Here is a 112,161-nt window from a genome sequence, read left to right as displayed (position 1 = left end):
AAGGAGCTGCCGATGGAGTACGCCCTGGAGCTCAACCGGCTGATCGAGCTGCAGATGGAGGGCGCCGTCGGCTGACCCGGCGGCGCGGCGCGCCCGCGGGCGCGCCGGCACCTCATCATCGAGCAGACCACCCAGCAGACCACCCAGCGGACCGATCAAGAGAGTGAGCACGACGACACCCATGGCTGAGGCCCAGAGCATCCCGGCGGGAGGGGCGGTCGCGGTGGCCGCGGAGTCCACCGTCGCCACCCGGATGAGCGCGCCGCCGTCCTTCGACGTGGCGGACTTCCCCGTTCCCCACGGGCGCGAGGAGGAGTGGCGCTTCACGCCCCTGGAGCGGCTCCGGGGGCTGCACGACGGCACCGCGGTCGCCGACGGATCGGTGAAGGCCGAGATCGTCGCACCCGACGGCGTCACGGTGGAGACGGTGGGCCGCGACGACCCGCGGGTCGGCCGGGCCGGGAAGCCCGCCGACCGGGTGGCCGCACAGGCGTTCAGCGCCTTCGAGAAGGCGACGGTCGTCACCGTTCCCGCGGAGGCCGTGCCGGCCGAGCCCGTGCGGGTGAGCCTGCACGGCGAGGGCGGCGTGACCTACGGGCACACCGTCTTCGACATCGGCCGCTTCGCCGAGGTGGTCCTGATCCTCGACCACACCGGTGACACCGTCCGCGCGGCGAACGTGGAGTTCCAGGTCGCGGAGGGCGCCAAGCTGACCGTCGTCTCCGTGCAGGACTGGGCGGACACGGCCGTGCACTGTTCGCAGCACAATGCGCTGGTCGGGCGGGACGCCACGTTCAAGTCCGTGGTCGTCACCTTCGGCGGCGACGTCGTCCGTCTGCACCCGCGCGTCAGCTACGCGGGCCCCGGCGGCGAGGCCGAGCTGTACGGGCTGTACTTCACGGACGACGGGCAGCACCAGGAGCACCGGCTGCTGGTGGACCACTCCGCCGCCAACTGCCGCAGCAATGTGGCCTACAAGGGTGCGCTCCAGGGCGCCCGGGCCCGCGCCGTGTGGATCGGCGACGTGCTGATCAGGGCCACCGCCACCGGCACCGACACCTACGAGCTGAACCGCAACCTGGTGCTGACCGACGGCGCGCGGGTGGACTCGGTCCCCAATCTGGAGATCGAGACCGGGGAGATCGTCGGCGCCGGCCACGCCTCGGCCACCGGAAGGTTCGAGGACGAGCAGCTGTTCTACCTGATGGCCCGCGGCATTCCCGCGGAGGAGGCGCGCCGCCTGGTCGTGCGCGGCTTCTTCGCCGAGCTGGTCCAGCAGATCGGCGTCCCCGACGTCGAGGAGCGGCTGATCGCGCGGCTGGAGGCCGAGCTGGCGGAGTCGATCGCATGAGCGGCGCCGAGGGTTTCGTCCGGGTCTGCACGGTGGGCGACCTGGAGGAGGACGTCCCCAGGCGGGTCGAGCTGGGCGGAGTCCCGGTGTCCGTGGTCCGTACCGAGGGCAGCGTGTTCGCCGTCAACGACATCTGTTCGCATGCGAACGTCTCGCTGTCCGAGGGCGAGGTGGCGGACTGCCAGATCGAGTGCTGGCTGCACGGTTCGAGCTTCGACCTGCGCACCGGCAAGCCGTCCGGGCTGCCCGCGACCCGCCCCATCCCCGTTTACCCCGTCAAGATCGAAGGAGACGGCCCCGGCGCCGCCGTGCTCGTCTCCGTCACCCAGGAGTCCTGAGGCATCCCCATGGCAACGCTTGAGATTCACGACCTGCACGTCTCCGTCGACGGCGAAGGCGGTCCGAAAGAGATCCTGCGCGGGGTCGACCTGACCGTGAAGCAGGGCGAGACGCACGCCATCATGGGCCCCAACGGCTCCGGCAAGTCCACCCTGGCCTACTCGCTGGCCGGCCACCCCAAGTACACCATCACCGGCGGCACCGTGACCCTGGACGGCGAGGACGTGCTCGACATGTCCGTCGACGAGCGGGCCAGGGCCGGCGTCTTCCTCGCGATGCAGTACCCCGTCGAGGTGCCCGGCGTCTCCGTGTCCAACTTCCTGCGCACCTCCGCCACCGCCATCCGCGGCGAGGCCCCGCGGCTGCGGACCTGGGTGAAGGAGGTCAAGGAGACCATGCAGCGCCTGGAGATGGACCCGTCCTTCGCCGAGCGCAATGTGAACGAGGGCTTCTCCGGCGGTGAGAAGAAGCGGCACGAGATCCTCCAGCTGGAGCTGCTGAAGCCGAAGATCGCGATTCTCGACGAGACCGACTCCGGCCTGGACATCGACGCGCTGCGCATCGTGTCCGAGGGCGTCAACCGGGTCCGCGACAGCGGCGAGGTCGGCACCCTGCTGATCACGCACTACACGCGCATCCTGCGCTACATCAAGCCCGACCACGTGCACGTGTTCGCCGGCGGCCGGATCGTGGAGTCCGGCGGCCCCGAGCTGGCGGACAAGCTTGAGGCCGAGGGCTACGAGCAGTACACCAAGGGAGGGGCCTCATGACGCAGGCGAACGCGGCGTTGCCGGCGGGGCTCCTGGACACCGAGACGATCCGCAAGGATTTCCCGCTGCTCGACCGCACCGTCCACGACGGCAAGCAGCTGGTCTACCTGGACAACGCGGCCAGCTCGCAGAAGCCGCGCCAGGTGCTGGACGCGATGAGCGACTACTACGAGCGCCACCACGCCAATGTGCACCGCGGTGTGCACGTGCTGGCCGAGGAGGCCACCGCGCTGTACGAGGGCGCCCGGGACAAGGTCGCCGCGTTCATCAACGCGCCGAGCCGCGACGAGGTCGTGTTCACCAAGAACGCCTCGGAGTCGCTCAATCTCGTCGCCAACATGCTGGGCTGGGCCGACGAGCCGTACCGGGTGGACGCCGGCACGGACATCGTCATCACGGAGATGGAGCACCACTCCAACATCGTGCCCTGGCAGTTCCTGGCCCAGCGCACGGGCGCGACGCTGAAGTGGTTCGGTCTCACCGACGACGGCAGGCTCGACCTGTCGAACATTGACGAGGTCATCACGGAGCGGACGAAGGTCGTCTCCTTCGTGCTGGTCTCCAATGTGCTCGGCACGGTCAACCCGTACGAGGAGATCGTCCGCCGCGCGCAGCAGGTCGGGGCGCTGGTCGTGATCGACGCCTCGCAGGCCGCGCCGCACATGCCGCTGGACGTGCAGGCCCTCCAGGCCGACTTCGTGGCCTTCACCGGCCACAAGATGTGCGGCCCGACCGGCATCGGCGTGCTCTGGGGCCGGCAGGAGCTGCTGGAGGACCTGCCGCCGTTCCTCGGGGGCGGCGAGATGATCGAGACGGTCACGATGAGCGCGTCGACGTACGCGCCGGCGCCGCACAAGTTCGAGGCGGGGACGCCGCCGATCGCGCAGGCCGTCGGCCTCGGCGCGGCCGTGGACTACCTCGCGGGCATCGGGATGGAGCGGATCGCCGCGCACGAGCACGCGATCACGCGGTACGCGCTCGACCGGCTGTCCACGGTGCCCGACCTGCGCATCATCGGCCCGGTGTCGGGGGAGGACCGCGGGGCGACGATTTCGTTCACGCTGGCGGACATCCACCCCCACGACGTGGGGCAGGTGCTCGACGAGCAGGGCATCGCCGTGCGTGTCGGTCACCACTGCGCCCGCCCGGTCTGCCTGCGCTATGGAATTCCCGCGACCACGCGGGCGTCGTTCTATCTGTACTCCACGCCGGCGGAGGTCGACGCCCTCGTCGCGGGTCTCGAGTACGTCCGTGGCTTCTTCGGATGAGGACGGGTTGACGACGTGCAGCTGGAATCGATGTACCAGGACGTGATCCTGGATCACTACAAGCACCCGCACGGCCGCGGGCTGCGCGACGGCGATGCCGAAGTGCACCACGTGAACCCGACGTGCGGGGACGAGATCACGCTGCGGGTCCGGTACGAGGGCGACGTGGTCGCCGACGTCTCCTACGACGGGCAGGGCTGCTCGATCAGCCAGGCCAGCGCCTCCGTGCTGAACGAGCTGCTGGTGGGGAAGGAGCTGGCGGCGGCGAGGGACATCCAGGAGACGTTCCTCACGCTGATGCAGTCCCGCGGCCAGGTCGTTCCGGACGACGCGATGGAGGAGGTGCTCGAGGACGCGGTGGCGTTCGCCGGCGTCTCCAAGTACCCGGCGCGCGTCAAGTGCGCCCTGCTGAGCTGGATGGCATGGAAGGACGCCACCGCCCAGGCCCTGGGCGAGAGCGCGGCGAAGGAGAAGCTGTGACTGAGACGACGACCACCGTACCGGCGGGCGAGGAAGAGATCCGCGAGGCGATGATGGACGTCGTCGACCCCGAGCTGGGGATCGACGTCGTCAACCTCGGCCTGATCTACGGCGTTCACGTGGACGAGGACAATGTCGCGACCGTCGACATGACGCTCACCTCGGCCGCCTGCCCGCTGACCGACGTGATCGAGGACCAGGCGAAGACGGCCACGGAGGGCCTGGTGAACGAGCTGAAGATCAACTGGGTCTGGATGCCGCCGTGGGGCCCGGACAAGATCACCGACGACGGCCGCGAGCAGCTGCGGGCCCTCGGTTTCAACGTCTGAACGACGGCCCGCCCCGCTCCGCGCCGGGCGGCGTAGCCGGGCGTTCCGGCCGGACCCGGCCTTCGGAGCGCCCGTCCCGCGGGCCGGGCCGGTGCGTTCACCGGATGTGGTGCGCGGGGGCGAGGCGGCGATCGCCTCGCCCCTGAGCTTTTCCGTCCGGTCGGGCGGACTCGCGGCGTGGTCCTCCGCGATGCCGCGGCGCGCCCGGCGGCCTACGCCCGATGGCCCGCGCCCGGTGGCCTACGCCCGGTCGACGAGCTGGGGGTGGCCCTGGGTCCTGGCGCAGTGTGCGCAGCAGTAGAAGTGCCCGTCCTGCGTCTCCAGGCCGTGGCCCAGGATGCGGCACTGGCAGTTCTCACAGACCGGCGCCATGCGCTGGGCCGCGCACTCCAGGCTGTCGAAGACGTGCACCTCACCCGCGGCGCGCACTTCGAAGGCCATTCGGTAGTCGTTGCCGCAGACCTCGCACTCGGCCATGGCTGTCTCTCCTTCGGCAGGAACGGCGAATTCGCCGCAAGGATGGCCGGAAGCCGCGGGAAGCCGCCGGAGGCGGCAGCGGACGCGCAGGGGCAGTCACTCCACCGAGGGAGCGGAAAGGTCATGTGTACGATCGTACGCATGGCTTATCTGACGCTGGCCGCCGCGATCGTGGCGGAGATCTTCGGGACGATGATGCTGCGCACGAGCGACGACTTCTCGAAGCTGTGGCCGAGCCTCGGCTCCCTCGGCTGTTACGCCGTCGCCTTCGCGCTGCTGGCGCAGACCCTGAAGTCGATGGAGGTCGGCGTGGCCTACGCCATCTGGTCCGGCGCGGGCACGGCCGTCGTCGCGGTCATCGGGGCCCTCTTCCTGGGCGAGGGCGCCTCCCTGGCCAAGGTCTGCGGCGTCGGCCTCGTCATCGGCGGAGTCGTCCTGCTCAACCTCGGCGGGGCGGCCCACTGATGCCCCGCCGTTATGACCCGGACCGCCGCGAGCGCATCGTGGCCGCCGCCGTGACCGTCGTCGGGGAGCGCGGCATCGCCGGGCTCAGCCACCGGGCGGTGGCCGCCGCCGCCGATGTGCCGCTCGGCTCGACCACCTACCACTTCGCGGACCGCGAGGAGCTGCTGACCGCCGCCCTGCAGCGCATCAACGACGCGTGGCTCGACCGGTTCGAGGGCTGGCTGGCCGCCGTGGACCCCGCCGCGCGGCCCGCCGACGAGCTGGCCCGTTACGTCGCCGACTGCCTCGGGCCGCAGCGCGCGGCCACCGAGCTGGCGTACGAGCTGTACTTCGCGGGCCTGCGCCTGCCCGCCGTCCGGCCGCTCGCCGCGGGCTGCCTGGAGCGGATGGCCGACCTGCTGCGCCCGCACGTCGCCGACGGCACGACCGCCCGCATGCTGATCGCGGCCGCCGACGGGCTGATCATCCAGCTGCTGCTGACCGGGCGGGAGTGCGACACCGGGCAGGCCGCGGCCATGTTCGCGCGGCTGCTGCCGGGGACCGGTTCGCCCCCGGACGTGCCCACCGGTTAGCGTCTGATCCATGACCGACACCACCGCCACCGGCGCCGTCGCCGCCGGGCTTGCCACGATCACCGCAGAAGGCACCGTCCTCGACACCTGGTACCCAGCGCCCGTGCTGACCGCCGACGCCGGTGAACGCGGCACCGAACGGCTGGACGCGGGACGGGCCGTGGAGCTGCTCGGCGAGCACGTCACCGGCGCGACCGGCCAGGACGCCGGACGCGGCGTCGAGGTCGTGGCGGTCCGCACGGTCATCTCCGACCTCGCGGCCGCGCCGGTCGACGCGCACGACGTCTACCTGCGCCTCCACCTCCTCAGCCACCGGCTGGTGCGCCCGCACGGCCTCAGCCTGGAGGGCATCTTCGGCCTGCTCGCCAACGTGGCCTGGACCAACGCGGGGCCGGTGCCCGTCGAGCGCGTCGAGCAGGCCAGGCTCGCGGTCCGCGCCGCGGGCGGGCACCTCGCGGTCACCAGTGTCGACAAGTTCCCCCGCATGACGGACTACGTCACGCCGCCCGGCGTCCGCATCGGCGACGCCGACCGCGTCCGGCTCGGCGCCCACCTGGCCACCGGCACCACGGTCATGCACGAGGGCTTCGTCAACTTCAACGCCGGGACGCTCGGCGTCTCCATGGTCGAGGGCCGCATCAGCGCGGGCGTCGTGGTCGGGGACGGCTCCGACGTCGGCGGCGGCGCCTCCATCATGGGCACGCTCTCCGGCGGCGGCAAGGAGATCATCGCCCTCGGCCGGCGCTGCCTGCTCGGTGCGCAGGCGGGCATCGGCATCTCCCTCGGAGACGACTGCGTCGTCGAGGCGGGCCTCTACGTCACGGCCGGCACCCGCGTCAGCCTCCCCGACGGCTCGGTGGTCAAGGCGCGCGAGCTGTCCGGCGCGCACAACCTTCTCTTCCGCCGCAACTCCACCTCGGGCGTCGTCGAGGCCCTGCAGCGCACCGGCACCTGGGGCGGCCTCAACGAGGCGCTGCACCGGCACAACTGACCGGTGCGAGGCGGCGTTCGCCGAGCCGCTAGCCTGGCCGCCGTGAGAGATTTCGCGGCGGGCATCCGGTACATGGTGCGAGGTCAGGCATGGGTGTTCACCCACCGGCGGTGGCTCGCGTGGGGCCTGATCCCCGCCCTGATCACCCTGGTCGTCTATGCGGCGGCCCTGGTCGTACTCGCCCTGTACACCGGGGACCTGGCCTCGTGGGCCACCCCGTTCGCCGACGACTGGGGCGACACCTGGCGCACGGTGCTGCGCACCACGTTCGCCTTCCTGCTGTTCGCCTTCGGCCTGCTGCTCGCCGTCCTCACCTTCACGGCCGTGACGCTGCTGGTGGGGGACCCCTTCTACGAGTCGCTTTCCGAGCACGTCGAGCGCGGCGAGGGCAACGTGCCGACCGGGCCCGAGCGTTCGCTGCCGGTGGAGCTGTGGATCTCGCTGCGCGACAGCGTGCGGGTGCTGCTGCGGGTCCTGGCGTTCACCGTGCCGCTGTTCGTGCTGGGTTTCGTCCCGGTCCTCGGGCAGACGGTCGTGCCGGCCTTCGGCTTCTGCGTCTCCGGCTTCTTCCTCGCCGTCGAGCTGACGTCGGTGGCGATGGAACGGCGCGGCATCCCGCTGCGGCAGCGGATGCGGCTGCTGCGCGGGCGGCTCGGCGTGGCCGTCGGGTTCGGCCTGCCGCTCATCCTGCTCTTCCTGGTGCCGCTGGCCGCCGTCGTGCTGATGCCGGGCGCGGTCGCCGGGGCGACCCTCCTGGTCAGGGACCTGGCCGGGGGCGCCCCGCCCCCGCGCGAGTGACCCGCGCGGAAGACCGGGTCAACCCAGCGCGTCGCGCCACACGGTGGCGTCCACGGTGAGGTAGTCGCTCGGCTCGTCCGCGGCGGAACGGCCGGTCACCGTCACCAGGGCCAGGTGGCCTGCGCCGGTGCGCACGCAGACCTGCGTGCCGGAAGCGACCGTTCCGGCGTCGATCTGCCGCGTGAACCGCGTCTCCGCGGCGCACGTCGCGAACGAGCCCTCCTGGTCCTCGCCGAGCAGCACCAGGCTGTTGCCCTGCCCGGTCCGCAGCTGCGCCGGGTCGCTGTTGGTGAAGTAACGGAAGTCGATCTCCGCCGCGGTGTCGGCGTCGGACAGCGTGGGCGCGGGCGGGTCGTCACCGAAGAACAGGTGGTGGTTGCCCGGCAGGTCGATGCCGGTGTACTCGGCCGGCTCCGGCTGACCCTCCGGCTGCGCGGGCCCGCCGTCCGGGCTCCGCTCCGGCGCCTCGCCGCCCGCGTCCTCCGTCAGGTCCCCGCCGTCCGCGCCGCTGTCCCACAGGACCGCGGCGGTGACGCCGGCGGCCAGCAGCGCCCCGGCCGCCGCCGCCGCGGCGGCCACGAGCACGCCGCGCCGCGGACCGCCCCGCCCGCCGGGCCCGTCCGTGCCGCGCGTCGCCGCCGGTGGTACCGGTGCCGGTGGCGTCGCGTGCGCCGTCAGCTCCGCGGCCACGGGCGCGGGCAGCCACCGGCCGGGCGCGGGCGGCGCGCCGTGCGGGGCGGCCCGGCAGGCGGCCATCACGGCGGTCACCGTGGGCCGGGCGTCCGGGTCCTTCGTCAGGCAGTGGGCGATCAGATTCCGCAACGGCTCGGGCAGCCCGGACAGATCGGGGTGCTCGTGCACGATCCGGTAGAGCACCGCGTGCGAGGTGCCCTCGCCGAACGCGGGCGCGCCGGTCAGCGCGTACGCGGCGAGCTGGCCCAGCGCGAAGACGTCGGTGGCCGGCCGGGTCCGCCCGCCCGCGGCCTGCTCGGGGGCCATGAACGACGGGGTGCCGACCACGAGTCCGCTGCTGGTCAGCGAGGTCGCGTCGATCGCGTGCGCGATGCCGAAGTCGATGACGCGCGGGCCGTCCGCGGCGAGCAGCACGTTCGACGGCTTGAGGTCGCGGTGCACCAGGCCGGCGTCGTGGATGACCTGGAGGGCCTCGGCGATCCCCGCGAGCAGCGGCAGCACCGTGGGCACCGGCAGCGGGCCGTGCCGCCCGACGGCCTCGGCCAGCGACGGCCCCGGGATGTAGGCGGTGGCCAGCCAGGGGCGCGTCCCCTCGGTGTCGCTGTCGAGGACGGGCGCCGTGTACAGCCCCTGCACCCGCTGCGCGGCCTGTACTTCGCGCCGGAAGCGGCGCCGGAACTCGGGGTCCGCGCCGAACTCCTCCCGGATCACCTTGACGGCCAGCGCCCGCCCGCCGGGCGTGTGCGACAGGTACACCCGCCCCATGCCGCCCGCCCCGAGCCGCGCGGCGAGCCGGTAACCGCCCACCGTCCGCGGGTCATCCGGCCCGAGCGGCTCGAAGATCCCGGTCGGCGAAGTACCGTTCATGACCGCGTTCCCCCGAGCCCAGACGTCGCATGTGCCGCTGCACCGGCGCCGGACCGCCCGCCGCCGCCCCGTCAGCCTGGGCCGACACTATCGGAACGCAGCGCGTCCTTGAGCACGTCCGCGAGCCGCGCGGTCAGCGGCTCGCCGGCCGGCAGCAACGGGCCCCTGACCGGGCCGCCGGGCAGCCCGGCCACGCGGAACAGCGCCTTGACCGCGACCGTGCCCGGCACTTCGTGCATCAGCGCGTCCACCAGCGGCAGCAGCGCGCGGTGCCTGCGGGCCGCGCCCTCGGTGTCGCCCGCGGCGAACGCGTCGAGCACGCCGCGCACCTGCGGCCCCGCGACGTTGGCCAGCGTGCTGACGCAGCCGGCGGCGCCGAGGGCGAGCAGCGGCAGGTTCAGCTCCTCGCTGCCCGCGTAGTAGGCCAGGTCGGTGGTGCCCATCACCAGCCCCGCCTTCAGCAGGTCGAACGAGCAGTCCTTGACCGCCACGATCCGCGGGTGCTCCGCGAGGGCCCGCAGGGAATCCGCCGTCAGCGCCGTGCCCGTGCCCGTCCTGGCCGGGATGTCGTAGAGCATCACGGGGAGTTCGGCGGCGTCCGCCACGTTGCGCAGATGCTCGACCACCGCCTCCTGGGTGGGGCGCGAGTAGTACGGCGTCACGACCAGCAGGCCGTCCGCGCCCGCGGCCTGCGCCGCGCGGGCCAGGGCGGCGGAGTGCCGGGTGTCGGCCGTGCCGACCCCGGCCACCACGGTGGCGCGGTCGCCGACGGCCTGCGCGACGGCCCGGACCAGCGCGGTCTTCTCCGCGTCCGTCGTGGTGGGGGACTCGCCCGTGGTGCCGTTGAGGACCAGGGCGTCGCAGCCGCCCCGGTCCACCAGGTGCGCGGCCAGCCGCCTGGCGCCGTCGAGGTCGAGCGCGCCGCCGTCCTCGGTGAACGGAGTGATCATGGCCGCGGCGCAGCGGCCGAAGGGCCCGGCCGGCGCGGGCGTCGTCGTGGATTCGTGCATGCCACGCAGTCTGGAACCCTGGCGCCCGCCGGTCCACTTAGTACCGGCGGGCGCGATCGTTCAGCAGCGCTACCCGGTCAGGGCCGGAAGCGCAACACCTGCGGGTCGTGGTCGCTGGCCTGGTCGGCGAACTCCGCGTTGATGTGCACGATGTCGTAGTCGTAGCGGCGGATCGCGGGCGAGACGAGCGTCTGGTCGAGCACCTGCGAGTTGCCCTGGAAGACGTACGTGTAGCGCTCCCTCGGCGGCAGCGAGGTGACCGCGCTCTCCAGCGCGCCGCCCGCGGTCAGGGCGCGCGTGGTGGGCGAGAACTCGAAGTCGTTGATATCGCCGAGAACGACCACCTGCGCGTTCCGCTGCACCCGCAGAAGCTCCCGGACGAACGCGTTCACCTCCCGCGCCTGGGCCACGCGCTGCTCCTCGGACACGCGCGCGGGCGGCTGGCTGCGCGCGTACAGCGGCTGGTCGCCGCCCTTCGAGGCGAAGTGGTTGGCGACGACGACGACCGGTTCGCCGCGGAAGGTGAACTCGCCCGCCAGCGGCTTGCGGCTGTCCTGCCACGCCTCGCTCCCGGGGGCGACGCGGCCGGGGGAGAGGCTGAGGGCGGCCCGGCCGTCGCGGCGGACCGCCTCGGTCCCGGTGGTGGCGTCCCCGCCGGGCCGGTCGGTGAACGACACGCGCGCGGGGTCGAAGAGGAAGACGTTGCGGATGTTGCCGCCCGGCTGGCCGCCGTCGTGGCCGTCCGCCGGGTCGATGCCGCGCCACTCGTACCGCGGCCCGCCCGCGGCGACGATGGCGTCCGTGAAGCGCCGCAGGGTCTCGCCCGCGGTGACCGTGCCGTCGTCCGTGGGCCCGCTGTCGTCCTGGATCTCCTCGAGCGCGAGGATGTCGGGCGAGGCGAGCGAGGTCACCACCCCGTCGGCGAGCCGGTCGAACTTCTCCTGCTCGTCGCCCGGGTGCAGGTTCTCCACGTTGTACGCGGCGATGGCCAGCTCGTCGGCCCGCTGCGGGCGCGTGGTCTCCGGCGCCAGGCCGCCGCCGGCGATCTCCCCCAGCTCGCGGGCGGCCAGCGTGTAGCCGCCGAACTCGTCGTAGTCCAGCGGCCCCGTGCTCGGCCCGGCCAGCACATCGCCGACGTTCGCGGCCGGGAAGGGCTGTTCGGCGACCGGTATCAGCGACTCCACCTTCAGGCGGCCCGGGTTGGGCGCGTGGTAGGAGGCGTAGCGGGTGCCGCCGCCGGCCGTGCGGTTGCGGTGCGGTTCGAGGGTTACCCACAGCTCGTGGTAAGCGGTGCTCGGCCCGACGACGGCGGCGTCCGCGATCGATACGTTCATGCCTTCGAGGGATTCGTAGCGGTCGAGGGCGTACGTGCCGGGGCGCAGCCGCAGGTGCTCGATGCCGCCGCCCGCGGCCGGGTCGCCGGCGGGGGCGTAGCGGCGGGGTATGGAACGGGCGTCCAGCTCGACGGGCGCGGGCAGTTCGTTGCCCGACGAGCGAACGGTCACCCGCGGCTGCGTCAGCTGCGTGACCGACTGGCCGCCGGACTCCTCACCGCCGTAGTAGTACTCGCCGACCCGGCCGGAGACCAGCACCTCGTCGCCCACGGCGACCTCGGGCGCCGAGCCGGTGAAGACGAAGACGCCCTCGCTGGTGGCGGCGGACCGGTCGGGCCGCGGGTCCTGTATCCAGAAGCCGCGCGAGCCGTAGGTGCGCACACCCGTGACGATCCCGGGTATGTCCGTCACCTCGTTTCCGGCGTACGGGGAGAGGCGGGTGCTGCCCTGGAGGTCGTGGATACGCAGCCCACCGGCCTCGTCCGCGGCGGCGGGCGCGGGCTGGGAGAGCAGCGTTCCGCAGAGCCCGGCGACGAGGAGGGCGCCGAGCGCGGCCGTTCGGCGCGTCCTGGCGGGGGAGGCGGCGGTGTGTGCAGCGGTCAAGGGACCCTCCGGGGGCGGTCGGACATCCTCTACGCGCGTCAAAGTCCCGCAGGGCGCCGGGCGCTGTCAACGGCCGCGGGCCGTCGGGTCCGCGACGTTCCGGTGAACGGCCGGGCCGTCGCCACCGGCGCGCGGGTCCTGCGCCGCGGGCCGGGCGGCGCCCCCGTGCGCGGTGTCCGACGCCTGGTCCGTGTGTTCCGTGTGTTCCGTGCGGTCCGGAAGTCCGTCGAGGAACAGGGCGACGCCGTCCAGGATGCGGGCCAGGCCGAACTCGAAGAGCGCGTCGAGGTCCGCGGCGGCCTCGGCGTCCCGCGCCGTGGACGCGAGCCGCGGATACGGCGTGTCCCGGTCGGGCATCAGCACCGCCGGAGCGGTGACGGTGCGCCAGTGCGCCAGCGACGGGCCCGCCCGGCGCGCCGCCTCGATCTCGCTGACCCGCAGCAGGCCGAGTCCCTGCACCTGGCCGAGCACGCTCTGCGTGAGCCGGTGGACCGTCAACGAGTCGACGCCCGTGCCGTCGAGCGCCGCCATCGCACGCTCGGCCCCGGCGAGAACGCTCGGCGCGAGCGGCGGGCGCACGGTCGCCAGCACCCGGAGCGTCCAGGGATGAGCGGTGTACAGCGCCCATTCTGCGCGTGCCACATGCTCCAGCGCGGCCCGCCAGCCGCCGGGTCCCGGCGGCGCGGCGGCGCCGCTGTCGGCGTAGACCTGTCCGACCATCAACTCGATCAGCTCGTCCTTGCCGGTCACGTAGTGGTAGAGGGCCATCGCCCCGGCCCCGAGGCTGTCCGCCACCCGTCGCATCGACAGCGCGTCCAGCCCCTCGGAATCGGCGATGCGCACGGCGGCCCGCACGATGGCGAGCACGGACAGCGTGCCCGAGGATCTGCCCGGGCCGGCGGGCGGCCGGCCCGTCCGCGGTGGCGCCGCCGCGGGCGGCGCGTTCGCTGGCTCGGCCTTCGGCGGCCCGGCCTTCCTGGCCCGGTAGGCGCGGGCCTGGCAGGCGCGGGAGCAGTACCGGGGCGCGCGTCCCCGGGACAGGCGCGTGAACTCGCGCGCGCACTGTGCGCAGATCGGCATGGCCGGCCCTTCATTTCGTCACGGACCAAAGATGCTGCGGCGTCACCGTACCACGCGTGGGGTGTGACGAAATAGCGGCTTCGCTCGTGTGGAAACGAGGGCACGGCTTGCCGGTTCAGCCGAGTATCCGGCGTAATTGCGTGCGCGGCCGCCGGGCAGGGGGCCGGAGTTGACGGGCGGGTGCTGGCTGTCAGGACCGCGATGTCTTATGGTGTACGAGTCTCCCGCAGCCCGTCCCGGAAGAGGAATCACGCGATGACCGAAGCCCCCTCTCGGCGGCCCGCGCCGCTGCCCACCGAGCGCGCCACGCCGCTCGACCCGCCCACCGGCCTGGCCCACCTGCGCGAGCACCAGCCGGTCAGCCCGATCGCCCACCCCGACGGCACCACCGGCTGGCTGGTGACCTCGAACGCCCTGGTCCGGGAAGTGCTGGCCGACCCCAGGTTCAGCTCCCGCAGCGAACTCATCCATTCCCCGATGCGCACCGACCCGCCGACCCCGGCGCCCCGCGGCGTGTTCATCGGCATGGACGCCCCGGAGCACCCCAGGTACCGGAAGCTGCTGACCGGACAGTTCACCGTGCGCCGTATCCGGCAACTGACCGACCGCATCGAGCAGATCGTCGAGCAGGCCCTGGACGCCACCGAGGCCGCGGGGCAGCCGGCCGACCTGATACAGACCTTCGCGCTGCCCATACCGTCCCTGCTCATCTGCGAACTGCTCGGCGTGCCCTACGAGTCCCACGAGGACTTCGAGCGCTGGACCAACGTCATGTCCAGCGCCGGCAGCGCCCTGGCGGACGCGCAGGCCGCCGAGGCGGCGCTGACCGCGTTCCTGGCGGGCATCGTGGCCGACAAGCGCGCCCGGCCGACGGACGACGTGCTCAGCGGCGTGATCCACGAGGGCAGCCTCGACGACGAGGAAGCCCTCGGTATCGCCCTGATGCTCCTGGTCGCCGGGCACGAGACCACCTCGGGCATGCTCGGTCTCGGCACCCTCGCCCTGCTCACCCACCCCGGCCAACTGGCGCTGCTGCGCGAGGACCCCGCGCTGATCGACGGCGCCGTGGAGGAACTGCTGCGCTACGTGACCATCGCCCAGTTCGACGTCGGGGTCCGCGCCGCGCTGGAGGATGTGGAACTCGGCGGTCGGCTGATCAGGGCCGGCGATTCCGTCAGCGTCTCCTTCATCGCCGCCAACCGCGACCCGGACGTCTTCGACGACCCCGACACCCTGGACATCACGCGGCCGCCCGGCCGGCACGTGGCCTTCGGGCACGGCGCGCACGCCTGCCTCGGACAGCAACTGGCGCGCATGGAACTGCGTATCGCCTTCCCCGCTCTGCTGCGCCGGTTCCCCGGGCTGCGGCTCGCCGTGCCGGTGGAGGAGATCCCCGTCCGTTCCGAGATGCCCGTCTACGGCGCCTACCGGCTGCCCGTCGGCTGGTAGGAAGGTGCCACCACCATGAACCAACTCCGTGTGGAGACCGATCCCGTTCTGTGCGCGGGCAGCGGTATGTGCGCGCTGCTCGCCCCCGAAGTCTTCGACCAGGACGAGGAGGAGGGGACCGTCGTCCTGATCGACGATCGCCCGGCCGAGGTGCGCAGGGACGCCGTGCTGGCCGCCGCCGAACGCTGCCCGGCCGGTGCCATCCGCGTCGCCGGCGCGGACTGACAGCGTCTCCTTCCGCCGCCGGCGTCGGTCAGGCGCCGAAGCGGCGGGCGGACCGGCCGAGTTGCCCACGGCCGGGCGGCTGCCGTCGCGCACGGGGGGCTCGGCTGATCTAGGCTGGTGACCTGCCCAGCTCGCCGCTTTGAGGAGCGTTCGTGAACCCCGGTGACGACCGTCCCACCATGCCGCCCGTGCGGCTGCCCGCCGAGGCGGAGCTGGCCCGTGCGGCGCTGGCCTCGCCGTTGCTCGCCCGGGCCGTCCGGCTCGCGCAGTGGGCCGCACCCGGCACGCACGTCGGCGCGGGGGGCGAGCTGCCCGCCGCCGAACTGCGGTCCGCCGTCGCGCACCTCGGCCTCGACGCCGTGGATGGCGGCGAGGAGTTCGCCGCCGACGCTTGGCATTTCGCCGTCGACACCGGCCTGATCGAGATCGCCGAAGCCCCGGCGGACGACGGTTCCGAGGCGATGGGCACCGCGTCGCCCGGCGAGGACCTCGACCTGATGTCGGAGGACGACCCCGGCGGGGTCCTCGACCTGTGGTCCGCGGGCGTGGACGCGGTGCTCGCCGACGCCGCGACCCCGACCTTCGAGGAGCTGATCGGCGGGCTCGGCGGACTCGGCGGCGTGTTCGGCGCCGACGGCGAGATCGACCCGGGCGCCATCGACGTGGACGCGCTGGAGTTCGATCAGGAGGAGGCGGCCGGCCACCTCGACGCCGCGCTGGGCAGCCTCTACCTGTTCGCGGTCACCGACGAGGCCGGGCAGGCCGCGTCGATGGTGCCGCTGCCGATGGTCGCCGCCGCCTCGATCGTTCCCGAGGACATGGACGAGCTGTCCCCGGAGGCGCTGGACGAGCTGTCGGCCGCCGTGCTGAAGCTGGACGGGCAGTTCGGCGCGCTGGCGGGGACCGGGCTGCTGGAGTACCAGCCGGTCGACGACTCCGTGATCGAGGAGGCGGAGGCCGGTCCCGATGCCGCGGTGCCGGAGCGTGACGAGGACGAGGACGAGCACGGGGACGACGGCGAGGAGGAGGACCTGGCCCGCTACGGGCTCGCGCGCCTCACGCCCCTCGGTCTCTACGGCGTGCGCCGCCGGATGCTCGACGCCGGTCTCGACGTCCCCCTCATCGGCGAGCTGGCGGTGCGCGACGCGGCGACGCTGCTCGCCGTACTGCCGTACCGGCCGGAGGCCGCGGCCCGCGAGGAGGCGGAGCTGTGGCTCGCCGGGCGCACCCCGCGGGACGCGGCGCGCGACCTGCTGGCGGCGGCCCGCGGCGGCGATCCGGGCGGCCCGGGGCGCCGCCTCGGCTGCCAGCTGGTGCTCTCCTTCCTCGACGAGCGGGCCGAGCCCGCGCTCCGCGAGGTGCTGGACGACGGCGAGCTGGGCGGCCTGGCCCGCGTCTGGCTGGCCGAACGGGGGGCGGCCGACGTTCCGCCGCCGGGCGAGGCACTGGTCTTCTGGCTGACCATCGACACGCTGGCCGCCCAGCTCGCGACGGTCGCCGTCGAGGACGACGCGGCGGAGCTGCGGGAGCTGGTGTCCGATCTCGCCGGCCGGCACAGCGAGTTCTTCGACCGGGCCTGGCGCACCGACCATCCCGCGACGGCGGACGTGCTGGAGGCGGTGGGCCGGCTGCACCCCGACAAGCGGCTGGCCAAGCAGGCGAGGAAGGCCGCGTTCAAGTCGAGGTCACTGCGCTGAGGGCCGCGGCCGGGCGGCGCATGTGTGGACAGCGGTCCGCGGAATTTGGCACGGTGTGAGCACCAGCCCATCTTCGAACATGCGGCCGATAGCCGCCTGAGGTCCGCCATGCCAACCGACCGTCTCGCGCCCGAAGCCGCCGCCTTCTATCGCGCGCACAGCGCTTTCTCCGACCCGGGAGCGCTCGGCGCGCACTACGCGGGCCTGCCCGCGGACCCCGAGCGCCTGGCCGGCGTCACGCGCGGCCTGGCGATCCACCGGACCGAGGGCGGCATCTACTCCTACGACATCCCCGCCGACCGCCTTCACGACGACGCGGAGACGCGGTACGTCGACGACATCCTGCGCATCGTCACCGGGCGGAATGACGCGCCGCTGACCCTGCAACGCGAGCCAGAGGACCGTTTCGTCGGCGTCTGCCGCGACTTCTCGCTGCTGCACTGCTCGTTCCTGCGCCACGCGGGCGTTCCGGCGCGGCTGCGCGTCGGCTTCGCCGACTACTTCCACGACGACGGTTTCCACGTGGACCACGTGGTCACCGAGTACTGGGACGAGGAACGCGGCTGGCTGCTCGCCGACGCACAGCTGACCGATCCGGTGGTCGGCGACGTGTTCGAGCCGGGCTTCGACCCGCTGGACGTGCCGCGCGACCGGTTCCTGGTCGCCGGTGCCGCCTGGCAGGCGATCCGCGCGGGGGAGGCCGACCCCGCGTCGTTCGGCTTCGCGCCCGGCAGTCCGCTGGCGGGGGAGTGGTTCGTCGGGGGATATGTCCGCCTCGACCTGGCCGCGCTCAACAAGTCGGAAACGCTGCTGTGGGACGTCTGGGGCGCGGACGCGGACAGCGATGCCGCCTTGACGGCCGAGATCCGCGCACTCTACGACGAGGTCGCGGCCCTGACCGCGGGCCCCGACGTCCCCTTCGACGCGGCGCGCGCCCTGTTCACCGACCACGACGGCCTGCGCACCCCGCGCACGGTGCGGTCCCTCGCCCCGTTCAACGGCCCACGGGAGGTCACACTGCGGGGATAGGCCCGGGACACGAAGCGGCGTCGGCGCCGCAACCGGATCAGCTCGCCGATGCGGTGCCCGTCCCGGGTCAGGCTGAACGACTGCCCAGCCGCACCCGGCTGCCGTCCGGGGCGTCAGCCGTCAGCGCAGCGAGGCGACGAACGCACCCCACGCACCCGTGCCGAACACGACGACGGGCCCCTCGGGCTGCTTGCTGTCCCGGACGGGTATGTGGTTTCTCACCGGCGTCGCTACCTCGACGCATTCGTTGTTCCCACCGCTGTAGGTGCTTCGGCGCCATGCGCCGTGCGGTGACTGCGATGCGCGGCTCATACCTCGTACTCCTTTGCCCTGCGGTGGATGAGTGCCCGGGATGCCGTCGGCGACAGGGCCGACGTACGTGCCGCGTCGAACAGCTCATGGTAGCGACTGACTTGGGAAGGCTGCTCCAGCCACATCGAACCAGTCGGGTTGTCCGCGAGCACGACATCGAGTGCTCCCACCTCTGGAAACCCGAGCAGCACATAGGGCCCGAACATGCTGGCGTGTGCGCCATAGGAGAACGGCAGCACCTGAACGGTGACGTTCGGCCTTTCCGCCGTCTCGATCATGTGCCTCAACTGATCCCGCATCACCTCTGCCCCACCGACCTGTTGAAGCAGCACTGCTTCCGAAAGGACAGCCCATAGACGCAGCGGTGGCTCACCAGTGAGACGTTGTTGCCGGGCGAGCCGCACCTGCACGAACTGCTCGATCTCGTCGGCGGTCTGCCACTGCCGTGAGGCCACAGTCACAGCCCTGATGTACTCCGGGGTCTGGAGGAGGCCGGGTGCCAACTGCGCTTGGAAAGTGCGGATGGAGGATGCCACAGCTTCAAGAGCGATGTAGTCGCGGTAGGTGTCTGCGAGGACGGAACCGTACTGACTCCACCAGCCCTGTCTGCGGCGACGGTTGGCCTTGCGGGCGAGGGCGGCCAGCCGTTCGAGCGTCTCCGGGGCCGTCACGCCATAGGCGCGCAGCATCGCCGTCAGATCCGGGAGCCGCACTGCGACGCGCCCGTTCTCCATTCGGCTGATCTTGCCTTTCGTGCAGTCCAGAGCGACGGCGGCCTGTGCCGTGGTCAGCTTGGCCGACTCGCGGAAGCGTCGCAGCTCGTCTCCGAGTTGGCGGCCCAGGACAGTGGACGGCGTGGAGCTGGTGTTCTTGGGGCGCATACCCACACCAGTAGCAGAGCCGGGCCCTTTCGCGGAGGGTGGTTCACTCACAGGAGGGAAGTTTGCGCTCATCCTGATTGGCAACGTTGCAGGGCAGCATGATCCGTGGGCAAGCTGCTCCTGCGGTTTCGACGCCGCAGGGCAACCGCCCTTTGCGCCGAGGGCCGTCGAATGCCGACCGGCGGGAGCTGTAATGGCCGCACTGGAAGAAGCCAGCTTCAGGTTGTCCTCTTGCCACCGCAACGCGGGGCGAGCGCGCGCCCTGCTGCGCGCCTTACTCGCTGAGCCGGGGGTGGATCACGAGAGCGTCGACAATGCGGAGTTGGTGCTCGCCGAGCTGGTCACGAACGCGCTGCGCGCGGGCGACGTACCTGGTAGCCGGATTGAGATCCGGATCGCTCTCTCGGCTAACGATGGGATGCTGGTGCTCGAAGTGAGCGACACAGGCCCCGGGATGCCGGAGATCCGTGCGCCCACGGAGGAGGACACCGGCGGACGCGGACTGCTTCTGGTGGAGGCCGTTGCCCATGCCTGGGGCTTCGAAGGCTTTCCCAACGGCACGGGCAAGCGGGTGTGGGCCGAGCTGAAAGTCCCCGGTCTCGCGCCGCCTGCGACGACGACCAGCATTGCCGCTGCGGCCGTCAGCGCCGGGCAACGTGTGCAGGTGCGGGGTGAGTGGTACACGATTCATACCGTTCGCGGCGAGCCTTATGCCACCGGTGGTCTCGCCGTCCTGCTCGGCCTGGAAGACGGCACCTTGCTCAGACTCCCCGCAACCGAGCCACTCACCGTTCGAACCTATTGACGAGAAGACGCCCCCGCTCGGCGGCGAGCCGGAGTAGTGGCGCCCGGACTGGGGATGGTCCTGCACCGGGTCGCGCCCCGGCGTATCCGCTCACCGTCTGTGGGCCTGCCGAGGAGCGATGAGCAGAGCACGCTCGGTCATGCTGAGTCCAAGGGGAGGAGCCGGTACCGAAGCAGCTCGGAAGTACAACGTGCACGAAGCGAAGACGCACTTCTCCCGCATTCTGGAGCAGATGGCCACCGGCGAAGAGGTGGTGATCAGCAAGGCTGGCGAGCCCGTCGCCAAGCTGGTGCCACTGTGCCCCAGGGTGAGACGGACCGGCCGCGGCTCGCTGCCAGGGCCCCTCCACACCCCGGACGACTTCGACGACCTGCCCGACGACATCACCGACGCTTTCGGGGCGCGCTGATGCGTCTCCTGCTCGACACCGAGCCGGCCGTGTATGTCAGTGCGGTGAGACAGCCAGTTCACCGGCCTGCCCGTCACCGCCGGGCACGGGGTGCGGGCGGGTCGGCTGCCGGACCACCACAGAGACCCGTTCGACCGGGTCCTCGTCGCCCAGGCGCAGATCGAAGGGCTGACGCTCGTGACCCGCGACAAGCGAATCCCGCAGTACGACGTGCCGGTCATGCCGGTCTGAGCCGGGACGCGGGCCGGCCCGGCATCACCCGACTGCTTGGCCGAGCGGCTTCTCGGCGCCCCGAGACTCTCGCGCGCGGCGGTGTCCTCGGGAAGTGGGCCGAACGGGCCGCGAGTCAGGCGTGTGAAGCCGTGGCCCGGATGCCGGCGAGTACCACGCCGACGATGCGCTCCGCGTCCGTGCGGGTGAACGGGCGCATGCCGCGGTTGACGATGAGGTGCACCGGGCCGGAGATCATCTCGCCGAGGAAGGAGCTGTCGACCGGGGGAAGCTCGCCCCGGTCGACAGCGGTGTCCACCCGCCGCCGCATGGCGGCCACGCGCTGGTCGAGGATTTTGGTCAGCGTCTGGACGGTGGGGCTTTGGCGGGCCGGCTGGATGGCCTGTTCGAGCGTCCGGCCGAACGGCGTTTCCAGGCCACCGGCGAGGGCCAGCAGGAAGTCCACCAGGTCCCGGTGGATGTCGCCGGTGTCGGCGACCGAGGCGAGATCCTCGGCGTAGCGCAGCAGGGCCTCGACCACCAGCTCCTCGCGGTCGGGCCAGTTGCGGTAGACGCTGGTCTTGTGCACGCCGGCGAACTCGGCGACCTCCTCGTAGCGGAAGCCCGCGATGCCGTCGCGCGCCACGAGCTCGACGGTCGCGGCGAGGATCTGCGCTCTCACCCGCGCGTTGCGGCCACCGGGGCGACGTGCGGGCTGCCGGTCGGCGGTCCCGTGGGCCATCGCCGCGCTCACCTCCACCTCTCTGCTCGGGTGCCGATTGTCGCCAGGCGCGGCGTTGCGGTGCAAGCCGGTGGTAAGTAGGCTCGCTAAAAGCAACTGTTTGTTTCTTTAGTCGCTGGACTGCCGCGCCCGCGGCCGGCCCGATCGCCACCTTCCCCAGCGAAACCTGGAGCGCACACGTGAACATCCTTGTGTCCGGAGCCGGTATCGCCGGGCTCGCCTGCGCACTTGAGCTCGGCACCCGCGGCCACGACGTCACCGTCGTCGAGTACGCCCGCCACCTCCGGCTCACCGGCACACCCATCGACATCCGCGGTGATGCCATCGAGACCGCGGACAGGATGGGACTGCTCACGAAGATCCAGAAGCAACGAGTCCGGATGTCCGAACTCACCCAGTTCGTCGACAGCGGGGGCGAGCCGGTGGCCCGAATCCCGATGGCGGAGATCAGCGACTCCGACGACGACATCGAGCTTCTCCGCGAAGACCTCGTGCGTATCCTCGCCGAGGCGCTCCCGGACAGCGCGGCGATCCGATTCGGCGACTCGATCGAGACACTGACCGACGACGACGGCGTCAACGGCGGCGCCGACGACGACGGCGTCGACGTGCGTTTCGCATCGGGCCGCACCGGGCGGTACGACCTGGTGCTCGGCGCCGACGGCCAGCACTCCGCGGTACGCAGGCTGGTGTTCGGGCCCGAGGAGGACTATCTCCGGCACCTCGGTGTCTACTTCGCCCTCGCCGACCACCCCGGCGAGGCGCAATCCGAGGGCGCCAACTCGATATACAACAACTCGATATACAACGTTCCCGGCCGGATGGCAGGCATCTTCCGGTACAACGGCAAGGCCGTTGCGGTCTTCCAGTTCCGCTCGGAACCGATCGACTACGACCACCACGACCTGGACGCCCAGAAGCAGATTCTCATCGACGCCTTCGCGGGCTACCGGTCGTGGCGTATCCCGGAACTGCTCGACGCGGCCCGCGCCGACCCCGGTTTCTTCTTCACCTCCGCGAGCCAGATTCACCTGCCCTCCTGGCACCGCGGCCGCGTCGCCCTCGTCGGGGACGCCGGGTACTGCCCGGCCTTCCTGTCCGGCCGGGGCACCTCGCTCGCGCTCACCGGCGCCCGCTTTCTCGCCGAAGAACTCGAACGGTGCGGCGATGACCACACCGCCGCGTTCGCCCGGTACGAGGCCCGGCAACGCCCCTATGTCACCTTCGCCCAGGACCGTGTCTACAGCGGTCGCGACCGCATTCTGCCGGCCACCTGGGCCGCGATCGCCGCCCGCAACAAGGCCCTGCGCGCCCCCGGCACCGGCGCGCCCTGAACCCGGCGTCGTGCAGACCACTCGGTGACCTACGGGGCGTGCCGCTCGCCGGGATCTCACCCTCAAACGCGCTGGAGAGAATGCATAGTGAAAGACACGCTGGAAAGGCCCGCCCCCGGCGCCCAAGAGGACCGCTGGAGTAAGCGGCTCATCCTCTGGGCGGCCGTTCTCACCCTCGCCAACGTCCTGGCCGACGTGGCCATCGGCTCGCCCATGATGGTCCTGCCCCAGTTGCTGGCGCATTTCGACACCGACCAGACCGCGTGGCTGAACGCGAGCGCGATGCTGGCCGGGGCCATCTGGTCGCCGCTGCTCGCCAAGAGTTCCGACATCTTCGGCAAGCGCCGGGTACTCATCGGCACGCTGCTCCTCGCATGCGCGGGAGCGCTGGTCTGCCTCGCTGCGCCCAACGTCTGGATCTTCCTGGTGGGGCGCTTCCTCCAGGGCGCCGCCTTCGCCGCGATCTTCATCACGGTGGCCCTCACGCGCCAGATCTGCACCCCGGGGGTGGCGATGGCCGTGGTCGGGCTCGTGACGTCCGGCTCGTCGATCGTCGGAGTCATCGAGCCGTACCTGATGGAGCCGGTCATCGACGTGTTCGGCTACCGGAGCGTGTTCATCGTGGCGGCGCTGCTCGCCGCGGCGGCCGCGCTCAGCGTGCGTTCCTTCATCCCGGAGTCGCCGATCCGCAGCACCGGCCGGATCGACGTGGGCGGGGCGTTTCTGCTCGGCGGCGGTCTCGGCGCGGTGCTCGCCTACGTCAGCCTCGGGAGAGACCTCGGCTGGCTGTCCTGGGGCATGATCGCGCTGCTGGCGGCCGGTGCCGCCGCGTTGGCCGGTTGGGCGTTCCTCGCGCTGCGGGTCGACGAACCCATCATCGACATCCGGGCCCTCAGCCGCCCGATCCTGCTGACGCTGCTCGCCCTGGTGCTGGCGGCAGGCTCCTTCCGGAGCATGCTGCAACTGACGGGTATCGTCGCCCAGGTGCCCCCCGACCTGGGGCTCGGTTACGGGCTTGGCGACGGAGAGGCGGTCGCGACGCTGCTCGCCACGTCCAACCTCGGCATCGTCGTCGGCGGCACGTGCGCCGGATGGATCGCGGGGCGGTTCGGTCCCGCGCTGCCTCTTCTCGGTGGCATCGCCCTCGGGACAGCGGCGACGTTCGCCATGCTGGCGGGGGTATCGAGCCTCGCGCTGGCGATCGCCTGCGGCGCCATGGTCGGCATGGCCGCCGGCGCGATCGGCGCCTCCGGCTACAACCTGGCGACCAGCATCGAAGCGCCCGAACGGCAGGGCACGACCGCCGGTCTGGTGTCGGTCGTGCTCGCCCTCGGCTCGGTCGTCTTCAGCTTCGCCGGGGGTGAGGTGCTCAAGGCGACCCTGATTCCCGGCACCTTTGCCGACGGTGCCCCGGTGAGCACGGCGACCGGCGTGTACCTCTATGTGGTGATGGCGGGAGTGCTCTTCGCCCTCGCCGCGGTGCCCGCGATCATGCTGGCACGTAACCGGTCCGCCGCGCCGGCCGCGCCCGGGGCGCCGCAGGGTCCGGGTGGTACGCCTGCGATCGACCGGCAGCCGGGCAGCACCGAATCGCGCGAATACGGACAGGTATGAGCTGCGATCCGGCTCCCTCTTGCACGCATCGTGCCTGGGGGCACCGCCCGGACGAAGTCGCCACTGCCACTGGGGGGACCTTCGTAGGGGGACGGCCCGCCTTCCGTCGTCAGCGGAGCCCACCGGCAGCCACGGCGATGACGCAGTCGTACGCCTCGTCGTCGGAGAACCGAGGAACGCGATCGGCGCGGCCGACGCCAGACGCTGCGGCAGTGCGGCCGCGCTTCGGCACCGAGGAACGCGGCGCGGGGCCGCGTCGGCAGCGGCCTCGTCATCGACGGGTTGACCGGCATCAGGCATTCGAGTTCCGTAGCCGATTCTTCGTTCAGGGCCCGGCCAGGTCTCAGGACGTACCGGCGCCGCCGCCGGACGATTCGGGGGGTGCGAGCGTCGGTCCGTGCGGAGTGCGACCGGGCGGCCTCGCACGACTCTTGACGCCCACCGGAGGCGTTGCGATACTCCCCGTGATCGCAAGCGCTTTCCCCTCGCGCACCGCCACCGCGTCCTTGCGGGTGCCCCACACTGCTCGTCGCCTCCGCCGGTGAAGGACGCTCCGGCAGTGAATCGATTCACCAGGGTGGTTCGGCGTGTGATCGGCATTCCCCACATCCCCCACCAGGAGTGAACGATGGGACGCAGAGCCGCACTTCTCTCCGGAATCGTCTCGCTGGTCACCGCCGCGACGCTGACAGGGTCGGTCGGCGCCGCGGCGGGCACGGTCGTCGGTGCCGTGGCCTGCGGCGGCGGTACCTACCAGGCCGAGGCGGTGCGCAACGGCAACACCTGGACGGCGCCCGGCTATTCGGGGACCGACATGCTCTCGGCCATGCGCGCGGCGGTCGGCAGTCTGCCCTCGGACCGCACGGCCAAGGCGGGGGTCCTGGTCCGCGGCTCCGGGGACGTGCCCGGCGACCAGTCGCTCGACCTGCCCAGTTACACCATGATCGACTTCTGCGGCACGATCAATGTCACCGGGCCCGCCCGCGCCGGTCACGCCCCCCTGCGCACCAGAAACACCACGGACGTCGAGATCCGCAACGCGTCCCTCACCGGCACGCCCCACTTCGGCATCCTCGTGCGCAACGGCACCGACATCACCATGGGCCAGATCGACATGGACCTGTCGGGCGGTCTCGGCGTCCGCATAGACAACCACGACGACCGCGACGCCCGTTCCCGCAACGTTCGGATCGGCGATGTCCGGGTCTCGGGAGGCGGCAGCCATGCCGTGGAGACCTACGGGGTCGACGGGCTGACCATCGGCACCGTCACGGCCCGCGGCACCGGTGAATCGGGGCTGCAGCTGAACGACACCGTCAACGCCCGGATCGGGCGCGTGGACGGCGAGGGCACGGGCGCGGACACCGGGTACGCGGCGTTCCGCATGGGCAATCGCGACGGCCGTATCGGCGACGGCTATCCGACCAACATCCGCGTCGGCGAGGTCATCGCGCGGGGCGGCGGGCGCGGCATCCTCTGCGTGCCGGAGAGCGGCGGCGCGGTGATCGACCGCATCACCATCTCCCGCGCCGGCGGTGACGCCATCCTCGTCGAGGACTGCCGCAACGTGCGCCTCGCGGCCCGGAGCAGCGCCGTCGACGAGCCGGGCGACGTCCGTATCGGCGCCGGGCCGGAGCCCGTCACCAGCCTTTCGCGGTGACCGACGCGGCGCCGGCCCGACGAGAGACCGTGCGGCCAGGGCATCGCGCGGCGCGGCCGCGCCTTCGGCGACACCGGCCGCGGCACCCGCCGTCGGCCCCTGCTTCCCCGGCGGACCCGTCCGCCGGGGCGTGGGCGCGCTCCCACGATTTTTGTCGGAGGCGTTGACGCGCTCGCTTCGCCGCCCTACCTTCGTGCGCACCGCGTGTCGTATGTCGTATGTCATATACGAGATGTCATATGCGAATCTGGGGGCCCTCCCGCATGCATGCACCCCTGTCCGGCGCCGCGCCGGTGCCTGTTCCCTCCCGGACGCAGTACGTGTCGCAGCAGGTGACGCACGCGATTCTCACCGGGGGGCCGCGCCGGGTTCGCCGCTGGTGGAGACCGAACTGGCCGCGATGTTCGGCGTGTCCAAGACCCCTGTCCGGCCGCGACTTCACCTTCCTCTCCCGCGAAGGCCGCACCCCCGAACCCCACGTCGGCTGAAACGGGCAACGCCAGCCCGGTCCCAAGTCCCGAATCCCAAGTCCCGAATCCCAAGTTGCAAGTCCCTTGCCGAGATCACCCTTCACCTCCATGCGGATATGCAGAAAGCGCTTAACGCGCCGTCCGCCAGCTAAGAACGGAGAAGCGGAATGGCCGACGCCGTCAAAGAACGGACCCGGCCCCCGCGGCGCCGCCGTGGCGGAAGCTCCCCACGCTCCCTGCCGTACCTGCTGATGCTGGTGCCGCTGTTCGAGATCTTCCGCGAACTCCAGCTGCTGAACTCGCTGTGGAGCGTCATCGTCGCCGATCCGGTCTTCCAGCTGCCCCTGTCGATGATCCTCATCAGCGGCTTCATCAGAAACGTGCCGGTCTCGCTCGAAGAGGCGGCCCGGGTGGACGGCTGCTCGCGATCGCGCGCCTTCCTCGCGATCGTGCTGCCCCTGCTGCGGCCCGGTCTGATCGCGGTCGGCTCGTTCGCCTTCGTGCACAGCTGGAACCACTTCCTGTTCGTGCTCATGTTCCTCAACGCGCAGGACGCACAGACCATCCCGGTCGGCCCGAACACCCTGATCGGCTCCGACAGCGTCGACCTCGGGGCGCTCGCCGCGGGCGGCGTCGTGGCGGCGGTGCCGGTGGTGCTGGTCTTCGCGTTCATCCAGCGCTGGCTGATCACCGGCTTCAGCGCGGGGGCGGTGAAGGGATGAGCGGCCCGCTGCCCGTCGTGCTGGCCGGTGCCCGCGGCCACGGCCGCTGGCACCTGGCGAACCTCCGCCGCCTCGCCGCGCGGAACGTGGTGCGGCTGGTCGGTGTCTGCGAACTGACGCCGCTCGCCGAGGAGGAGCTGGCCGGGCTCGGCCGCCCCGAGCAGTCCGACGACCTGGCGGGGCTGCTGGCCCGCACCGGCGCCGAGGCGGCCGTGGTCTGCACGCCCATCCACACCCACGGCGACCTCGGCCGTGACGTCGCCAGGGCGGGCGTCCACCTGCTGCTCGAAAAGCCGCCGACGCCGTCGCTCGCCGAGTTCCGGCAGCTGGCCGACGAGGTCGGTCAGGCCGGGATCGCCTGCCAGATCGGCTTCCAGTCGCTGGGCTCGGACGCCATCGGTGCCATTCGCGCGCTGATCGCGGACGGCGCGATCGGCGCCGTGCGCGGCATCGGCGCCGCCGGCGCGTGGGTGCGCGAGGAGGCGTACTGGAAGCGCGCGCCGTGGGGCGGGCACCGCACGCTGAACGGCCGCGACGTGGTCGACGGCGTGCTGACCAACCCGCTGGCCCACGCCGTCGCGACCGCGCTGCGCATCGAGGGCGCGGACCGCGACGAGGACGTCGCCGCCATCGACCTGGAGCTGTACCGGGTCAACGACATCGACGCCGACGACACGTCCTGCGCCCGCATCCGCACGACGGCCGGGCGGCCCATCGTCATCGCGGTCACCCTGGCCGCGGAACAGCCGGGCGAGCCGTACGTGGTCGTGCACGGCGAGACGGGCCGCATCACCTTCTGGTACAAGGCCGACCGCGTGCGCCTCGAACGCACCGGGCACGCCCCGGAAACCGCGGACCACGGGCGGACGGACCTGCTGGCCAACCTCGTCGCCCACCTGCGGGAGGGCGAGCCGCTGCTGGTGCCGCTGCACCGCACCGGGGCGTTCACCCGGCTCGTCGAGGCGGTGCGCACCGCGCCGGAGCCGGTCGTGCTGCCCGGCGGCGCCTGGCACACCGAACCGGGGGAGCACGGGCCGCGCCGCGTCATTCCCGGCATCGACGAGCTGACCGCGGCCGGCGCCGAACGACTGGCCCTCTACTCGGAACTCGGCGCGCCCTGGGCGGGCCGCCTGGAGGCCGGATCATGACCGCGTACTACACCAACCCCGTGCTGGCCGCCGACTGGTCGGACCCGGACGCCATCCGCGTCGGCGCCGACTTTTACCTGACGGCCTCCAGCTTCGGCCGGGTGCCGGGGCTGCCACTGCTGCACTCCAGGGACCTGGTCCACTGGCGGATCGTGGGCCACGCCCTGGAACGCTCGAACCGGCCGAGGACTTCGCCGTTCCGCGCCCGGACCGCGGCGTCTGGGCCCCGGCGCTGCGTCACCACGCGGGCCGGTTCTGGATCTTCTGGGGCGACCCCGATCAGGGCATCTTCCGCATCGACGCCCCGGACATCACCGGCCCGTGGTCGGCGCCACTGCTGCTGAAGGCGGGCAGAGGGCTGATCGATCCGTGCCCGCTGTGGGACGAGGACGGGCGGGCGTACCTGGTGCACGGCTGGGCGCGTTCCAGGTCCGGCATCAAGAACCGGCTGACCGGCCACCGGATGAGCGCGGACGCGACCGAACTGCTGGACCCCGGCACGGTGATCGTCGACGGGGACGCGCTGCCCGGCTGGTTCACGCCGGAGGGCTCCAAGCTGTACCTGCCCGACTGGAACGACATCACCAAGGCCGATACCGAGCCCAACTTCCAGCGGCTGCTGCTGGGCGAGATGAGCGCCCAGGAATTCGCCGACGACTTGGCCGAACGCCTCAACGAGGCGCAGGCCGAATGGCAGGAACAGCGGCCGTGACCCCGGCGGGCCGGCCGCCGCGCGGGCCGGCATCGGCTCGGCCCGCGGCCTCGCGGGGCTGTACGCGGCGGCCGCGGAGTGCGCCCGCCCGTATGCGCACCTACGGTCTCGGCTTCATGACGGGCCGCCCGTTCCTCGCGCCGACGCGTTCGGGCACGACGGTGCGGGCGGCTCCCTGGCGTTCGCCGACCCGCCCTGCGGGCCGACCTCGCTCCCGCCCGCCCGGGCCGCGGCGGCGCACCGGGCGGGCGGGGCGCTCAACGGGGCCAGATCGGCGGGTCGGTGATGAACGCACCGCCCAGATGAGCCTGATCCGGCCTGGTGGTGTCCAGCTCCCCCTGCTCGGCGATCAGCTTGGCGGCGAACGTCTCGGAGTCGTCCCGCGGATCGAAGCCGAGCGCCCGCGTCGGCTCAAGGTCCCACACGGTGCGGGTGTTGGCGGACGAGCCGTACACGATGCTGTGGCCGACGCCTTCGGCCCGCAGCGCCCGGTCGAAGAGGTGCGCGCCGTCGGCGGGACTCAGCCAGACGGCCAGCATCCGGACGGAGGTCGGCTCGGGGAAGCAGGAGCCGATGCGGACGGACACGGTCTCGATGCCGTACTTGTCCCAGTAGAACTGCGCCAGATCCTCGCCGAAGCACTTGGACAGCCCGTAGAACGTGTCCGGCCGGTGGGGTGCGTCCACCGGCAGCGGCGGAGCGCCGGGCGCGGGCCAGGGCATGTAGCCCACCGCGTGGTTGCTCGACGCGAAAACGATCCGGCGCACGCCCTCGGCGCGCGCCGCCTCGTAGAGGTTGTAGGTGCCCTCGATGTTCGCCCGCAGGATTTTCTCGAAGGTGGATTCCAGCGAGATGCCGGCGAGATGGAGAATCGCGTCGGTGCCGCGAACGGCCGCCCGTAGCGCATCGCGGTCGGCCAGATCGGCGGTGATGGCGTCCGGCGCGCCGGGCACCGGCACGACGTCCAGGAGCCGGAGGTCGTGGCCGTGCGACGGCAGCAGCTCGCGCATCAGGGTGCCGACGCCCCCGGAGGCGCCGGTGAGGAGCACGGTGCGTCGTTCAGCGGACTGACCAGCAGACATCAGGTCTCCATCCGTAAATATCATTCATATATGAGGACACGCTAGAGGGTGGGCCGAGGAGCGTCAACGACGCCTTGACCGTTGATTCCGGGCTCAACTAGCGTGTCTGTTCAGCTATATGGACGCCAATCATAATCATGTACGGCGAGGGAGTAGAGGACGCGATGACCGAAGCCGCGCTCGTCAGCCGCCTTGAGGGCCTGCTGTTCTTTCCCGTGACCGCCTCCGCCCCCGATGGGTCGCTCGCCCTGGACGCCTACCGCACCCACGTGCGGTCCGGGGTCGACGCGGGCGCCGGCGCCGTGTTCGCCTGCTGTGGCACCGGAGAGTTCCACGCCCTGACCCGCGAGGAGTACCGCGCCTGCATCGCCGCCGCCGTCGAGGAGACGGCCGGTGCGGTGCCCGTCGTCGCCGCCACCGGTTACGGCACCGCCACGGCCGTGGAGTTCGCCCGCATCGCCGAGGAAGAAGGCGCCGACGGCCTCCTCGCGATGCCGCCCTACCTCGTCAACGCGGGCCAGCGCGGCCTGCTGCGCCACTTCAGGGCGCTGGCCGCGGCCACCCCGCTGGAGATCATCGTCTACCAGCGCGACAACGTCGTCCTCACCCCCGCCACCGCCGTCGAGCTGGCCAGGACTCCCGGCATCGTCGGCCTCAAGGACGGCCTCGGCGACCTCGACCTGCTCCAGCGCATCATCTCCGCCGTCCGGGCCGAGCTGCCCGACACCTCGTTCCGCTACTTCAACGGGCTGCCCACCGCCGAGCTGACCGGCCGTGCCTACCGCGGCCTCGGCGTGCGGCTCTACTCCTCCGCCGTCTTCTGCTTCGCCCCCGAAATCGCCCTCGCCTTCCACGGCGCCCTGGAGAAGGACGACGAGGCGACGGTGCGCCGCCTCCTCGACGGCTTCTACCGGCCCCTGGTCGAGCTGCGCAACCGCGGCAACGGATACGCCGTGTCCCTGGTCAAGGCCGGGGTCCGGCTGCGCGGCCTCGACGTCGGCGAGGTGCGCCCGCCGCTGGCCGAGCCCGAGCCCGAGCACCTCACCGAGCTGGCCGCCCTGCTCGAACACGGCCTCGACCTGGTGGGCCGCTGATGCGCGCCTCGGCCTTCGTCTACCCCTGGGACATCGTGGGCGACCCGGCCGCCGCCGGGCGCGTCGCGGGGCTCGGCGTCCAGCAGGCCACCCTGGCCGCCGCCTACCACACCACCAGGGCACTCACCCCGCGCCACCCGCGCCACCGCATCGTCACCGCCCGGCACTCCGCGGTGTACTACCCGCAGGACCCCGCCCGCTGGTCCGGCCGCGAGCTGCGCCCCTACCGGCAGGACTGGGTGGCCGGCGCCGACCCGTACGGCGAGGCGGCCACCGCGCTGGCCGGGGCGGGCGTCGAGGTGCACTCCTGGGTGGTCCTGGCGCACAACTCCCGCCTCGGTGAGGAGTACCCGGCCGTCACCGTCCGCAACGCGTACGGCGACCGCTACCCCTGGGCGCCGTGCATCGCCCGTCCGGAGGTGCGCGCCTACGCCACCGCCCTGGCCGTCGAGGCCGCCGTGCGGCCCGGAACGGCCGGCACGGAGCTGGAGTCCTGCGGCTGGTACGGCCTGGCGCACCTGCACGCGCACGACAAGATCGGCGGCGGCCCGCTCGGTGCTGTCGGCACCTATCTGATGTCGCTGTGCTTCTGCGAGGTGTGCCGCGGCGGGTACGCCGCCGCGGGCGCCGACCCCGAGGAGCTGCGCGCGGCCGTCCTGCGCGCCCTCGGCCCGGTATGGCACGGGCGGGCCGCGCCCGCGGCGGGGGACCGCGAGGGGGAGTGGACCGAGATCGCCGCCCTGCTCGGCGACAAGCCGGCGCACGCCGTCGCCGACTGGCGCAACGGCGTGGCCGGCAGCTTCCAGCGCGAAGCCGTCGCCGCCGTTCGCGCCGCCGCGCCGCCCGGCTTCCGGGTGCTGCTGCACGCCGATCCGGCCCCGCACCGCTGCGGCGCCAACGTGGGCGTCGACCCGGCCGGTGTCCTGGCCCACGCGGACGGCGTCGTCGTGCCCAGCGGCGGCGGCGCGGCGGAACGGGCCGCGGCGCTGGGGCCGTTCACCGCGCACCGCCGCGCCGGGACGACGGTCGCGGCCAATCTCACGGTGGTCGGCGGCATGGGCGGACAGCCGGGGACGCTGGCCGCCGACGCGGCGCACGCCGCGTCGCTCGGCGCGACCGAGCTGCGGCTCTACCACGCGGGACTGGCCAACGACGCCGATCTGTCCGCGGTCGCCGACGCCCTGCGCGACCTGGGCCGGGAGGGCGCAATTCCGTAACGGTGCGGCATCGTGTTACACGGCGAAAACCCGCGGGGGCGACCGAACAGGGAGAATGCCCCGGTCCCCGAAGCCGTTCAGTCAAGGATTCAACGATGCCGTCACGCTCCGTCGCCCACGACCGTGCGTCCCCGCTCGGGCGCCTGGACTCCTTCTTCCAGGTCTCCGAGCGCGGTTCCACCTTCGGCCGCGAGGTGCGTGGCGGCCTCGCCACGTTCTTCACGATGGCCTACATCCTGGTGCTCAACCCGATCATCCTCAGCGGCGCCACGGACATCAACGGCGACCGGCTCTCCGTCGAGCAGCTGCTCACCGTCACCGCGCTGGTCGCCGCGATCATGACGGCACTCATGGGCGTCACCGCCAACCTGCCGCTCGCCCTGGCCGCCGGGCTCGGCATCAACGCGATGGTCGCCTACCAGATCGCGCCGCGCATGACCTGGCCCGAGGCGATGGGCCTGGTGGTGATCGAGGGCATCATCCTGTGCGTGCTGTCCGCGACCGGGCTGCGCGAGGCCGTGATGAACGCGATCCCCATGGGGCTGAAGCAGGCCATCGGCGTGGGCATCGGCCTGTTCATCGCGCTGATCGGCTTCGTGGACGCCGGGTTCACGACGGGCCAGGAGATGTCGCCGCCGCTCGCGATGGGCGGCACGGGCGAACTGCACGGCTGGCCCATCCTGATCTTCTGCCTCGGCCTGCTGCTGACCCTCGCGCTGCTCGCCCGCCGGGTCAAGGGCGCCATCCTCATCAGCATCGTCACCATGACCGTTCTGGCCGTCGTGGTCAACGCCATCGCCGACATCGGCGACGCCGAATGGGGCCTGTCCGTGCCCAGCGTGCCGGACGACATCGTGGCCGCGCCCGACTTCGGGCTGCTCGGCCAGTTCAGCCTGTTCGGCGCGTTCGGCGAGATCAGCTTCATCACCGTCGTGCTGATCACCTTCACGCTGTTCCTGACCGACTTCTTCGACACCATGGGCACCGCCGTCGGCGTCACCAGCGAGGCCGGGCTGCTCGACGAGAACGGCCGCGTGCCGCGGCTCGGCCGGCTGCTGTTCGTCGACGGCCTTGCCGCCGTGGCGGGCGGCGCCGCCTCGGCCTCCTCCAACACCTCCTACGTCGAGTCGGCCGCCGGCGTCGGCGAGGGCGCGCGGACCGGCTTCGCCAACCTGGTCACCGGCGGCCTCTTCGCGCTCGCGCTCTTCTTCGCGCCCCTCGCGGCGGTGGTCCCCTCGCAAGCCGCGGCCCCCGCGCTGGTCGCCGTCGGCTTCCTGATGATGACGCAGGTCGGCCGCATCGACTGGGCCGATACCGGCCTCGCCATCCCGGCGTTCGTCACCATCGCCGTGATGCCGTTCACCTACTCCATCACCAACGGCATCGGCGCGGGCTTCGTGACCTACGTGCTGCTGAAGGTGGTGCTCGGCCGCACCCGCGAGGTCACCTGGCTGCTGTGGATCACCGCGGCGCTGTTCGTGGTCTACTTCGCCATCAACCCCGTCGAGCAGCTGCTGGGGGTCGAGTGACGCGCCCGGTACGGCGGTCGGCGCGCGTGCTGCTGCTGGACGGCGCCGGGCGCCTGCTGCTGTTCCGCATGGCCGAAGAGCCGGGGGCGCCCGCGCTGTGGATGACCCCGGGCGGTGGCGTGCGCCCACGCGAGGAACTGCACGCGGCGGCGGTCCGCGAGCTCTACGAGGAGACGGGCCTGCGCGTCGCGGAGGACACGGTGCTCCCGCACGTGGCCTGGACCGGCGGCCACGCCCAGCTCCCGTGGGCCAGCGGCTGGTTCGAGGACCACTTCTTCCTGTGCTCCCTGCCCCCGGCCACCGCCCACGCCGTGGACACCAGCCGCATGGAGGCCAGGGAACGCCGCAACACCCTCGGCCACCGCTGGTGGCCGGTGGCCGAGCTGGACGGCACGGCGGACCGGGTGATCCCGTTCGGCCTGACCGGCCTGCTCCACGAGCTGCGGGGACGGATACCGGACGGGCCCGTCCGGCTGCCCTGGCATCACTGAGCCTGTCAGGGCCCCCGGTAGCAGTTGAGGTAGATCCGGCCGCCCGGCTCCAGGGTCTCCCCGGCCGCCGGGCTGGTGTAGCGGACGATGTCCTCGGGCACGCAGCCCTGGTCCTCGGCGGGGTAGCTGGTGCCCATGGTGTCCAGGCCGAGGGCCTGGAGTGCCGCGTCGGCCTCCGCGTACGCCAGGCCGCTGACATCGGGAATCCGCACCGGCTCCCCCGGGTCCGGCTGCTCCCCGTCCTGCGGTCCCGTCGACACGCTCACGGTGACCGTGCCGCCCGCCGGGTGCTGCGTGCCGGCGGCGGGGGAAGTGCCGACGACCTCGCCGGCCGGCGCGTCGCCGGGCACATCCTGCCGGGCGACCTCGAACCCGGCCTCGCGCAGGGCCGGTTCTGCCTCCTCGAACGGCAGACCCGTGACCTCGGGCACGGACACGGTGGCCGGCTCCTCCTCGGGCGCCTCCCCCTGCACGGTCAGCGTGACGGTGCTGCCCGGGTCGGCGTCCGTGCCCCCCTCCGGGTCCTGGGCCAGGACCGTGCCGACCGGCGCCAGCGCCTCCGCGGTCTGCTCCTCCTCGGCGACGTCGAACCCCAGCTCATCGAGCAGTCGGCGCGCCTCGTCGGCCGTGCCGCCGGTGACGTCGGGCACCTCGACCGATTCGGCGCCCGAGGACATGATGAGGGTGACCAGGCCGCCGGGGTCGATCTCCGTGCCCGCCGCCGGGCTGGTTTCGCAGACGGTGTCCTCCGCCGCCGCGCACGGCCTGCTGCCGCCCTCGGCGATCTCGAAGTCGTCCTCGGCCGCCCGTTCCCTGGCTTCTCCGAGGGACATACCGGCCAGCTCCGGCACGGTCAGCGTGGCCGCCCCGCCGCTTCCGCCGTCCGTGCCGCCGCCCTCGTCCCCGCCGCCGAGCAGGGCGAAGCCGACGACGGCGGCGCCGACGAGGAGCAGCACGGTGAGGACGGCCAGCGGTATCTTCCAGTTCCCCGATGTGCGTTGCCGGTCGGCGGAGCCCCGGCGCGGGGCGCCGGGCACCGGCGGAAGCGGTCTGGTCGCCGGGCCGGGACGGGGCCGCAACTCCGCGGTCGGCGGGTCCGCGGCGGTCCGGCCGGCGGCGGCCGGCGGCCGGTGGGCGAGAAGTGCCTCGATGTCGGCACGCATCTCCGCCGCGCTCTGGTAGCGGTGGTCGCGGTCCTTCGCCAGCGCCTTCAGCACCACGGCATCGGCGTCCCCGGTGAGGCCGGGAACGAACTCACCCGGCGGCGCGGGCTCCTCATTGACGTGCTGGTAGGCCACGGACACCGGGGAGTCGCCGGTGAACGGCGGCCGCTGCGTCAGCAGTTCGTAGAGCAGGCAGCCGGTGGAGTACAGGTCGGAACGGGTGTCGACCGGCTCGCCCCTGGCCTGCTCGGGGGACAGGTACTGGGCGGTGCCGACGACCGAATTGGTCTGCGTCATGCCCGCGTCGCCCATGGCCCTGGCGATGCCGAAGTCCATCACCTTCACCCGGCCGGCACCGGTGAGCATGACGTTGGCCGGCTTGATGTCGCGGTGGACGATGCCGTGCTGGTGGGCGTACTCCAGCGCGTCCAGCACGCCCGCGCACATCTCCAGCGCCCATTCGGGCGACCCGCGGCCGCCGGACAGCAACTCGCGCAGGGTGGCACCCTCGACGTACTCCATCACGATGAACGGCGTGGAGACGCCGTCCACCTCCTCCTCGCCGGTGTCGTAGACGGCGACGACCGCCGGGTGGTTCAGCGAGGCGGCGGACTGCGCCTCGCGCCGGAACCTGGCCTGGAAGACGGCGTCCCTGGCGAGGTCGGGCAGCAGGAGCTTGACGGCCACCGTGCGGGCCAGGCGCCGGTCGTGCGCCAGATGGACCTTCGCCATCCCCCCGCGGCCCACCACCTGCCGCAACTCGTACCGGTCAGCGACCGTACGCAGTGCGTCCATCAACGTCAGTTCTCCCCCAACATGCCGCCCGCCGCGGACGGGTGCGACTGGGCCGTCCGCCCGTCCGGGCCAAACTACCGGAACGGACAGCGGTAGTTGACCGGGACCTTAGCGGCCCGCGGGCGCGGGCGAGTGTACGGGGCGTCGGCGGGCACGGCGTCGGCGCCCCACCCCGACGCCGCACGGACAGAAGAACAGGGGCCCCAGAGCCGGGCACCGGCACCGGGTTACGGCGGCGCGGTGCCCCGCACGGCGCATAGCCTGGCCCGATGGAAGGACAGCAGGCGCCCGGGGGCGCCGTGACCGGCAGGCGGCCGAGGCAGCGCCGGGTCAGCCGGGGCGACCTGCGGGAAGAGGCCCTGGTGGCCGCCGCGGAGGAGCTGCTGCGGGACCATCCGCCGGAACGGATCACCATGGAGACCATCGCCGCCGCGGCCGGGCTGTCCCGTTCCTCCGTCTACTTCTACTTCGACAACAAGAACACCGTCCTGGCCGCCGTGGTGCACCGCGGCATCAGCCGTCTCCTCGCGGGCCTCGAAGAGGCCCTCGCCGCGGAGGCGGAACCGCCGGTCGGCGCGGTGGTCGAACGGCTGCTCGCCGTCATCCTCGACAACTGGCGTTCCTACGACTTCGTCTTCGTCGCCGGCGCCGGCCTGCTGAGCCGGGAGCCCGCCGTGCGCGCCGTGTATGACTCGCTGTGCGGCCGCGCGGCGCGGCTGCTCGCCGAGGCCGTGGGCCGGGACCGGGCGCGCGGGGTCCCGGTGGAGGGAGCCGAGGACAGTGACGAGCTGCGTGCGCTCGCCCTGACCTGGATGACCGAACGCACCTTTCACCAGCTGTTCTCCCGCAAGCACACCGTGGCCGAGGAAGAGTCGACGGCCGACGCGCTCGCCTTCCTCATCCGCCGCGGCCTCGGCTACCCGTAGGGCCGGCGCGCCCGCCGTCGCGTCAGCCGGGCGTGACGAAGCCGTGTTCGTAGGCGGCGATCACCGCCTGCGTGCGGTCGCGCGCGCCGAGTTTGGCGAGTACGGCCGCCACGTGCGACTTCACCGTTTGCGCGCCCACCGAGAGCCGGGCCGCGATCTCCGCGTTGTTCAGTCCCTGTGCCATCAGCCGCAGCACCTGAGCCTCCCGCTCGGTGAGCCGCGCCCGCAGCGCCCCGGCCCGTTCCCCGCGGGCGTGCCGCGCCGCCAGTGCCCGCACCGCGGCGGGGAACAGCAGCGAGTCACTGTGCGCCACCAGCCGCACCGCCCGTACCAGGTCCTCGGCCGCCGAGCGCTTCAGCAGGAAGCCGCTGGCGCCCACCCGCAGCGCCTCGTAGACGTAGGAGTCGTTCTCGAAGGTGGTGACGACGATGACGCGCGGCGGCTCGTCCATCGTGGCCAGCAGCGCCTCCGTGGCCCTGATGCCGTTCGTGCCCGGCATCCGGACGTCCATCAGCACGACGTCCGGCCGCAGTTCGCCGGCCCGCGTCACGGCCTCGTCGCCGTTCGCCGCCTCGCCCACCACGTCGAGGCCGGGCTCGGCGCCGAGGATGGCGCGCAGGGCGGTGCGCACCAGGCGTTCGTCGTCGGCCACCAGCACGCGCACGGTCACCGGGCCGCCCCCAGCGGGAGCCGGACCTCAAGGCGCCAGGTCCCCTCCCGCGCGCCCCAGCGCGCGCTGCCGCCCAGCAGCGCGGCGCGCTCCTCGATGCCGCGCAGTCCGCGCCCGCCCCCGCGGGCCGCGTCGCCGCGCCGGGCCGTCAGCGAGTTCTCCATGGTCAGCGTCAACTCCTTCTCGTCGGCGGCCAGGTACAGCGCGACCCGGACCGTTCCCGCGTGCCGCAGGGCGTTGGCCAGCCCCTCCTGAACGATGCGGTACGCCTCGCGGGACACCAGCCGCGGCAATCCCCCGGGCGGTCCGCCGCGGGGGAGCACGACCGTGACGCCGGCGGCGCGGGTCCTGCTCAGCAGGCCGTCGAGGTCGGCGAGGGTCGGCGAGGGCGCCGTGCCCGCGGCCTCGTCCTCGCGCAGCAGGCCGAGCACCGTGTCCAGTTCGGCGACGGCGCCCCTGGCCGTGTCCTCGATCGCGGCCAGTGCCTCGCGGACGAACTCCGGGTCGGCGTCCAGCACCTTGCCCGCGGCGGCGGCCTGGAGCGTGACGGCGCTGAGCGCGTGCCCCACGGAGTCGTGCAGCTCGCGGGCCAGCCGGTTGCGGGCGGCGAGGTCGGCGGCCCTCGCCTCCGCCGCCGCGAGCCGGTCGGCCGGGGTCGGGCCGAGCAGGGCGGGGGCCAGCCGCACCAGCAGCGCGCCCGCGCCCGCCGCGGCCGCGGTCAGGGCGGCGAGCAGCGCGAGCCCGGTGGGCGGGCCCAGCCATGGAGCGTCGTGCGGCAGCGGCAGTTGCGCGCCGAACCTGCTGTCGCGCAGCGCGGCGGAGAACGGCGCGGCCAGCAGCACACAGGCCAGCGGCGGAACGGCGAGCGTGGCGCCGCTGACCAGGCCGCCGAGGCCGAGGTGCGCGGTGAACCACGCGGCGGCGCGCCGCCGCGCGGCCCAGCTTCCGGCCGGTGCGGCGGCCAGGGCCGCACCGGGCACCCCGGCCAGTGTGCGGGCCGCACCGGCTTCGAGCAGCCGCACCGGGGCGAGGAGGCCGGTGGCGGCGACCAGCGGCAGGGACAGAGCGAAGGCCAGGAACTGCCAGCCGGGACCGTTCGTCGCGTCCACCCGGAAGGCCACCCCCAGGGAGACGGCCATCAGCAGGAAGTACGGCATGAGCAGCGCGCCGCCGAGCAGCAGGTGCACCCACCGCCGCCCCGGGCCGCGCCACCGCGCGCCGCGGTTCACGGCGCCTGCCGCGGGGCGGCGGCGCGCGCCGCCCGTTCGGCGAAGAGGTGGGCGCCCACGGCGAGAACCAGCACGCCCGCGGTCACCTCCGCCGTGTGGACGAGGGTCATCAGGGGGGTCGCGCGCTCGGCGCCGGACACGGCACCCGAGTTGAACACCTCGGCCATCAGCAGCCACCCGCCCCAGTTGGCGGTCGCGGCGCCGCCGACCCAGGCCGCCGCGACCGCGGTGAACACCCGCGTGCCGCCGAGGCGCCGCGGGCGGAAGGCCAGCAGCAGCACCCCGGCCGCCGCGGCGAGGGCGAACAGGACGCTGGTGGCGCTGGTGAGGTGGAAGAGCGCGTCCCGCTCTCCGCGTTCGGACTTGGAAAGACCGGCCGTGCCGCCCGCGAGCCACAGCGCGTTCATCCCCGCGGGGAAGGCCAGTACCAGCACCGCCGCACCGGCCCCGGCGCGCTGCGCCGCGGCGGTGGCCGCGGGGGCGAGCGCGGCCAGCCGCCCGGACAGCAGATGCCCGAAGCGGTCGCGCACATAGAGCGTGAACAGGCCGCCGAGTGCCAGCGCCTGCACGCCGAAGCCGGTGTAGACGGCGGTGAAGACCCATGGGTCGAGGAAGATCTCGTCCTGGCCCGAGCCGGCCGGGGAGCCGGAGAACGCCTCGATCAGCGCCATCGAGGGGAAGCCGACGAGGATGGGGGCGAGCAGGCCGGTCGCGACCCACAGCGGGGTGATGAGCAGCCAGGCGGGCAGCCGCCTGCCCCAGGCCCGGGTGAGGGCCAGGACCAGCACGATGACGAGGGCGTCCATGACCGCCGTCATGGCGTTGGCGGCGAACAGGCCGTCCTCGCCCTCCGGCGTGCGCAGCTCGCTGCCTTCCGGAATGCCGACGTGGCTGCCCGCCAGCCAGGCGATCTTGAGGGTGAGGTAGGGAACGCAGGCGGCGATGGCGAGGCCGCCGAGGAAGGGCCGCGCGTCGCGCCGGCGGCGGGCCCGCGGGTCCGCCGTGGTGGCCGCGGGGGAGTGGGTCGTCGTGGTCATGCCCCCAACCTGTCGCGCCGCCGGCCCGGGCACGTCCTGCCACGTGCCGAACCGCCTCCCCCGCGCGGGGGAGGCGGGCCGGTCAGAGGTGGCGGGTGGCCAGGGTGAGCCGGTCACGGGCGTCGACCAGGGCGTCCCTGATCAGCTGTTCGTGCGCCGGGGTCAGCCGGGCGACCGGTACGGAGCAGCTGATGGCGTCCCTGGCGGGCGTGCGGTAGGGGATGGCGATGCCGAAGCAGCTCAGACCGAGCGTGTTCTCCTCGCGGTCGGTGGCGTAGCCGCGTTCCCTGATCTGGGCCAGCTCCGCTATCAGCCGCTCGCGGTCGGTGATGGTGTGCTCCGTGAGCCGGTCCAGGGCCTTGGGGAGCAGCGTGCGGACCTGCTCGTCGCTGTAGGTGGCGAGCAGCGCCTTGCCCAGCGAGGTGGAGTGCGCGGGCAGCCGGCGGCCGACCCGGGTGAACGGGCGCAGGTAGTGCTCGGACTGCCGGGTCGCGAGGTAGACGACGTTCGTGCCGTCGAGGCGCGCGAGGTGGATGGTCTCGGTGGTGTCGTCGGAGAGCCGGTCCAGTGTCGGCCGGGCCGCGGCCACGACCTCGTCGCCGTCGATGTAGGAGGTGCCGACCAGCAGCGCCCGGACGCCGATGCCGTACCTGGTGCCGGTGGCGTCCGTCTCGACCCAGCCGAGCTCGACCAGCGTGCGCAGCAGCATGTACAGGCTGGACTTGGGGTACCCGACGGCCGTCTGGACATCGGCGAGGGAATGCATGCCGGGGCGCCCGGCGAAGAACTCCAGCAGTTCCACCGTGCGCACTGCCGACTTGACCTGGGAACCGCCCGTCTCACCGGCTGACATCGCCTTGCCCCTTTGTTCGAACCGCTATAGAGTCCCCAACGAAATTCACATACAGGGACGATGTTCAACATCTCGAACGGCACTATAGCGAACGTCGCCTTGTGGGAGCAGACGCCTGGCAGGAGGATCGATCCCGGTGGCAGTACCAGTGTGGAGTGTGGACCCCCGAACCGGAAAGCAGCGGGAGCAGGTGGGGGCCGAGGCCACCGCCGCGGACGTGGACGCCGCGGTCCGCGCCGCCCACGCCGCCCTCCCGGCCCTCGCCGACCGGGATACCCGCATCGCGCTGCTGCGGGCCGCGGCCGACGAGCTGGAGGCGGACGGCACGCGCATCATCGCCTCCGCGGACGCGGAGACGGCCCTCGGCGAAACCCGCCTCACCGGCGAACTGGCCCGCACCACCGGCCAGTTGCGTGCCTTCGCCGATGAAGTGGCGGACGGCGCCTACCTCGGCGTCATCATCGACCACGCCGACACCTCCCTCACCCCGCCGCGCCCCGATCTGCGCCGTTACAAGATCCCGCTCGGCGTCGTCGCGGTGTACTCCGCCTCCAACTTCCCGCTCGCCTTCTCCGTGCCCGGCGGCGACACCGCGAGCGCCCTGGCCGCCGGCTGCCCGGTCGTCGTCAAGGCCCACCCGGACCACCCGGCCACCTCCGAACTGACCGGTGCCGCCCTGCGCAGGGCCGCCGCCGCGGTCGGGGTCCCGCAGGACACCGTCTCCGTCGTGCACGGCTTCGAGGCGGGCGTCGAGCTCGTCAAGCACCCGCTGGTGACGGCCGCCGGATTCACCGGCTCCGTCCGCGGCGGGCGCGCCCTGTTCGACGCCGCCGCCGCCCGGCCGGTGCCGATTCCGTTCCACGGCGAGCTGGGCAGCCTCAACCCGGTCGTGATCACCGAGGACGCCGCCCGCGAGCGGGCCGAGGAGATCGGCGGCGGCCTGGCCGGCTCCATGACGCTGGGCACCGGCCAGTTCTGCACCAAGCCCGGCTTCGTCCTGGCCCCGGCGGGCGAGGCGGGCGACGCCCTGCTGGCCGCGCTCACCGCCAAGGTCGCCGAGGCGGCGCCCGGCGTGCTGCTCGACGGCAGGATGCGCGACGCGTTCGCCGCCGGGGTGCGGGAGCGTGCGGCGCTCGACGGCGTCGGCGCCCCCGTGGCCGCGGGCGAGGCCGGGGAGAACGCGGTGACCGCCGGCATCCTCACCGTGGACGCGGCCCGGCTGGCCGCCGAGGGCCCGCACGATCTGCTCATCGAGGAGTGCTTCGGCCCGGTCACCGTCCTGGTTCGCTACGAGACGGCCGAGCAGGCCGCCGCCGTGCTCTCCCGGCTGCCGGGCAACCTCACCGCCACCCTGCACCTGAGCGCCGCGGAGGGCGAGGAGGAGGACGGGACCGGGGCCCGGCTGCTGGCCCGGCTCACCCCGCTGGCCGGGCGGATTCTCGTGAACGGCTGGCCCACGGGCGTCGCCGTCACCGCCGCCCAGCAGCACGGCGGCCCTTACCCGGCGACCACCTCGACGTCGACCTCCGTCGGCGCCACCGCGATCGAACGCTGGCTGCGCCCGGTCGCCTACCAGGACGCCCCGGCGGCCCTGCTGCCGGCCGAGCTGCGCGACGACAACCCGCTCGGCCTGCCGCGGCGGGTCGACGGGCGGCGCGAGGGCTGACGTTCCGTGGCCGCCGCCAAGTGAACAGTTACGGTGAATCGTCCGTATGTGCGGCGGTGGCCGCGTGTTCACCTTGGTGGCGGCTCGGCGCTACTGTCGGCTCCTAGCCTCACGGGAACATCACTTTCGTCACATCAGCTAGTGAGGACCCGCGATGGCAGCAAAGCGCCCGGTGTTTCCCGAGTACGACCCGGACGACGTGAGTTCGAACGCCTCGGGCAACCGGTCGTTCGGTGAGGTCGTCCAGCAGCGGATGTCCCGCCGCACCGCCCTCATGGGCGGCACCGCCGCGGCGGCGGGCTTCCTGGCCGCGACCGGTCTCGGCACCGGCACAGCCGTGGCCAGGACCCCGGCGGCCGGCGGCGACGGCGGTTGGGAGGGCGGCGTCAGGCCCCGCAGGCTCCTCGGCTTCGACCCGGTGCCCACCAGCACCGCGGACGAGTTCACCGTCCCCGACGGATACGAGACGCAGGTCCTCATCCCCTGGGGCACGCCGATCCGCCCCGGCGGCCCCGCCTGGCACAAGGACGCCTCGGACTCCGCGGCCGACCAGGCCGAGCAGATCGGGATGAATCATGACGGCATGCACTTCTTCCCCCTCGGCAACGGCCGCGAGGGCAGCCGCCGCGGTCTGCTCGTGCTCAACCACGAGTACGTCGACCAGGAACTGCTGTTCCCAGACGGTGCCGAGGAGATCACGGCGGAGAAGGTCGAGAAGGCGCTCGCCGCGCACGGCGTGAGCGTCGTCGAGATCGAGCAGCGCCGCGGCGGCACCTGGCACGTCGTGAACTCCCGCCGCGCCCGCCGCGTGACCGGCACCACCCCGGTCGCGTTCTCCGGACCGGTCCGCGCCGACCACCCGGCGCTCGCCTCGGCGAACGAGCCGATGGGCACGCTGAACAACTGCTCCAGTGGCGCCACCCCGTGGGGGACGTACCTCACCTGCGAGGAGAACTGGAACAACTACTTCGGCACCGAGGAGGCCGGCTGGGAGCCCACCCCGGCCCAGGAGCGCTACGGCGTCTCCGCCTCCGGCGGCGGCTTCCGCTGGCACGAGGCCGACTCGCGCTTCGACCTGGCCGCCAACCCGGGCGAGATCAACCGGTTCGGCTGGATCGTCGAGATCGACCCCAAGGACCCCGGCGCCAAGCCCGTCAAGCGCACCGCGCTCGGCCGCTTCAAGCACGAGGGCTGCACCGTCACCGAGTCGCGCGGCCGGGTCGTCGCCTACTCGGGGGACGACCAGGACGGCGACTACATCTACAAGTTCGTCGGGCAGGGCAGCTGGCGCGTGCAGCGGGCGCTCGGCCGCAGCCCGCTCGACCACGGCACGCTCTACGTGGCGCGCTTCGAGGACGACGGCTCCGGCAGCTGGCTGCCGCTTGAGCACGGCACCGGCGCGCTGACCGCGGAGAACGGTTTCGCGGACCAGGCGGACGTGCTGCTGCGCACCCGCGAGGCCGCCGACGCCCTCGGCGCCACCAAGATGGACCGGCCCGAGTGGATCGCCGTCAACCCGCGCAACGGTGACGTCTACTGCACGCTCACCAACGGCAGCGGCTGGGACAGCGCCGTCCACCCGCGCACCCCGAACCCGTACGGCCACATCGTCCGCTGGACCGAGGAGGGCGGCAACCACGCCGCCACCTCCTTCGCCTGGGACATCTTCGTACTGGCCGGCGACCCGGCCCACGACCCCCAGGTCGAGCTGGACGCGTCCAACATCTTCGGCTCGCCCGACGGCATCGCCTTCGACGGCGACGGGCGGCTGTGGATTCAGACGGACGTGTCCAACTCCTCGCAGAACCTGGCGGAGAAGGGCTACGAGAACATCGGCAACAACCAGATGCTGGCCGCCGACCCGCGCAGCGGTGAGATCCGCCGCTTCCTGACCGGGCCCCGCGGCTCCGAGATCAGCGGCGTGACCTTCACCCCCGACCAGCGGACGATGTTCGTCAATGTCCAGCACCCCGGCGAGTCCACCACCGTCTGGGGCACCCCGACGCCCGAGGACCCGCGGGTGGTCAGCAACTGGCCGGACTTCGACCCCGAGGGCCGCCCCCGCTCCGCCACCGTCGTCATCCGGCGCACCGACGGCGGCGTCATCGGCGCCTGAGACGACCGGTCTTCCCCGGCCGGGCGCGGTTACCCCCGCGCCCGGCCGGGCACGCGTTCAGCCGCGCCAGTCCAGGCACACCACCATCGCGTCGTCCTCGGGCGAGGGGCCGCCCCGGTAGCCCGCCAGCTCGCCGAGCACCGCGCGCGGTACCTGCGCGGGCGGCAGCAGGCCGCTGTTCGACAGGGCCCGCGCCAGCGCCTTCTCCCGGTACCGCTCGCCGGCCGGCGAGGCGGCGTCGTACACGCCGTCGCTGAGGAAGAACAGCCGGTCGCCCGGCTCGACCTGAAACTGCTCGGTCCTGTACTCGGTGTCCTCGAACATCCCCAGCGGCAGCTGGGCCTCGAACGCCGGCATCTCCACGGCGCCCCGCCGCCGCAGCCACACGCGCGGCGACCCGGCGTCGATGACCGTCACCAGGCCCGTGGCCAGCTCGAAGCGCAGCAGCAGCGCCGCCACGTGGGCTGCGCCCCGGTACTGGCCGTACAGGGCCTGGTCCGCGAGGTACGCCTGCTCCACCAGGCCGAGCCCGGCCCGCCGCGCGTTGCGCAGCGCGTTGACGGCGAGATTCGTCAGCAGGGCGGCCCCTATCCCCTCGCCCATGCCGTTGATCACCGACAGCGTCAGGTGCTCGGCGGAGGTCGCCCAGTCGAAGTTGTCCCCGCGGATCGAGTAGGCCGGCTCCAGATGCCCGCCGAGGTCGAACTCCGGGCGGGAGCAGGACCGGCCGGGCAGCAGTTGCCACTGCATCTCGGCCGCCAGTGTCAGCCGTTCCGTCCGGCCCGCGCGCAGGTAGAGGTCCGTGTCGCGGTCGGCGACCGCCAGCTCGTGCCCCAGCGCCTCGGCGATCTCGCCCAGCTCTGCGAGCACGTCCGCGGAGAACCGGTCCCGCGGCACCCGGACCGTCAGCACGCCCGTGGTGTTCCCGCGCACGCTCACCGGCAGATGCACGGTGAGCAGGCCCCCGTCCGCCCGGCCGGCCGGCTCGACGAACGGCCGCTGGGAGCCGAAGGCCCGTCCGGCGGGACCGGTACGCGCCGACACGGTGCCGCCCCCGTCCGGCCCGGACTCCACCGGGCGCAGCGCGCTCATCGCGTAGTCGACGAGCCGGAGTTCCGCTTCGCCGATGGCGTAGTGCCGCAGCAGTACCGCCCGAAGGGAACCGAGCAGCTCATAGGGGGCCGCCGTACGCAGGGCGCGGTACGCGGCCACGAGTCTGTCCACTGGGTGGAACACCTTCTTCAGAAGTGTCGTTGCTCACCGGCCGGGCGACCGGCGGGAGATGGGGGCGGTACCGGACATCCGGGATGACAAGCACGGGAGTGAGTGCCACAGTGAGATACGTGAATCCGCCTTCTCCGCATCGCTCCTCGGACGCCACCGCCTGCGCGGTCTCCGAAATGATCGAGCTGCTGGAGATCCTCTGGGAGCGCGGACGGGACGCCGCGTCGCCCGCGCCCGTCTCGTCCTCGCAGCTGCGGGTGCTCTACATACTGGAGCGGGACGAGGGGATCAATCTCCGCAATCTGGGCCGGCTGCTGGGTGCGGCGCCCTCCTCGGTCAGTCGGCTCTGCGACCGGCTCCAGGCCGTGGGTTTCGTCGAGCGGACCACGAGCCAGACCAGCCGGCGCGAGCTGGAGCTGTGGCTCACGCCCAGCGGCCGCCGCTTCCTCGCCGAGCTGCGGGCCCGCCGCGAAGTGGCGCTGCGCTCCGCGATCGCGGCGATGCCGCCCGCGGCCCGCACGGCCCTCACCGAGGGGCTGGCCGGCTTCAGGACGGCGGTGCGCGGCACCACGGAGCTTGGCGCCGACCGTCCGGACGACCGCCAGGCCCGCTCCGCGTAGGCAGGACGACGGGCTCATGCGGACTCCTCGCTGTTCGGACGGCGTACGAGGGGGCAGGTACCGGTCGGCGGACGGGACTTCCTGGCCCGGCCGGATGAACGCTAACATTTGCCGAAGTGCAACTATGAGGCTCACGGTAACGGTGTTGGCGTCCGAGGATGTTGATGCGGCCGGATGCGCCGACGGCGAGAGGGTTTGTTGTGAGTGCCATCGAGTCAGCCGTGCGCGATCGGCTGATCCACGCGCTGCGTGACCATACGACCGAGATCGCGGACAACTGGGTCCGGCTCCAGATAGACCAGGAGGTCATGGTCAGCGGCATCGGCGAGGAGGAGCTGCGCGGCGAGGCGGGCCAGTTGCTGTCCGCGCTGCTGGGCGGCCTGGAGAGCGCGATGCCCGTCGGCCGCCTCGTCACCGAGCACACCGAGTTGCGGGAGACCGTCACCGAGCTGTCCCTGCGCCGCGCCCGCGCGGGCGCCACCCCGACCGCGACCTCGCTCGCCGTGCTGTCGCTCAAGGAGGTCATGCTGGAGATCATCCAGCGCTCCACGCAGAACGCCAGGGAGCTGTTCGAGTCGGCCGTCGTGATCAACCGGCTGCTCGACGCCGCCGGTGTGCTGTCGTTCGACACCTACGTGGCCAGCAGGGAGGAGATCATCAGCCGGCAGAGCAGGCAGCTGATGGAGCTGTCCACCCCCGTGGTCAGACTCTGGCGGCACGTCCTCGCGGTGCCGCTGATCGGCACCCTGGACACCGACCGCACCCAGGTCGTCATGGAGAGCCTCCTCCAGGCCATCCAGGCCGACGAGGCGCAGGTCGCCATCATCGACATCACCGGCGTGGCCGCGGTGGACACCTCCGTGGCGCAGCACCTCATGCAGACCGTGGCCGCGGTCCGGCTCATGGGCGCCGACTGCGTGATCAGCGGCATCCGGCCGCCCATCGCCCAGACCATCGCGCAGCTCGGACTCGACCTGTCCGCCATCGCCACCAAGGCCACACTGGCCGACGCGCTCGCCGAGGCCGTCAAGATCACAGGGCAGTCCGGGGTTCCGCTGGGCGAGACGGCAGGCCGGTGACCGGAAGGCACTCGGCAGGCGTGCCGATCCTGCGTCTCGGTGACGTCCTCGTCACGGGCCTTCTCGACGAGTTGGACGACCAGTCCGCCATGGCCTTCGTCGACGAGCTGACCGAGCGCATCACCCGCGAGGCGGCCACCGGTGTCCTCATCGACATCTCCCGCCTGGAGATCATCGACTCCTTCGTCGCCCGTACCCTGAGCGAACTGACCACCACCGCACGGCTGCTGGGCGCGCGGGTGATCGTCGCGGGCATGCGTCCGCCCGTCGCCATCACGCTCGTCGAGCTCGGCCTGAAGCTGCACGGCGTCGAAACGGCGCTGAACGCGGAGGCCGGAATGGCCGCGCTCGGCTGGTACAGGACCAGGTCTTCCCGGGAAGGCTCCCGTGGTGACGACGCCTCGTGAGACTCCGGCCGGACGGGGGCGGGGCGGGGCCGCGGCGGCGGCCGAGCACCGCACCGAGTACCCCGTCCGCACCGAGGAGGATCTGCTGGAGGCCAGGCACGCGGTCCGGGCCGCGACGCTGGAGACCGGATTCGGCCTGGTCGACCAGACGCGGGTGGTCACCGCCGCCAGCGAGCTGGTCCGCAACGCCTACATCCACGGCGGCGGCGGCACGCTCGTCATCGAGCGGCTGCGGCGGCCCGGCGGCCGGGGCGTGCGGCTCACCGTCAGCGATGCCGGGCCCGGCATCGCCAACATCGACGCGGCGCTCGCCGACGGGTTCAGCACCGGCTCGGGGCTCGGGCACGGCCTGGGCGGCGCCCGGCGCCTGATGCACGAGTTCCGCATCGACTGCCCGCCGGGCGGCGGCACCACCGTGTGCGTCACCCGCTGGACCCCCGGGTAACCGCCGTGCCGGACACCACGCGACCGCCGGTCACCAGGCAGGTCCGCATCGACCACCGCGGCGCCGTGCAGCTGGCCGTGACCTCCGCCCGCCGGGTGGCCGAGGCGGCGGGGCTGCCCGGTGCCCTGCCGGAGAAGGCGGCCGTCGTCGCCGGCGAGCTGGCCACCAACCTGCACAAGCACGCCACCGGCGGCGTGCTCTACCTCCAGCCCCTGCCCCTCGGCCGCGGTGTGGAGATCGTGGCCGCCGATGGCGGTCCCGGCATCCGCAGCGTGGACGCCGCACTCACCGACGGGTTCACCACCAGCGGCACCCTGGGCGCCGGGCTCGGCGCGGTCCGCCGCATCGCCGGTGAACTGGCCATCCGCACCGACGGGTCCGGCACGCTGGTCAGCGCCAGGCTCGTCGTTCCAGGCGAAGGCGGCGAGAGCGGCGGCAAGGTCGGCACCGTCTGCCTCCCCGCCGACGGCCAGGGCTCCGTGGGCGAGGCCGCGGCCTGCGGCGACGCCGCCGCCGTCGTCGAGACCCCGGCCGGCCGCACCGCCCTCCTCGTCGACGCCCTCGGCCACGGCCCGGTCGCCGACGAGGCCGCCGAACGGGCCATGGCCGCCTTCCGGCAGGCCCCCGACGCCCCGCCGGCCGAGCTGATCACCGCCCTGCACCGCGCGCTCGGCCGCACCCGCGGCGCCGCCGTCGCGCTGCTGCGCCTGGCGGGCGACCACATGGAGTTCTGCGCCACCGGGAACGTCCGGCTGGTGCTGACCGGTCCCGACCGGGCCCGCGGCGGCCCGCAGGGGCCGCCCGGGATCGTCGGCTACAACCTGCCGCGGCCCGTGGTGCACCGCCTTCCGGTGACGGCGGCCACGACCTGGCTGCTGCACACGGACGGCATCGACGCCTCCTGGAGCCGCGGCTCCGCCCCGTTCCTGTTCCGACTGCCCCCGTCCCTCCTGGCCCCCGCCCTCGCCCACCGCCACCGGCACCTCAGGGACGATGCGGCGGTCATAGCCCTTGCCCCCTGATGCCATGACAACGAAAGAAAGCCGCCGCTTCACCACCGCGGCAGACCTGCTCAGCGCCGTACGCCTGCTGGCCCGCGCCCACCGCCTGCCCGTCGACCTGCGGGCCCGTCTCGTGGTCTCCGTGACGGCCGTGGCCGAGGCCGAGTTCGCCGCCGGCCGGCCCATCGGCCTGGACACCACCGTGCGCCGCGAGCCGCGCGGGCGCCCCGGCGTGCTCACCGTCGCCTGCCACGCGCTGCCGGGCGGTATCCTGCCGCCCTTCGCCGAACTGCCGCTGCCCGCCGAGGTGTCCGACGACGGCTCCGCCGTCTGGCGGCTGCCGCTGCCGGACGGGGACGGCTCCGCCGCGGACGCGTCCGCGGGCTGCGACGCCGCGGCGGAGGGCTCGGCCAGGGAGGAGGAGCTGCGGTACGCCATGGCCAGGGCCGAGGCGCTCGCCGTGGACCACCGCCGCCTGAAGGACGAACTGGCCGAGACCAACAGCGGCGTCCTGGCCCTCTACGTGCAGCTGGAGGAGCGCGACGAGCGGCTGCGCCGCGCGCACGGCAAGACGCTCAGGGAGCTGGAGGACGCGCTGCGCCCGCCGCCCATCGACGTCGACGGCCTCGAACTGGCCGTCCACTACGCCCCGGCCGGCACCGACGCCCCGACCGGCGGCGACCTCTACGACTGGTTCCGGCTGCCGGACGGCTCCGTGCACATCACGGTCGTGGACGCGCTCGGCCACGGCGTCACCAGCACCCGCAGCGCGCTCAACGTCACACACGCCGTGCGCACCCTCGCGCTGGAGGGGCACCGGCTCGACTCGATCATCGCCCGCACCGACGAGATCCTGCTGCCGTTCGACCGCGAGCTGATGGCCACCGTCCAGCTGGCCCGGCTGAGCCCGGCCACCGGCGAACTGCTCCTGGCCAACGGCAGCCACCCGCCGGCCCTGCTGATCGGCGCCGACGGCGGCCACCGCTACCTGGAGGTGAAGGGCCGCGGCATCGGCTTCCCCATGGCCGGCAGCGACGCGGTGCTGCGCACCGCACTCGCCCCCGGCGATCTGCTGGTGCTCTACACCGACGGCCTCACCGAAAGCCGCAAAGACCCGCTGGAGGGCGAGGCGCGGCTGATCCGCGCCGCGACCCGGCACGCCCGTATGCCGATCGGGGACGTGCCGTCCGCCATCGCGGGCGACATGCACACCGTGATCCTGCACCCGGACGACACCCTGGCCCTCGCGGTCCGCGCGCTGCCGCAGCCGGCCCCGGCGGCCCCGCCGGCCCGGGCCCGTCCGGTGCCGCCCGGGCGCCGCGCGCCCGGGCGGCAGGGCGTCGGCGGGTGACGCCGGGCCGGTGCGGTCCTCAACGGGCGGCCGGGATCGCGTGGTTGACGTGCAACAGGCCGTGCGGGTCGTACGCGGCCCTGAGTTCGGTGAGCCGTTCGTAGGCGGCGGGGTCGAACGCGGAGCGGATCTCCTCCTCGCCCAGCGGGCCGAAGGCGAAGTTGAGGGAGATCCCGAGGACGTCCCCGGCGAACGGCGCGAGGGCCTCGCGGTGCGTCGCGCGCACCACCTCTCCCTCGCCGGGGCCCACCGGGGACAGGACCGTCACCAGGTACGCGGCCTCCCGGTGACCGACCGCGCCGGCGACCCGCGGGGCGCGGGCGAGGGCGCCGCCCAGGTGCCGCAGCCCCACCACGGTCATCACCGGCGCCGGTGGTCCGGCCGCCGCCTTCGTCAGATGGGCCAGGGCGTCCGGGGCGAGGTCGCGCACCAGGACGTTCCGTGAACGGTAGGCGTGCGGCTGGTCGGGCTCGTCGAACACCGTGCCCGAGTCGGCGTAGGGGAGTTCGCGCAGCGTGTCGAGCAGGACGGGACCGATCGAGCGCAGCGGCTCGACCAGGCGGCGCCCCTCCTCCCGCGTGGCGAGGCAGGCGATCTGGATACGGGCCACCTGGCGCCCGCGCAGTGCCGCGGGCAGCCCCGGGACGTCCGGGTACGGCAGGGTCGTCACCGCCGAGGTCATCTCCTCGGGCACGGTGGCGGTCCAGCGGCGCCAGGCGTCCAGCACGTCGGGGGCCTCCCCGACGTCGAAGCACAGGCTGCCGCCGTAGAACCGCGCGGCCGGGACCAGGCCGATCTCCATGCCGGTGACCACGCCGAAGTTGCCGCCACCGCCGCGCAGCGCCCAGAACAGGTCGGGGTCGGAGTCCGCCGTGACCCGGCGGAGCCGCGCGTCGGCGGTGACCACGTCGAGGCGGTGCACGTGGTCGGCGGCGAAGCCGTACCGCCGGGCCAGCAGCCCCAGGCCGCCGCCCAGCGTGTAGGGGACGGCGCCCACCTCGGGGAAGCTGCCCGACAGGGGCGCCAGGCCGTGCGGCGCCGCCGCCTCGATCACCTGCCCCCAGGTCGCGCCCGCCTCGACCCATGCGGTGCGGGCGAGCGGGTCCACCCGTACGCCGGACATACGGCGCGTGCTGATCAGCACGCCCCCGGCGGGTGCCGTGCGGCCGTGCCCGCGGGACTGCACCGCCAGCGGCATCCGGTGCCCGGCGGCGAACGCGACGGCGGCCCGCACGTCCTCGGCGCCGTCCGCGGCCACGATCGCCGAGGGGTGGTGCGGGTCGAGGAGCTGGAATCCGGTCCGCTCCGCGTCGTAGCGGTCGGCGCCCGGCCGGTACACCGGTCCGCGCACGCGGGCGTCGAGCTGATGCGTGATGTCGTTCATGCGGCTCACGCTAGGAGCCCTTGTGGACAGAACCTGTCCGCAAGGGATGGCAATCTGGCACGTGTGAGCGAGGAATCGGAATCAGCACGTCACGCCATGCCGGGGCGGCTGCTGCGCCTGCTGTCCCTGCTCCAGAGCCGACGCGCATGGGCGGGCGCCGAGCTGGCCGAGCGCCTCGGCGTCAGCGACCGCACGGTGCGCCGGGACATCGACCGGCTGCGCGCGCTCGACTACGCGGTGGAGAGCACCACCGGCACCGCCGGCGGCTACCGGCTGGCGTCCGGCCGGAGCCTGCCGCCGCTGCCGCTGGACGACGAGGAGGCGCTGGCGGTCGCGCTCGGGCTGATCACGGTGGCGGGCGGCGGCGTCGCCGGGGCGGAGGAAAGCTCGGTGCGTGCGCTGGCCAAACTGGAACGCGTCCTGCCGGCCCGCCTGCGGCCCCGGCTGGCGGCCCTCGGCGGGGTGGCCGTCGCCGTCCCCGCGCGCGGCGCCCCGCGCGTCGACCCCATGGTGCTCGGCGTGCTCGCCGCGTGCTGCCGCGACCGCGAGGTGCTGGCGTTCGACTACCGCGGCCGTGCCGGTGCGGGCAGCGCGCGGCGCGTCGAGCCGCACCACCTGGTCACCGTTCAGGGGCGGTGGTACCTGATCGCCTACGACCCCGGCAGGGAAGGGTGGCGCAGCTTCCGTGCCGACCGGATCGCGGACCCGCTGCCCGCACACCGCCGGTTCGAGCCGCGCGAGCTGCCCGCGTCCGGCCCGGCCGACTACCTCACCCGGTCGTTCGCCGCCGCCGCGTACCGTCACACCGCCCGGCTCCTGGTCGCGCTGGGGGCCGACGCGGTGCGGTCCCGGCTGTTCGTGCACGTGCCGGGCGAGATTGAGCCGCTCGGGCCTGACGCGTGCGCCGTCCGGCTCAGCGCGGAGTCCGCCGAGCTGGTCACGCAGTACATCGCCGTGCTCGCGGCCCTCGGCGCCGCCGTGGAGCTGCTGGACGCCTCCGGGGAGGTCAGGTCCGGACTCCGCGAGCTCAAGGGCCGACTGCCCGGCTGACCGCGGCTCCCCGCGTCGGTGCCGCCCGGGCGCCGCGCGCCCGGGCGGCGGGACCTCAGCGGGTGACGCGCTCGAACGGGGTCGGGGTGGCGCCGGTCCAGCGGTACAGGTGCGCCTCGCCCTCCTGACCGCCGGGCACCGGGCCGCCCTCGGCCGCGTAGTAGTAGCCGTCGCCGAGCGCGGCCAGCCCGTAGTTGCCGTGGAAGTCCCAGCCGCGGATGCCGGTGGCCGGGTCGCGGAGGCCGCCGTCCACCAGGCTGAGCAGCCGGCCGTACTCCCGCTCGGGCTGCCCGGCGATCTCGCCGAACCGCGGGCGCGCCGAGCCGTCGACGATGAAGAACGAGTAGTTGGGGAACTGCGGCTTCACGCCGTCGTAGACGGCCATCAGCCAGTTCCCCGTGTGCTCGTCGTACTCCAGATTCTGCACGCCGTACGTCGTGTTGCCGGTGTACGCGAAGAACTTCCCGGCCGGGCGGCGCGGCCCGCTGCGGTGCGGGTCGCTCTGCGAGAGCGGGCGCTCGTACCTGTGCCAGGTGCGCACGTCGTACTCCAGGATGACCTGGTGGTCGTTGTCGGTCCTTTCGGTGTTCGAGTACACCCCGTAGGCCACCATCAGCCGCTGCGGTCCGTGCTGCCGTCCGAAGGACGGGCCGAAGGAGACGCCGTCGATGCCGCTGCACCCGTACCGGTGGTCGGCGGTGTCGGCGGTGTCGCCGTCGAAGACGCCGTCGCCGTCCATGTCGGCGGTGAAGTCCTCGACCACCTCGTCGAGGTGAACGGCCGTCATCACGCCGTCGGTCTCCGCGTTCATGCCGACCCGGTCGACGGCGTCGACGTCGAAGACGGCTATGTAGAACGCTTCCTCCGCCTTGTACTCGAGCGATCCGTAGACCCGGCCGTCCGCCGCGTTCAGGTCGATGTCGCCGAGGTGCCCGGTGAGCCCCTCGACGGTGCCGACGACGTTGCCCTCCAGATCGGTCTTCACCAGCATCTGGGTGAACGACCAATAGACGAAACCGCGTTCGCGGTCGACGGTGACGCCCTGCACGTGGCTGGTCGGCCACGTCCCGCCGTGGATGGTGGTGGGCAGCCCGCCCGGACCGTCCTGCTGCGGGGCGGCGAGCGCCGGCGTCGCGAGGGCGACGGCGGCGACGGCCGCGGCTGCGGCGAAAGTCATCCTGGCCTTGCGCACGGTGTTCTCCCTGGTTCGGTGAACGGACAAGCATCGGGACCCTAGAAAGTGCGAATGAAGCTGCCCGCCCGCTGCGGACGTCGCGCGGACGACGTTCACATGAACAGCGGCTAGGGTGCGAACATGGTCGGGATTCCCGGAAACTTCATCCGCCTCACCGCGGATCGCGAGGGCGAGCGGGGCGAGGTCTGGCTCGCGGGGCTGCCCGCGCTGGCCGACGACCTGCTCGCGCGCTGGGGCTGCGTGGCCGAAGGGCGGGTCACCCACGGGAAGGTCGGCCTCGTCGTGCCCGTGCGGCGGGCCGACGGGACCCCGGCCGTGCTGAAGATCTCCTTCACCCACCCGGGCAACGTGCACGAGCCCGACGCGTTCGCGGTGTGGCAGGGGCGCGGCGCGGTGGAGCTGTACGCGCGCGACGACGCCTCGTTCGCCATGCTGCTGGAGCGCGCCGGGCCCGGCACGCTGGCCGACGTGACCGACGCGGAGGAGGCGGTCGCCATCGGCGGGCGGGTGCTGCGCCGCCTGGCGGTGCCCGCACCGCCCGGGCTGCCGCGGCTCGCGGAGCGGGCGGGGGAGTGGGCGGAGGAGCTGCGCAAGAACGACGAGACGCTGGGCCGCCCGCTGCCGCGCCGCGTGACGGACGCGGCGCTGGCCACCGTGGCCGAGCTGTGCGGCGACCAGCCCGACACCCTCGTGCACGGCGATCTGCACCACGGCAACGTGCTGCGTGCGGAGCGCGAACCGTGGCTCGCCATCGACCCCAAGGGCTACGCGGGCGACCCGGCGTATGAGGCGTTCACCCTGGTGCGCCGCAGTCTGCTCGACGTCATCGGCGCCGACGACCTGAGGACCCCGGTGCTGCGCCGCATCGACATCTTCGCCGACGCCGCGGGCGTCGACCGCGAACGGGCCAGGCGCTGGGCCCAGTTGCGCACCGTGCGGTCGGCCCACTGGGGCCGGCTGCACGGTGAACAGGCGTGGCTCGTGGAACTCACGGAGCGGCTGGCGGAGCTGCTCACCTGATCCGGGCGGCGTCGGCCGGGAGCGCACCTGGGGAGGCGCAGGTCCCGGCCGGCTCCGCCTGCGGCCCGGTGGCCGCGAACCCGGTGCGTTCAGGCCGATTCGCGTCTGATCAGCTCGGTGGGGAGGATGACGGCCGAGCTGTCCTCGCCGCCGATCTGCGACAGCAGGACGCGCACCATCTCGGCGCTGATGCGGTCCCAGGGCTGCCGGATCGTGGTCAGCGCGGGGCGGGACCCGACCGCCGCGGTGGAGTCGTCGAAGCCCCCGACGGCCACGTCGGCGGGCACGCGGCGCCCGGCGCGTTCGAGCACGGCCAGGGCGCCCTGCGCCATCAGGTCGGAGGCGACGAACAGCGCGTCCAGGTCAGGGCGGCGCGTCAGCAGGGCCGACGCGGCCGCGGCGCCGCCGTCGCGGCTGTAGTCCCCGGCCTCGACGAGGCTGTCGTCGGCCGGCAGCCCGGCGTCCGCGAGCACCTCGCGGTAGCCCGCGAGCCGCTCCACGCCGCCCGGGGTGTCCAGCGGCCCGGTGACCGTGCCGATGCGGCGGCGGCCGGCGGTCAGCAGGTGGCGCACCATCTGCCTGGCACCGTCGCGGTCGTCGGCCGCGACGTGCGCGAGCCGCGTGCTGTGCCCCATCGGCTGGCCGCACATGACCACGGGTATCCCGGCGTGCACCAGCGCCTCGGCCACCGGGTCGCCGGTGTGGCTGGAGACGAGCAGCACGCCGTCCACGTGGCCGGCGGAGATGTACCGCGTGATGCGGCGCTGCTCCTCGCGGGTGCCGGCGATCATCAGCAGCAGGGGGATGTCGTGGGTGGCGAGGGCCTGGGTGCAGCCGCGCAGCAGCACGTTGAAGTTGGGGTCCTCGAAGAACTTCTCCTGTGGCTCGGTCAGCAGGAACGCCGCGGACCCGGACCGTCCGGTGATCAGGCTGCGCGCGTGCCGGTTGACCACGTAGCCGGTCCTGCGGATGGCGGCGTTCACGGCCTCGGCGGCGGCGGGGCTGACGTAGTGGCCTCCGTTGAGGACACGGGAGACGGTGCCGCGGGAGACACCCGCCTCCCGCGCCACGTCGTGGATCGTCGGCCGCCGGCGCCGCGTCGCGTTGTTCGGGCTCACGCTCACGACTTTACGGCGCCGGTGAGCAGGTCGAGGCTCCAGAACCGCTGGATGAACAGGAACAGGGCGATCAGCGGCAGCACGGCGAGCAGCGAGCCGGTGATCACCAGGGTGTAGAGGGAGGGGCTGTTGGACCCCTGGTTCAGCAGCGTGTAGAGGCCCAGCGTCATCGGGAACTTCTCGTCGTCGCTGAGCATGATGAACGGCAGCAGGAAGTTGTTCCAGATGGCGACGAACTGGAACAGGAAGATCGTGACCAGACCCGGCAGCATCATCGGCAGGGCGACGGTCCGGAAGGTCCGCCACTCGCCCGCGCCGTCCATGCGGGCCGCCTCCAGCACGTCGGACGGCACCGCGGCCGTCGCGTAGATGCGGGCGAGGTAGATGCCGTAGGGGGACAGCAGGACGGGCAGCAGCACGGACAGCCTGCTGCCGCTGAGGTCGGCCTCGGCGAGCAGCAGGTACTGGGGCACGGCCAGGATCACCGGGGGCATCAGCACCCCGGCCAGCAGCACCCCGAAGACGGCCTCCCGGCCGCGGAACCGGTACACGGCCAGGGCGTACCCGCCCAGCGCGGACACCGCGCAGGACAGGACGGCGCCGACACCCGCGTAGAGCACGGAGTTGGCCATCCACCGCCAGTACACGCCGTCGCGGTAGGCGGACAGGTCGGCGATGTTGTCCAGCAGTCCGGTGCCGGGGGCGAAGGTGAACGTGGAGAACAGCTCGTCGCCCGCCTTCGTCGAGGCGACCAGCACCCACGCCACGGGCACCAGGCAGTACAGGGCGCCGAGCAGCAGCGCGGCGGTGGGCAGCAGCGCGACGCGGCGCGGGGCCGCGCGCCCCTGGCGCAGGGCCTGGGCGGTCATCGGGCTTCCTCCTGGCGGGTGCGGGCGCCGGCCGCGCGCAGGAAGCCGAACGACAGGGCGAGGGTGACGACGGCGATGACGACGGCGGTCGCGGCGGCGGAGTGGACGTCGCCGGTGTCGAACGCGTCGCGGTAGACCTTCATCAGCGGGCTCCAGGTGGTGGAGATGCCGTTGGTCAGGGGGCGGAGCGTGGTGGGCTCGCTGAAGACCTGGAGGGTGGCGATGATCGAGAAGAAGAAGGTGAGCACGAGCGCGGGCGCCACCATGGGGACCTTGATGCGCAGCGCGATCTGGAGCTGGGAGCAGCCGTCGAGGCGGGCGGCCTCGTGGACGTCGGCCGGAATGGCGCGCAGGGCGGTGTAGATGACGATCATGTTGAATCCGGTGCCGCCCCAGACCGCGATGTTGGCGAGGGCCGCGTACAGCGCGCCGCCGCCGAGCAGGTCGGGCTCGGGCAGGCCGAGCGCGTCGAGGGTGTGGTGCAGCGGGCTGACGGACGGCAGGTAGAGGAAGCCCCACAGCAGGGCGGCGATCACGCCTGGCACGGCGTAGGGCAGGAAGATCACCAGGCGGCCGAAGCGGCGTCCGCGGACCCGGTCGGCGTCGAGGAGCAGCGCGAACAGCAGCGCGAGCCCGAGCATGACGGGCACCACGATGAGCCCGTACACGCCGACGCGCAGGGCGCCGTCGAGCAGTTCGGGGTCGGACAGCGCGTCGGTGTAGTTGGACAGTCCGGCCCAGACCTCGCGGCGGGCGCCGCTGCCGAGGCCGAGGCCCCGCACTTCGATCGTGCGCAGGCTCAGGTGGATGGCGTAGCCGATGGGCAGGGCGAAGAACAGCAGGAACAGGACGATGGCCGGGGCGAGGAAGGCCCACGGGGCGCGTCGCCGCGCCCCGGGCCGCGGGCGGCGGGTCACTCGCTCACCTGAAAGCCGTGGGATTCCAGGTTTTCGACGACGGAGCGCTGCATGGCGGTGAGGGCGGCGAGGAAGTCGCCGCGGCCCTGCGCGGCCTCGCCGAAGGCGTCGTTGAAGGTGGAGTAGGCGACGTTGACGTTGGGCCCCCAGGCGGCGGGCGCGGTGCCGGCGGCTATCTCGGCGGCCTGCGCGTAGAAGTCCGGCTGGTTGGGGAGGAAGGCGGGCGGCTCGGCCAGGGCCTCGCCGGTCTGGGCGGCGGTGGCGGCGGGGTAGATGCCGCCCTCGCGGACCAGCGCGGCCAGCGCCTCGGGGTCGGTGTTCAGCCAGGTGGCGAACTCGGCGGCGGCCTCGGCGTGTTCGGAGTCGTTCGTGACGGCGGTGGTGGAGCCGCCCCAGCTGCCGGTGGCGTTCTCGCCCGCTTCCCACTGCGGCAGCGGCGCCATGGCCCAGTTCCCCGCGGTGTCGGGGGCGGCGGTGGTGAGGGTGCCGGGCGCCCAGACGGCGCTGACCCAGGCGATCTGCTCGCCGGAGTTGATCGCCTGGTTCCACGCGGGCGTGTACATGGGCTCGTTGAGGATGGCGTCCTCGGCGACCAGGCCGCCCCAGAACTCGGCGACGCGGCGGGTGGCCTCGTCGTCGATGGCGACCTGCCAGGTCTCGCCCTCGGTGGTCCACCACTGGGCGCCGGCCTGCTGGGCGAGTCCGGCGAAGGAGCCGGCGTCGTTCGCGGAGAAGGTGGTGAGGTAGGTGTCGGGGGCGACGTCGCGGACGGTGCGCGCGGTCTCGGCGAACTCGTCCCAGGTGGTGGGGACGGTCAGGCCGTACTCCTCGAAGAGGTCGTGCCGGTAGAAGAACATCATCGGCCCGGAGTCCTGCGGCAGGGCGTAGACCGCGTCGGTGCCGAGCGTGACCTGCTGCCACAGGCCGGGCGCGAACTCGTCCGCCACGTCGGCGCCGACCTGCTCGGAGATGTCGGCGAGCACGTCGTTGCTGACGAGGGTGGGCAGCGCCTGGTATTCGGCCTGGACCAGGTCGGGGCCCTGGCCGGCCTGGGCGGCGGTGATCGTCCTGGTGACGAGGTCGTCACCGGCGGCCTGCTCCTTGACGGTCACCTGGATATCCGGGTTGGCCTCGTTCCAGATCTCGACGACCTGCTCCATACCCGGCGCCCAGGCCCAGTAGGTGAGGTCGACGGGGCCGGAGCCGGAGGAGTCGTCCGAGCCGCCGCAGGCGGTCAGCGCGGTGGCGGTGAGGACGGCGGAGCAGGAGAGTGCGGCGACGCGGCGTCGGTGCATGATTCCTCCGGGCGGATGACGGGCCGGTGTCTGGGAGCGTTCACAGTAGAGAAACGGTGCCGACACTTGTCAATGGTTGCGGCTGTGCGGTTATGTTGCCTGTGTACGTTCACAGAGAGGCGCGGAGACAATGCACATGGAACGACTCGCGTTCGGCGGGGACTACAACCCGGAGCAGTGGCCGCAGGAGGTCTGGCCGCAGGATGTCGCGCTGATGCGCGAGGCCGGGGTGACCCTCGTCAGCGTCGGGATCTTCTCCTGGGCCTTGCTCGAACCGCGCGAGGGACACCACGAGTTCGGCTGGCTGGACCGCCTCCTCGACCTGCTGCACGAGGGCGGCATCCGCGTCGACCTCGCGACCCCCACCGTGGTGCCCCCGGCCTGGTTCTACCGCGCGCACCCCGAGGCGCTGCCCGTCAGCCGCGAGGGTGTGCGCTGGGAGTTCGGCTCACGCGGCGCGATCTGCCACAGCTCGCCCGCCTACCGCGAGGCCGCCACCCGGATCACCCGCGCGCTCGGCGAACGCTACGGCAGCCACCCCGCACTCGAACTGTGGCACGTGCACAACGAGTACGGCGTCCCGGTCCTGGAGTGCTACTGCGACACCTCGGCCGCGCACTTCCGGCGCTGGCTCGCCGAACGGTACGGCACCGTGGAGGCGCTGAACGCGGCCTGGGGCACCGCCTTCTGGGGCCAGGCGTACGGCGAGTGGGAGGACGTCCGGCCGCCCCGGCTCACCCCCACCACCGCCAACCCCGCCCAGCGCCTGGACTTCGCCCGCTTCGCCTCCGACAGCGCCCTGGAGAACTTCCGCGCCGAGCGCGACATCCTGCACGAGCTGTCCCCCGGCATCCCCGTGACCACCAACTTCATGGTCTCGCCCACCCAGTGCGACACCATGGACTACTGGAAGTGGGGCCGCGAGGTCGACATCGTCACCAACGACCACTACCTGGTGGCCGAGGACGACCGTAACCACATCAACCTCTCCTTCGCCGCCGACCTCACCCGCTCCGTCGGCGCGGGCCGCCCCTGGCTCCTCCTCGAACACTCCACCAGCGCCGTCAACTGGCAGCCGCGCGGCATCGCCAAGCGCCCCGGGGAAATGGCGCGCAACAGCCTGGCGCACGTGGCCCGCGGCTCCGAGGGCGCCATGTTCTTCCAGTGGCGCGCCTCCAGGGCCGGCGCGGAGAAGTTCCACTCGGCGATGGTGCCGCACGCCGGCACCGACAGCCGCATCTGGCGCGAGGTCGTCGAACTCGGCGCGGACATCGGCGCGTTGCAGCGGATCAAGGACACCCGCACCGTCGCGGACGCGGCCATCGCCTGGGACTGGGAATCCTGGTGGGCACAGAAACTGGAATGGCGCCCGAGCGACGACCTGGACGCCAGGGAACGCGCCGAGTCCTGGTACGCCGCGCTGTTCGACCACCACCTGACCGTGGACTTCGTGCACCCGGAGGCCGAGGGGCCGACGGACCACCCGCTGCTGGTCGTGCCCGCCCTCTACCTCGCCAGCCGCGCCGCCGGCGAGAACCTGCGCCGCTACACCGAGCGCGGCGGCACCCTCGTCGTCTCCTGTTTCTCCGGCATCGTCGACGCGCACGACGCCGTCCACCCGGGCCCGCACCCGGGCGCGCTGCGCGACGTACTCGGCCTGGTCGTCGAGGAGTTCCAGCCGCTGCGCGCGGGGGAGAGCGTGCGGCTCGCCGGTCCTGACGGCGCCCTGCTGACCGCGGACGTGTGGGCCGAGACGGTGCGGACCACGGGCGCCGAGCCGGTCTGGACCTACGCGGACGGCCCGGCGGCAGGCGGCCCCGCCGTCACCCGTCACCACATCGGCAGCGGCACGGCCTGGTACGTGTCCGCGCGGCTCGGCCAGGACGGACTGCGTGCCGTCCTGGCCGCGGCCACCGCCGACGCCGGTCTCGCTCCGCGCGAGGACCTGCCCCGCGACGTCGAAGTGGTCCGGCGCTCCGGCGCGGGCGGCGACTTCCTTTTCGCGCTCAACCACACCGCCGACGAGGCCACGGTGACCCCGCCGGCCCCCGGCACGGAACTGCTCACCGGCGCGCGCGTGACCGGCCCCCTGGCCGTTCCCGCGGGAGCCGTGCGGGTGGTGCACCTCGGCACCTGAACGGCACCTGAACGGCACCGCCCCCGCTCGACGCGCCACAGGTCAATCACTGTCACTCATGGAAGGGACCCATGATGCACAGACGAACGCTCCTGCGCGCGGGCACGGCCGCCCTGGCCGGCCCGGTCGCGTTGAACGCCCTGGCCGGCGGTACCGCGCACGCCGTTCCGCTGCCGGTTCAGGGCGTCGACCTCTCCTCCGTCCTCAAGGCCGAGGACCTGGGCGCGGTCTGGCGCTACAGCGACAACACCGTCGGCGACCCGCTGCGCATCCTCCAGGAGGGCGGCGCCAACTGGGTACGCCTGAAGGTCTGGGTGGACTCGCCCGACGGCTACCACGGCAAGCAGCAGGTGCTGACCATGGCGCAGCGGGCGAACGCCCTGGGCATGCGGCTGCTGATCGACTTCCACTACTCCGACAGCTGGGCCGATCCTGGCCAGCAGCGCAAGCCGGCCGCCTGGGCGGGCCTGAGCGGCGGTGCCCTCGAACAGGCCCTGTACGACCACACGTTCGACGTGCTGGACGGGCTGCGCGGCCAGGGCACCGCCGCCTCCATGGTGCAGATCGGCAACGAGATCAACGGCGGCATGCTCTGGCCCGACGGCTCGACCGACGACTGGGACGCCCTGGCCGGGCTGCTCACCGCGGGCGCGCGGGCGACGGCCGACGCCTCGCCCGGCACCGAGATCGCCCTGCACCTCGCGGAGGGCGGCGACAACGGGGGCACCGTCTGGTGGTTCGACAACGCGGTCGCGCGGGGCGTGCCGTTCGACGTGATCGCGCTGTCGTTCTACATCTACTGGCACGGCACGCTCGACGAGTTGCAGATCAACATGAACGATGTCGCCGCCCGCTACGGCAAGGACGTGATCGTCGCCGAGACCGCCTACCCGTTCACCCTGGACGACGCGGACGGGCATCCCAACATCATCGCCGACTCCTCGCTGCTGCCGGACGACTTCCACCCCACCGTCGAGGGGCAGGCGGCGTGGATGGGGGCGCTCTCCGAGGTGGTCGCGAGCGTGCCGGGCGGCCGCGGGCGCGGGATGTTCTACTGGGAGCCCGCCTGGACCGCCACCCCCGGCAACGGCTGGGACCCGGCCGACCCGTCCTCGGGCAACGCCTGGGAGAACCAGGCGCTGTTCGACTTCACCGGCCGCGCGCTACCGGCGGCGCGCTGGCGCTGATCGCGGTCACCGCACGAACGGGCGCCGGCCACCCCGAGGGTGGCCGGCGCCCCTGCGCGTCCGGGCCTCAGTGCACCGGGGTGAAGTCCCTGGCGCCGATGTAGGCCGGGCGGGGGACCGGCGCCGCGAACGGCTCGACCGCCGCGTTCTCCACGCTGTTGAACACGATGAAGACGTTGCTGCGCGGGTACGGGGTGATGTTGTCACCCGAGCCGTGCATGCAGTTGCAGTCGAACCAGGTGGCGGAGCCCGCCCGGCCGGTGAACAGCTTGATGCCGTGCCGGTCGGCGTAACCGGTCAGCGCCTCGTCGGACGGGGTGCCCGCGTCCTGCATCTGGAGCGACTTCTTGTAGTTGTCCTTCGGTGTCTCGCCCGCGCAGCCGAGGAACGTCAGATGCGAGCCCGGCATGATCATCAGGCCGCCGTTGGTGTCGAAGTTCTCCGTCAGCGCGATCGAGACCGACACCGTGCGCATCCGCGGCAGCCCGTCCTCGGCGTGCCACGTCTCGAAGTCCGAGTGCCAGTAGAAGCCGCTGGCACCGAACCCGGGCTTGACGTTGATCCGGCTCTGGTGGACGTACACGTCCGAGCCGAGGATCTGCCGGGCCCGGTCGAGCACCCGGGGGTCACGCACGAGTTCGGCGAACTTCTCGCTGATCTTGTGCACCTCGAACACCGAGCGGATCTCCTGCGACGTGGGCTCGACGATCGAGCGTTCGTCGGCGCGGATGTCCGGATCGGTGACCAGCCGGTCAAGCTCCGCGCGGTAGGCCAGCACCTCCTCCGGCGTGATCAGCTGGTCGATGGCGGCAAAGCCGTCCCGTTCGAATGCCGCGAGTTCCCCGGCGGCGAACGGCCCTCGGGCGCCGGGCTCGGACCACACCACCGGGTCCTGGCGCGGCGTGGTCACCTCGGTGGCCCCGCGGGTCGGATACAGGTCGGCGGTGCGTTCGGGTGCGGTGGTCATGGGGTGCTTCCTTCCTCTCCTTACACCTCGGTGAGCAGCGGATAGACGCCGTTCTCGTCGTGGTCCTCCCGGCCGGTGACCGGCGGGTTGAAGACACACATCACCCGGAAGTCGGTCCTGGGACGGACCGTGTGCTTCTCGTGCCCGTCCAGCAGGTACATCGTCCCGGGCTTGATCCAGTGCTTCTCGCCGGTGTTCTCGTTGGTGAGCTCTGCTTCGCCCTCCACGCAGAACACGGCCTCGATGTGGTTCGCATACCACATAGTGGTCTCCGTACCCGCGTAGAGCACGGTCTCGTGCAGCGAAAAACCGACGCCTTCCTTGGCCAGCACGATGCGCTTGCTGCGCCACGTGCCCGAGGCGGACTCTATGTCCCGGTCGGTTCCCTCGATGTCGCTGAGCGATCGGACGATCACGGCGTTGTACTTCCCTTCCGGTTTTCGGCTGTGGGCTTTCAGGCGGTTTCGCGGATGGCGCGGGCGAGGACGCGCAGTCCCTCGTCCAGCTCCTCCGGGGTGGTCGTCAGCGCGGGGAGCAGCTTGACGACCTCGCTCTCGGGGCCCGAGGTCTCCAGCAGCAGCCCCAGCTCGAAGGCGCGGCGGCACACGCGGGAGGCGCGGGCGCTCTCGTCGAACGTCATGCCCCACACCAGGCCGCGGCCGCGGTAGGAGGCACCGGCGTGCGCGTGCTCCATGGCGATGGCGCGCAGCGACGCCTCGATCTGCTCGCCGCGGCTGAGGGTCTGCTTCTCCATCTGGCCGTCGGTCCAGTACGTGTCGAGCGCCGCGGCGGCCGTCACGAACGCGGGATTGTGGCCGCGGAACGTGCCGTTGTGCTCGCCCGGCTCCCAGACGTCGAGCTCCGGCTTGAAGAGCGTCAGCGCCATCGGCAGCCCGTAGCCGCTGATCGACTTCGACACCGTGACGATGTCGGGAACGATCCCGGCCTCCTCGAAGGAGAAGAACGGGCCGGTGCGTCCGCAGCCCATCTGGATGTCGTCGACGATCAGCAGCATGTCGTGCCGCCGGCACAGGTCGGCCAGGCCGCGCAGCCACTCCGGCCGGGCCACGTTGATGCCGCCCTCGCCCTGCACCGTCTCCACGATGGTGGCGGCCGGCTTGTTCAGGCCGGACCCGGCGTCCTCCAGCAGCCGCTCGAACCAGATGAAGTCCGGGGTCTGCCCGTCGAGGTAGTCGTCGAACGGCATCGGCGTGCCGTGCACCAGCGGGATGCCGGCACCCGCGCGCTTGAACGCGTTGCCCGTGACGGCGAGCGAGCCGAGGGACATGCCGTGGAAGGCGTTGGTGAACGAGACGATCGACTCGCGGCCCTTGACCTTGCGGGCCAGCTTCAGCGCGGCCTCCACCGCGTTGGTGCCGGTCGGGCCCGGGAACATGACCTTGTAGTCGAGGTCGCGGGGCCGCAGGATCACGTTCTGAAACGATTCGAGGAAGGCCCGTTTCGCTGTGGTGGACATGTCCAGGCCATGGGTGATGCCGTCGCGCTCCAGGTAGTCGAGCAGGGCGCGTTTGAGCACGGGGTTGTTGTGCCCGTAGTTGAGCGAGCCGGCACCGGAGAAGAAGTCCAGGTAGGTGTGCCCGTCCTCGTCGAAGAGGTAGCTGCCCTGGGCACGGTCGAAGACGGTGGGCCAGCCGCGGCAGTAGCTGCGGACCTCGGACTCCAGTGTGGTGAAGACGCTCAGGTCGGGCTGGGTGATGGTCACAACGGTCTCCTGATCTCAGGGGTTGATCACGCGGGGAGTGGCGGAAGCGGTGTCGGTCGGGTCGGGTCAGCGGACGGCGGCCGCCGGCTCGGGTATCGGCCCGATCCGGTACAGCACTTCCGGCTGGTGGCCCCGTTCGGGGAACACCCCGGCGTCGAACAGCACCTCGCGTTCCACGGCGGCCCCGTGCCGCTCGGCGAAGGATGCGAAGAGTCGGTTGGAGGCGGTGTTGTCCGGTGTGACGGTCGTTTCGATCGTGTTCACCCCCAGCTCCCGGCCCGTCCTGAGGACGAGAGCGTCCAGCATCGCGGCAGCGAGACCGCGTCCGCGCTGACCGCCGTCGACGGCGACCTGCCACACCAGGAGGGTGCGCGGCGCCTGAGGGCGGGTGTACCCGGTGATGAAGCCGACCGGCTCGCCGGCGGCGTCCCTGACGACGATCGAGGTGCGCGCGTAGTCGCGACACCACAGGAGGTAGCTGTACGACGAGTTCAGGTCCAGGACCCTGGAGTCCCGGGCAAGACGCCACAGGGCGGCCCCGTCGTCCAGGCGCGGGGTGTCGAGCGTGAGCCCTTCACGTCCTGCGGGGAATTCACTGTCCATGAAATCGGGTCGGGCACGTGCATGGTCTGCTTGTGCGGGGGTCATGCAGATTTAATTTACCCAGCAGGTCGGGAAATTGCATCGCCAGTCGGGCTTAACAGGGCGCGCCGGATGTGTTATCGCGCGCGCGTGGACGCCCCTCTTTGTTCGGAGCGAAAAGTTACGTTCTGTCCGTTAGTTACCGGGCAAAGCGGACAGTCGTGTGGAGTCGGTCACATGTCCGTAACGAAGAAGTGACGATGTTGGCCCGATCCAGTGATGGGTCACGATCCCGTAGATGTCCCGTTTAGACCTCGATAAAGCGGGCAGAAGAGGCCCGCACAGTCCGTCGGAATTACCCGGGAAACACTTGTTGAATTTCAAGCCGAAGAGCCGGAAGAGGCGTCGAAGAATTATCCCGCGGAAGTGTCGAAGCCGCCACTCGCGGCAACCGGCCCCGAGGGCCCTGACCCCGTCACCCGGTACCGGTCGAGGCCCGCGCCGCGGGCCCCCAGATCGTGGTCGTACTGTGCGGCGAACACGTGCTCGCCCGGCGGCACTTCGGCCCCCGGCCGCAGCTCCCAGCGGAACACCAGATCACCGTCCTCGTTGGCCGCCGACAGATCGAAGTCGTCGCCCGGCAGCGTCCGCCACCCCCCGGTGGGCCGCATCCCCGCCTCGGCCACCACCCGCACCTCGACGGCGAACGACGTCAGCGGCTCTCTCGTCTCCACCGTGACATTGCTCTGCGACCAGTAGGCGTGGCTGCCCGCGTCCACCGCGCCCGAGGAGGCGAGCCGCTCCGCCGCCGACGGCCGCGCGGGCCCCGTCGGCCGCCCGTCACCGCCGCCCGCCCAGCCGACGGCGAGCGTCGCGAGCGCGAGCGTGACCGCGAACCCCACCGCCGCGGCCGCCACCCGGAGCCTGGCCGCCGTCCGCCGCGGCTCCCTCGCCGTTCCGCGCTCGACGCGCGCCAGCATCCGTGCCCGGTCGGGCCGGTGCGCGGCCGCTGCCGCGCGCAGCAACTCGCGTGCGTCCGGGCGGTCTCCCATGGCTCCTCTTCCGCGGTCCCCTCGCTGCTCACCAACTCCTGCGCTGCACCGGGCCCGTACGCAGCACACGGAGGAACTCCCCGGTCCCGCCCTCGCCTTCGGGGGCCGCCGCCTCGACGAGCAGCCGTTGCAACTCGGCCATGCCCCGCGAGGTCTGACTCTTCACGGTACCCACCGAGATCCCCAGGGCGCGCGCGGTCTCCTGCTCGGAGAGGTCGAACGCGTGCCGCAGCACCACGCAGGCGCGCTTGCGGTAGGGCAGCCGGCCGAGCGCCGCCCGCACGTCGAGCACCGCGGGCACATCGGGACCCTCCGCGGGCTCGGTGCCCCTGGACCAGAACAGCGCGATGCGGCGGCGCTCCCGCACCCGGCTGCGGATACGGGATCTCGCGAGATTCGCCACCACGCCGCGCGCGTACGCCAGCGGGTGATCGGCCGCGCGCACGCGGTCCCAGCGGTGCCAGATCGCGACCAGCGCGTCGGCCGCCAGGTCGTCCGCACCGTCGGCACCCTCGGTGCCGCCCAGCAACAGCCGGGCCAGCCTGGACAGTTCCGCATGGTGCTGTTCGAAGAAGGCGTGGAACTCATCGCTGGGGCCGGACACGCCAACCTCCCTCGGTCAACGGCTCCTGAATCCGTCGAAGTTGTTCGACGGGACGTGCAGCGTTCGTCTCTCCGTCCAGCCCCCGGCGAGCGTAGCAGTCAATGCGTAAGCTGCCGAGCATGAGTGAACGACCCGTTCTCCCGCCCGTGCTGCACATCAGCGGCCGGGTGCTGGTCGGCCCCGGACCCGACGGCGGACCCGACCTCGACGTGCGGGACGAACTGTGGGTCGTCGGCGGCCGGATCACCTACGAACGCCCGCGCGGCGCCCGCGAAACCGTCCGCCTCACCGGCTGGGTGCTGCCGGGACTCGTCGACGCCCACTGCCACGTCGGGCTCGACGCCCACGGCGCCGTCGACCGGGCCGCCGCCGAGAAGCAGGCCCTGGCCGACCGGGCCGCGGGCGCCCTGCTGCTGCGCGACGCCGGATCGCCGGCCGACACCCGGTGGATCGACGCCCGCACCGACCTGCCGCACCTCATCCGCGCCGGCCGCCACATCGCCCGCACCCGGCGCTACATCCGCAACTACGCGCAGGAGGTGGAGCCCGCGGACCTCGTCGCCGCCGTCCGGCACCAGGCCGCCCGCGGCGACGGCTGGGTCAAGCTCGTCGGCGACTGGATCGACCGCGAACGCGGCGACCTGGCGCCCTGCTGGCCCGCCGGTGCCCTGCGCGCCGCGATCGCCGCCGCCCACGAGGCGGGCGCCCGGGTCACCGCCCACTGCTTCGCCGGGGACTCGCTGCCCGACCTGGTGGCGGCCGGCATCGACTGCGTCGAGCACGCCACCGGGCTGACCGAGGACACCATCCCGCTGTTCGCCGCGCACGGCGTCGCCATCGTGCCGACCCTGGTGAACATCGCGACCTTCCCCGGCCTCGCCGACGGCGGCGAGGCCAAGTACCCGCGCTGGTCGGCCCACATGCGCAGGCTCCACGCCCGCAGGTACGACACCGTGCGCGCCGCCCACGACGCCGGTCTCGACGTCTTCACGGGCACCGACGCGGGCGGCGCGCTGCCGCACGGACTCATCGCCCGGGAGGTCGCCGAGCTGCGCACCGCCGGCATCCCCGTTCACGACGCCCTCGGCGCCGCGACCTGGCGGGCCCGCGCCTGGCTCGGCAGGCCCGGCCTGACCGAGGGCGCACCGGCCGACCTCGTCGTCTACGCGGAGGACCCGCGGCAGGACCTCGGCATCCTGGCCGATCCGCAACGCGTTGTGCTGCGGGGGCAGATCGTCGCCTGAGTTACCCCGTTCGGGTGAAGCGGCCCCGGATCGGGGGCGATTCGGCACATGAGATCGAAGGATGGCGGGCGTCCCAGCAACACCTTCCCGTGGGAGTTCCCTGCCGTGAACCGATCCGCCTGCCGCCGCTCAGCCGCCGCGCTGCTCGCCGCCGCCGCCCTGACGACCCCCACCGCCACGGCCCACGCCGACGAGGGCCAGAGCGAGGGCACCGCGAACGCCGCCGTACTGCGCGCCGGCCTCGACGTCTCCCTCCTCGACGGCGAGGTCCGCGTCCCGCTGGCGGCGGCACTCAACGAGGTCAGCGCGCCGGAAGGCGGCGGCAGCGCCGACGACACCGCGCTGACCGCGTCGCTCGAAGGCGTCGACGGCGGGCAGCCGTTCGAGCTGCTGCGTGCCGACGTAGCCTCGGCCACCGCCACGACCGGCGCCGACGGCGCCTTCGCCGAAACCTCCCTGACCGGCGCCCGCGTCCACGTCCCCGGGCTGCCCCTGCTGTCCGTGATCGAGCTGGAGGCCGTCTCCGCGCGCGCCGCCTGCCCCGTGGGGGAGGAGCCCACGGCCGAGACGGACATGCCGGCCACGGCCACCGTGCTCGGCCGCGAGGCGGCCCTCACCGCCGAGGGCACCACCAACGTGTCGGTGCCGGGCGTCGGCGACGTCGGCCTCGGCCTGTCCACCCGCGAGACGGGCCAGGGCACCGCCGCGGCGAGCGCCCTGGACCTGACCGTTCACGTCAACCCGCTGGACCTCAACGTCGCGGAGGTCACCGGCACGGTCACGCTCGCCGAGGTGAGCTGCGCGGCCCCGGCCGCCGGGGAGGGGCCGCGCACGCGGACCGTCACGGAGGAGCAGCCCGCGGACGCGGACCTGGCGGAGACCGGCGGCGGTTCCTCGACGCCCTACGTCGTCGGCGGCGCGGCCGGCCTGCTCGTCGCGGGCGCGGCCACCGTGCTGGTCGCCCGCCGCCGGCGGGCCGCCGCCGGCCGGGGCTGAGCGGCGCCGGGCCGGGAGGCACCGGGCCGGTAGACGCCGGGCCGGAGGCGGCGGGGCCCGCGGACTCGCGGGCCCCGGCGCCCGGTTCAGGTGGCGACGATCCAGATGCCGTAGCCGACGGCCGCCGCGCACAGCGAGAAGCAGAGGTACCCGGCCGGGCGGGCCGAGGACCGGGCCGATCCGGCGCGGATGCCGAGGGAGAAGAGGCCGACCACCGCCACCGTCAGCAGCACGGAGACGAGGATGACCTGGCCGAGTACGGCCCACTCGATGTTCATGGCGTTCCCGGGGACTTGGGCGGTCAGGAGACGGACGACGCGGAGGGGGGCGTCGGCTCCGGCGCGGTCCGCCGCTCGGGCACGGACATCGCCACGGTCGCGTCGGATGGGTCGTTCACCTTTGCCGTCACCGATTCGTTCACCTGCACGTCGTCGTTCACATTGGAGTGGTCGACGGGACGGCGGCGGGACAGCGACCAGATGGCGGCGCTGCTCCCGAGCAGCAGCAGGGCGACGACGGCCACGCCCCAGTCGCCCCGGTCGGCGATGAGCGCGCCGGCGGCGCCGATCAGCCCGGCGGCGGGCAGGGTCAGCCCCCAGGCCACGACCATGCGGGTGGCGGTCGACCAGCGCACGACGCCGCCGGCGCGGCCGAGGCCGCAGCCGAGCACGGCGCCGGAGCACACCTGCGTCGTGGACAGGGCGAAGCCCATGTGGGACGAGGCGAGGATCGTGGTCGCGGCGCTGGTCTGCGCGGCGAAGCCCTGCGGCGGCCGGATGTCGGTCAGGCCCTTGCCCATCGTGCGGATGATGCGCCAGCCGCCGAGGTAGGTGCCGAGCGCGATGGCCGCGCCCGCCGAGGCGATGACCCACATCGGGGGGTCGGCGCCGGGCGCCAGCGCCCCGCCGGCGATCAGCGCGAGCGTCATCACGCCCATCGTCTTCTGCGCGTCGTTGGTGCCGTGCGCGAGCGATACGAGCGCGGCCGAGGCGATCTGGCCCACCCGGTAGCCCTTGGCCGCGTGCCGCTCCTCCACGCCCCGCGTGACCCGGTACGTCAGCCGGGTGGCGAGCAGCGCGGCCGTCCCGGCCACCAGCGGGGCGGCCACGGCCGGGATGAGCACCTTGGTGACGACCGCGTCGCCGTTCACCGCGCCGGTGCCCACGGAAGCGAGGGTCGCGCCGATCAGCCCGCCGAACAGCGCGTGCGAGGAGCTGGAGGGCAGTCCGGCGAGCCAGGTCAGCAGGTTCCAGATGATGGCGCCGACCAGACCGGCGAAGATCACTTCCGGCTTGACGCCCGCCTCCTCGTCGATGATCCCGCCGGAGATCGTGCGTGCGACCTCCACCGACAGGAAAGCGCCGAGCAGATTGAGCACCGCCGACATCGCGACCGCGGCCTTCGGCTTCATCGCGCCGGTGGAGATGGTGGTGGCCATGGCGTTGGCCGTGTCGTGGAAGCCGTTGGTGAAGTCGAACGCCAGGGCCGTGATGATCACGATCGCGAGGAGCAGCGTTATGTGTTCCATGTACCGGACAATCGCTCGACGGGTGAGAGGCAAACGACGTTAACGTAGGGTTAATAGGTGAACGTGAGATGAACTGGTGGCGGCGGGATTCCGACGAGCGGCACGAGGCATGGCAAGAACTTCTGGCGCGGGCGCGACAGACGGTCACCGACGGGCTGGTCGTGGGCACATCGGGCAATTTGTCCGTACGGGTGGGGGACGCCGTGCTGGTGACCCCGTCCGGCGTGCCCTACGACCGGCTGCGCGCCCGTGACCTGCTGGCGGTCGACCTGGCGGGGCGGCGCATCGCGGGATCGCTGACCCCCACCAGCGAACTGCCGATGCACCTGGCCGTCTACCGCACCACGCAGGCGCGGGCCGTGGTGCACACGCACGCGGTGCACGCCACCGCGGTGTCCACGCTCGTGGACGAACTGCCCGCGGTCCACTACATGACCGCCGCGCTCGGCGGCCCCGTGCGGGTGGCGCCCTACGCCACGTACGGCAGCGACGAGCTGGCCGCGCACATGCTCACCGCCCTTCGCGACCGCAGCGGCTGCCTGCTGCGCAACCACGGCACCGTCGTGCACGGCAGCAGCCTGCGGCAGGCGTACGACAACACCGCGCAGCTGGAGTGGATGTGCCGGGTCTGGCTGGTCGCCGCTTCCGTCCCCGGCCACACCCCCGCACTGCTGCCCCCCGAGGAACTGGCGCGCGTCGCCGAGCGGTTGCGCGGCTACGGCCAGCGCTGACGCGCCCGGCCCGCCGCGCCGCGCCACCGCCAGGCCCGCCGGGTGGCAGGCGCGGCGCCCCGGCCGCATGCTGGAAAGCATGCGTCGGCACACGAAGGCGGCCGTGGCCGCCACCACACTGCTGGGTGCCGGTGCGGCCGTGGCCACGGTCGCCGCCGGGCGGTGGGCGTTCGGGGTCACGCTGGGACCCGCCCGAGCGGCCCGCCCGGCCGGCTTCGCCGGGAGCCGCCTCGCCGTCCACGGCACCGCGGCGGGACAGGTCACGCTGACCCGTTCCCTCGACTCACTGCGCCCCGGCACCTACGGCATCACCGCCAGATCCGCGCACGCCGTCATCGGGCCCGTGCTCGACGTGGCCAGCGGCCCCGACAGCGTCGTGCGGCGGCTCGAACGCGTCGACCACGGCGCGCTGGTGCCGGGCTCAGCCGTCGCCCTGACCCCGCAGCTGCACCTCGGCACCCCGGGCACCGCCCTCGGCATCGAGCACACCGACGTCACCGTTCCGGGCGAACGCGGCGCGCTCCCGGCCTGGTTCGTGCCCGGCTCGCGGGAGACGTGGATCATCGCGCTGCACGGCATCGGCGCCACCCGGGAGCACCCGCTCAACCTGCTGCCCTTCCTCCACGAGCAGCAGTTCCCCGTCCTCATCCCCGGCTACCGCGGCGACCCGGGCGCCCCGCGCCCGCGCGACCGCGTCAACCGGCTCGGCGCCACCGAATGGCGCGACGCCGACGCGGCCCTGCGCTACGCCGTCAGGCACGGCGCGCGGCGCGTCGTCCTGTACGGCTGGTCCTCGGGCGGCGCCATGGCCCTGCGCGCCGCCGCCCGCTCCGCGCTGCGCGGCCGGGTCGTCGGCCTCGTCCTCGACTCACCCGTCCTCGACCCCGCCGCGACGCTCAGGGCCCTCGCGGCCCGCCGCGGCATCCCGGGACCGCTGCTGCCGCTGGCCCTGGGAGCCGCCAGGGGCGGCTGGGGCTTCGACGCCGAGGACCGCCCGCCCGAGGTGCCGCTCGGCGCGGGCGGCGCACCCGTTCCCGTGCTGATCCTGCACGGCCCCGCCGACACCGTCGCGCCCTGGCGCGCCTCCCGTGAGCTGGCCGCGCGCCACCCGGAGAGCATCGTGCTGCACACCATCCCCGACGCCGAGCACGCCGCCATGTGGAACGCCTCTCCCGCCGCCTACGAGGAGCGGTTGCGCCGCTTTCTCACCCCGCTCATGTGAGCCCGCGGGGCAGGGGGTTTGGGCTTTCGCGGCCCGAGCGGTGAAACTGCTCACGTGACGTCCCGTACTCCGCGTGAGCCCCGGTTGCGACTTGTCCCGCAGACCCCACCACAGCGCGCCGCGACGAGCAGGCGCACGCAGGGCGGCAGACGCACTCCCACACCGCCGGGCGGGGTCGCCCCCCAGGACGAACTGGCCCGCCAGGCGCGGGCCCAGCTGGCGGACGCCGTCCGGCTCGCGCACTGGGCGCAGCGCACCGGCACCTCGCCGGACGCCCGGGCGGAGCAAGCCGCGGAGGAGCTGGGCCTGACCGTGCGCCAGGTGCGCGACCAGTGGGGCCGCGCCCGCCTGGCCGGGCTGATCGAGCAGGGCCGCGACGGCACCGACGCCGTGCGGGCCGGCTGGCGGCTGCGCGCCTGGGACCAGGACGACACCGCCGCGCTGCGCGGCTGGGTGGCGCTGCTCGACGCCTGGTCCCTGGCCCGCCCTGCGCCGCCGGACGCCGACCCCGGCACGGTGGCCGACGTCGTCGCGGCCGTGCCGCAGCTGCTGTCCGTCATGTACCTCTCCGACGGCCCCGTCACCGGCGCGGGCCTGATCGACCTGATGCGGCAGCGCATCTCCGAGCTGCGCGCCGACCGCGGCCCCGAGGACGGCATAACGGGCGAGGGCGACGTTCCCGAGCTGGTCCGCATCCTCGGCTGGGCCCTGGACACCCTCTCCTCCGTCGGCGCCCTCACCCTCCACGCACGCGGCCACCACCCCGAACGCGCCCGGCTCACCGAGCTGGGCGGCTGGGCCATGTGGACCAAGCTGGAACACATCTGCATCGCCGCCCAGAGCCCCGCGGGCAACATCGAGCAGTCCGCCGTCGCCATGCTGCGCGGCTGCGCAGGACTGACCCCCGGGCCCGCTCGCGCCGAGTACCGGGCCTGGCTGGCCGTACGCCCCGCCGGGCCCGCCGTGACCGAGCTGCTGGAGGCCGCCCGCGGCGAGGACGCCCTCATCCGCGGCCTCGCCTTCGAGGCGCTGCGCGTCGTCGGCGCGCCCGCCCTGCCCGCGCTGCGCGAGGCCGCCGACGAGCCGGGCCTGCGCCCCTACGCCCTGCTGTGGCTGGCCGACCACGAGGCGGGCGACCCGCGCGACCACACCGACTCCGCGCACGGCGTGCTGACCAGGGCCGAGGCCACCTGGCTGTGGGTGGACACCGCATCGGCCGCCCAGGAGCACGGCGCGGAACGCCTCCTGCTCGACCACCTGGACGCCGCGCCCCAGCCGGGCATCGCCCAGCTGGTCGACGAGATCCGCACCTGCGGCCACCCCCGCACCGTGCAGGTGCTGCTCGCGCTCGCCGCCGCCCACCCCGACCCCGCCATCGCCAAACGGGTGCGCCGCGCCGCCTTCCAGGTGCACACCGGCGGCGCCTGACCGGGCCGCCGGCCGCTGGACAATTCGCTTGCGCCGCACCGTTAGAATGGCCCGCATGGACATTCTGCTCCTCGTGCATTAGCGGACGTACCCAGCCCTCGCTCGTACGTACGTTTCGTCCCGCCGTTCCAGGAGTCCGTCCATGATCACCGCCACCGGCATCGAGCTGCGCGCCGGCGCCCGCGTCCTGCTCGAGTCCACCTCGTTCCGCATCGCCCAGGGCGACCGCATCGGTCTCGTCGGCCGCAACGGCGCGGGCAAGACCACGCTGACCAAATGCCTGGCCGGCGAGGGCATTCCGGCCTCGGGCACCATCACCCGCGGCGGCGAGGTGGGGTACCTCCCGCAGGACCCGCGCACCGGCGACCTCGACGTCCTGGCCCGCGACCGCATCCTGTCCGCCCGGGGCCTGGACACGGTGCTGCGCGGCATGCGGGACAACGAGCAGCGCATGGCCAACGGGCAGGGTGCCACGCGCGAGAAGGCGATGAAGAAGTACGAGCGCCTGGAGACCGAGTTCCTCACCAAGGGCGGCTACGCGGCGGAGGCGGAGGCGGCCACCATCGCCGCCAGCCTCGGCCTGCCCGACCGGGTGCTCGGCCAGCCGCTCCACACCCTCTCCGGCGGCCAGCGGCGCCGCGTCGAGCTGGCCCGCATCCTCTTCTCGGACGCCGACATCCTCCTGCTCGACGAGCCGACGAACCACCTCGACGCCGACTCCGTCAGCTGGCTGCGCGACTTCCTGCGTACCTACCGCGGCGGGCTCGTGGTGATCTCCCACGACAACAACCTGATCGAGACCGTCGTCAACAAGGTCTTCTACCTCGACGCCAACCGGTCGGCCATCGACATCTACAACATGGGCTGGCGGCAGTACCAGGTCCAGCGCGAGGCCGACGAGAAGCGGCGCAGGCGTGAGCGGGCCAATGCCGAGAAGAAGGCGGCGGCCCTCAACACGCAGGCCGACAAGATGCGCGCGAAGGCGACCAAGGCCGTGGCCGCGCAGAATATGGCCCGGCGCGCCGAGCGGCTGCTCGCGGGCCTCGACGCGGAGCGACGGCAGGACAAGGTGGCCAAGCTCCGCTTCCCCGACCCCGCACCGTGCGGCAAGACCCCGCTGACGGCGGAGGGGCTGTCGAAGTCCTACGGCTCGCTGGAGATCTTCACCGACGTGTCGCTGGCGATCGACCGCGGCTCCCGCGTGGTCATCCTCGGCCTCAACGGCGCGGGCAAGACCACGCTGCTGCGGCTCCTCGCGGGGATCGAGACGCCCGACACCGGTGCGGTCACGCCGGGCCACGGGCTGAAGCTCGGGTACTACGCGCAGGAGCACGAGACGCTGGACCCGCAGCGGACCGTCCTGGAGAACATGCGGTCCGCCGCCCCGGACATGGACATGGTGGCCATGCGCAAGACGCTCGGCTCCTTCCTGTTCTCCGGCGACGACGTGGACAAGCCGGCCGCGGTGCTCTCCGGCGGCGAGAAGACGCGGCTCGCCCTGGCCACGCTGGTCGTCTCCTCGGCCAACGTGCTGCTGCTCGACGAGCCGACGAACAACCTGGACCCGGCCAGCCGCGAGGAGATCCTCGGCGCCCTGCGCAATTTCTCGGGTGCCGTCGTCCTCGTCACCCACGACGAGGGGGCGGTGGACGCCCTCCAGCCGGAGCGGATCATCCTGCTGCCGGATGGCGTCGAGGACCTGTGGAGCGCGGATTACGCGGACCTGGTCGCGCTTGCGTGACGGGTCAGGGCCGTCGTTTGTGATCATGTCCGGTGGATCATTCGGCCGACGCTTGATCATTCATCTGAGTGAGGGTGGTCGTACCCCGGCGTGTCGACACCCCTGACCGGAGCCCGCTCTGCCGAAGCGCTCTGACCTGCGCCTTCGCCCCGCCCGTCGCGCCGGACCGCCGTTGTCCACCCGCCGCGCGGGTGCGGCGGCTGTCCGTTTGTCGTACGGACCCGGACGAATGGGTGGCCAGGAAGCCGGATAGGGGTGATCATGAGAGTCCAGAGCGCACTTCCCACGAGGAGGCACGGGTGGCCGAGACTCTGAAGAAGGGCAGCCGGGTGACCGGCACCGCGCGAGAGAAGCTCGCCGCGGACCTGAAGCGAAAGTACGAATCGGGCGCGAGCATCCGGGCCCTGGCCGAGGAGACCGGACGGTCCTACGGTTTCGTGCACCGGATGCTGAGCGAGGCGGACGTCACACTGCGCGGCCGCGGCGGCGCGACCCGCGGCAAGAAGGCGGCGCCGACTCCCTGACGGGACGGCCAGGACCCCGGACGGGTTACTCTGCGGACGAGAAGCTACCGCCTGGTAACACCGGAGGACGTCCGATGAGCCTGCTCGACCGGGACGGTGTGCGTGTCACCGTCCATGAAGCCGTGGCGACCGTCACGCTCGTCCACGCGGACAAGCGCAATGCGCAGACCCCGGCGATGTGGCGGACTCTCGCCGAAGCGGGCCGCGGCCTGCCCGGCGATGTCCGCGTGGTGGTGCTGCGGGCCGAGGGCGTCTCCTTCTCCGCGGGCCTCGACCGGCGGGCCTTCACGCCCGAGGGCATCGAGGGCCAGCTGTCGTTCGCCGCCCTGGCCCGTTCCTCGGACGCGGAGGCGACGGCCGCGATCGCCGGCTTCCAGGAGGCGTTCACCTGGTGGCGCAGGACCGACCTGGTGAGCATCGCCGCCGTCCAGGGGCACGCGATCGGCGCCGGCTTCCAGCTGGCGCTCGCCTGCGACCTGCGCGTCTGCGCCGAGGACGTGCAGTTCGCGATGCGCGAGACCGCCCTCGGGCTCGTGCCCGACCTCGGCGGCACGCATCCGCTGGTCGCGCTGGTGGGGTACGCCCGGGCGCTGGAGATCTGCGGCACCGGGCGCACGGTGCGCGCGGCCGAGGCCGAACGTATCGGCCTGGCCAACCTCGTGGTGCCCGCCGCCGACCTCGCCGCCGCCGCCGACGACCTGGCGGCCGCGCTGCTCGCTGCGCCGAGGAACGCGCTGATCGAGACCAAGGCCCTGCTGCGCGCCGCCACCACCCACGGCTACGACGAGCAGCGAGCCCTGGAACGCGCGGCGCAGGCCCGCCGTGTGAAGGACCTCGCGGGCCTCGGTGAATAGCCCCGCACCGCCGCGGACCCCTCGTACTTCGCCGCTCACCTGTTTGTGAGGACCGAGCGGTCGTAGCTGATCGCTGTCCTGGTCCGGCCGGCCGGGCCTCAGCCGGGCATCGCGATGTCCGTCACCAGCACCGCGGCCGGCCGGCCCGCCGCCGTTGCCGCGGCGCGCGAGGCCGCGCGGGCGGCGTCCAGCGTGCGGCGCGTGCCGTCGACCGCGAGCCGCACGCGCACCGGGCCCCGGCCCTCGGGCACCTCCACCGCGCTGGACAGCCCGCGCACTCCCGGCACCCGCAGCACCGCCGCCGCCACCCGGGCGGCGGCACCCCCCGCCGGCCCGGCCGCCGGCCGGGGTGCCCGGCCGCTCGGCGGCCCGGCCGGTGCGGGCAGCAGGTCCACCACCGCCACGTCGACCGCCGTCACCACGAGGCCGATCCGGTCGTCCGCGGCGGCCGCGAGCGCCGCCCGCACCCGCGCGGCGGTCTCGTGCAGCGGCCGGACCGCCCCGGCCGCCAGCCGGGCCTCGATCCGCAGCGGCCCGGGCGGCAGCGCGCTCGGCGGGGCCGCCTCCGGCACGGCCGCCGTGGCGGGACCCGCGAGCGCCAGGCGCAACTCCACGACCGAAACCCCGGACACCGACTCCGCCGCTTCCCGCAGGACCGGCACCGCCGCCCGCTCGGCCAGCCAGACGCGGTCCGCCGGCTCGCCGAGCGGCACCAGGCGGCCCAGGCTCAACTGCTGCCGCACGGCCCGCAGCAGAGAATCCGAACCCATGTCCCTTCGCCTTCCGTCGGCATCCGGTCGTACTCAATCGGCCGGGGCTGGGTACAGCATCTCGTATGCACGGCCGGAGCGGAGGCGGCCACGACCGCGCGGCCCACCCGTTCGGGGGCCCGTGGCCGGGGCGGGTGTCCGTCGGCGCACATAATGTGGCACTGGATCGGCGGGACTGACCGCCGTTCGGAAAGGGGCGATGGCGAAGTGACCGACACCAGTACGGAAGCGAGCACGAGCACCACCACGATCGACGTGTCGGGCAAGCAGCTCGGCACGCGCCGCGGCACGGGCGACCCCGCGACGCGCGGGCGCACGACAATCGCGGACGGCGTCGTGGCCAAGATCGCCGGCATGGCGGCGCGGGACGTGGTGGGTGTCCACGCGATGGGCAGCGGCCTCTCCCGTACGTTCGGCGCCGTGCGGGACCGCGTGCCCGGCGCGAGCAAGTCGGCGACCCGCGGTGTGAAGGCGGAAGTCGGCGAGGTGCAGACGGCCCTCGATCTCGAAATCGTTGTGGAGTACGGCGTTTCCATCGCCGATGTTTCCCGTACCGTACGGGAGAACGTGATCTCGGCCGTCGAGCGGATGACCGGCCTTGAGGTCGTCGAGGTGAACATCAATGTCGGCGATGTCAACCTGCCGGAAGACGAAGAGGACGACGACGAGCGGCCCCCGTTGCAGTAACGGGAGCGGAGCGGAAGCCAGGAGCACATCATGAACATGGCTGTGGTCGGCATGATCGCCGGCATGGCGCTGGGCTTCGCCACCTACTTCGGCGGCTTCGGGGCCTTCCTGCTGGTCGCGGCGCTCGGCACGATCGGTTTCGTCGTCGGCAGGTTCGTCGACGGCGACCTGGAGCCAGGGGACTTCTTCCGGCCCAGGGACCGCGACGACGACCGGCGGCGGTGACCCGTGGAACCGGTGCTGCCCGCGGCCGAGCGCGGGGCGACGAAGATCGCCGACCGCGTGGTGGCCAAGCTGGCCGCCCAGGCGGCCCGTGAGGCGCTGCGCGCCCACGACGGCACGCGGCCATGGCCGCCGCCCCCGCGCGGCGGCGCACCGCACGCGACCGCGGTGGTGCGGCGCCCGCCCGGCCCCGACGGTACCGGCGGCCTGGCCGGTGTCCGGGTGGCCGTGGAGCTGGGCTACCCGTCCGACATCGGGGCGCAGTGCGGCGAGGTCCGGCGCCTCGTCGCCCTGCGCATCCAGGAGTTGGCGGGCATGGAGGCCCCCGACGTCGCCGTGACGGTGGAGCGCCTGCATTCCGCGCACTTCACCGGCGACGCCTCCGGGAGGGTGCAGTGACCGGTCCCGCGGGTCCGTCCGGGCACGAGGGCGCCGCCGAGCGTACCGCCCCCACCCTTGAGAAGGCGCCGCCCGTGACGGCGGAGGCGCCCGCCGGCCCGGCGGAGGAGCCCGCGGAGCCGGGCGGCGGGGTTGCGGCGGGCCGTTTCTGGTCCGAACGGCGCGGCCCCGCCGCGCTGGTCGCCGTCGTGCTGATGGGCGCGTCCGGCCTCCTGCTCTACGACGTCGTCTCGGTGCGCGCCGGCCGCCCGGCCGCCTCCTGGCGCCGCACCCTGGCCGACGACCTGGCCGCCCGCCCCCTGGACGACGCCTGGGTCGTGGTGGCCGCCGCGGCGGCCGTTCTCGCCGGAGTCTGGCTGATCGTCCTGGCCGTCACGCCCGGGCTGCGCGGCCTGCTGCCGATGCGCCGGGACAGCGAGCTGATGCGCCCCGGCATCGAACGGGGCGCCGCCGCGGCCGTTCTGCGCCACCGGGCGCTGGAGGTGTCCGGCGTCAGGTCGGTCCGGGTGAACGTCGGCAGGCGCCGGGTCCGCGCCCTGGCCGAGGCGCACTTCCGCGAGCTGGACGTCGTCCACGCCGATCTGGACGCCGTGCTCACCCACGGCATCAGGGAGCTGGGCCTCGCCCGGCAGCCCGCGCTGAGCGTGCACGTCCGCCGGCCCCCGAGGCGATGAGGTGATGGCCGCCGTGCTGCGCACCGTGAACCGTGCCCTGCTGCTCCTGACCGGTCTCTGCCTGATCGGTGCCGGTCTCGCGGCCCTCGTCGCCGCGCTCGACCTGCCGCGCCGGTGGGGCTTCGCCATGCCGTCCGGCTGGTCCTGGCGCGCCCCGCACGACGTGCTGCTCGCGCACGCCGACCGGACCCAGTGGCGAGCGGAAGGCTGGTGGTGGCCGGTGGTCATCGGCAGCCTCTCGCTGCTCGTCCTGCTGTCCCTGTGGTGGCTGCTGGCCCAGCTGCGGCGCCGCCGGCTGGCCGAGGTGCTGGTGAACAGCGGCGACGGCGTGGGCGCCCAGCTGCGCGGACGCGCGATGGAGGAAGTGGTGGCCGCGGAGGCCGAGTCCCTGCCGGGCGTCGACCGGGCGCGGGTCAGCCTGACGGGCCGCCGCAACCAGCCCCGGCTCGGCCTCGGGCTGCTGGTCACCCCGCAGGCGGCCCCCGACGACGTCGTCAGGCGGCTGCGCACGGAGGCGGTGGAGCACGCCCGCGCCTCGGCAGGGCTCGACGCCCTGCCCGCGGAAGCCCGCCTCCGCGCCACCAAACACCCGGCGGAGCGCGTCAGTTAGGCCCTGTCCTGCCGATCTTGCCGGGCCCACGACTCCCCCAGACTCCGTCCGGGAGGTGCCCCCAGCTACGGCACTCCCCCAGCCTGGCGGCTGGGAGGTGCCCCCACGCTGCGTTACCGAATCGCGCGAATACGGCCAAGTATGAGCTGCGATCCGGTGCCTTGCGATGCACCGCATCTGACGCCGCGGGCTGATCCGACAAGATCGACAGGACAGGACCTAGTCGGCCGGTAACCGCGGCTGCCGGAGACCGACCGCGGAGGGCTCAGACCCCCAGCAGCCCCAGAACCAACCTGATCAGCACCAGCACGTTGAGGACCAATCCGGCTTCGAGCAGGCGACTGCGTATGCCTCGCCGGAGAAGGCGGCTGCCCCGCCATACTCCGTAGGCTGCCAGGCCGGCCGACGCGAGCACGATGACGACCGGAAGGGCCCCTTCCGCCTCGTTCCGCGTGGCGATGGCGAGGACGATGTAGACCAGGACCAGCTGTGGAAGTCCCAGCAGCCATACCTTCCACACCTCGGCCGCATCCGGGGTGACCTGGGCCGGAGCCGCCGCGGGCGGCATGGGGGGCGGGAACGGTGGTGGGGGACCCGCAGCGGCGCCCCGGGGCGTGGCGGTCCGCGCCGGTGGGGCGGGCCACGGACGCAGGACCTTGGACATCAGCCCGGCGAAGTCCGGGTCCGCCCGCAACTCTTCGGCGAGTACGGAGGCGACGATGCTCGCCGATCCCTCGTCGCGCTGTTCGTGCAGGCGGGCCAACGCGGAGGCGCCCAGCGTGCTTCCGCCGAGGCGGCCCAGGACCAGTTCCCGTACCGCTGACCTCTGCTCGGCCGAGGCCGGAGCGCCTCCGGTCAGCACCCGCACCGCCGCGGCGGCTAACTCCGGAGCCTGCATTTCCCGTCCCCCCGCCAGGCCCCCAACCCCCACGGTCAAGGCTCAGTGCCAGGAACGTACCGGTGGCCGAAGTGCAGTGGCAAGTACACGACATGCGCCGCCGGGGAACAGGATCGGTGAGTCCGCCACCGGCGGTCCGGACGGGGTGGGGGAGGGGTCAGGAGGTGGCGGCCGGAGCGGCCTTCCGCGGGGCCTGCTCCTCCTCGTTCTCCCGCTCCGCACCCGGCGCGGAGTGCGGCTTCGCCGCCGCGCGTCGCCGGTCCTGGACCTCGCGCCGCAGCAGCAGCACCCAGCCCACCGGAACGCCCGCCGCGAACAGCCACCACTGCACCGCGTAGGCGAAGTGGGCGCCGATGCCCGTGTGATCGGGCTCGGGCAGCAGCTCGGGCTGCGCCGCCTCGTCCGCCGGGGCGGGGTCGGTCGCGGTCAGCTCCAGGTAGCCGCCGAGCACCTGCGTGCCCAGGGCATCGGCGCGCTCCTCGCTGCTGATCATCATGACCATGCCGTCGGGCAGCCCCTGCCGCTCCCTGATCCCGGTGGTGCCCGTGGACTCGTCGGCCATCAGGCGGCCGGTGACCGTGACCTCGCCGCCCGGCGGGGCCGGCACCTCGGGCATCCGCGTCAGGTCGTTCCCGGCCGCGATCCAGCCGCGGTTGACCATCGCTGCCGTGCCGTCCTCCCGCAGCAGCGGGGTCAGCACGTAATAGCCCACGGCACCGTCGTCATTGGAACGCTGCCGGACCACCACCTCGCGGTCCTGGTCGTACACGCCCGTCGCGGTCACGGGGCGGTAGCGGTCGTCCGGGTCGACCGGCGCGCCGGGTGAGGACAGCTCGGACATGGGCACCGCGGGGGCCGCCAGGCTGCCGGCGATCAGGTCGTTGCGCTCGACGCGCTGCCCGTGCCGGTCGAACTGCCAGAACCCGAGCCACGTCAGGGCCGGGATCATCAGCAGCGCGACGAGGGTGAGGATCACCCACTGCCGGGTCAGCAGAAAGCGGTACACAGCAGTCGACGGTACCCGAACGGGGTCAGCGCTCAGGCGCCGGGGCCACGTCGCGCAGCAGGTGCGTGAAGGCCGCCTCGTCCAGGACCGGGGTGCCGAACGCCCGCGCGTTCACCACTTTGGAGGTCGTGGAGTCCGGGTCGTTGGTCACCAGCAGGCTGGTCAGGCGCGAGACGCCGGAGGCGACGTGCAGCCCCGCCTCGAACGCCTGGTCCTCCAGCAGCTCGCGGTCCACCGACGTGTCCCCGGAAAAGGCGACCCGCATGCCCTGCACGAGCCGCCCGCCCGCCTCGTACCGCCCCGGATTGGGCCACGGGCACGGGGGGCGGCGCCTGGTCGTGCGCCACCCGCCCCGCCAGGGCGCGGCCGCGGCCGTGGCCATGGCCACGCCCTGCGGCTCGGCGGCACCGGCATCCGTCCAGCCCGCCAGCGGGCGGCAGGTGTGCAGCGGCAGCGCCAGCCGCCGCCTGGCCGCGTGCTGCAAGCTCGGCCGGAACGCCTCCGCGAGCACCCGGGCGTCGTCCAGCGCGTGGTGCGCCTGCCGCTGCGTCACCCCGAAGTAGGAAACCAGGGTCTCCAGCTTGTGGTTGTCCAGCGGCAGACCGAGCGCCTTGGACAGCAGAATCGTGCACAGCCGCTGCTCCACGGGCGCCGTGCGGTCGGTCCGCGCGTACTCCCTGGCGATCATCGTCCAGTCGAAGACCGCATTGTGTGCCACGAGCACCCGCCCGGCCAGGCGCTCCGCGAACTCCCCGGCGATCTCGGAGAACAGTGGCGCGTCGGCGAGCACCTCGGCCGTCAGCCCGTGAATCCAGCTCGGCCCCGGATCGCGCTGCGGGTTGACCAGCGTGTACCAGTGGTCCTCGACCTCGCCCCTGGCCGTCAGCCGGTACACGGCCGCGGACACGATCCGGTCGCTGCGGCGCAGCCCGGTGGTCTCGACGTCCACCACGGCATACCCCCCGGGGTACCCCGCGGGCCATGACTCATCGGCGGGCTGCTGGACTTGGATGCGTGCCGCGGCGGCCTGGTGGTCTTCGAGCATGGTCACCGAGGATACGGCCCGGCACCGACAGTGGCCGCACCGCCGCCGGGAGTTGAGGGCCCGTCGGAACGGCCTTGGAGCCGTTGCCACGCACGTCTGTCCACGTGTGACGTACGCTGCGAGACATGCTGCTCGACACCTATGGGCGGATTGCCACGGACCTGCGGGTCTCGCTGACCGACCGGTGCAATCTGCGCTGCACGTATTGCATGCCGGAGGAGGGCCTGTCCTGGCTCGCCAAGCCGGAGCTGCTGACGGACGACGAGATCGTGCGGCTGGTCGGGATCGCGGTCACCCGGCTCGGTGTCACCGAGGTGCGGTTCACCGGCGGCGAGCCGCTGCTGCGCCGCGGCCTGGTCTCCATCGTGGAGCGCTGTGCCGCCCTCGACCCCCGGCCGAAGCTGTCCCTCACGACGAACGGGATCGGTCTCGAACGCACGGCCGCGGCACTGCGCGCGGCCGGTCTCGACCGGGTCAACGTGTCGCTCGACACCACCGACCCCGAGGTCTTCGCGCGCATCACCCGCCGCAGACGGCACGAGGACGTGCTGCGCGGCCTGGCCGCGGCCAAGGCCGAGGGCCTGGCGCCGGTGAAGGTCAATGCGGTGCTGATGCCCGGACTCAACGACACGGAGGCGCCCGGCCTGCTGGCCTGGGCGATGGCACAGGACTACGAGCTGCGGTTCATCGAGCAGATGCCGCTGGACGCGCAGCACGGCTGGCAGCGGACGCGGATGATCACGGCGGGCGACATCCTGGAGTCGCTGCGGACCCGCTACACGCTGACACCCGAGGAGGAGCGGCGCGGGGCGGCCCCGGCCGAGCGGTGGCTGGTGGACGGCGGTCCGCACCGGGTCGGGGTCATCGCGTCGGTCACCCGGCCGTTCTGCCGGGCCTGCGACCGTACGCGCCTCACGGCTGACGGCCAGGTCCGCACCTGCTTGTTCGCGCGCGAGGAGTCCGATCTGCGGGGCGCGCTGCGCGCGGGGGCGGACGACGCGGAGCTGGCGGAGCGGTGGCGGGTCGCGATGTGGGGCAAGAAGGCGGGCTCGGGTCTGGACGACCCCTCGTTCGTCCAGCCGCAGCGCCCGATGTCAGCGATCGGGGGCTGACGCCTGCCACGCGTCGAGCGCCACCACGTCCTTCAGGAAGCCGCGCACGCCGAGGAAGCGCGAGAGGTACTCGCGGTGCTCCTCGCAGGCCAGCCAGGTCTTGCGCCGCTCGGGGGTGTGCAGCTTCGGATTGTTCCAGGCGAGGACCCAGACGGCGGCGGCACGGCAGCCCTTGGCCGAGCAGATCAGGTCGGTGGACGCGGATGAGGCAGACACGAAATCCATCCAACATCCTCAACAATGCGCACGGAAAACACAGAAGGCGACGCCGGGCAGCCACGGGGGGAGCCGCCCGGCGTCGGTCGTCGCTCCGACGGGGGATACGGAGCGCTCTTGAAGTATGACATGCATTGCCCCGGTGGGCGCAGGGGATCTGCTCAATTGATTTGAGGATTCCTTGAGCTTCGCAGGCCGGAGGGGTCAACTCCGGTTGTGGAGGTCACTCTTTCCTGGGGGCAGGGCGCGCTTCGCCTCGTCGCCGAGGAAGGTGGACGGTAGCGAAGGCACGTTCTCCCGGCCCGCGTTCGCGATCACCACGGCAACGTACGGCAGCACCGTCCCCAGAACCAGCGCCACGATCGCCAGCGGCCGGCTCACGTCCCACAGCACGAAGGTGAGCAACACGGCCACGGTGCGTACGAGCATGGAGATGATGTAACGGCGCTGGCGCCCCCGTACGTCGTCGTCGAGCCCCTGGCGGGCCTCCGTGATCCGGAAGACCGCCGTATCGGCCGTATCGCGTCGCAAGCGCATTGCCTCACCACCCGCCTTCAGGCTAGCCCCGCACCTGGGCCAGCTTCCGTCCGGCCTTCAGGAAGACGCCGTCCGGCGTCCCCGTCGCCGCGGCCAGGTGCTCGGCCACCACCTCGCCCAGCGGGCGCAGCGCGTCCGCCTCGGCCAGCACGGCACTGTCCTGCTCCCCGCCGGTCTGGAGGACCAGGCGCAGCCCCTTCTGCTTCGCCAGCCGCCGGGCCGCCGACGCGCTCGGGGTGAACTCGAGGATCTTGGTCAGCACCGTCGCGATGCCCTCGCCGCCGTGCTCGCCGAGGTCCACCTCGGGCAGGGTGCCCACGTCCGTGAAGCTGCGCCGGGAGAACTGGGCGGTGAAGCCCGCCCGTGCCGCCATGGCCGCTTCGGTCCCGTGCAGCACGGCCACGACCTCGCCGGCCAGCACCTTCTTCAGATCCATCGGGTGCAGCGAGCCGTCCGCGAGCCGGCCCGTGGCCGCCGCCAGCTCCTCGTCCGTCCACTCGGTCCACGCCCGCAGGTAGGGCTCCATCAGCCGGTCGGGAATCGACATGATCTTGCCGAACACGTCCTCGGCCGTCGCCGCGAGCGGCACGTAGTTGCCCTTGGACTTCGACATCTTCGCGCCGGAGCCGTCCGTGCCCTCGATCAGCGGCATGGTGACGATCAGCTGCGGGGTCAGTCCGTAGATCTCCATGACCCGGCGGCCCATCTGCATGTTGAGCAGCTGGTCGACGCCGCCGAGCTCCACGTCCGCGTCGATCTCGGCCGAGTCGATGGCCATGGCCACCGGGTAGATCAGCTCCGACATGGTCAGCCCGTGGCCGCCGTCGAGACGCGTGCGGAAGTCGTCACGCTGGAGCAGCGAGGAGGCCGGCACCTGCGCCAGGACACCGATCAGCTTCGGCAGCGTCACCGCGCCGAGCCACTCGCTGTTGTGCCGGAAGGAGACCCGCTCGAAGTCGAAGAACGGCCGCACCTGCTCGCGGTAGCCCGCCAGATTGCGCGCGATGTCCCCGTCGGTCAGCGCCGGCCGTTCCGTGGAACGCCCCGACGGGTCGCCGATCTTGGCGGTGACGTCGCCGATGATCAGCGTCACGTCGTGCCCCATGCGCTGGAAGCGGCTGAGCACGATGATCGGCACCGCGTGCCCCAGGTGCACGTCGGTGGCCGTCGGGTCGATGCCGAGCTTGACGTGCAGCCCGCGCCCGCCGGAACGGGCCGCCTCGATCCGCTCCGCCAGCGTGTCCCGCGAGGGCAGCACGTCGACGGCGCGCCCCGCGATCAGCCGCGCCTGCTCGGCCGGGGACAGGTCGGACAGGTCCAGATAACGCCGCGTGCCCGTCTCCTCCAGCAGCTGCCGCACGACGGAGTCGGAGGAGAGATCCTGCGTCAGCAGCGCGCGGGCGCGCTGCACGGATTCACCGAGGCGTGTCACGTTGTGTCCTGAGAGTAGGGGCGGACGGGTCCCGCCCATCCTACGGCGCGGCCACCGGCGCCGACGCGCGGAAATTGGCCGGAAGCGGCCGCGACGCCGACCGCGCGCTTATGCATTCGGACGCATCCGGAACCGGAAGAACCGTGCGCCGTGAATGCGGCCCGGGCGAAAGGCGCGTTTCCCCGGGCCGCGGAATTCCCGGCCCCGCCGGCTCACACTCCGGGGCTGACGGAACTCATGTGGAACTCGGGGACGCGCAGCGCCGGCATGGCCGTGCGCGGGAAGTATTCGCCCCACTCCCGCGAGCGGCACCGGTCGGTCCCGCCCGCCTCGGTGGCCCGGCCCAGCGCGTCGACCGGGGACTCGTTGAAGCGGAAGTTGTTCACCACGCCGGTCACCTCGCCCTTCTCCACGAGGTAGACACCGTCCCTCGTCAGGCCGGTCAGGAGCAGCGGCCGCGGGTCCACCTCGCGGATATACCACAGCGACGTGATCAGCAGCCCGCGCTCCGTGCGCGCCACCAGGTCGGAGACCGTGCCCGTGCCGCCCGCGTCCAGCAGCAGATTGTCGCTGAACGGCGCCTGCGGCAGCCCGGTCAGCCCCGCGGTGTGCCGGGTCGTCGGCAGCCGCCGCAGCACCCCCTCGGTGATCCAGTCCGTCCGCGACAGCGGCAGGCCGTTGTCGAAGACGGACACCGCCGGGGTCAGGGAGTCGGTCGAGGAGCGCGCGACGAGGAAAGGGAAGCCCTCGACGCCCGGCGCCGCCGGGTCGCTCCACAGGTTGAGCGGCAGCGCGGCCAGCCGCTCGCCGACGCGGGTGCCGCCGCCCGCGCGGCTGAAGACCGTGCGGCCCTCGTGCGCGTCCCGTGCGTCGGACTTCCAGTGCTGGTAGATCACCAGGTCCGCGACGGAACTGGGTGGCAGCAGCGTCTCGTACCGCCCGGCGGGCAGGTCGACCCGGCGCTCGGCCCAGCGCAGCCGAACGGCCAGGCCGGCGTCGAGCGCCGCCGGGTCGACGTCGGAGAAGTCGTCGGTGGGCACGGTCACGTACGCGGACCTGCCGCGGTCGGGCGATTTGGCGTTCAGCTCCACGTGACCGGTCCGCTGGTCGTGCCGCAGCCGCAGCCCTGCCGACGTGCCGAGGTAGGTGGAGACCACCCGGTGGTTCGCGAAGCCGAACAGTTCGCGCCCGCCGGCCCGCGCCCTGGCGAACGTCTCGCCGAGCGCGGGCGCGAAGTCCGCGAACACCTCGGGCGAGGTCACGGCGGGCGGCTCGGTGAACCGTGCGTCGGCCGGCCTGGCCCCGGCCGGCGGCTGGGCGTCCTCGGCCGCGGGGGACTGGCGCGCGGCCTCCTCGGCCGCCAGGACCAGCGGCCCGAGCTCCTCCGCGGTGACCGCGCTGCGCGACACCACGCCGGAGGCGGTGCCGTGCGCGCCGTCGACGGTGGCGATGACCGTGAGCCGCCGGCCGCGGGTCACGCCGTTGGTGGTCAGCGCGTTGCCCGCCCAGCGCAGATTCGCGGTCGACTCCTCGTCGGCGATCACGACGGTGCCGTCGGCCCGCGACAGCTCAAGTGCGCGTTCGACGATTTCGTGGGGCGTGCCGGTTCTGAAGGAGGTCATCGGCCGGACTCCTGGGTGGTGTTGAGGATGGTGATGTCGCGGAAGAGGGCGGAGGGGCAGCCGTGCGACACGGCCGCGAGCTGCCCCGGCTGCGCCTTGCCGCACATGAACGAGCCGCCCATGACGTAGGTCTGCGGGCCGCCCACGGCCTCCATGGCGCCCCAGAAGTCCGTCGTGGTCGCCTGGTAGGCGACGTCCCGCACCTGCCCGGCCAGCCGCCCGTTCTCGATCCGGAAGAACCGCTGCCCGGTGAACTGGAAGTTGTACCGCTGCATGTCGATCGACCAGGAGCCGTTGCCCACCACGTAGATCCCGCGCTCCACGCCCGCGATCAGGCCCGCGGTGTCCGGCCCGCCGGGCGCGGGCTGCAAGGACACGTTGGCCATGCGCTGGAGCGGGACGTGCGCGGAGGAGTCGGCGAACGCGCAGCCGTTGGAGCGTTCGAACCCCTTCAGCCGGGCGGTGCGCCGGTCCATCTGGTAGCCGACGAGCACGCCGTCCTTCACCAGGTCCCAGGACTGGGTGCGCACGCCCTCGTCGTCGTAGCCGGTGGTGGCAAGACCGTGCTCGGCCGTGCGGTCGCCCGTGACGTTCATGAGCGGCGAGCCGTACTTCAGCGAGCCGAGCCCGTCGAACGTGGCGAACGAGGTGCCCGCGTACGCCGCCTCGTAGCCCAGCGCCCGGTCCAGCTCGGTGGCGTGGCCGATGGACTCGTGGATGGTGAGGAACAGGTTCGACGGATCGATGACCAGGTCGTACGCCCCGGGCTCGACCGAGGGCGCCGCGAGTTTCCCGGCGAGCAGGTCGGGGATCTCCGCGAGTTCGGCGTCCCAGTCCCAGTCGGTGCCCGTCAGGTACTCCCAGCCACGGCCCGCCGGCGGGGCCAGCGTGCGCATCGAGTCGAACCGGCCGCTCGCCGCGTCCACGGCGACGGCCGTCAGCTCGGGCAGCACCCGCACGCGCTGCTGGGTGGTGACCGTGCCCGCGGTGTCGGCGTAGAACTTGTTCTCCCGCACCGCCCACAGGCGCGCGTCGACGTGGGTCACGCCCGGTGCGGACAGCAGCCGTTCGCTCCACTCGGCCAGCCGCCCGGTCTTCTCCGCGTCGGGGACGTCGAACGGGTCGACCTCGTAGGCCGACACCCAGGTCTGCTCCCCGTGCGAGGGCTCCGGAGCCAGCTCGACGCGCTCGTCGGAGCCGGCCGCGGCAATGATCTTCGCGGACAGCTTCGCCATCGCCACGGCCTGGGCGGCCACCCGCGCCGCGCCGTCCTGCGTCAGGTCGACGCCCGCCGCGAAGCCCCAGCTGCCGCCGTGCACCACGCGCACCGCGTAGCCGAGGTCGGTGGTGTCCCGGGAGCCCGCTGGTCTGGCGTCCCGCAGCACCCAGTTGGCGCTGCGGACGCGCTCCAGCCGGAAGTCGGCGTGGTCGGCGCCCAGGGACCTGGCCCTGGCCAGGGCCGCGTCGGCGAGCGGGCGCAGGGGGAGTGCGAGGAACGTTTCGTCGATGGATCTCGGCACGGTGTCTCCTGTCCGTTGCCAACTGCGTGGGCCGGGGCGGCGGGGGACGCCCCGCTCACGATCATGCCCCCGCCGGATGCGCCCGGGACAGGGTGGCGCGGCCCTGGCCCCCGTGACTCCCGCGGCCCCGGCGCCTCCCGTCCGGGAGCGCCCGTACCGCTTGCTGTGGAAACCCGACAGGACCGCGGCGGCGCCCCTGTCATGCCCCACCCCCCGCGCGCACCGGGCGGCGGGCTAGCGTTTGTGCGGAGCACACCAAGCAGAAGGAGGGTGGTCCCTTGAGCCGCTCGGTACTCGTCACCGGAGGAAACCGCGGAATTGGCCTGGCCATCGCCCGGTCCCTGGCCGACGCAGGCGACAAGGTCGCCATCACCTACCGCTCCGGGGAGCCCCCGAAGGAGTTGAGCGACCGCGGCGTCCTGGCGGTGAAGTGTGACATCACCGATCAGGAACAGGTGGAGCAGGCATACAAAGAAGTCGAGGACGTGCACGGCCGCGTCGAGGTCGTGGTGGCCAATGCCGCCATCAACCGCGACCAGTTGCTGCTGCGGATGACGGAGGAGGACTTCACCGCCGTCCTGGAGACCAACCTGACGGGCACCTTCCGCGTCGTCAAGCGCGCCTCCCGCGGCATGCTCCGCGCCCGCAACGGCCGGATCGTGCTGATCTCCTCCGTCGTGGGCCTGAGCGGGTCCGCGGGACAGGTCAACTACGCCGCCGCCAAATCGGGCCTGGTCGGCTTCGCCCGCTCCGTCGCCCGTGAACTCGCCTCGCGGAACATCACCTGCAACGTTGTCGCGCCGGGCTTCGTCGACACCGACATGACCAGGGCCCTGGGCGAGGAGCGGCGCGCCGAGATCGTCGGACAGGTGCCGCTGGGCCGTTACGCCCAGCCCGAGGAAGTCGCCGCCGTGGTGCGCTTCCTGGCGTCAGAGGACGCCGCATACATCACTGGAGCCGTCATCCCGGTTGACGGCGGATTGGGCATGGGGCACTGAACATGAGCGGACTTCTGGCCGGCAAGCGCATCCTGGTCACCGGGGTGCTCACCGAATCCTCGATCGCCTTCCACACGGCGCGGCTCGCTCAGGAGGAGGGGGCCGAGGTCGTGCTCACCGGCTTCGGCCGGCTGAGTCTGGTCGAGCGCATCGCCAAGCGGCTGCCCAAGCCCGCGCCCGTCATCGAGCTGGACGTGCAGAACCAGGAGCACCTCGACGGCCTCGCCGACCGCGTCGCCGGGCACCTGGGCGAGGGCATCGGCCTGGACGGGGTGGTGCACTCCATCGGCTTCGCCCCGCAGGACGCGCTCGGCGGCAACTTCCTGAACACCGGCTGGGAGTCGGTCGCCACCGCCGTCGAGGTCTCCGCCTACTCGCTGAAGTCGCTCACCACGGCGCTGCTCCCGCTGCTGACGCCGCGCGGCGGCTCCGTCGTCGGCATGGACTTCGACGCGCGGGTGGCCTGGCCCAAGTACGACTGGATGGGCGTGTCCAAGGCGGCCCTGGAGGCCACCTCCCGCTATCTCGCCCGGCACCTGGGCGAGCGGAACATCCGGGTCAACCTGGTCGCCGCCGGGCCCATCAAGTCGATGGCGGCCAAGTCGATCCCCGGCTTCGAGGAGCTGGCGGAGGTCTGGGACAACCGGGCGCCCATCGGCTGGGACCTGTCCGACCCGGAGCCCGCGGCCCGCGGCGTGGTCGCACTGCTGTCGGACTGGTTCCCGAAGACGACGGGCGAGATCGTCCACGTCGACGGCGGCGTCCACATGATGGGCGCCTGACCGGCGCCGCAGCCCCGACCCGGCGGCGCGGCCGGACCGCGTCCCGTCCCGTTCCGTTCCGTTCCGTGCCCCCGGCCGCCCGCGCGGCCGGGGGCACGGCCGCGGTCAGGCGCCGGCGCCCACGGGCAGCGCCCGGCAGATCAGGGCGTAGGAGCCGGCCTCCGCCGCGGCGCCCTCGGCGTCCTCGGCCCGGATCGCCGCCACCAGACGGCTGTGGTCCACGTGGTCCTCGGCTCGCAGCGTCTCGCCCACCTCGTCGCGCAGGAACGCCCGCACCACCGTGCCGAGGTCCGCGTACAGCGCGGTCAGCACCTCGTTCCGCGAGGCCTTGACCACCGCCATGTGGAAGGTGGCGTCCGCCTCCACGAACCGTTCCACCCGCCCGGTGGCCCAGGCTGCCTCGCGGCGCCCCAGCAGCACGTCGAGCTGCCGCAGCTCCTGCTCGGTGCGCCGCCGCGCGGCCAGCCGGGCCGCCGCGGCCTCCAGCGTGCTGCGCATTTCCGCCACATCCCTGGGATCGGCGTCCGCGAACCTGCGGTGCATCACGCCCGCCAGCTCGCTGGTGGCCACCACGTACGTCCCCGAACCCTGACGGATGTCGAGCAGCCCGTTGTGCGCCAGCGCGCGGATCGCCTCGCGCACGGTGTTCCTCGCCACGCCGAGCTGCTCGACCAGCTCGGGCTCGGTCGGGATGCGCGAGCCGACTTGCCATGCGCCCGAGGTGATCTCGTGGCGGAGCTGGCCGATGACCTGGTCGGCCAGGGCGGAACGGCGGGGCGCGGTCAGTGACATAACTCTCCCGGGAACTGTCCGGAACCCCACACGGGGGATTCATCCCATGATTCTATGATGTAGCTCATGGAGTTGACGAAGGACGACCGTACTCTCCACGAGCGTCCCCCCGCACCGTCACCCGCCCGCCGCGCCGCTCCCTGGCTGGTCGCGCTCGGGCTCGTGCTGACCGCGTTCAACCTCCGCCCCGCCATATCCGCGCTAGGCCCCGTCCTCGCCGAGGTCCGCGACGACCTCGGCATGGGCGGCACCGTCGCCGGGCTGCTGACCTCCGTACCGCCCCTGTGCTTCGCCGTATTCGGCGTCGCGGCCCCGCGCCTGGCCCGCCGCTTCGGCCCGGCCGCCGTGGTGCTCGCCGGCCTCGCCGCGGTCGCCCTCGGCCTCGCGCTGCGCTCGTTCGCCGGCAACACGGCCGTCTTCCTCGCCACCACCGCCCTCTCCCTGGCAGGCATAGCCGTCGGCAACGTGCTGATGCCCGTCCTCGTCCTGCGCTATTTCCCCGACCGGGTCGGTTCCGTCACCGGCCTGTACTCGATGGCCTTCGCCCTCGGCGCCGCCGGCGCCGCCGGGCTCACCATCCCCTTCACCGAGGCCGCCGGCGGCAACTGGCGCAACGGCCTCGCCGTCTGGGCGGCCACCGCGGCCCTGGCCCTGCTGCCGTGGCTGGCCGTCCTCGCCCCCGCCCGCCGCCGCGCCGACGGCCCCGTGCCCGCGGCCCCGCGGCCCGCCCAGGAGGCGCAGGCCGCCCCGCCCCGCATGGTCCGCTCGCGCACCGCCTGGGCACTCGCCGGCTTCTTCGGCCTCCAGGCCACCGCCGCCTACATCACCCTCGGCTGGGCGCCGCAGATCTTCCGCGACGCCGGGGTCTCGGCGGGCACGGCCGGCCTGCTGCTCGCGGTCATCATGGGCCTCGGCGCCCCGCTCGGCTTCGTCCTGCCGCGCATCGCCACCCGGCTGCGGCACCAGGGCCCGCTGGTCCTGGTCCTCGGCGGCTGCGGCCTGGCCGGCTACGCAGGACTGTGGCTGGCCCCCGCGGGCGGCGCCTGGCTGTGGGCGGTGCTCCTCGGCATCGCCAACTGCGCCTTCCCCGTCGCCCTCACCATGATCGGGATGCGCGCCAGGACCCCCGCGGGCGTCGCCCGCCTCTCCGCGTTCGCCCAGAGCACCGGCTACCTGCTCTGCGTTCCCGGGCCGCTGCTCGTCGGCACCCTGAACGACATGACCGGCGGCTGGCACGTTCCGCTCGCGTTCATGACCGTCCTGATGCTCGCGCAGATCGCCGTCGGCATGGCCGCCGGGCGGGACCGGTGCGTGGAGGACGGCGACTGAGTGGGAGACTGTTCCCATGCCAGCGCTAGACCCCCATCCCACCGGCGGGCAGCGGAAGCTGCTCCTCATCCTGGGCGCCATGCTCGGGATCAGCGTCGTCATCGCCGTCATCGCCACGGTCGCGTCCCCCTGACCCCGCCCGCCACCCGGCGCGACGGGTGGTGCTGGCACCACCAACCCTTAGGGGGCCAGGTTCAGGGAGGGCTGGGTGGCTCACCGGATGGGACCGCACGCCCCGGGTCCGTAAGTTCTTCACCAGTGCACGAGCACCGCACGCACGCGACGGATGGAGACGACGCCATGGCAGCCCGCCCGCACCGTTCCGGCATGGACGTCCGCCTCCGCTGGTGGGCCGTCGCCCTGCCGGCCGCGGCCTTCGCCGCCCTGCTGATGCTGCTCGTCTCGGGAGGCGACGCGGACGCCGCGACGCCCGACGAGCGGCAGCCGGTGGGCCGGCTCATCCAGCACATCCACGACAGCCTGATGCCGTGACCGGCACCGGCCCGGCCCGGCCAACCGGGCCGGACGGGATTCCCAACGCCCCGCGCCCCATAGCACCTTTCGTGCGAAGCTGGGGCACATGAGCGTCGATGTTCCCCGAAGGATCATTCTCCTCCGACACGCCAAGGCCGACTGGCCGCAGGTGTCCGACCACGACCGGCCCCTCGCCGAGCGGGGCCGGAAGGACGCCCCCGTGGCCGGACGCTGGCTCGCCGGCGCCGGCGTCCACCCCGAACTGACCCTCTGCTCCACCGCCGTCCGCGCTCGCGAGACCTGGAAGTTGTGCGCCGCCGAGCTTCCCGAGCGCCCGAGGACCGTGTATGACGAGCGGCTCTACGAGGCGTCACTCGGCGAACTGATCGCCGTCATCAACGAAACAGACGACCAGGTCACGGACCTCATGCTCGTCGGGCACAACCCGTCCATCCACGCACTCGCCGACGCCCTGGCGGGCGAGTCCGAGGGCGATACCCGCCCCCGGATGAACCGTGGCGGCTTCCCCACCGCCGCCCTCGCCGTGCTCAGCCTGAACGGCGACTGGAAGTCGGCCGAGCACGGCGCGGCCCGCCTCGTCGCCTACTGGACGCCGCACGACTGAGGACACCCCCGGCGGCCCGCCCGCACGCGGCGCCGCCGGGGCGCTACCGCACCGCTAACGCGTCGCTGCACCGCTACCGCACCGCGCCCAGCGCCCGCCGCAGGTGCTCCGCCGTCGCCGGCCCCTCCGCCGCGGCCAGCACGGCCGGCGGTCCCTCGAACAGGACCCGCCTGCCCCCACCGGGCCCCAGGTCGATCACCCAGTCGGCACCGGCGATCACATCCAGGTCGTGTTCGATCACCACAACCGTGTTGCCCGCCGCCACCAGCCGGTCGAGCAACGCCACCAGCGCCGCCACATCCGCCAGGTGCAGCCCCGTCGTCGGCTCGTCCAGCACGTAGAGGCCGCCGGTACGGTGCAGTTCGGCCGCCAGCTTCACGCGCTGCCGCTCGCCGCCGGAAAGCGAGGCCAGCGGCTGCCCAAGCGCCAGATAGTCCAGGCCCACCTCGGCCAGCGACCGCAGCGGACGGGCGAGCCCCGGCTCGTCGGCGAAGAAGTCCGCCGCCTGCCCGGCGGTGAAGTCCAGCACGTCCGCGACGGACTTGCCGCGCACCGTGTGCTCCAGCACCTCAGCGACGAAGCGCCGCCCGCCGCAGGCCGCGCAGCGCGTGGTGACCGGGTCCATGTAGGCCAGGTCCGTGTGGATCACCCCCCGCCCGCGGCACCGCGGGCAGGCGCCCCGCGAGTTGAAGCTGAACAGGCCCGGCGCCTCGCCCGTCACCCGGGAGAAGATCTTCCGCACCTGGTCGAAGATCCCCAGATACGTCGCGGGGGTCGACCTGGCCGAGGCCCCGACCGGCGCCTGGTCCACCACCACCGCCTCCGGGTGCCGCGCGCACAGCTCCCCGTGGATGAGCGAACTCTTCCCCGAGCCCGCCACCCCGGTCACCGCCGTCAGCACCCCGGTCGGCACCCGCACCGACACCTCGCGCAGATTGTTCAGCCGCGCCCCCTCCACCGGCAGCCAGCCGGACGGCCGGCGCACCCGTTCTTTCAGCACCACCCCGCGCCGCAGCGCCCGTCCGGTCGCGGTGTCCGCCGCCAGCAGCCCGGCGACCGGTCCCGCGAACACCACCTCCCCGCCGTTCCCGCCCGCGCCCGGCCCCATGTCGATGACGTGGTCCGCGATGGCGACGACATCCCGGTCGTGTTCCACCACCAGCACCGTGTTCCCCTGGTCCCGCAGCTGCCGCAGTAGCCCGAGCAGGCGGTGCACGTCGCCGGGGTGCAGCCCGATGCTCGGTTCGTCGAACACGTACGTCAGTCCGGTGAGGCTGGACCCGAGGTGCCGCACGGTCTTCAGCCGCTGGCCCTCCCCGCCCGACAGCGTCGCCGTCTCCCGGCCGAGGCTGAGGTACCCGAGCCCCACCGCCTCGATCCGCCGCAGACCCGCGACGGCGCTGCGCGCGATCGGCCGCCCGACCGGGTCCCGCACCCGGCGCAGCACCCCGATCAGGTCGCCGATCTCCATGGCGGCCAGCTCTGGCAGGGAACGGCCCAGCACGCGGGTCGCCCGCGCCGCCTCGTTCAGCCGGGCACCGCCGCACGCCTGGCACGGCCCGCGCGTGACGACCTGCTCGACCGCATGCCTCAGCCCCTCGGGCAGCTCTGACGGGTCCCGCTTCACGTACAAACGGGTGAAGCGCCGCACCAGCCCCTCGTACGTGTTGCCGTTGCGCACGCCGACGCCGCCCGTGCGCGAAACCTTGAACCCGCTGCCGTGCAGCAGCAGCTCCCATTCCTCGGCCGTGAAGTCCCTGAGCGGCTTCTCCGCGTCGAAGAGCCCGGACCTGGCGAAGATCTGCCACTGCCAGCTGCCCACCCGGAACCCGGGGAACCGCAGCGCCCCCTCGTTCAGCGTCCGCCTCCGGTCGATCAGCGCCGCCACGTCCACCTGCCGCGCCCGCCCGAGCCCTTCGCACTCCGGGCACATGCCGCGCGGGTCGTTGAACGAGTACGCCGACGCCTCGCCCGCGCCCGGCGTGCCGCACCGCGAGAACAGCACCCGCAGCGCGGACCCGATGTCGGTCATCGTCCCCACGGTGGACCGCGCGTTGCCGCCGACCGGCCGCTGGTCCACGATGACCGCGGGCGTCAGCCCGGTCACGGTGTCCGCGAGCGGCCGCTCGTACCGCGGCAGGCGGTTGCGCACGAACCACGGGAACGTTTCGTTCAACTGCCGCTGCGACTCGACCGCGATCGTGTCGAAAACCACCGACGACTTGCCCGAACCGGACACCCCCGTGAATACCGTGATCGCATCCCGCGGGATCTCCAGCGTGACGTCCCGCAGGTTGTGCGTCCTCGCCCCGGTGATCCGGATACCTCTGTGACGTGCCATGCCCCCGACGCTAGGCGGCCAACAGGTCAGGACATGTCCGCATGCGCTGCGACCATGAAACGGTGAACGACACCGCCGCCCGCCTCCTGAAGCTGCTCTCCCTGCTCCAGACCGCCCGCGAGTGGACGGGCCCCGAGCTGGCCGCGCGGCTCGGCGTCAGCGTGCGCACCGTCCGCCGCGACATCGAGCGGCTGCGCGACCTCGGCTACCCCGTCGGCTCCGCGCGCGGCTCCGCCGGCGGCTACCGGCTCACCGCGGGCACCGCGATGCCGCCGCTGCTCCTCGACGACGACGAGGCCGTCGCCATGGCCGTCGGCCTGCGCACCGCCGCCGCGGGCTCCGTCACCGGCATCGCCGACAGCTCCGCCCGCGCCCTGGCCAAACTGGAGCAGGTCCTGCCCACCCGCCTGCGCCCGCGCGTGCGCGCCCTCCACGAGGCCACCCTCCCACTCACCGGCGAACCGGCCCTGCCCGCCGCCGAACGCGACGCCGTCGCACCCGACGCCCTCGTCCTCATCGCCGGCGCCTGCCGGCGCGGCGAACGCCTCCGCTTCCGCTACCACGCCAAACGGGCCGCGGAGCCCGCCGAGCGGCACGTCGAGCCTCACCGGCTCGTCAGCGACGGACGCCGCTGGTACCTCGTCGCCTGGGACCTCGACCGAGAGGACTGGCGCAGCTTCCGCCTCGACCGGCTCACGCGGCCGGCCGCCACCGGTGCCCGCGCCCGCCCCAGGCCACTGCCGGTCGCCGACGCCGCCGCGTTCGTCTCCGAATCCATCGTCAGCCACCGCGCCCGCCACCGGGCGCTCCTCACCCTGCACGCCCCGCTGGAACGGGCCGCCGCCGCACTGCCCGCGGGCACCGGCGAGCTGACGCCGCTGGGCGAGGACCGCTGCCTGCTGCGCACGGGCGGCGACGCGCTGGACTGGCTGGCCTGCCGCATCGCGCTCCTCGACGTGCCCTGGGAGCTGCACAGCCCGCCCGAGCTGATCACGTTCATGCGGGCGATGAGCGAACGCGTCGCCCGCGGCGTCAGCCCTGGGCGTCCGCGGCCTCGACTTCCTCCCGGGTGATCCCCAGCAGGTAGAGCACGGTGTCGAGGAACGGCACGGTCACCGCGGTGTGCGCCGCCTCCCGTACCAGCGGCTTGGCGTTGAACGCGACGCCGAGGCCGGCGGCGTTCAGCATGTCCAGGTCGTTCGCCCCGTCGCCGATCGCCACCGTCCGCGACAGCGGAACGCCCGCCCGCGCGGCGAAGGCGCGCAGCAGCCGCGCCTTGGCCGGCCGGTCCACGATCGGTCCGGTCACCCGGCCGGTCAGCTTGCCTTCGACGATCTCCAGCGTGTTCGCCGCGGCGAAGTCGAGCCCCAGATGCTCCTGCAAGCCGTCCGTGACCTGCGTGAACCCGCCGGAGACGACGCCGACCTGGCAGCCGAGACGTTTCAGCGTCCGGATGAGGGTGCGGGCCCCAGGCGTCAGCGTGACCTCGGCGCGGACCTTGTCCACGACCGACTCGTCAAGACCGGCCAGCAGCGCCACCCGCGCGTGCAGCGACTCCTCGAAGTCGAGCTCGCCCCGCATCGCCGCCGCCGTCACCGCGGCGACCTGCTCCTCGCAGCCCGCGTGCGCCGCGAACAGCTCGATCACCTCGTCCCTGATGAGCGTGGAGTCCACGTCCATCACCACCAGGCGCGGGGCCCGCCGCTGGAGTCCCGAGGCCACCACCGCGACGTCGACCGACCGCGCGGCGGCCTCGGTGGCCAGCTCGGTACGCAACTGCTCGGTGGGCACCCCCGACACGTCGAACTCGACCGCGGTCACCGGGTACTTCGCCAACCGGTTGATCCGGTCGATATTGCCGCCCGCCGCCGTTATCCGCGCCGCGATGGCGGCGGTCACCTCGGCGGTCAGCGGATTGCCCAGCACGGTGACGTGGGAGCGGCCGACACCGCGCGCCGGGTTGTCCCCCATGCCGGAGATGATCTCCGCCTGGAGTCCCACCGACTCGGCCCACGAGTGCACGGTGGCGCGCAGCTCACCCTCGGTGCCCGCCGCCTGCCCCTGCCCCTGCCCTGGCGCGGTGACCAGCGCGCACAGCGTGATCCTGCCCCGGGTGACGACCTGCTCCAGGTCCACGACGTCCACCGCGAAGCCGGCCAGGGTCCGCAGCAGGCCCGCGGTGAGGCCGGGCCGGTCCTTGCCGAAGATTTTCACCAGCAGGGTGGGGGCATCTTCCCCGGGCGCCTCGGCCGTATGTGCAAGGGTCATGGTGCTTCCACGGTAGCCGTTCCCGGTATCGGCAGAGTGTCCCGTCCGGCCCCTGGACACGACGCGGAGATGAACGTCACGGAGCCGCTGACGCTGTGCACCAGCTTGGTGACTTTCGGGGGGCGGGTTCCCGTTGACGGCCCGAGCCTGGAATAGTTCCCCGCACGATGGTCAAACATCCCTAGATCTCCGGGCGGAGATCTATTCGGGGGACAACTTTGTGGGGCTTGGAGTGCCGGAACTCGTACTCGAATTGAACGGACAAACCTGGACGTTGGACCCCACCCGGTCATACCGACTCGGCAGGGACCCGCAGGGCGATCTCGTCCTCCAGGATTCCCGTGTCTCCTGGCGGCACGCCACGGTGCGCTGGAGCGGCCAGGGCTGGGTGGTGGAGGACCACGGCAGCACCAACGGCACGTACGTGCAGGGGCAGCGCGTGCAGCAGACCGCGCTCGGCCCGGGCACGGTGGTGCACCTGGGCAACGCCAACGACGGACCGCGCCTCACCTTCTCGGGCGCCGCGCAGATACCGCATCAGCAGCAGCACACCGCCGCGTTCGACCCCCCGGCCGCCGCCATGGCCGGGCAGCCGCCGGCGATGGCGCCGCACCAGCCCGCCGTGCCACCGCAGCACCAGATGCCGCACCAGATGCCGCACCACCAGCAGCAGCATCAGCAGTACGCCCCCCAGCAGCAGCCGTCCCAGCAGCAGGGGTACGGCGGGAACGACCGCGGCGCCACCAGCCTCCACCAGCTCGCCGTCGGCCAGGTCACCAGGATCGGCCGTGCGCTGGAGAACGAGCTGGTCGTGTCCGACCTCCAGGTCTCCCGCTTCCACGCGGAGTTCCTCGCGCACCCCGACGGCCGCTTCGAGATCCACGACCTCGGCAGCCACAACGGCACCTACGTCAGCGGCCAGCAGCTGCCGAAGAACGGCCGTCGCTACATCGGGCAGAACGACACGGTCGGCATCGGCCACTCCACGTTCCGGCTCGTCGGCAACCAGCTCCAGGAGTACGTCGACACCGGTGAGGTCTCCTTCTCCGCCCGCCACCTCACCGTCCAGGTCAACAACGGCCAGACGACCATCCTGAACGACGTCTCCTTCGGCGTGCCGGAGAAGTCCCTGGTCGGCGTCATCGGCCCCTCGGGCTCGGGCAAGTCCACGCTGCTGCGGGCCCTGACCGGCTACCGCCCGGCGACCTACGGCGAGGTCCTGTACGACCACAGGAACCTCTACACCCACTTCGCCGAGCTGCGCCACCGCATCGGCCTCGTCCCGCAGGACGACATCCTGCACACGGCGCTCCAGGTCAGGCAGGCCCTCCGGCTGGCCGCGAAGCTCCGCTTCCCCGGCGACGTCGCGGACGCCGAGCGCGACGCCCGCGTGGAGGAAGTCCTCGCGGAGCTGAAGCTCAGCCACCACGCCGAGAAGCGGATCTCCTCCCTCTCCGGCGGTCAGCGCAAGCGCGTCTCCGTCGCCCTGGAACTGCTGACCAAGCCGTCGCTGATCTTCCTGGACGAGCCCACATCCGGCCTCGACCCGGGCATGGACCGCGACGTCATGCAGCTGCTGCGCGGCCTCGCGGACGACGGCCGCACCGTCCTGGTCGTCACCCACTCCGTCGCCGAACTCGGCCTGTGCGACCGCGTGCTGGTGATGGCCCCCGGCGGCGGCGTCGCCTATTTCGGCCCGCCGGACGAGGCGCTGAACTTCTTCGGTTACGAAACCTGGGCCGACGTCTTCTCGGCCTTCGAGAACTACCGCGACTACGACTGGATGGGCCGCTGGCGCGGCTCGCAGCACTACCAGATGTACGCCGCGGACCTCGACGCCGTACAGGCGCAGGCCTCGCACTTCCAGCCGATGGCCGCGGACCAGCAGAAGGCGCAGAGCTGGAGCTCCCAGGTGCTGACCCTGATGCGCCGCTACGCCGCGGTGATCATCGCCGACAAGGGCTTCCTGGGGCTGACCCTCGCCCTGCCCGTCGTCCTGGGGGTGGTCAGCAATTTCATCCCCGCCGACGACGGCCTCGGCTACGGCACGGCGGAGAACGGGGGGCGCAACGGCGACGCGAGCATCATCCTGCTCATCCTCGTCGTCGGTATGTGCTTCACCGGCTCGGCCAACGCGGTCCGCGAGCTCATCAAGGAACGCGTCATCTACGAGCGCGAACGCGCCGTGGGCCTCTCCCGGTCCGCCTACCTGATGTCGAAGGTCTTCGTGCTCGGCATCGTCACCGTGCTCCAGGGCGCGATCCTCAGTCTGATCGGCTTCATGCCGCGGGATATGCCCATGGAGGGCGTGATCTTCGAGGACGCCCCGGCTCTGGAGATGACCATGGTCCTCATGGTCCTGGGCTGCACCTCCATGATGATCGGCCTCCTCATCTCCGCCCTGGTCCGCACCTCCGAGATGACCATGCCCCTGCTGGTCATGATCTCCGTGGTCCAGCTGGTGTTCACCGGCTCCCTCTTCCAGGTCCACGGCAGCCTCGGCGTCGAGCAGCTGGCCTGGCTGATGCCCTCCCGCTGGGCCCTGGCCGGGACCGGCACCACCGTCGACCTCAACGTCCTCACCGCCTCGCCCACCGGCGACACCGACCCCGACCCCATCTGGAAACACGAGGCCGGCTACTGGATGCTCGACGTGACGATGCTCGTCGTCATCGGCGTCGTCTGCGGCTACCTGGTCATGAAGTTCCTCCGGCGGCACGAGCCCGAGGTCATGCGCAAGTAACCCCCGCGGACAGCGGTCCGAGGCGGCGGGCACCCCGACGGGGCGCCCGCCGCCGCCACGTCCGGCGCCCCGCCCCGGTACGCCCCCGGTCCCCGGGTCCCAGGTCCCAGGTCGTAGTCCCACCGCCGCACGTACCCACCGGCCGTGGCCCGATCCGGGGCCGCCGCCCGGCGCGCTACGGTCTCCCCATGGGCCCCAGATCCGGGCTGGCAGCCGTGAGCGCCGCCCTGCTCGCCATGAACCGCACGCTCCAGGTGCGCGACGTCCTCCAGACGATCGTCGCCTCCGCCCGCGAGCTGCTGGACGCCCGCTACGCCGCCCTCGGCATTCCCGACGGGAACGGCGGCTTCGCCCAGTTTTTCGTGGCGGGCGTCAGCGACCGGCAGTGGAAGGCCATCGGGCCCCTGCCCCGCCAGCACGGCATCCTCGCCGCCATGCTCCACGACGGCAATCCCGTCCGCCTCGCCGACGTCCGCCTCGACCCCCGCTTCGAGGGCTGGCCGTCCGCGCACCCCGAGATGTCGGACTTCCTCGGCATGCCGATCGCCGACGGGGTCGAGATCCTGGGGGCCCTCTTCCTCGCCAACAAGCGCTGCCCGCCCGGCCGCCGCAAGCCGGGCGCGTGCGCCTTCACCGCCGAGGACGAGGAACTGCTGAGCCTCCTCGCCGAGCACGCCGCCATCGCCCTCACCAACGCCCGGCTCTACGAGCGCAGCAGGGAACTCACCATCGCCGACGAGCGCGCCAGGCTCGCCCACGAACTGCACGATGCCGTCTCCCAGAAGCTGTTCTCCCTCCGACTCACCGCCCAGGCCGCCGCCGCCCTCGTCGAGCGCGACCCCGCCCGCGCCAGGAACGAGCTGCGCCAGGTCACCGCCCTCGCCGCCGAGGCCGCCGACGAACTGCGCGCCGCCGTCATCGAACTGCGCCCCGCCGCCCTCGACGAGGACGGCCTCGTCGCCACCCTCCGCGCCCAGATCCAGGTGCTCGACCGCGCCCACCCGGCCCGCGTCACCTTCGACTGCCGCGACCTCAGGGCGCTGCCCGCCGCCCACGAGGAAGCGCTGCTGCGCGTGTCCCAGGAAGCGCTGCACAACGCGCTGCGGCACGCCGCACCCCGGCACGTCGAGGTCACCCTCTTCCGGCGCGGCCTGGACGCCGTCCTGCGCGTCACCGACGACGGCTCGGGCTTCGACCCGTCGGCCGTACGCACCGCGGGCCGGCACCTGGGCCTGGTCTCCATGCGCGACCGGGCCGCCGCGGTGAGCGGCAATCTGATCGTGGAATCGGCGCCCGGAAAGGGCACCGTCATCGAGATGGAGGTCCCCGTTGGCTGACGCCATCCGTGTACTGCTCGTCGACGACCACCAGGTCGTGCGCCGCGGTCTGCGCACCTTCCTGGAGGTCCAGGACGACATCGACGTCGTCGGCGAGGCCGCCGACGGCGCCGCCGGCGTCGAGCTGGCCGGGGAGCTGCGGCCCGACGTCATCCTCATGGACGTCAAGATGCCGGGCACCGACGGCGTCGAGGCCCTGCGCAGACTCGGTGAGCTGGGCAACCCCGCCCGCGTGCTCGTCGTGACCAGCTTCACCGAGCGCCGCACCGTGGTCCCCGCGCTGCGTGCCGGGGCCGCCGGCTACGTCCACAAGGACATCGACCCCGACGCGCTGGCCGGCGCGATCCGCTCCGTGCACGCGGGGCACGTGCTGCTCCAGTCCGAGGTGGCCGACGCCCTGCTGGCGCAGGAGGAGTCCGGCACCGGCGGCGGCCGGGCGGGCTCGCTCACCGACAGGGAACGCGAAGTCCTGGCACTGATCGCCCGCGGGCGCTCCAACCGCGAAATCGCCCGTGCCCTGGTGCTCTCCGAGAAAACCGTGAAGACCCATGTGTCGAACATCCTCATGAAGCTGGACCTGGCCGACCGCACCCAGGCTGCGCTGTGGGCGGTCCGGCACGGAATCTCCGACTGACCCCGTTACCCCAAACAACGGGCTTCTTCGCACCGCACGTTGCCTTCCCGGCCCAAGTTCATACGGTCGTGTGAAGTAACCCGATCGGCGCAACGTTCCGGCCGCACGGCCGTTGTCCAGGGCACGCCGCGGCGGATGGCCGCGGCATCGTGCAAGGAAGGTCTGGACAGTGAAGAACCTCAAGAAGGCCGCCGCCGTCACCCTCATGGCCGGGGGCATCGCCGCCGCCGGCGCCGGTGTCGCCTCCGCCCACGCGGGCGCCGTGGGCACGGCCCTCAACTCCCCGGGTGTCGCCTCGGGCAATGTCGTCGAGGTCCCGGTGAACGTGCCGGTGACCGTCAACGGCAACTCGGTGAACGTCATCGGCGTTCTCAACCCGGTGTTCGGCAACAGCAGCCTGGTCGGCTGAGTCACCGCCGACCTCCGCGGTGCCTGACGGCACGCTGGGCCGAACGTGCGTAACGGGCAGCCCGCCCGTACCGCGCGTTCGGCCTGTGCGTTGTGCAGCGTGCGGCCCCGTCACCGGGGCCGCGGCACAGCAATCCAGGAGGACCGCAACCATGCACACTGCCAAGAGGGCCGCTCTCGTACTGGTCGCCGCCGGCGCCGTGACGGGTACGGCCGCAGGCACCGCCGCCGCCGAGGCGAACGCCGGCGGCCAGGCCGCCGCCTCGCCCGGCGTCGCCTCGGGCAACGTTGTCCAGTTGCCCATCAACCTCCCCGTCACCGCGGTGGGCAATTCGATCAATGTGGTCGGCCTGCTCAACTCGACGTTCGGCAACGCCGCCGTCGTCGGCTGACACCGGCCCCTCCCCGCGACAGGACCCCCGTCGCGCAGGTCACCGCACGGTGCCGCGCGCCGGGGGTCCTGCGCGTCCGCCCCGCCCCGCTCAGCCCCGCTGCCGCTCCAGCTCCTCGGCGTACGCGTTGTACGACGCGACCCGCGCCCGGCGGGCGGCCCGCTCCACCTGGCGCAGCAGCCGGTCCCGTTCCGCGATCTGCGCGGCGCTGACCGCGGCGCCGTGGGCCAGCCGCTCATCGCCCGCCGTGTCGTCCGCGATCTCCACCAGCGCCCCGACGCGCTGCGCCAGTTCGAGCACCCGCACCGCCCGCGGCGGGTACCCGGGCGCCAGCAGCTGCCGCCCCCGCTCCATCCGCGCGCGGTATGCCTCAAGGCGTGTCAGCGCCATCGGCCCCGCCCCGGCGACGTCGAGGCGCGTCAGCGCCTCGGTCGCCTCCCGCAGGACCTCGGACAGCTCCCGTTCCGCGTCGCCGAGCGAAGGCACGTCCGCGGGTGGCGCCTGCCGCACCGGCAGGCAGCGCCACACCACCTCGGTCAGCACGTCACCGGCGGGCCCGGCCGCCATGACCTCCGGCACGAGACCGAGACCGGGGCCGGGGCACACCACCGCCTCGCCCGCCTCCATCGCCGCGGCGTTGAACTCCGCGGGGCCGCTCAGCCCCAGCGGGTGACCCGGCGCGGGCAGCGCGATGCGCAGCCCGGCCACCCCCAGCGCCCGCAGCCTGCCGAACGCGAGCGTCAACCCGACCACGCCAGGTTCATCCGGCAAACCGGCGACGCGGTGGACCGTATCGGCGCCCACGGCTCTGAGCGCGGCGTCGTCCGGTGAGACAAGTCCGGCGAACAGCGCATTGCCCCACGCAGCAAGGCGCCCCGCACGAGGTTCATCCAGCATGCCCTCTACCTTAGGGAAGTAGGCCCAACGAGCCTCCTGACGATCGGGGTCCGGCGGCGGTGGCGTAGGTTTTGTCTGACAGCGACTGCAAGGGGAGAGACCGCGCGCATGAGCGATGTACTGGAGCTGGTGGACGTATCCGTGGTCCGCGAAGGCCGGTCGCTGGTGGACAAGGTCTCCTGGTCCGTCGCCGAGGGGGAGCGCTGGATCGTCCTCGGGCCGAACGGAGCGGGTAAGACCACCCTGCTCAACCTGGCGTCCAGCTATCTCTTCCCGACCTCGGGCGCCGTCGGCATCCTCGGCGAGAAGCTCGGCGCCGTCGACGTCTTCGAGCTGCGCCCGCGCATCGGCATGGCCAGCAGCGCGCTCGCCGACAAGCTCTCCCGCCGCCAGACCGTTCTCCAGACCGTGCTGACGGCCGCCTACGGCATGACCGCCGGCTGGCAGGAGGAGTACGACGACGTCGACGAGCAGCGCGCCCGCGCGTTCCTCGACCGGCTCGGTATGAACGAGTACCTGGACCGCAGATTCGGCACGCTCTCCGAGGGGGAACGCAAGCGCACGCAGATCGCGCGGGCCATGATGACGGACCCCGAGCTGCTGCTCCTCGACGAGCCCGCCGCCGGGCTCGACCTCGGCGGCCGTGAGGACCTGGTGCGGCGCCTCGGCCGCCTGGCCCGCGACCCGTACGCGCCTTCGATGATCATGGTGACGCACCACGTCGAGGAGATCGCGCCGGGCTTCACCCACGTGCTGCTCATCCGTCAGGGCAAGGTTCTCGCCGCCGGGCCCGTCGATTCCGTGCTCACCTCGGCGAACCTTTCGCACTGCTTCGGCCTGCCGCTCATCGTCGAGCGCCAGGGCGACCGCTGGACGGCCCACGGCCTCCCGCTCGGCTGAGCTTCCGCGGACACGGCACCGGGCCTGTTCCGCAGCGTGCCCGCGGTTCTACCATGAGTTGGTGGACTTCTGGGTGTGGTGGCTGATCGCCGCCGGAGGATTTTCGATCGCACTCGTCCTGACTGCGATGCCCGAGCTGGGCATGCTCGCCGCGGGCGCCGTCGCCGGTGCCCTCACGGCCGGTGTGACCGACAGCGTCGTGATTCAGGTCGTCGTGTTCGCCGTCGTCTCCACCGCTCTCATTCTGGTGGTACGTCCCATCGCCCGCCGTTCCCGCGTGCAGCCGCCCGCGCTCAGATCGGGTCCGGACGCGCTGATGGGCAAGTCGGCCGTCGTGCTGGAGCGGGTCGACGCCACCAACGGGCGGATCAAGCTCGCGGGCGAGGTCTGGTCCGCCCGGGCACTGGGCGAGGGCGACGCCTACGAGCCCGGAAGCCAGGTCAGCGTCGTCGAAATCGACGGGGCCACCGCCGTCGTGATGTGATGACCCGGTCGCCTCATCGACAATTGTTCCAACTCGTCTAGTCGCAGGGGGAGTACACGATGGACGCCATCATCATCGTGCTGGTCATCCTGGTGGTGCTGGTCGTCATCGCGCTGGTCCAGACCATTCAGGTCATCCAGCAGGCAAGCGCCGCCATCGTCGAGCGCTTCGGCCGCTACACCCGGACGCTGAACGCCGGCCTCAACATCGTCGTGCCGTTCATCGACCGCATCCGCAACCGCATCGACCTCCGCGAGCAGGTCGTGCCGTTCCCGCCGCAGCCGGTGATCACCCAGGACAACCTCGTGGTGAACATCGACACCGTCATCTACTACCAGGTGACCGACGCCAGAGCCGCCACCTACGAGGTGTCGAACTACATCCAGGCCATCGAGCAGCTCACCGTCACCACCCTGCGGAACATCATCGGCGGCATGGACCTGGAACGGACCCTGACCTCCCGCGAGGAGATCAACGCGGCACTCCGCGGCGTCCTGGACGAGGCGACCGGCAAGTGGGGCATCCGTGTCAACCGCGTCGAGCTGAAGGCCATCGAGCCGCCCACCTCCATCCAGGACTCGATGGAGAAGCAGATGCGCGCCGACCGCGACAAGCGCGCGGCGATCCTCCAGGCCGAGGGTGTCCGCCAGTCCGAGATCCTTCAGGCCGAGGGCGCCAAGCAGTCGGAGATCCTGCGTGCCGAGGGTGACGCGAAGGCCGCCGCGCTGCGCGCCGAGGGCGAGGCCCAGGCGATCCGCACGGTGTTCGAGGCCATCCACGCCGGCGACGCCGACCAGAAGCTGCTCTCGTACCAGTACGTGCAGATGCTGCCGAAGATCGCCGAGGGCGACTCCAACAAACTGTGGATCGTGCCCAGCGAGATCGGCGAGGCGCTCAAGGGCCTCGGCGGCAACCTGAGCCGGATCACGACACCCAACGGCGGCGGCAGCGGCCCGGACGACGGCGGTGCCTCCGCACTCGGCAAGCCCCCGCGCCGCGAGCAGCCGCGCATCGAGTAGCACCCTCGCACCGAACAGCCCTGCGAACGTGCCGATGCCCGGCCCCGGATGTGTCCGGGGCCGGGCATCGGCACGTTCCCACCGTTCTCAGGCCGAGGCGGCGCCAGGCAGCGCCAGCCACTCCGGCAGCAGATCGCCGTCCTGCGCCCCGACCGCCAGCAGCAGCGCATCGGCGGGCGTCGGCTCGAACGGCGGGGCCAGCAGCCGCATCCCCGCCTGCGCCGGGGTCCGGTTGGCCTTCCGGTGATTGTCCTCGGAGCAGGCCGCGACCGTGTTCAGCCAGGTGTCCCCACCGCCGTGCGAACGCGGCACCACGTGGTCGATCGTCGTCGCCCGCCGGCCGCAGTACGCGCACCGGTGCCGGTCGCGCACCAGCACGCCGCGCCGCGACCACGGCGCCCGTTGTCGGAACGGGACCTTGACGAAGCGCCGCAGCCGGATCACCTGCGGCACGGGCAGGTCGACCGCGGCGGCGCGGACCCGCAGCCCCGGATGGGCGTGCTCCACGACGGCCTTGTGCTGGATCACCAGGACCACAGCGCGCCGCAGGGACACCGTCGACAACGGCTCGTAGCTCGCGTTGAGCACAAGGGTCTGCCGCATCCCGCCCACCTCCCGTTCCGTCCCCCGCCCCGTGGCGGGCCGCTTCAACTGTGCCCGGGGCCCGTCGGACGGACAATGCAATTTCCCGGGGAGAGGAGGCGAACGGGAGGTGACGGCGCCGCGGCCGGGTCAGTCCTCCGCCGGGACTTCGTACTCGCCGATCAGCTGCGCCCGCCCGACGGCGTGGAACCGCAGCATGAAACCGACCTGCGCGGGCGTCGCGTTCTCGTCGGGCCCCAACTGATCGGTGTCCACGGCGTACACGGTGAAGACGTAACGGTGCGGGCCGTCGCCCGCCGGCGGCGCGGCGCCGCCGAAGTCCCGCGTCCCGTAGTCGTTGCGCACGTGGACGGCCCCCGCGGGCAGCCCCCGCTTCTCGCCGCTGCCCGCACCGGCCGGCAGCTCGGACACCTCGGCGGGAATGTTGAAGACCACCCAGTGCCAGAACCCGCTGCCGGTCGGCGCGTCCGGGTCGTAACAGGTGACCGCGAAGCTCCTGGTGCCCTCGGGGGCATCGGCCCAGCGCAGGTGGGGCGAGACGTTGCCGGCCGCGAACACCTGGGCGTCCGCCAGCCGCCCTCCGTCCGCCACATCGTCGCTGAGCACGGTGAACGAGGCCACCGGCGGGTGGAAGTCGTGGGGAAGCGGACGCCGCCGAAGCTCGGACATGAAGGAACCTCCTGATCGGGGGGTACCTCCCGCTCACGCGGGGAGGATCGCTGCCGGCGTTAGCCTAGTCAGCAGGAGAGGGGACGATGAGCAGCCACCGAGATCTGCCGGAGGGCGCGGTCGCCCGCATCCTCGACGGAACGACTCCCCCCGGCGTCTACCGCTGGCCGGGCGCCGGCCGCGGGGACGCGGCGGCCGACGCGGTGCGCCTGGCCGCCCGCGCGCACTGGCACGCCGCGGTTCTCCCGCTCGCGGACGTCACCGACAAGTTCTCGTTCCTCGACGCCTGCGCGGAGGCGCTGGAGCTGCCCGACTGGTTCGGCCGCAATTGGGACGCCCTCCAGGACTGCCTCACCGACCTCTCCTGGTGGGGTGCTCCCCGCGGCTACCTGCTGATCGCGACCGGCTGGGAGGTGCTGATGCGGACCGCGCCCGACGTCGGCGCGGCGGCACGGCCTGTCGTCGAGGAGGCCGTCACCCACTGGCGGACCCGCCGAATCCCGATGACCGTGTTGCTGGACCAGGAATGACGATCGACTCGACCGCCGCCCCGCTGCCCCGCGGCTTCTTCGACCGCCCCGTACTCGACGTGGCGCCCGACCTGCTCGGCAGAACGCTGGTCCGGAGGCTGCCGGACGGGGAGATCCGCCTGCGCCTGACCGAGGTCGAGGCGTACGCGGGCGAGGTCGACCCGGGCTCCCACGCCTACCGTGGCCGCACCGAGCGGAACGCGACGATGTACGGCCCGCCCGGCCACACCTACGTCTACTTCACGTACGGCATGTGGCACTGCATGAACCTGGTCTGCGGGCCCGCCGGCCATGCGAGCGGTGTGCTGCTGCGCGCGGGGGAGATCATTTCGGGCGCGGAGCTGGCCCGCCGGCGCCGGCCGAAGGCCCGCAACGACGCGGAACTCGCCCGGGGCCCGGCCCGCTTGGCGACGGCGCTCGACGTCGACCGCACGATGGACGGCACCGACGTGTGCGGCGGGCGGGCGGCGGCGGACCTGCGCGTCCTGCACGGCTCGCCCGTTCCGCGCGCGGAGGTGAGCAGCGGCCCGCGCACCGGCGTCGGCGGTGAAGGAGCCGTCCACCCCTGGCGGTTCTGGGTCACCGACGACCCGTCGGTCAGCCCCTACCGGGCACACCAGCCGAGGCGCCGGGGGAAGCGACTTGACGCGTCGCGGCCTGAGTCGTAACGTTGGTCGAGTCGCCTGAGACGGACACAGCACTACAGCGGCCGATGGCAAGCTGGAAGCGCTCCGCGGGCGATCCACTGTTTCAGCATTGACTTCCCTCGTCAGAGGTCTTTCGGGTTCCCCGAAAACAGTCCGACGGGAACGGATTAGGAAATAGCCAGGAAGTCGGCTAACGTAGTGGGCACAGCGAAGGGAAGCGCCCGGAGGGTCCTGAGAGGGATTCGATGGAAGCGTCCGTTCCTTGAGAACTCAACAGCGTGCCAAAAGTCAACGCCAATGTTTTGTGGGCCGAGATGGTTTCTTGGTCTT

The 112,161-nt window shown here is 72.8% G+C and carries 114 protein-coding genes and 3 pseudogenes (1 of these 117 only partly in view); 72 read left to right on the top strand and 45 right to left on the bottom strand.

The features are described from left to right. The 7 genes from sufB to RM779_RS20145 form a co-directional block, all read left to right on the top strand. Positions 1-75, top strand: partial view of a Fe-S cluster assembly protein SufB gene (sufB, locus tag RM779_RS20175; protein WP_077062108.1) — the end only. 1,347 nt of this gene lie to the left of the window's left edge; 75 of the gene's 1,422 nt are visible here — the last part of the coding sequence; the start codon falls outside the window, past its left edge; its stop codon occupies positions 73-75. 106 nt (positions 76-181) lie between these two features. Continuing rightward, the gene (sufD, locus tag RM779_RS20170; RefSeq protein ID WP_311619134.1) at positions 182-1,351 is read left to right on the top strand and encodes a Fe-S cluster assembly protein SufD; all 1,170 of its coding nucleotides are present in this window, start codon (positions 182-184) and stop codon (positions 1,349-1,351) included. Continuing rightward, complete coding sequence (locus RM779_RS20165; protein WP_311619133.1) at positions 1,348-1,689, top strand: non-heme iron oxygenase ferredoxin subunit; 342 nt, start codon at positions 1,348-1,350, stop codon at positions 1,687-1,689. Before sufD ends, RM779_RS20165 begins: the two co-directional genes overlap by 4 nt. A gap of 9 nt (positions 1,690-1,698) precedes the next feature. After that, positions 1,699-2,460, top strand: coding sequence for a Fe-S cluster assembly ATPase SufC (gene sufC / locus RM779_RS20160; protein WP_311619132.1), 762 nt, complete (start codon positions 1,699-1,701; stop codon positions 2,458-2,460). After that, positions 2,457-3,728, top strand: coding sequence for a cysteine desulfurase (locus RM779_RS20155; RefSeq protein WP_311619131.1), 1,272 nt, complete (start codon positions 2,457-2,459; stop codon positions 3,726-3,728). Before sufC ends, RM779_RS20155 begins: the two co-directional genes overlap by 4 nt. A 15-nt stretch (positions 3,729-3,743) precedes the next feature. After that, positions 3,744-4,208: a Fe-S cluster assembly sulfur transfer protein SufU gene (gene sufU, locus RM779_RS20150; RefSeq protein WP_311619130.1), complete on the top strand. Its 465-nt coding sequence runs from the start codon at positions 3,744-3,746 to the stop codon at positions 4,206-4,208. Further along, positions 4,205-4,537 (top strand): metal-sulfur cluster assembly factor, encoded by a 333-nt coding sequence (locus RM779_RS20145; RefSeq protein WP_311619129.1) that lies wholly within the window; start codon positions 4,205-4,207, stop codon positions 4,535-4,537. Before sufU ends, RM779_RS20145 begins: the two co-directional genes overlap by 4 nt. 240 nt (positions 4,538-4,777) lie before the next feature. On the opposite strand, the gene RM779_RS20140 is transcribed toward RM779_RS20145, so the two are convergent. After that, positions 4,778-5,014: a hypothetical protein gene (locus tag RM779_RS20140; protein ID WP_077062115.1), complete on the bottom strand. Its 237-nt coding sequence runs from the start codon at positions 5,012-5,014 to the stop codon at positions 4,778-4,780. Positions 5,015-5,155: 141 nt separating this feature from the next. On the opposite strand from RM779_RS20140, the gene RM779_RS20135 reads away from it, so the two are divergent. The 4 genes from RM779_RS20135 to RM779_RS20120 are packed head-to-tail and all read left to right on the top strand — an operon-like array spanning position 5,156 to position 7,840. Continuing rightward, complete coding sequence (locus RM779_RS20135) at positions 5,156-5,479, top strand: DMT family transporter (RefSeq protein WP_394813344.1); 324 nt, start codon at positions 5,156-5,158, stop codon at positions 5,477-5,479. Then, positions 5,479-6,051, top strand: a complete 573-nt coding sequence (locus RM779_RS20130; protein WP_311619127.1) for a TetR/AcrR family transcriptional regulator — start codon at positions 5,479-5,481, stop codon at positions 6,049-6,051. The genes RM779_RS20135 and RM779_RS20130 overlap by 1 nt, the downstream gene beginning before the upstream one ends. Before the next feature lie 10 nt (positions 6,052-6,061). Continuing rightward, positions 6,062-7,042, top strand: a complete 981-nt coding sequence (dapD, locus tag RM779_RS20125) for a 2,3,4,5-tetrahydropyridine-2,6-dicarboxylate N-succinyltransferase (protein WP_311619126.1) — start codon at positions 6,062-6,064, stop codon at positions 7,040-7,042. A gap of 42 nt (positions 7,043-7,084) precedes the next feature. Beyond that, on the top strand, positions 7,085-7,840 hold the full coding sequence (locus RM779_RS20120) for an EI24 domain-containing protein (RefSeq protein WP_311619125.1): 756 nt from the start codon (positions 7,085-7,087) through the stop codon (positions 7,838-7,840). An 18-nt stretch (positions 7,841-7,858) separates the two neighbouring features. Here the strand turns inward: RM779_RS20120 and RM779_RS20115 are convergent, their stop codons facing one another. The 4 genes from RM779_RS20115 to RM779_RS20100 form a co-directional block, all read right to left on the bottom strand. Further along, a complete protein-coding gene (locus tag RM779_RS20115; RefSeq protein WP_311619124.1) occupies positions 7,859-9,400 on the bottom strand; it encodes a serine/threonine-protein kinase in 1,542 nt (513 codons plus the stop codon). Between the two features lie 71 nt (positions 9,401-9,471). After that, entirely contained in the window at positions 9,472-10,410 is a 939-nt protein-coding gene (dapA, locus tag RM779_RS20110; RefSeq protein WP_311619123.1) for a 4-hydroxy-tetrahydrodipicolinate synthase, read from the bottom strand. A gap of 77 nt (positions 10,411-10,487) precedes the next feature. After that, positions 10,488-12,347, bottom strand: a complete 1,860-nt coding sequence (locus RM779_RS20105) for an endonuclease/exonuclease/phosphatase family protein (protein ID WP_394813343.1) — start codon at positions 12,345-12,347, stop codon at positions 10,488-10,490. Positions 12,348-12,413: 66 nt separating this feature from the next. Beyond that, positions 12,414-13,427 (bottom strand): TetR/AcrR family transcriptional regulator, encoded by a 1,014-nt coding sequence (locus RM779_RS20100; RefSeq protein WP_311619122.1) that lies wholly within the window; start codon positions 13,425-13,427, stop codon positions 12,414-12,416. Positions 13,428-13,682: 255 nt separating this feature from the next. On the opposite strand from RM779_RS20100, the gene RM779_RS20095 reads away from it, so the two are divergent. The 4 genes from RM779_RS20095 (at position 13,683) to RM779_RS20080 (ending at position 17,827) form a co-directional block, all read left to right on the top strand. After that, a complete protein-coding gene (locus RM779_RS20095; RefSeq protein WP_311619121.1) occupies positions 13,683-14,876 on the top strand; it encodes a cytochrome P450 in 1,194 nt (397 codons plus the stop codon). A 15-nt stretch (positions 14,877-14,891) separates the two neighbouring features. Next, a complete protein-coding gene (locus tag RM779_RS20090) occupies positions 14,892-15,101 on the top strand; it encodes a ferredoxin (protein WP_311619120.1) in 210 nt (69 codons plus the stop codon). Positions 15,102-15,280: 179 nt separating this feature from the next. Then, positions 15,281-16,798 (top strand): hypothetical protein, encoded by a 1,518-nt coding sequence (locus RM779_RS20085; protein ID WP_311619263.1) that lies wholly within the window; start codon positions 15,281-15,283, stop codon positions 16,796-16,798. Positions 16,799-16,906: 108 nt separating this feature from the next. Then, positions 16,907-17,827, top strand: coding sequence for a transglutaminase-like domain-containing protein (locus RM779_RS20080; protein ID WP_311619119.1), 921 nt, complete (start codon positions 16,907-16,909; stop codon positions 17,825-17,827). Between the two features lie 2 nt (positions 17,828-17,829). Here the strand turns inward: RM779_RS20080 and RM779_RS20075 are convergent. The 3 genes and pseudogenes from RM779_RS20075 to RM779_RS20065 all read right to left on the bottom strand — a co-directional run. After that, positions 17,830-17,913, bottom strand: a pseudogene (locus RM779_RS20075) (prevent-host-death protein); the annotation flags it as partial. Between the two features lie 34 nt (positions 17,914-17,947). Further along, a complete protein-coding gene (locus RM779_RS20070; RefSeq protein WP_311619118.1) occupies positions 17,948-18,139 on the bottom strand; it encodes a DUF397 domain-containing protein in 192 nt (63 codons plus the stop codon). After that, positions 18,136-19,020 (bottom strand): helix-turn-helix domain-containing protein, encoded by an 885-nt coding sequence (locus tag RM779_RS20065; RefSeq protein ID WP_311619117.1) that lies wholly within the window; start codon positions 19,018-19,020, stop codon positions 18,136-18,138. Before RM779_RS20065 ends, RM779_RS20070 begins: the two co-directional genes overlap by 4 nt. A 193-nt stretch (positions 19,021-19,213) precedes the next feature. Here RM779_RS20065 and RM779_RS20060 point away from each other — a divergent pair, with 193 nt between their 5' ends. From RM779_RS20060 to RM779_RS20050, 3 genes are all read left to right on the top strand, one after another. Beyond that, entirely contained in the window at positions 19,214-19,825 is a 612-nt protein-coding gene (locus RM779_RS20060) for an ATP-binding protein (protein ID WP_311619116.1), read from the top strand. A 139-nt stretch (positions 19,826-19,964) separates the two neighbouring features. Then, positions 19,965-20,234: a type II toxin-antitoxin system Phd/YefM family antitoxin gene (locus RM779_RS20055; RefSeq protein ID WP_311619262.1), complete on the top strand. Its 270-nt coding sequence runs from the start codon at positions 19,965-19,967 to the stop codon at positions 20,232-20,234. 90 nt (positions 20,235-20,324) lie between these two features. Further along, a complete protein-coding gene (locus RM779_RS20050; RefSeq protein WP_394813342.1) occupies positions 20,325-20,465 on the top strand; it encodes a type II toxin-antitoxin system VapC family toxin in 141 nt (46 codons plus the stop codon). 115 nt (positions 20,466-20,580) lie between these two features. On the opposite strand, the gene RM779_RS20045 is transcribed toward RM779_RS20050, so the two are convergent. Next, positions 20,581-21,186, bottom strand: a complete 606-nt coding sequence (locus tag RM779_RS20045; protein WP_311619115.1) for a TetR/AcrR family transcriptional regulator — start codon at positions 21,184-21,186, stop codon at positions 20,581-20,583. A gap of 179 nt (positions 21,187-21,365) precedes the next feature. On the opposite strand from RM779_RS20045, the gene RM779_RS20040 reads away from it, so the two are divergent. The 6 genes and pseudogenes from RM779_RS20040 to RM779_RS20015 form a co-directional block, all read left to right on the top strand. Further along, a complete protein-coding gene (locus RM779_RS20040; RefSeq protein ID WP_311619114.1) occupies positions 21,366-22,520 on the top strand; it encodes an FAD-dependent monooxygenase in 1,155 nt (384 codons plus the stop codon). Positions 22,521-22,607: 87 nt separating this feature from the next. Beyond that, a complete protein-coding gene (locus RM779_RS20035) occupies positions 22,608-24,134 on the top strand; it encodes an MFS transporter (RefSeq protein WP_311619113.1) in 1,527 nt (508 codons plus the stop codon). Positions 24,135-24,762: 628 nt separating this feature from the next. Then, positions 24,763-25,794, top strand: a complete 1,032-nt coding sequence (locus RM779_RS20030) for a right-handed parallel beta-helix repeat-containing protein (RefSeq protein ID WP_311619112.1) — start codon at positions 24,763-24,765, stop codon at positions 25,792-25,794. 706 nt (positions 25,795-26,500) lie between these two features. Beyond that, positions 26,501-26,986: pseudogene (locus RM779_RS20025) on the top strand (carbohydrate ABC transporter permease); the annotation flags it as partial. After that, the gene (locus RM779_RS20020; RefSeq protein ID WP_311619111.1) at positions 26,983-28,134 is read left to right on the top strand and encodes a Gfo/Idh/MocA family protein; all 1,152 of its coding nucleotides are present in this window, start codon (positions 26,983-26,985) and stop codon (positions 28,132-28,134) included. The pseudogene RM779_RS20025 and the gene RM779_RS20020, both read left to right, overlap by 4 nt. Beyond that, positions 28,131-28,705: pseudogene (locus tag RM779_RS20015) on the top strand (family 43 glycosylhydrolase); the annotation flags it as partial. The gene RM779_RS20020 and the pseudogene RM779_RS20015, both read left to right, overlap by 4 nt. A 398-nt stretch (positions 28,706-29,103) precedes the next feature. Here the strand turns inward: RM779_RS20015 and RM779_RS20010 are convergent. Next, positions 29,104-29,928, bottom strand: coding sequence for an NAD-dependent epimerase/dehydratase family protein (locus RM779_RS20010; RefSeq protein WP_311619110.1), 825 nt, complete (start codon positions 29,926-29,928; stop codon positions 29,104-29,106). Between the two features lie 164 nt (positions 29,929-30,092). On the opposite strand from RM779_RS20010, the gene RM779_RS20005 reads away from it, so the two are divergent. From RM779_RS20005 to RM779_RS19990, 4 genes are all read left to right on the top strand, one after another. After that, positions 30,093-31,022 (top strand): 5-dehydro-4-deoxyglucarate dehydratase, encoded by a 930-nt coding sequence (locus RM779_RS20005; RefSeq protein WP_311619109.1) that lies wholly within the window; start codon positions 30,093-30,095, stop codon positions 31,020-31,022. Continuing rightward, positions 31,022-32,239: a hypothetical protein gene (locus RM779_RS20000; protein WP_311619108.1), complete on the top strand. Its 1,218-nt coding sequence runs from the start codon at positions 31,022-31,024 to the stop codon at positions 32,237-32,239. Before RM779_RS20005 ends, RM779_RS20000 begins: the two co-directional genes overlap by 1 nt. 95 nt (positions 32,240-32,334) lie before the next feature. Continuing rightward, complete coding sequence (locus RM779_RS19995) at positions 32,335-33,768, top strand: NCS2 family permease (protein WP_311619107.1); 1,434 nt, start codon at positions 32,335-32,337, stop codon at positions 33,766-33,768. Further along, entirely contained in the window at positions 33,765-34,259 is a 495-nt protein-coding gene (locus tag RM779_RS19990) for an NUDIX hydrolase (protein WP_311619106.1), read from the top strand. The genes RM779_RS19995 and RM779_RS19990 overlap by 4 nt, the downstream gene beginning before the upstream one ends. Positions 34,260-34,264: 5 nt before the next feature. Here RM779_RS19990 and pknB read toward each other — a convergent pair whose 3' ends face one another. Beyond that, positions 34,265-36,217, bottom strand: coding sequence for a Stk1 family PASTA domain-containing Ser/Thr kinase (gene pknB, locus RM779_RS19985; protein ID WP_311619105.1), 1,953 nt, complete (start codon positions 36,215-36,217; stop codon positions 34,265-34,267). 269 nt (positions 36,218-36,486) lie between these two features. On the opposite strand from pknB, the gene RM779_RS19980 reads away from it, so the two are divergent. After that, positions 36,487-37,143 (top strand): TetR/AcrR family transcriptional regulator, encoded by a 657-nt coding sequence (locus tag RM779_RS19980; protein ID WP_311619104.1) that lies wholly within the window; start codon positions 36,487-36,489, stop codon positions 37,141-37,143. Between the two features lie 22 nt (positions 37,144-37,165). Here the strand turns inward: RM779_RS19980 and RM779_RS19975 are convergent, their stop codons facing one another. The 4 genes from RM779_RS19975 to RM779_RS19960 all read right to left on the bottom strand — a co-directional run bounded on the left by RM779_RS19975 (position 37,166) and on the right by RM779_RS19960 (position 40,932). Beyond that, positions 37,166-37,807, bottom strand: coding sequence for a response regulator transcription factor (locus tag RM779_RS19975; protein ID WP_311619261.1), 642 nt, complete (start codon positions 37,805-37,807; stop codon positions 37,166-37,168). Positions 37,808-37,809: 2 nt separating this feature from the next. Continuing rightward, a complete protein-coding gene (locus tag RM779_RS19970; protein ID WP_311619260.1) occupies positions 37,810-38,970 on the bottom strand; it encodes a sensor histidine kinase in 1,161 nt (386 codons plus the stop codon). Between the two features lie 68 nt (positions 38,971-39,038). After that, complete coding sequence (locus RM779_RS19965; RefSeq protein ID WP_311619103.1) at positions 39,039-40,079, bottom strand: hypothetical protein; 1,041 nt, start codon at positions 40,077-40,079, stop codon at positions 39,039-39,041. A gap of 82 nt (positions 40,080-40,161) precedes the next feature. Continuing rightward, entirely contained in the window at positions 40,162-40,932 is a 771-nt protein-coding gene (locus RM779_RS19960; RefSeq protein ID WP_311619102.1) for an IclR family transcriptional regulator, read from the bottom strand. Positions 40,933-41,080: 148 nt separating this feature from the next. Between RM779_RS19960 and RM779_RS19955 the strand changes: the two genes are divergently transcribed. Both RM779_RS19955 and RM779_RS19950 read left to right on the top strand, forming a co-directional pair. Further along, entirely contained in the window at positions 41,081-42,598 is a 1,518-nt protein-coding gene (locus tag RM779_RS19955) for an aldehyde dehydrogenase (NADP(+)) (protein ID WP_311619259.1), read from the top strand. Between the two features lie 154 nt (positions 42,599-42,752). Further along, the gene (locus RM779_RS19950) at positions 42,753-44,714 is read left to right on the top strand and encodes a PhoX family protein (RefSeq protein ID WP_311619101.1); all 1,962 of its coding nucleotides are present in this window, start codon (positions 42,753-42,755) and stop codon (positions 44,712-44,714) included. A gap of 57 nt (positions 44,715-44,771) precedes the next feature. Here RM779_RS19950 and RM779_RS19945 read toward each other — a convergent pair whose 3' ends face one another. Further along, positions 44,772-45,938 carry a PP2C family protein-serine/threonine phosphatase gene (locus RM779_RS19945; protein WP_311619100.1) on the bottom strand — a complete coding sequence of 389 codons (1,167 nt, stop codon included), beginning with the start codon at positions 45,936-45,938 and terminating at the stop codon, positions 44,772-44,774. A gap of 119 nt (positions 45,939-46,057) precedes the next feature. Between RM779_RS19945 and RM779_RS19940 the strand changes: the two genes are divergently transcribed. The 6 genes from RM779_RS19940 to RM779_RS19915 all read left to right on the top strand — a co-directional run bounded on the left by RM779_RS19940 (position 46,058) and on the right by RM779_RS19915 (position 50,841). Next, positions 46,058-46,558 carry a MarR family winged helix-turn-helix transcriptional regulator gene (locus tag RM779_RS19940; RefSeq protein WP_394813341.1) on the top strand — a complete coding sequence of 167 codons (501 nt, stop codon included), beginning with the start codon at positions 46,058-46,060 and terminating at the stop codon, positions 46,556-46,558. 200 nt (positions 46,559-46,758) lie between these two features. Then, positions 46,759-47,637 (top strand): STAS domain-containing protein, encoded by an 879-nt coding sequence (locus RM779_RS19935; protein WP_311619099.1) that lies wholly within the window; start codon positions 46,759-46,761, stop codon positions 47,635-47,637. A 20-nt stretch (positions 47,638-47,657) separates the two neighbouring features. Then, the gene (locus tag RM779_RS19930; RefSeq protein WP_311619098.1) at positions 47,658-48,044 is read left to right on the top strand and encodes an STAS domain-containing protein; all 387 of its coding nucleotides are present in this window, start codon (positions 47,658-47,660) and stop codon (positions 48,042-48,044) included. After that, entirely contained in the window at positions 48,028-48,489 is a 462-nt protein-coding gene (locus RM779_RS19925) for an ATP-binding protein (protein WP_394813340.1), read from the top strand. The genes RM779_RS19930 and RM779_RS19925 overlap by 17 nt, the downstream gene beginning before the upstream one ends. 5 nt (positions 48,490-48,494) lie before the next feature. Further along, the gene (locus RM779_RS19920) at positions 48,495-49,511 is read left to right on the top strand and encodes an ATP-binding protein (RefSeq protein ID WP_311619097.1); all 1,017 of its coding nucleotides are present in this window, start codon (positions 48,495-48,497) and stop codon (positions 49,509-49,511) included. Positions 49,512-49,515: 4 nt separating this feature from the next. Then, a complete protein-coding gene (locus RM779_RS19915; protein WP_311619096.1) occupies positions 49,516-50,841 on the top strand; it encodes a PP2C family protein-serine/threonine phosphatase in 1,326 nt (441 codons plus the stop codon). A 19-nt stretch (positions 50,842-50,860) separates the two neighbouring features. Here RM779_RS19915 and RM779_RS19910 read toward each other — a convergent pair whose 3' ends face one another. Further along, positions 50,861-52,225: an FAD-binding oxidoreductase gene (locus tag RM779_RS19910; protein WP_311619095.1), complete on the bottom strand. Its 1,365-nt coding sequence runs from the start codon at positions 52,223-52,225 to the stop codon at positions 50,861-50,863. 63 nt (positions 52,226-52,288) lie between these two features. On the opposite strand from RM779_RS19910, the gene RM779_RS19905 reads away from it, so the two are divergent. After that, on the top strand, positions 52,289-53,275 hold the full coding sequence (locus tag RM779_RS19905; protein WP_394813339.1) for a helix-turn-helix transcriptional regulator: 987 nt from the start codon (positions 52,289-52,291) through the stop codon (positions 53,273-53,275). A 55-nt stretch (positions 53,276-53,330) separates the two neighbouring features. On the opposite strand, the gene RM779_RS19900 is transcribed toward RM779_RS19905, so the two are convergent. Beyond that, entirely contained in the window at positions 53,331-54,452 is a 1,122-nt protein-coding gene (locus tag RM779_RS19900) for a hypothetical protein (protein WP_311619255.1), read from the bottom strand. A gap of 138 nt (positions 54,453-54,590) precedes the next feature. Between RM779_RS19900 and RM779_RS19895 the strand changes: the two genes are divergently transcribed. Continuing rightward, a complete protein-coding gene (locus tag RM779_RS19895) occupies positions 54,591-55,490 on the top strand; it encodes an aminoglycoside phosphotransferase family protein (RefSeq protein ID WP_311619094.1) in 900 nt (299 codons plus the stop codon). An 89-nt stretch (positions 55,491-55,579) separates the two neighbouring features. On the opposite strand, the gene RM779_RS19890 is transcribed toward RM779_RS19895, so the two are convergent. From RM779_RS19890 to RM779_RS19875, 4 genes are read right to left on the bottom strand one after another with little or no spacing between them, the layout of a single operon-like run. Then, positions 55,580-56,608, bottom strand: coding sequence for a LacI family DNA-binding transcriptional regulator (locus tag RM779_RS19890; protein ID WP_311619093.1), 1,029 nt, complete (start codon positions 56,606-56,608; stop codon positions 55,580-55,582). Between the two features lie 2 nt (positions 56,609-56,610). Next, entirely contained in the window at positions 56,611-57,477 is an 867-nt protein-coding gene (locus tag RM779_RS19885) for a carbohydrate ABC transporter permease (RefSeq protein ID WP_311619092.1), read from the bottom strand. Continuing rightward, complete coding sequence (locus RM779_RS19880; RefSeq protein ID WP_311619091.1) at positions 57,474-58,394, bottom strand: carbohydrate ABC transporter permease; 921 nt, start codon at positions 58,392-58,394, stop codon at positions 57,474-57,476. The genes RM779_RS19885 and RM779_RS19880 overlap by 4 nt, the downstream gene beginning before the upstream one ends. Further along, positions 58,391-59,689 carry an extracellular solute-binding protein gene (locus RM779_RS19875; RefSeq protein WP_311619090.1) on the bottom strand — a complete coding sequence of 433 codons (1,299 nt, stop codon included), beginning with the start codon at positions 59,687-59,689 and terminating at the stop codon, positions 58,391-58,393. Before RM779_RS19875 ends, RM779_RS19880 begins: the two co-directional genes overlap by 4 nt. Positions 59,690-59,825: 136 nt before the next feature. Here RM779_RS19875 and RM779_RS19870 point away from each other — a divergent pair, with 136 nt between their 5' ends. Together RM779_RS19870 and RM779_RS19865 are read left to right on the top strand one after the other, a co-directional pair. Continuing rightward, a complete protein-coding gene (locus RM779_RS19870) occupies positions 59,826-61,826 on the top strand; it encodes a beta-galactosidase (RefSeq protein ID WP_311619089.1) in 2,001 nt (666 codons plus the stop codon). 71 nt (positions 61,827-61,897) lie between these two features. Further along, positions 61,898-63,013, top strand: coding sequence for a glycoside hydrolase family 53 protein (locus RM779_RS19865; RefSeq protein ID WP_311619088.1), 1,116 nt, complete (start codon positions 61,898-61,900; stop codon positions 63,011-63,013). A 67-nt stretch (positions 63,014-63,080) separates the two neighbouring features. Here the strand turns inward: RM779_RS19865 and thpD are convergent, their stop codons facing one another. From thpD to RM779_RS19835, 6 genes are all read right to left on the bottom strand, one after another. Next, entirely contained in the window at positions 63,081-63,980 is a 900-nt protein-coding gene (thpD, locus tag RM779_RS19860; RefSeq protein WP_311619087.1) for an ectoine hydroxylase, read from the bottom strand. Positions 63,981-64,000: 20 nt separating this feature from the next. Then, entirely contained in the window at positions 64,001-64,396 is a 396-nt protein-coding gene (locus tag RM779_RS19855; protein WP_311619086.1) for an ectoine synthase, read from the bottom strand. Positions 64,397-64,434: 38 nt separating this feature from the next. Further along, the gene (ectB, locus tag RM779_RS19850) at positions 64,435-65,703 is read right to left on the bottom strand and encodes a diaminobutyrate--2-oxoglutarate transaminase (RefSeq protein WP_311619085.1); all 1,269 of its coding nucleotides are present in this window, start codon (positions 65,701-65,703) and stop codon (positions 64,435-64,437) included. 66 nt (positions 65,704-65,769) lie between these two features. After that, complete coding sequence (gene ectA / locus RM779_RS19845; RefSeq protein WP_311619084.1) at positions 65,770-66,306, bottom strand: diaminobutyrate acetyltransferase; 537 nt, start codon at positions 66,304-66,306, stop codon at positions 65,770-65,772. Positions 66,307-66,698: 392 nt separating this feature from the next. After that, positions 66,699-67,337 (bottom strand): hypothetical protein, encoded by a 639-nt coding sequence (locus RM779_RS19840; protein WP_311619083.1) that lies wholly within the window; start codon positions 67,335-67,337, stop codon positions 66,699-66,701. Between the two features lie 28 nt (positions 67,338-67,365). Beyond that, the gene (locus RM779_RS19835; RefSeq protein ID WP_311619082.1) at positions 67,366-67,941 is read right to left on the bottom strand and encodes a SigE family RNA polymerase sigma factor; all 576 of its coding nucleotides are present in this window, start codon (positions 67,939-67,941) and stop codon (positions 67,366-67,368) included. Between the two features lie 119 nt (positions 67,942-68,060). Here RM779_RS19835 and RM779_RS19830 point away from each other — a divergent pair, with 119 nt between their 5' ends. Together RM779_RS19830 and RM779_RS19825 are read left to right on the top strand one after the other, a co-directional pair. Beyond that, a complete protein-coding gene (locus RM779_RS19830; RefSeq protein WP_311619081.1) occupies positions 68,061-69,185 on the top strand; it encodes an amidohydrolase family protein in 1,125 nt (374 codons plus the stop codon). 105 nt (positions 69,186-69,290) lie between these two features. Next, positions 69,291-70,181, top strand: a complete 891-nt coding sequence (locus RM779_RS19825; protein WP_311619080.1) for an SCO1860 family LAETG-anchored protein — start codon at positions 69,291-69,293, stop codon at positions 70,179-70,181. An 86-nt stretch (positions 70,182-70,267) separates the two neighbouring features. Here the strand turns inward: RM779_RS19825 and RM779_RS19820 are convergent, their stop codons facing one another. Together RM779_RS19820 and RM779_RS19815 are read right to left on the bottom strand one after the other, a co-directional pair. After that, a complete protein-coding gene (locus tag RM779_RS19820) occupies positions 70,268-70,459 on the bottom strand; it encodes a hypothetical protein (RefSeq protein ID WP_077062171.1) in 192 nt (63 codons plus the stop codon). Between the two features lie 23 nt (positions 70,460-70,482). Further along, positions 70,483-71,709: an inorganic phosphate transporter gene (locus tag RM779_RS19815; RefSeq protein ID WP_311619079.1), complete on the bottom strand. Its 1,227-nt coding sequence runs from the start codon at positions 71,707-71,709 to the stop codon at positions 70,483-70,485. A 68-nt stretch (positions 71,710-71,777) separates the two neighbouring features. On the opposite strand from RM779_RS19815, the gene RM779_RS19810 reads away from it, so the two are divergent. From RM779_RS19810 to RM779_RS19785, 6 genes are all read left to right on the top strand, one after another. Then, positions 71,778-72,440, top strand: coding sequence for a class II aldolase/adducin family protein (locus RM779_RS19810; protein WP_311619078.1), 663 nt, complete (start codon positions 71,778-71,780; stop codon positions 72,438-72,440). Positions 72,441-72,519: 79 nt separating this feature from the next. Beyond that, the gene (locus tag RM779_RS19805; protein ID WP_311619077.1) at positions 72,520-73,662 is read left to right on the top strand and encodes an alpha/beta hydrolase; all 1,143 of its coding nucleotides are present in this window, start codon (positions 72,520-72,522) and stop codon (positions 73,660-73,662) included. 54 nt (positions 73,663-73,716) lie between these two features. Beyond that, positions 73,717-75,090 carry a hypothetical protein gene (locus RM779_RS19800; RefSeq protein WP_311619076.1) on the top strand — a complete coding sequence of 458 codons (1,374 nt, stop codon included), beginning with the start codon at positions 73,717-73,719 and terminating at the stop codon, positions 75,088-75,090. A 142-nt stretch (positions 75,091-75,232) separates the two neighbouring features. After that, positions 75,233-76,831, top strand: a complete 1,599-nt coding sequence (locus tag RM779_RS19795) for an ABC-F family ATP-binding cassette domain-containing protein (RefSeq protein ID WP_311619075.1) — start codon at positions 75,233-75,235, stop codon at positions 76,829-76,831. A gap of 299 nt (positions 76,832-77,130) precedes the next feature. After that, positions 77,131-77,355, top strand: a complete 225-nt coding sequence (locus RM779_RS19790; RefSeq protein WP_216355988.1) for a helix-turn-helix domain-containing protein — start codon at positions 77,131-77,133, stop codon at positions 77,353-77,355. Positions 77,356-77,429: 74 nt separating this feature from the next. After that, positions 77,430-78,209 (top strand): enoyl-CoA hydratase/isomerase family protein, encoded by a 780-nt coding sequence (locus tag RM779_RS19785; protein ID WP_311619074.1) that lies wholly within the window; start codon positions 77,430-77,432, stop codon positions 78,207-78,209. A 98-nt stretch (positions 78,210-78,307) separates the two neighbouring features. On the opposite strand, the gene RM779_RS19780 is transcribed toward RM779_RS19785, so the two are convergent. Further along, positions 78,308-78,979, bottom strand: coding sequence for a hypothetical protein (locus RM779_RS19780; protein ID WP_311619073.1), 672 nt, complete (start codon positions 78,977-78,979; stop codon positions 78,308-78,310). A gap of 153 nt (positions 78,980-79,132) precedes the next feature. On the opposite strand from RM779_RS19780, the gene RM779_RS19775 reads away from it, so the two are divergent. The 5 genes from RM779_RS19775 to amaP are packed head-to-tail and all read left to right on the top strand — an operon-like array spanning position 79,133 to position 81,571. Further along, positions 79,133-79,666 (top strand): Asp23/Gls24 family envelope stress response protein, encoded by a 534-nt coding sequence (locus RM779_RS19775; protein WP_079252231.1) that lies wholly within the window; start codon positions 79,133-79,135, stop codon positions 79,664-79,666. A gap of 30 nt (positions 79,667-79,696) precedes the next feature. Beyond that, positions 79,697-79,891 carry a hypothetical protein gene (locus RM779_RS19770; RefSeq protein WP_077062179.1) on the top strand — a complete coding sequence of 65 codons (195 nt, stop codon included), beginning with the start codon at positions 79,697-79,699 and terminating at the stop codon, positions 79,889-79,891. Positions 79,892-79,894: 3 nt separating this feature from the next. Continuing rightward, positions 79,895-80,287, top strand: coding sequence for an Asp23/Gls24 family envelope stress response protein (locus RM779_RS19765; RefSeq protein WP_311619072.1), 393 nt, complete (start codon positions 79,895-79,897; stop codon positions 80,285-80,287). Next, positions 80,284-80,961 (top strand): DUF6286 domain-containing protein, encoded by a 678-nt coding sequence (locus tag RM779_RS19760; RefSeq protein ID WP_394813338.1) that lies wholly within the window; start codon positions 80,284-80,286, stop codon positions 80,959-80,961. Before RM779_RS19765 ends, RM779_RS19760 begins: the two co-directional genes overlap by 4 nt. Positions 80,962-80,965: 4 nt before the next feature. After that, the gene (gene amaP, locus RM779_RS19755) at positions 80,966-81,571 is read left to right on the top strand and encodes an alkaline shock response membrane anchor protein AmaP (protein WP_311619071.1); all 606 of its coding nucleotides are present in this window, start codon (positions 80,966-80,968) and stop codon (positions 81,569-81,571) included. A gap of 265 nt (positions 81,572-81,836) precedes the next feature. On the opposite strand, the gene RM779_RS19750 is transcribed toward amaP, so the two are convergent. The 3 genes from RM779_RS19750 to RM779_RS19740 all read right to left on the bottom strand — a co-directional run bounded on the left by RM779_RS19750 (position 81,837) and on the right by RM779_RS19740 (position 84,520). Beyond that, complete coding sequence (locus tag RM779_RS19750) at positions 81,837-82,469, bottom strand: hypothetical protein (RefSeq protein ID WP_311619070.1); 633 nt, start codon at positions 82,467-82,469, stop codon at positions 81,837-81,839. Between the two features lie 157 nt (positions 82,470-82,626). After that, the gene (locus RM779_RS19745; RefSeq protein WP_311619069.1) at positions 82,627-83,475 is read right to left on the bottom strand and encodes an SURF1 family cytochrome oxidase biogenesis protein; all 849 of its coding nucleotides are present in this window, start codon (positions 83,473-83,475) and stop codon (positions 82,627-82,629) included. A gap of 25 nt (positions 83,476-83,500) precedes the next feature. Further along, entirely contained in the window at positions 83,501-84,520 is a 1,020-nt protein-coding gene (locus RM779_RS19740; RefSeq protein ID WP_311619068.1) for a DEDDh family exonuclease, read from the bottom strand. A gap of 125 nt (positions 84,521-84,645) precedes the next feature. On the opposite strand from RM779_RS19740, the gene moaA reads away from it, so the two are divergent. Further along, complete coding sequence (gene moaA / locus RM779_RS19735) at positions 84,646-85,632, top strand: GTP 3',8-cyclase MoaA (RefSeq protein WP_311619067.1); 987 nt, start codon at positions 84,646-84,648, stop codon at positions 85,630-85,632. On the opposite strand, the gene RM779_RS19730 is transcribed toward moaA, so the two are convergent. The 5 genes from RM779_RS19730 to RM779_RS19710 form a co-directional block, all read right to left on the bottom strand. Continuing rightward, the gene (locus RM779_RS19730) at positions 85,615-85,857 is read right to left on the bottom strand and encodes a hypothetical protein (RefSeq protein WP_311619066.1); all 243 of its coding nucleotides are present in this window, start codon (positions 85,855-85,857) and stop codon (positions 85,615-85,617) included. The genes moaA and RM779_RS19730 overlap by 18 nt on opposite strands. Positions 85,858-86,052: 195 nt before the next feature. Continuing rightward, positions 86,053-86,385 (bottom strand): DUF3099 domain-containing protein, encoded by a 333-nt coding sequence (locus tag RM779_RS19725; protein WP_311619065.1) that lies wholly within the window; start codon positions 86,383-86,385, stop codon positions 86,053-86,055. 22 nt (positions 86,386-86,407) lie between these two features. Then, on the bottom strand, positions 86,408-87,817 hold the full coding sequence (gene tyrS, locus RM779_RS19720) for a tyrosine--tRNA ligase (protein WP_311619064.1): 1,410 nt from the start codon (positions 87,815-87,817) through the stop codon (positions 86,408-86,410). A 212-nt stretch (positions 87,818-88,029) separates the two neighbouring features. Beyond that, positions 88,030-89,439 carry a metallopeptidase TldD-related protein gene (locus RM779_RS19715; RefSeq protein ID WP_311619063.1) on the bottom strand — a complete coding sequence of 470 codons (1,410 nt, stop codon included), beginning with the start codon at positions 89,437-89,439 and terminating at the stop codon, positions 88,030-88,032. Then, the gene (locus RM779_RS19710; protein ID WP_311619062.1) at positions 89,436-90,959 is read right to left on the bottom strand and encodes a TldD/PmbA family protein; all 1,524 of its coding nucleotides are present in this window, start codon (positions 90,957-90,959) and stop codon (positions 89,436-89,438) included. Before RM779_RS19710 ends, RM779_RS19715 begins: the two co-directional genes overlap by 4 nt. A 278-nt stretch (positions 90,960-91,237) precedes the next feature. Between RM779_RS19710 and fabG the strand changes: the two genes are divergently transcribed. Both fabG and fabI read left to right on the top strand, forming a co-directional pair. Continuing rightward, positions 91,238-91,957 carry a 3-oxoacyl-[acyl-carrier-protein] reductase gene (fabG, locus tag RM779_RS19705; protein WP_311619061.1) on the top strand — a complete coding sequence of 240 codons (720 nt, stop codon included), beginning with the start codon at positions 91,238-91,240 and terminating at the stop codon, positions 91,955-91,957. Positions 91,958-91,959: 2 nt separating this feature from the next. Further along, positions 91,960-92,739, top strand: a complete 780-nt coding sequence (gene fabI / locus RM779_RS19700; protein ID WP_311619060.1) for an enoyl-ACP reductase FabI — start codon at positions 91,960-91,962, stop codon at positions 92,737-92,739. A gap of 105 nt (positions 92,740-92,844) precedes the next feature. Here fabI and RM779_RS19695 read toward each other — a convergent pair whose 3' ends face one another. Next, positions 92,845-93,531: a FadR/GntR family transcriptional regulator gene (locus tag RM779_RS19695; protein ID WP_311619059.1), complete on the bottom strand. Its 687-nt coding sequence runs from the start codon at positions 93,529-93,531 to the stop codon at positions 92,845-92,847. Between the two features lie 66 nt (positions 93,532-93,597). On the opposite strand from RM779_RS19695, the gene RM779_RS19690 reads away from it, so the two are divergent. The 4 genes from RM779_RS19690 (at position 93,598) to RM779_RS19675 (ending at position 95,959) form a co-directional block, all read left to right on the top strand. Continuing rightward, complete coding sequence (locus RM779_RS19690; protein WP_311619058.1) at positions 93,598-94,860, top strand: CynX/NimT family MFS transporter; 1,263 nt, start codon at positions 93,598-93,600, stop codon at positions 94,858-94,860. 16 nt (positions 94,861-94,876) lie between these two features. Further along, on the top strand, positions 94,877-94,993 hold the full coding sequence (locus RM779_RS19685) for an SGM_5486 family transporter-associated protein (RefSeq protein WP_253195111.1): 117 nt from the start codon (positions 94,877-94,879) through the stop codon (positions 94,991-94,993). 167 nt (positions 94,994-95,160) lie between these two features. Continuing rightward, entirely contained in the window at positions 95,161-95,352 is a 192-nt protein-coding gene (locus RM779_RS19680; RefSeq protein WP_311619057.1) for a hypothetical protein, read from the top strand. 88 nt (positions 95,353-95,440) lie between these two features. Continuing rightward, the gene (locus RM779_RS19675; protein ID WP_311619056.1) at positions 95,441-95,959 is read left to right on the top strand and encodes a SixA phosphatase family protein; all 519 of its coding nucleotides are present in this window, start codon (positions 95,441-95,443) and stop codon (positions 95,957-95,959) included. Positions 95,960-96,032: 73 nt separating this feature from the next. On the opposite strand, the gene RM779_RS19670 is transcribed toward RM779_RS19675, so the two are convergent. Beyond that, on the bottom strand, positions 96,033-98,300 hold the full coding sequence (locus RM779_RS19670) for an excinuclease ABC subunit UvrA (RefSeq protein WP_311619055.1): 2,268 nt from the start codon (positions 98,298-98,300) through the stop codon (positions 96,033-96,035). A 62-nt stretch (positions 98,301-98,362) separates the two neighbouring features. Between RM779_RS19670 and RM779_RS19665 the strand changes: the two genes are divergently transcribed. Continuing rightward, positions 98,363-99,373 (top strand): helix-turn-helix transcriptional regulator, encoded by a 1,011-nt coding sequence (locus RM779_RS19665; RefSeq protein ID WP_311619054.1) that lies wholly within the window; start codon positions 98,363-98,365, stop codon positions 99,371-99,373. Here RM779_RS19665 and serB read toward each other — a convergent pair. Beyond that, complete coding sequence (gene serB, locus RM779_RS19660; protein ID WP_311619053.1) at positions 99,333-100,568, bottom strand: phosphoserine phosphatase SerB; 1,236 nt, start codon at positions 100,566-100,568, stop codon at positions 99,333-99,335. The genes RM779_RS19665 and serB overlap by 41 nt on opposite strands. 232 nt (positions 100,569-100,800) lie before the next feature. Here serB and RM779_RS19655 point away from each other — a divergent pair, with 232 nt between their 5' ends. The 5 genes from RM779_RS19655 to RM779_RS19635 all read left to right on the top strand — a co-directional run bounded on the left by RM779_RS19655 (position 100,801) and on the right by RM779_RS19635 (position 106,082). After that, positions 100,801-103,311, top strand: coding sequence for an FHA domain-containing protein (locus RM779_RS19655; RefSeq protein ID WP_311619052.1), 2,511 nt, complete (start codon positions 100,801-100,803; stop codon positions 103,309-103,311). A gap of 188 nt (positions 103,312-103,499) precedes the next feature. Continuing rightward, complete coding sequence (locus tag RM779_RS19650; protein WP_311619051.1) at positions 103,500-104,648, top strand: GAF domain-containing sensor histidine kinase; 1,149 nt, start codon at positions 103,500-103,502, stop codon at positions 104,646-104,648. Then, positions 104,641-105,282, top strand: a complete 642-nt coding sequence (locus RM779_RS19645; RefSeq protein WP_311619050.1) for a response regulator transcription factor — start codon at positions 104,641-104,643, stop codon at positions 105,280-105,282. Before RM779_RS19650 ends, RM779_RS19645 begins: the two co-directional genes overlap by 8 nt. 169 nt (positions 105,283-105,451) lie before the next feature. Further along, positions 105,452-105,691: a chaplin family protein gene (locus RM779_RS19640; RefSeq protein ID WP_311619049.1), complete on the top strand. Its 240-nt coding sequence runs from the start codon at positions 105,452-105,454 to the stop codon at positions 105,689-105,691. Positions 105,692-105,842: 151 nt separating this feature from the next. Next, positions 105,843-106,082, top strand: a complete 240-nt coding sequence (locus RM779_RS19635; RefSeq protein ID WP_311619048.1) for a chaplin — start codon at positions 105,843-105,845, stop codon at positions 106,080-106,082. A gap of 90 nt (positions 106,083-106,172) precedes the next feature. Here the strand turns inward: RM779_RS19635 and RM779_RS19630 are convergent, their stop codons facing one another. After that, positions 106,173-106,979 (bottom strand): hypothetical protein, encoded by an 807-nt coding sequence (locus RM779_RS19630; RefSeq protein ID WP_311619047.1) that lies wholly within the window; start codon positions 106,977-106,979, stop codon positions 106,173-106,175. Between the two features lie 108 nt (positions 106,980-107,087). Between RM779_RS19630 and RM779_RS19625 the strand changes: the two genes are divergently transcribed. The 3 genes from RM779_RS19625 (at position 107,088) to RM779_RS19615 (ending at position 109,382) form a co-directional block, all read left to right on the top strand. Next, on the top strand, positions 107,088-107,879 hold the full coding sequence (locus RM779_RS19625; RefSeq protein ID WP_311619046.1) for an ABC transporter ATP-binding protein: 792 nt from the start codon (positions 107,088-107,090) through the stop codon (positions 107,877-107,879). A 61-nt stretch (positions 107,880-107,940) separates the two neighbouring features. Beyond that, positions 107,941-108,363 carry an NfeD family protein gene (locus tag RM779_RS19620; protein ID WP_311619045.1) on the top strand — a complete coding sequence of 141 codons (423 nt, stop codon included), beginning with the start codon at positions 107,941-107,943 and terminating at the stop codon, positions 108,361-108,363. A 59-nt stretch (positions 108,364-108,422) separates the two neighbouring features. Next, positions 108,423-109,382: an SPFH domain-containing protein gene (locus RM779_RS19615; RefSeq protein ID WP_311619044.1), complete on the top strand. Its 960-nt coding sequence runs from the start codon at positions 108,423-108,425 to the stop codon at positions 109,380-109,382. A gap of 87 nt (positions 109,383-109,469) precedes the next feature. On the opposite strand, the gene RM779_RS19610 is transcribed toward RM779_RS19615, so the two are convergent. Continuing rightward, positions 109,470-109,985, bottom strand: coding sequence for an HNH endonuclease (locus RM779_RS19610; protein ID WP_077062207.1), 516 nt, complete (start codon positions 109,983-109,985; stop codon positions 109,470-109,472). 129 nt (positions 109,986-110,114) lie between these two features. Then, positions 110,115-110,654, bottom strand: coding sequence for a YbhB/YbcL family Raf kinase inhibitor-like protein (locus RM779_RS19605; RefSeq protein ID WP_311619043.1), 540 nt, complete (start codon positions 110,652-110,654; stop codon positions 110,115-110,117). Between the two features lie 86 nt (positions 110,655-110,740). Here RM779_RS19605 and RM779_RS19600 point away from each other — a divergent pair, with 86 nt between their 5' ends. Both RM779_RS19600 and RM779_RS19595 read left to right on the top strand, forming a co-directional pair. Beyond that, the gene (locus tag RM779_RS19600) at positions 110,741-111,184 is read left to right on the top strand and encodes a barstar family protein (protein WP_311619042.1); all 444 of its coding nucleotides are present in this window, start codon (positions 110,741-110,743) and stop codon (positions 111,182-111,184) included. Further along, a complete protein-coding gene (locus RM779_RS19595) occupies positions 111,181-111,852 on the top strand; it encodes a DNA-3-methyladenine glycosylase (protein WP_311619041.1) in 672 nt (223 codons plus the stop codon). Before RM779_RS19600 ends, RM779_RS19595 begins: the two co-directional genes overlap by 4 nt. The last annotated feature ends 309 nt before the right edge of the window (positions 111,853-112,161 follow it).

This window comes from Streptomyces johnsoniae, from assembly GCF_031845565.1.
GTDB lineage: Bacteria > Actinomycetota > Actinomycetes > Streptomycetales > Streptomycetaceae > Streptomyces > Streptomyces johnsoniae.
This window is presented reverse-complemented; position numbering and strand designations above follow the sequence as displayed.

Coding starts and splice junctions, on each gene's coding strand:
- moaA (WP_311619067.1), top strand. CDS start 84,646: ATGCTGCTCGACACCTATGGGCGGATTGCCACGGACCTGCGGGTCTCG.
- RM779_RS20010 (WP_311619110.1), bottom strand. CDS start 29,928: ATGTCTGCTGGTCAGTCCGCTGAACGACGCACCGTGCTCCTCACCGGC.
- RM779_RS19785 (WP_311619074.1), top strand. CDS start 77,430: ATGAGCCTGCTCGACCGGGACGGTGTGCGTGTCACCGTCCATGAAGCC.
- RM779_RS19820 (WP_077062171.1), bottom strand. CDS start 70,459: ATGAACATCGAGTGGGCCGTACTCGGCCAGGTCATCCTCGTCTCCGTG.
- RM779_RS19775 (WP_079252231.1), top strand. CDS start 79,133: ATGTGGCACTGGATCGGCGGGACTGACCGCCGTTCGGAAAGGGGCGAT.
- RM779_RS19715 (WP_311619063.1), bottom strand. CDS start 89,439: ATGACCTCCTTCAGAACCGGCACGCCCCACGAAATCGTCGAACGCGCA.
- RM779_RS19865 (WP_311619088.1), top strand. CDS start 61,898: ATGATGCACAGACGAACGCTCCTGCGCGCGGGCACGGCCGCCCTGGCC.
- RM779_RS19910 (WP_311619095.1), bottom strand. CDS start 52,225: ATGAACGACATCACGCATCAGCTCGACGCCCGCGTGCGCGGACCGGTG.
- RM779_RS20100 (WP_311619122.1), bottom strand. CDS start 13,427: ATGCCGATCTGCGCACAGTGCGCGCGCGAGTTCACGCGCCTGTCCCGG.
- RM779_RS20115 (WP_311619124.1), bottom strand. CDS start 9,400: ATGAACGGTACTTCGCCGACCGGGATCTTCGAGCCGCTCGGGCCGGAT.
- RM779_RS19915 (WP_311619096.1), top strand. CDS start 49,516: ATGACAACGAAAGAAAGCCGCCGCTTCACCACCGCGGCAGACCTGCTC.
- RM779_RS19810 (WP_311619078.1), top strand. CDS start 71,778: ATGAACTGGTGGCGGCGGGATTCCGACGAGCGGCACGAGGCATGGCAA.
- RM779_RS19610 (WP_077062207.1), bottom strand. CDS start 109,985: ATGCGGCAGACCCTTGTGCTCAACGCGAGCTACGAGCCGTTGTCGACG.
- ectA (WP_311619084.1), bottom strand. CDS start 66,306: ATGGACAGTGAATTCCCCGCAGGACGTGAAGGGCTCACGCTCGACACC.
- RM779_RS19740 (WP_311619068.1), bottom strand. CDS start 84,520: ATGCTCGAAGACCACCAGGCCGCCGCGGCACGCATCCAAGTCCAGCAG.
- dapD (WP_311619126.1), top strand. CDS start 6,062: ATGACCGACACCACCGCCACCGGCGCCGTCGCCGCCGGGCTTGCCACG.
- RM779_RS20045 (WP_311619115.1), bottom strand. CDS start 21,186: ATGGCCCACGGGACCGCCGACCGGCAGCCCGCACGTCGCCCCGGTGGC.
- RM779_RS19970 (WP_311619260.1), bottom strand. CDS start 38,970: ATGCCGTACTTCCTGCTGATGGCCGTCTCCCTGGGGGTGGCCTTCCGG.
- RM779_RS19750 (WP_311619070.1), bottom strand. CDS start 82,469: ATGCAGGCTCCGGAGTTAGCCGCCGCGGCGGTGCGGGTGCTGACCGGA.
- sufC (WP_311619132.1), top strand. CDS start 1,699: ATGGCAACGCTTGAGATTCACGACCTGCACGTCTCCGTCGACGGCGAA.
- RM779_RS19840 (WP_311619083.1), bottom strand. CDS start 67,337: ATGGGAGACCGCCCGGACGCACGCGAGTTGCTGCGCGCGGCAGCGGCC.
- RM779_RS20055 (WP_311619262.1), top strand. CDS start 19,965: ATGCTGAGTCCAAGGGGAGGAGCCGGTACCGAAGCAGCTCGGAAGTAC.
- RM779_RS19780 (WP_311619073.1), bottom strand. CDS start 78,979: ATGGGTTCGGATTCTCTGCTGCGGGCCGTGCGGCAGCAGTTGAGCCTG.
- RM779_RS19635 (WP_311619048.1), top strand. CDS start 105,843: ATGCACACTGCCAAGAGGGCCGCTCTCGTACTGGTCGCCGCCGGCGCC.
- RM779_RS19895 (WP_311619094.1), top strand. CDS start 54,591: ATGGTCGGGATTCCCGGAAACTTCATCCGCCTCACCGCGGATCGCGAG.
- RM779_RS20090 (WP_311619120.1), top strand. CDS start 14,892: ATGAACCAACTCCGTGTGGAGACCGATCCCGTTCTGTGCGCGGGCAGC.
- RM779_RS19685 (WP_253195111.1), top strand. CDS start 94,877: ATGCCAGCGCTAGACCCCCATCCCACCGGCGGGCAGCGGAAGCTGCTC.
- sufD (WP_311619134.1), top strand. CDS start 182: ATGGCTGAGGCCCAGAGCATCCCGGCGGGAGGGGCGGTCGCGGTGGCC.
- RM779_RS19815 (WP_311619079.1), bottom strand. CDS start 71,709: ATGGAACACATAACGCTGCTCCTCGCGATCGTGATCATCACGGCCCTG.
- RM779_RS19730 (WP_311619066.1), bottom strand. CDS start 85,857: ATGGATTTCGTGTCTGCCTCATCCGCGTCCACCGACCTGATCTGCTCG.
- RM779_RS20095 (WP_311619121.1), top strand. CDS start 13,683: ATGACCGAAGCCCCCTCTCGGCGGCCCGCGCCGCTGCCCACCGAGCGC.
- RM779_RS20000 (WP_311619108.1), top strand. CDS start 31,022: ATGCGCGCCTCGGCCTTCGTCTACCCCTGGGACATCGTGGGCGACCCG.
- RM779_RS20155 (WP_311619131.1), top strand. CDS start 2,457: ATGACGCAGGCGAACGCGGCGTTGCCGGCGGGGCTCCTGGACACCGAG.
- RM779_RS19615 (WP_311619044.1), top strand. CDS start 108,423: ATGGACGCCATCATCATCGTGCTGGTCATCCTGGTGGTGCTGGTCGTC.
- RM779_RS19595 (WP_311619041.1), top strand. CDS start 111,181: ATGACGATCGACTCGACCGCCGCCCCGCTGCCCCGCGGCTTCTTCGAC.
- RM779_RS19690 (WP_311619058.1), top strand. CDS start 93,598: ATGGAGTTGACGAAGGACGACCGTACTCTCCACGAGCGTCCCCCCGCA.
- RM779_RS20135 (WP_394813344.1), top strand. CDS start 5,156: ATGGCTTATCTGACGCTGGCCGCCGCGATCGTGGCGGAGATCTTCGGG.
- RM779_RS19600 (WP_311619042.1), top strand. CDS start 110,741: ATGAGCAGCCACCGAGATCTGCCGGAGGGCGCGGTCGCCCGCATCCTC.
- RM779_RS19605 (WP_311619043.1), bottom strand. CDS start 110,654: ATGTCCGAGCTTCGGCGGCGTCCGCTTCCCCACGACTTCCACCCGCCG.
- RM779_RS20080 (WP_311619119.1), top strand. CDS start 16,907: ATGCCAACCGACCGTCTCGCGCCCGAAGCCGCCGCCTTCTATCGCGCG.
- RM779_RS19830 (WP_311619081.1), top strand. CDS start 68,061: ATGAGTGAACGACCCGTTCTCCCGCCCGTGCTGCACATCAGCGGCCGG.
- RM779_RS19650 (WP_311619051.1), top strand. CDS start 103,500: ATGGGCCCCAGATCCGGGCTGGCAGCCGTGAGCGCCGCCCTGCTCGCC.
- dapA (WP_311619123.1), bottom strand. CDS start 10,410: ATGCACGAATCCACGACGACGCCCGCGCCGGCCGGGCCCTTCGGCCGC.
- RM779_RS19960 (WP_311619102.1), bottom strand. CDS start 40,932: ATGTCAGCCGGTGAGACGGGCGGTTCCCAGGTCAAGTCGGCAGTGCGC.
- RM779_RS20065 (WP_311619117.1), bottom strand. CDS start 19,020: ATGCGCCCCAAGAACACCAGCTCCACGCCGTCCACTGTCCTGGGCCGC.
- RM779_RS19805 (WP_311619077.1), top strand. CDS start 72,520: ATGCGTCGGCACACGAAGGCGGCCGTGGCCGCCACCACACTGCTGGGT.
- RM779_RS19770 (WP_077062179.1), top strand. CDS start 79,697: ATGAACATGGCTGTGGTCGGCATGATCGCCGGCATGGCGCTGGGCTTC.
- RM779_RS19675 (WP_311619056.1), top strand. CDS start 95,441: ATGAGCGTCGATGTTCCCCGAAGGATCATTCTCCTCCGACACGCCAAG.
- RM779_RS19870 (WP_311619089.1), top strand. CDS start 59,826: ATGGAACGACTCGCGTTCGGCGGGGACTACAACCCGGAGCAGTGGCCG.
- RM779_RS19965 (WP_311619103.1), bottom strand. CDS start 40,079: ATGACCACGACGACCCACTCCCCCGCGGCCACCACGGCGGACCCGCGG.
- RM779_RS20060 (WP_311619116.1), top strand. CDS start 19,214: ATGGCCGCACTGGAAGAAGCCAGCTTCAGGTTGTCCTCTTGCCACCGC.
- RM779_RS19795 (WP_311619075.1), top strand. CDS start 75,233: ATGATCACCGCCACCGGCATCGAGCTGCGCGCCGGCGCCCGCGTCCTG.
- serB (WP_311619053.1), bottom strand. CDS start 100,568: ATGACCCTTGCACATACGGCCGAGGCGCCCGGGGAAGATGCCCCCACC.
- RM779_RS20165 (WP_311619133.1), top strand. CDS start 1,348: ATGAGCGGCGCCGAGGGTTTCGTCCGGGTCTGCACGGTGGGCGACCTG.
- RM779_RS19950 (WP_311619101.1), top strand. CDS start 42,753: ATGGCAGCAAAGCGCCCGGTGTTTCCCGAGTACGACCCGGACGACGTG.
- RM779_RS20140 (WP_077062115.1), bottom strand. CDS start 5,014: ATGGCCGAGTGCGAGGTCTGCGGCAACGACTACCGAATGGCCTTCGAA.
- RM779_RS19885 (WP_311619092.1), bottom strand. CDS start 57,477: ATGACCGCCCAGGCCCTGCGCCAGGGGCGCGCGGCCCCGCGCCGCGTC.
- RM779_RS19875 (WP_311619090.1), bottom strand. CDS start 59,689: ATGCACCGACGCCGCGTCGCCGCACTCTCCTGCTCCGCCGTCCTCACC.
- RM779_RS20070 (WP_311619118.1), bottom strand. CDS start 18,139: ATGAGCCGCGCATCGCAGTCACCGCACGGCGCATGGCGCCGAAGCACC.
- RM779_RS19625 (WP_311619046.1), top strand. CDS start 107,088: ATGAGCGATGTACTGGAGCTGGTGGACGTATCCGTGGTCCGCGAAGGC.
- RM779_RS19670 (WP_311619055.1), bottom strand. CDS start 98,300: ATGGCACGTCACAGAGGTATCCGGATCACCGGGGCGAGGACGCACAAC.
- RM779_RS19900 (WP_311619255.1), bottom strand. CDS start 54,452: ATGACTTTCGCCGCAGCCGCGGCCGTCGCCGCCGTCGCCCTCGCGACG.
- thpD (WP_311619087.1), bottom strand. CDS start 63,980: ATGACCACCGCACCCGAACGCACCGCCGACCTGTATCCGACCCGCGGG.
- fabI (WP_311619060.1), top strand. CDS start 91,960: ATGAGCGGACTTCTGGCCGGCAAGCGCATCCTGGTCACCGGGGTGCTC.
- RM779_RS20130 (WP_311619127.1), top strand. CDS start 5,479: ATGCCCCGCCGTTATGACCCGGACCGCCGCGAGCGCATCGTGGCCGCC.
- RM779_RS19680 (WP_311619057.1), top strand. CDS start 95,161: ATGGCAGCCCGCCCGCACCGTTCCGGCATGGACGTCCGCCTCCGCTGG.
- RM779_RS20005 (WP_311619109.1), top strand. CDS start 30,093: ATGACCGAAGCCGCGCTCGTCAGCCGCCTTGAGGGCCTGCTGTTCTTT.
- pknB (WP_311619105.1), bottom strand. CDS start 36,217: ATGGACGCACTGCGTACGGTCGCTGACCGGTACGAGTTGCGGCAGGTG.
- RM779_RS20085 (WP_311619263.1), top strand. CDS start 15,281: ATGCCGCCCGTGCGGCTGCCCGCCGAGGCGGAGCTGGCCCGTGCGGCG.
- RM779_RS19695 (WP_311619059.1), bottom strand. CDS start 93,531: ATGTCACTGACCGCGCCCCGCCGTTCCGCCCTGGCCGACCAGGTCATC.
- amaP (WP_311619071.1), top strand. CDS start 80,966: ATGGCCGCCGTGCTGCGCACCGTGAACCGTGCCCTGCTGCTCCTGACC.
- RM779_RS19630 (WP_311619047.1), bottom strand. CDS start 106,979: ATGCTGGATGAACCTCGTGCGGGGCGCCTTGCTGCGTGGGGCAATGCG.
- RM779_RS20020 (WP_311619111.1), top strand. CDS start 26,983: ATGAGCGGCCCGCTGCCCGTCGTGCTGGCCGGTGCCCGCGGCCACGGC.
- RM779_RS19725 (WP_311619065.1), bottom strand. CDS start 86,385: ATGCGCTTGCGACGCGATACGGCCGATACGGCGGTCTTCCGGATCACG.
- RM779_RS20030 (WP_311619112.1), top strand. CDS start 24,763: ATGGGACGCAGAGCCGCACTTCTCTCCGGAATCGTCTCGCTGGTCACC.
- RM779_RS19980 (WP_311619104.1), top strand. CDS start 36,487: ATGGAAGGACAGCAGGCGCCCGGGGGCGCCGTGACCGGCAGGCGGCCG.
- RM779_RS19995 (WP_311619107.1), top strand. CDS start 32,335: ATGCCGTCACGCTCCGTCGCCCACGACCGTGCGTCCCCGCTCGGGCGC.